The sequence below is a fragment of the Ideonella sp. genome (genome assembly GCF_041914305.1).
In the GTDB taxonomy this organism is placed as follows: domain Bacteria; phylum Pseudomonadota; class Gammaproteobacteria; order Burkholderiales; family Burkholderiaceae_C; genus Ideonella.
This window is the reverse complement of record NZ_JAYSDQ010000022.1, coordinates 1-114,169: the sequence shown is the minus strand read 5'-3', so window position 1 is coordinate 114,169 and position 114,169 is coordinate 1. Positions and strand designations below refer to the sequence as shown.

General features: G+C 70.2%; 95 protein-coding genes and 1 riboswitch (1 of these 96 cut by a window edge). Of the genes, 61 read left to right on the top strand and 34 right to left on the bottom strand.

From position 1 onward, the window contains the following. From nagZ to gtfA, 5 genes are all read left to right on the top strand, one after another. A protein-coding gene (gene nagZ, locus ACE3SG_RS24510) for a beta-N-acetylhexosaminidase (RefSeq protein WP_374568857.1) crosses the window boundary here: on the top strand, positions 1–30 show its end. Its footprint begins 1,044 nt before the window's first position; only the last 30 of its 1,074 coding nucleotides appear in the window; the start codon falls outside the window, past its left edge; its stop codon occupies positions 28–30. A gap of 7 nt (positions 31–37) precedes the next feature. Further along, complete coding sequence (locus tag ACE3SG_RS24505; protein WP_374568856.1) at positions 38–1,093, top strand: LacI family DNA-binding transcriptional regulator; 1,056 nt, start codon at positions 38–40, stop codon at positions 1,091–1,093. Positions 1,094–1,349: 256 nt separating this feature from the next. Beyond that, complete coding sequence (locus ACE3SG_RS24500; protein WP_374568855.1) at positions 1,350–3,716, top strand: TonB-dependent receptor domain-containing protein; 2,367 nt, start codon at positions 1,350–1,352, stop codon at positions 3,714–3,716. Between the two features lie 25 nt (positions 3,717–3,741). After that, a complete protein-coding gene (locus ACE3SG_RS24495) occupies positions 3,742–5,052 on the top strand; it encodes an MFS transporter (protein WP_374568854.1) in 1,311 nt (436 codons plus the stop codon). Next, positions 5,049–6,557 carry a sucrose phosphorylase gene (gtfA, locus tag ACE3SG_RS24490; protein ID WP_374568853.1) on the top strand — a complete coding sequence of 503 codons (1,509 nt, stop codon included), beginning with the start codon at positions 5,049–5,051 and terminating at the stop codon, positions 6,555–6,557. The genes ACE3SG_RS24495 and gtfA overlap by 4 nt, the downstream gene beginning before the upstream one ends. On the opposite strand, the gene ACE3SG_RS24485 is transcribed toward gtfA, so the two are convergent. Beyond that, a complete protein-coding gene (locus ACE3SG_RS24485; RefSeq protein WP_374568852.1) occupies positions 6,554–7,432 on the bottom strand; it encodes a PhzF family phenazine biosynthesis protein in 879 nt (292 codons plus the stop codon). The genes gtfA and ACE3SG_RS24485 overlap by 4 nt on opposite strands. 8 nt (positions 7,433–7,440) lie before the next feature. Beyond that, positions 7,441–8,562 (bottom strand): ABC transporter substrate-binding protein, encoded by a 1,122-nt coding sequence (locus tag ACE3SG_RS24480; RefSeq protein ID WP_374568851.1) that lies wholly within the window; start codon positions 8,560–8,562, stop codon positions 7,441–7,443. Positions 8,563–8,746: 184 nt separating this feature from the next. Between ACE3SG_RS24480 and uvrA the strand changes: the two genes are divergently transcribed. Together uvrA and ACE3SG_RS24470 are read left to right on the top strand one after the other, a co-directional pair. Continuing rightward, positions 8,747–14,389 carry an excinuclease ABC subunit UvrA gene (gene uvrA, locus ACE3SG_RS24475; protein WP_374568850.1) on the top strand — a complete coding sequence of 1,881 codons (5,643 nt, stop codon included), beginning with the start codon at positions 8,747–8,749 and terminating at the stop codon, positions 14,387–14,389. An 85-nt stretch (positions 14,390–14,474) separates the two neighbouring features. Then, complete coding sequence (locus ACE3SG_RS24470; RefSeq protein ID WP_374568849.1) at positions 14,475–15,203, top strand: hypothetical protein; 729 nt, start codon at positions 14,475–14,477, stop codon at positions 15,201–15,203. A gap of 171 nt (positions 15,204–15,374) precedes the next feature. On the opposite strand, the gene ACE3SG_RS24465 is transcribed toward ACE3SG_RS24470, so the two are convergent. After that, a complete protein-coding gene (locus tag ACE3SG_RS24465) occupies positions 15,375–16,508 on the bottom strand; it encodes a lactonase family protein (protein ID WP_374568848.1) in 1,134 nt (377 codons plus the stop codon). A 279-nt stretch (positions 16,509–16,787) separates the two neighbouring features. On the opposite strand from ACE3SG_RS24465, the gene ACE3SG_RS24460 reads away from it, so the two are divergent. Continuing rightward, positions 16,788–18,314: a hypothetical protein gene (locus tag ACE3SG_RS24460; protein WP_374568847.1), complete on the top strand. Its 1,527-nt coding sequence runs from the start codon at positions 16,788–16,790 to the stop codon at positions 18,312–18,314. A 10-nt stretch (positions 18,315–18,324) separates the two neighbouring features. Here the strand turns inward: ACE3SG_RS24460 and ACE3SG_RS24455 are convergent, their stop codons facing one another. Further along, positions 18,325–19,011 (bottom strand): winged helix-turn-helix transcriptional regulator, encoded by a 687-nt coding sequence (locus ACE3SG_RS24455; protein WP_374568846.1) that lies wholly within the window; start codon positions 19,009–19,011, stop codon positions 18,325–18,327. 130 nt (positions 19,012–19,141) lie between these two features. Here ACE3SG_RS24455 and ACE3SG_RS24450 point away from each other — a divergent pair, with 130 nt between their 5' ends. Further along, positions 19,142–20,563, top strand: coding sequence for an FAD-binding oxidoreductase (locus tag ACE3SG_RS24450; RefSeq protein WP_374568845.1), 1,422 nt, complete (start codon positions 19,142–19,144; stop codon positions 20,561–20,563). A 66-nt stretch (positions 20,564–20,629) separates the two neighbouring features. Here the strand turns inward: ACE3SG_RS24450 and ACE3SG_RS24445 are convergent, their stop codons facing one another. The 4 genes from ACE3SG_RS24445 to ACE3SG_RS24430 all read right to left on the bottom strand — a co-directional run bounded on the left by ACE3SG_RS24445 (position 20,630) and on the right by ACE3SG_RS24430 (position 27,779). Continuing rightward, positions 20,630–22,774, bottom strand: coding sequence for a DUF6600 domain-containing protein (locus ACE3SG_RS24445; protein ID WP_374568844.1), 2,145 nt, complete (start codon positions 22,772–22,774; stop codon positions 20,630–20,632). Positions 22,775–22,926: 152 nt separating this feature from the next. Beyond that, positions 22,927–25,629 (bottom strand): aconitate hydratase AcnA, encoded by a 2,703-nt coding sequence (gene acnA, locus ACE3SG_RS24440; protein ID WP_374568843.1) that lies wholly within the window; start codon positions 25,627–25,629, stop codon positions 22,927–22,929. A gap of 66 nt (positions 25,630–25,695) precedes the next feature. Next, positions 25,696–26,556 carry a class I SAM-dependent methyltransferase gene (locus ACE3SG_RS24435; RefSeq protein ID WP_374568842.1) on the bottom strand — a complete coding sequence of 287 codons (861 nt, stop codon included), beginning with the start codon at positions 26,554–26,556 and terminating at the stop codon, positions 25,696–25,698. A 263-nt stretch (positions 26,557–26,819) separates the two neighbouring features. Further along, positions 26,820–27,779 carry a hypothetical protein gene (locus ACE3SG_RS24430; protein WP_374568841.1) on the bottom strand — a complete coding sequence of 320 codons (960 nt, stop codon included), beginning with the start codon at positions 27,777–27,779 and terminating at the stop codon, positions 26,820–26,822. Between the two features lie 241 nt (positions 27,780–28,020). Here ACE3SG_RS24430 and ACE3SG_RS24425 point away from each other — a divergent pair, with 241 nt between their 5' ends. The 6 genes from ACE3SG_RS24425 to ACE3SG_RS24400 all read left to right on the top strand — a co-directional run bounded on the left by ACE3SG_RS24425 (position 28,021) and on the right by ACE3SG_RS24400 (position 36,561). After that, positions 28,021–30,360, top strand: a complete 2,340-nt coding sequence (locus tag ACE3SG_RS24425; RefSeq protein ID WP_374568840.1) for a bifunctional salicylyl-CoA 5-hydroxylase/oxidoreductase — start codon at positions 28,021–28,023, stop codon at positions 30,358–30,360. Beyond that, complete coding sequence (locus tag ACE3SG_RS24420; RefSeq protein ID WP_374568839.1) at positions 30,357–31,100, top strand: SDR family NAD(P)-dependent oxidoreductase; 744 nt, start codon at positions 30,357–30,359, stop codon at positions 31,098–31,100. Before ACE3SG_RS24425 ends, ACE3SG_RS24420 begins: the two co-directional genes overlap by 4 nt. Next, the gene (locus ACE3SG_RS24415; RefSeq protein ID WP_374568838.1) at positions 31,094–31,690 is read left to right on the top strand and encodes a MarR family winged helix-turn-helix transcriptional regulator; all 597 of its coding nucleotides are present in this window, start codon (positions 31,094–31,096) and stop codon (positions 31,688–31,690) included. The genes ACE3SG_RS24420 and ACE3SG_RS24415 overlap by 7 nt, the downstream gene beginning before the upstream one ends. A gap of 8 nt (positions 31,691–31,698) precedes the next feature. Further along, positions 31,699–32,559 carry an enoyl-CoA hydratase family protein gene (locus tag ACE3SG_RS24410; RefSeq protein ID WP_374568837.1) on the top strand — a complete coding sequence of 287 codons (861 nt, stop codon included), beginning with the start codon at positions 31,699–31,701 and terminating at the stop codon, positions 32,557–32,559. A gap of 2 nt (positions 32,560–32,561) precedes the next feature. Next, on the top strand, positions 32,562–33,716 hold the full coding sequence (locus ACE3SG_RS24405; protein ID WP_374568836.1) for an acyl-CoA dehydrogenase family protein: 1,155 nt from the start codon (positions 32,562–32,564) through the stop codon (positions 33,714–33,716). Positions 33,717–34,095: 379 nt separating this feature from the next. Beyond that, entirely contained in the window at positions 34,096–36,561 is a 2,466-nt protein-coding gene (locus ACE3SG_RS24400) for a collagenase (protein WP_374568835.1), read from the top strand. Positions 36,562–36,633: 72 nt separating this feature from the next. Here the strand turns inward: ACE3SG_RS24400 and ACE3SG_RS24395 are convergent, their stop codons facing one another. After that, the gene (locus ACE3SG_RS24395; RefSeq protein ID WP_374568834.1) at positions 36,634–37,401 is read right to left on the bottom strand and encodes an intradiol ring-cleavage dioxygenase; all 768 of its coding nucleotides are present in this window, start codon (positions 37,399–37,401) and stop codon (positions 36,634–36,636) included. Between the two features lie 258 nt (positions 37,402–37,659). Between ACE3SG_RS24395 and ACE3SG_RS24390 the strand changes: the two genes are divergently transcribed. Further along, on the top strand, positions 37,660–38,451 hold the full coding sequence (locus ACE3SG_RS24390) for an oxaloacetate decarboxylase (RefSeq protein WP_374568833.1): 792 nt from the start codon (positions 37,660–37,662) through the stop codon (positions 38,449–38,451). A gap of 20 nt (positions 38,452–38,471) precedes the next feature. Here ACE3SG_RS24390 and ACE3SG_RS24385 read toward each other — a convergent pair whose 3' ends face one another. From ACE3SG_RS24385 to ACE3SG_RS24360, 6 genes are all read right to left on the bottom strand, one after another. Next, positions 38,472–39,170: a sulfite oxidase heme-binding subunit YedZ gene (locus ACE3SG_RS24385; RefSeq protein ID WP_374568832.1), complete on the bottom strand. Its 699-nt coding sequence runs from the start codon at positions 39,168–39,170 to the stop codon at positions 38,472–38,474. Between the two features lie 2 nt (positions 39,171–39,172). After that, the gene (gene msrP, locus ACE3SG_RS24380) at positions 39,173–40,159 is read right to left on the bottom strand and encodes a protein-methionine-sulfoxide reductase catalytic subunit MsrP (RefSeq protein WP_374568831.1); all 987 of its coding nucleotides are present in this window, start codon (positions 40,157–40,159) and stop codon (positions 39,173–39,175) included. 115 nt (positions 40,160–40,274) lie between these two features. Next, the gene (locus ACE3SG_RS24375; RefSeq protein WP_374568830.1) at positions 40,275–40,652 is read right to left on the bottom strand and encodes a hypothetical protein; all 378 of its coding nucleotides are present in this window, start codon (positions 40,650–40,652) and stop codon (positions 40,275–40,277) included. Between the two features lie 25 nt (positions 40,653–40,677). Continuing rightward, the gene (ccsB, locus tag ACE3SG_RS24370) at positions 40,678–42,045 is read right to left on the bottom strand and encodes a c-type cytochrome biogenesis protein CcsB (RefSeq protein ID WP_374568829.1); all 1,368 of its coding nucleotides are present in this window, start codon (positions 42,043–42,045) and stop codon (positions 40,678–40,680) included. Next, on the bottom strand, positions 42,042–44,207 hold the full coding sequence (locus ACE3SG_RS24365; protein ID WP_374568828.1) for a cytochrome c biogenesis protein ResB: 2,166 nt from the start codon (positions 44,205–44,207) through the stop codon (positions 42,042–42,044). Before ACE3SG_RS24365 ends, ccsB begins: the two co-directional genes overlap by 4 nt. Before the next feature lie 102 nt (positions 44,208–44,309). After that, positions 44,310–44,939 carry a cytochrome c gene (locus ACE3SG_RS24360; RefSeq protein WP_374568827.1) on the bottom strand — a complete coding sequence of 210 codons (630 nt, stop codon included), beginning with the start codon at positions 44,937–44,939 and terminating at the stop codon, positions 44,310–44,312. 51 nt (positions 44,940–44,990) lie between these two features. Here ACE3SG_RS24360 and yihA point away from each other — a divergent pair, with 51 nt between their 5' ends. After that, entirely contained in the window at positions 44,991–45,719 is a 729-nt protein-coding gene (yihA, locus tag ACE3SG_RS24355; RefSeq protein ID WP_374568826.1) for a ribosome biogenesis GTP-binding protein YihA/YsxC, read from the top strand. 60 nt (positions 45,720–45,779) lie between these two features. Here yihA and ACE3SG_RS24350 read toward each other — a convergent pair whose 3' ends face one another. Both ACE3SG_RS24350 and ACE3SG_RS24345 read right to left on the bottom strand, forming a co-directional pair. After that, the gene (locus ACE3SG_RS24350; protein ID WP_374568825.1) at positions 45,780–46,292 is read right to left on the bottom strand and encodes a single-stranded DNA-binding protein; all 513 of its coding nucleotides are present in this window, start codon (positions 46,290–46,292) and stop codon (positions 45,780–45,782) included. A 157-nt stretch (positions 46,293–46,449) separates the two neighbouring features. Further along, the gene (locus ACE3SG_RS24345; protein ID WP_374568824.1) at positions 46,450–49,587 is read right to left on the bottom strand and encodes a S8 family serine peptidase; all 3,138 of its coding nucleotides are present in this window, start codon (positions 49,585–49,587) and stop codon (positions 46,450–46,452) included. A 238-nt stretch (positions 49,588–49,825) separates the two neighbouring features. On the opposite strand from ACE3SG_RS24345, the gene ACE3SG_RS24340 reads away from it, so the two are divergent. Next, complete coding sequence (locus ACE3SG_RS24340) at positions 49,826–50,248, top strand: hypothetical protein (RefSeq protein WP_374568823.1); 423 nt, start codon at positions 49,826–49,828, stop codon at positions 50,246–50,248. A 64-nt stretch (positions 50,249–50,312) separates the two neighbouring features. On the opposite strand, the gene ACE3SG_RS24335 is transcribed toward ACE3SG_RS24340, so the two are convergent. After that, positions 50,313–53,447, bottom strand: a complete 3,135-nt coding sequence (locus ACE3SG_RS24335) for a ribonuclease E/G (RefSeq protein WP_374568822.1) — start codon at positions 53,445–53,447, stop codon at positions 50,313–50,315. A gap of 823 nt (positions 53,448–54,270) precedes the next feature. Here ACE3SG_RS24335 and ACE3SG_RS24330 point away from each other — a divergent pair. The 15 genes from ACE3SG_RS24330 (at position 54,271) to ACE3SG_RS24260 (ending at position 68,234) form a co-directional block, all read left to right on the top strand. Further along, positions 54,271–55,233 carry an RluA family pseudouridine synthase gene (locus ACE3SG_RS24330; RefSeq protein WP_374568868.1) on the top strand — a complete coding sequence of 321 codons (963 nt, stop codon included), beginning with the start codon at positions 54,271–54,273 and terminating at the stop codon, positions 55,231–55,233. Next, on the top strand, positions 55,230–55,892 hold the full coding sequence (locus ACE3SG_RS24325) for an HAD family hydrolase (RefSeq protein WP_374568821.1): 663 nt from the start codon (positions 55,230–55,232) through the stop codon (positions 55,890–55,892). Before ACE3SG_RS24330 ends, ACE3SG_RS24325 begins: the two co-directional genes overlap by 4 nt. Positions 55,893–55,928: 36 nt before the next feature. Next, positions 55,929–56,315, top strand: a complete 387-nt coding sequence (locus tag ACE3SG_RS24320) for a Rieske (2Fe-2S) protein (RefSeq protein WP_374568820.1) — start codon at positions 55,929–55,931, stop codon at positions 56,313–56,315. Positions 56,316–56,392: 77 nt separating this feature from the next. Beyond that, a complete protein-coding gene (locus ACE3SG_RS24315; protein ID WP_374568819.1) occupies positions 56,393–57,445 on the top strand; it encodes a S49 family peptidase in 1,053 nt (350 codons plus the stop codon). A 43-nt stretch (positions 57,446–57,488) separates the two neighbouring features. Beyond that, the gene (locus tag ACE3SG_RS24310) at positions 57,489–58,730 is read left to right on the top strand and encodes a hypothetical protein (protein WP_374568818.1); all 1,242 of its coding nucleotides are present in this window, start codon (positions 57,489–57,491) and stop codon (positions 58,728–58,730) included. 166 nt (positions 58,731–58,896) lie between these two features. Then, a complete protein-coding gene (locus ACE3SG_RS24305) occupies positions 58,897–60,057 on the top strand; it encodes a hypothetical protein (RefSeq protein ID WP_374568817.1) in 1,161 nt (386 codons plus the stop codon). Positions 60,058–60,179: 122 nt separating this feature from the next. Continuing rightward, complete coding sequence (panB, locus tag ACE3SG_RS24300; protein ID WP_374568816.1) at positions 60,180–61,055, top strand: 3-methyl-2-oxobutanoate hydroxymethyltransferase; 876 nt, start codon at positions 60,180–60,182, stop codon at positions 61,053–61,055. A gap of 7 nt (positions 61,056–61,062) precedes the next feature. Then, positions 61,063–61,902, top strand: a complete 840-nt coding sequence (gene panC, locus ACE3SG_RS24295; protein WP_374568815.1) for a pantoate--beta-alanine ligase — start codon at positions 61,063–61,065, stop codon at positions 61,900–61,902. A 132-nt stretch (positions 61,903–62,034) separates the two neighbouring features. Further along, a complete protein-coding gene (bioB, locus tag ACE3SG_RS24290) occupies positions 62,035–63,054 on the top strand; it encodes a biotin synthase BioB (RefSeq protein ID WP_374568814.1) in 1,020 nt (339 codons plus the stop codon). Between the two features lie 27 nt (positions 63,055–63,081). After that, positions 63,082–64,008 carry a pyridoxal-phosphate dependent enzyme gene (locus tag ACE3SG_RS24285; protein ID WP_374568813.1) on the top strand — a complete coding sequence of 309 codons (927 nt, stop codon included), beginning with the start codon at positions 63,082–63,084 and terminating at the stop codon, positions 64,006–64,008. 31 nt (positions 64,009–64,039) lie between these two features. Further along, positions 64,040–64,441, top strand: coding sequence for an aspartate 1-decarboxylase (panD, locus tag ACE3SG_RS24280; protein ID WP_374568812.1), 402 nt, complete (start codon positions 64,040–64,042; stop codon positions 64,439–64,441). Between the two features lie 14 nt (positions 64,442–64,455). Continuing rightward, positions 64,456–64,968: a DUF1993 family protein gene (locus ACE3SG_RS24275; RefSeq protein ID WP_374568811.1), complete on the top strand. Its 513-nt coding sequence runs from the start codon at positions 64,456–64,458 to the stop codon at positions 64,966–64,968. A 15-nt stretch (positions 64,969–64,983) separates the two neighbouring features. Next, positions 64,984–66,357 (top strand): adenosylmethionine--8-amino-7-oxononanoate transaminase, encoded by a 1,374-nt coding sequence (gene bioA, locus ACE3SG_RS24270; protein WP_374568810.1) that lies wholly within the window; start codon positions 64,984–64,986, stop codon positions 66,355–66,357. 3 nt (positions 66,358–66,360) lie between these two features. Beyond that, positions 66,361–67,032 carry a dethiobiotin synthase gene (bioD, locus tag ACE3SG_RS24265; protein ID WP_374568809.1) on the top strand — a complete coding sequence of 224 codons (672 nt, stop codon included), beginning with the start codon at positions 66,361–66,363 and terminating at the stop codon, positions 67,030–67,032. After that, entirely contained in the window at positions 67,029–68,234 is a 1,206-nt protein-coding gene (locus ACE3SG_RS24260; protein ID WP_374568808.1) for an aminotransferase class I/II-fold pyridoxal phosphate-dependent enzyme, read from the top strand. Before bioD ends, ACE3SG_RS24260 begins: the two co-directional genes overlap by 4 nt. Here ACE3SG_RS24260 and ACE3SG_RS24255 read toward each other — a convergent pair. Next, positions 68,231–69,781: a carbohydrate porin gene (locus ACE3SG_RS24255; protein WP_374568867.1), complete on the bottom strand. Its 1,551-nt coding sequence runs from the start codon at positions 69,779–69,781 to the stop codon at positions 68,231–68,233. The two genes, ACE3SG_RS24260 and ACE3SG_RS24255, sit on opposite strands and share 4 nt — an antisense overlap. Positions 69,782–69,918: 137 nt before the next feature. Here ACE3SG_RS24255 and ACE3SG_RS24250 point away from each other — a divergent pair, with 137 nt between their 5' ends. From ACE3SG_RS24250 to ACE3SG_RS24165, 18 genes are all read left to right on the top strand, one after another. Beyond that, the gene (locus ACE3SG_RS24250; protein WP_374568807.1) at positions 69,919–71,097 is read left to right on the top strand and encodes an imelysin family protein; all 1,179 of its coding nucleotides are present in this window, start codon (positions 69,919–69,921) and stop codon (positions 71,095–71,097) included. A 7-nt stretch (positions 71,098–71,104) separates the two neighbouring features. Then, a complete protein-coding gene (locus ACE3SG_RS24245; protein WP_374568806.1) occupies positions 71,105–72,583 on the top strand; it encodes a di-heme oxidoredictase family protein in 1,479 nt (492 codons plus the stop codon). Next, positions 72,583–73,683, top strand: coding sequence for an imelysin family protein (locus ACE3SG_RS24240; RefSeq protein ID WP_374568805.1), 1,101 nt, complete (start codon positions 72,583–72,585; stop codon positions 73,681–73,683). Before ACE3SG_RS24245 ends, ACE3SG_RS24240 begins: the two co-directional genes overlap by 1 nt. Before the next feature lie 11 nt (positions 73,684–73,694). Then, positions 73,695–74,792 carry a DUF1513 domain-containing protein gene (locus tag ACE3SG_RS24235; protein ID WP_374568804.1) on the top strand — a complete coding sequence of 366 codons (1,098 nt, stop codon included), beginning with the start codon at positions 73,695–73,697 and terminating at the stop codon, positions 74,790–74,792. Between the two features lie 35 nt (positions 74,793–74,827). Next, positions 74,828–75,082: riboswitch (cobalamin riboswitch) on the top strand. A gap of 72 nt (positions 75,083–75,154) precedes the next feature. Then, positions 75,155–77,071: a TonB-dependent receptor domain-containing protein gene (locus ACE3SG_RS24230; protein ID WP_374568803.1), complete on the top strand. Its 1,917-nt coding sequence runs from the start codon at positions 75,155–75,157 to the stop codon at positions 77,069–77,071. Positions 77,072–77,221: 150 nt separating this feature from the next. After that, positions 77,222–77,776, top strand: coding sequence for a bifunctional adenosylcobinamide kinase/adenosylcobinamide-phosphate guanylyltransferase (locus tag ACE3SG_RS24225; RefSeq protein ID WP_374568802.1), 555 nt, complete (start codon positions 77,222–77,224; stop codon positions 77,774–77,776). Continuing rightward, entirely contained in the window at positions 77,773–78,654 is an 882-nt protein-coding gene (locus ACE3SG_RS24220) for an ABC transporter substrate-binding protein (RefSeq protein WP_374568801.1), read from the top strand. Before ACE3SG_RS24225 ends, ACE3SG_RS24220 begins: the two co-directional genes overlap by 4 nt. A 29-nt stretch (positions 78,655–78,683) precedes the next feature. Then, positions 78,684–79,712, top strand: coding sequence for a FecCD family ABC transporter permease (locus ACE3SG_RS24215; protein ID WP_374568866.1), 1,029 nt, complete (start codon positions 78,684–78,686; stop codon positions 79,710–79,712). Next, complete coding sequence (locus ACE3SG_RS24210; protein ID WP_374568800.1) at positions 79,709–80,485, top strand: ABC transporter ATP-binding protein; 777 nt, start codon at positions 79,709–79,711, stop codon at positions 80,483–80,485. Before ACE3SG_RS24215 ends, ACE3SG_RS24210 begins: the two co-directional genes overlap by 4 nt. An 11-nt stretch (positions 80,486–80,496) precedes the next feature. Next, on the top strand, positions 80,497–81,066 hold the full coding sequence (cobO, locus tag ACE3SG_RS24205; protein ID WP_374568799.1) for a cob(I)yrinic acid a,c-diamide adenosyltransferase: 570 nt from the start codon (positions 80,497–80,499) through the stop codon (positions 81,064–81,066). 231 nt (positions 81,067–81,297) lie between these two features. Further along, entirely contained in the window at positions 81,298–81,993 is a 696-nt protein-coding gene (locus tag ACE3SG_RS24200; RefSeq protein WP_374568798.1) for an adenosine nucleotide hydrolase, read from the top strand. Next, positions 81,990–82,910: an adenosylcobinamide-phosphate synthase CbiB gene (gene cbiB / locus ACE3SG_RS24195; RefSeq protein ID WP_374568797.1), complete on the top strand. Its 921-nt coding sequence runs from the start codon at positions 81,990–81,992 to the stop codon at positions 82,908–82,910. Before ACE3SG_RS24200 ends, cbiB begins: the two co-directional genes overlap by 4 nt. Beyond that, complete coding sequence (locus ACE3SG_RS24190) at positions 82,907–83,998, top strand: aminotransferase class I/II-fold pyridoxal phosphate-dependent enzyme (RefSeq protein ID WP_374568796.1); 1,092 nt, start codon at positions 82,907–82,909, stop codon at positions 83,996–83,998. Before cbiB ends, ACE3SG_RS24190 begins: the two co-directional genes overlap by 4 nt. Continuing rightward, positions 83,995–85,485, top strand: coding sequence for a cobyric acid synthase (locus ACE3SG_RS24185; protein ID WP_374568795.1), 1,491 nt, complete (start codon positions 83,995–83,997; stop codon positions 85,483–85,485). Before ACE3SG_RS24190 ends, ACE3SG_RS24185 begins: the two co-directional genes overlap by 4 nt. Positions 85,486–85,516: 31 nt before the next feature. After that, positions 85,517–86,332: a cobalamin-binding protein gene (locus ACE3SG_RS24180; protein ID WP_374568794.1), complete on the top strand. Its 816-nt coding sequence runs from the start codon at positions 85,517–85,519 to the stop codon at positions 86,330–86,332. 7 nt (positions 86,333–86,339) lie between these two features. Next, positions 86,340–87,383, top strand: coding sequence for a nicotinate-nucleotide--dimethylbenzimidazole phosphoribosyltransferase (cobT, locus tag ACE3SG_RS24175; protein ID WP_374568793.1), 1,044 nt, complete (start codon positions 86,340–86,342; stop codon positions 87,381–87,383). Continuing rightward, positions 87,380–88,195, top strand: a complete 816-nt coding sequence (locus ACE3SG_RS24170) for an adenosylcobinamide-GDP ribazoletransferase (RefSeq protein WP_374568792.1) — start codon at positions 87,380–87,382, stop codon at positions 88,193–88,195. The genes cobT and ACE3SG_RS24170 overlap by 4 nt, the downstream gene beginning before the upstream one ends. Continuing rightward, on the top strand, positions 88,192–88,776 hold the full coding sequence (locus ACE3SG_RS24165; RefSeq protein ID WP_374568791.1) for a histidine phosphatase family protein: 585 nt from the start codon (positions 88,192–88,194) through the stop codon (positions 88,774–88,776). Before ACE3SG_RS24170 ends, ACE3SG_RS24165 begins: the two co-directional genes overlap by 4 nt. On the opposite strand, the gene ACE3SG_RS24160 is transcribed toward ACE3SG_RS24165, so the two are convergent. The 10 genes from ACE3SG_RS24160 to hemP form a co-directional block, all read right to left on the bottom strand. Next, positions 88,748–89,614 (bottom strand): DJ-1/PfpI family protein, encoded by an 867-nt coding sequence (locus tag ACE3SG_RS24160; RefSeq protein WP_374568790.1) that lies wholly within the window; start codon positions 89,612–89,614, stop codon positions 88,748–88,750. The genes ACE3SG_RS24165 and ACE3SG_RS24160 overlap by 29 nt on opposite strands. Before the next feature lie 61 nt (positions 89,615–89,675). After that, positions 89,676–90,446 (bottom strand): alpha/beta fold hydrolase, encoded by a 771-nt coding sequence (locus ACE3SG_RS24155; RefSeq protein ID WP_374568789.1) that lies wholly within the window; start codon positions 90,444–90,446, stop codon positions 89,676–89,678. Continuing rightward, the gene (locus ACE3SG_RS24150) at positions 90,443–91,123 is read right to left on the bottom strand and encodes a phytanoyl-CoA dioxygenase family protein (RefSeq protein WP_374568788.1); all 681 of its coding nucleotides are present in this window, start codon (positions 91,121–91,123) and stop codon (positions 90,443–90,445) included. Before ACE3SG_RS24150 ends, ACE3SG_RS24155 begins: the two co-directional genes overlap by 4 nt. 10 nt (positions 91,124–91,133) lie before the next feature. After that, on the bottom strand, positions 91,134–91,583 hold the full coding sequence (locus tag ACE3SG_RS24145; protein ID WP_374568787.1) for a DUF6691 family protein: 450 nt from the start codon (positions 91,581–91,583) through the stop codon (positions 91,134–91,136). Between the two features lie 10 nt (positions 91,584–91,593). Next, a complete protein-coding gene (locus tag ACE3SG_RS24140) occupies positions 91,594–92,028 on the bottom strand; it encodes a YeeE/YedE family protein (protein ID WP_374568786.1) in 435 nt (144 codons plus the stop codon). 2 nt (positions 92,029–92,030) lie between these two features. Beyond that, on the bottom strand, positions 92,031–93,098 hold the full coding sequence (locus ACE3SG_RS24135) for a DUF2157 domain-containing protein (protein WP_374568785.1): 1,068 nt from the start codon (positions 93,096–93,098) through the stop codon (positions 92,031–92,033). A gap of 18 nt (positions 93,099–93,116) precedes the next feature. Then, complete coding sequence (locus tag ACE3SG_RS24130) at positions 93,117–93,647, bottom strand: N-acetyltransferase family protein (RefSeq protein WP_374568784.1); 531 nt, start codon at positions 93,645–93,647, stop codon at positions 93,117–93,119. A gap of 44 nt (positions 93,648–93,691) precedes the next feature. After that, complete coding sequence (locus ACE3SG_RS24125; RefSeq protein ID WP_374568783.1) at positions 93,692–94,162, bottom strand: GNAT family N-acetyltransferase; 471 nt, start codon at positions 94,160–94,162, stop codon at positions 93,692–93,694. A 170-nt stretch (positions 94,163–94,332) separates the two neighbouring features. Then, positions 94,333–95,655, bottom strand: a complete 1,323-nt coding sequence (locus ACE3SG_RS24120; RefSeq protein ID WP_374568782.1) for a DUF2325 domain-containing protein — start codon at positions 95,653–95,655, stop codon at positions 94,333–94,335. 111 nt (positions 95,656–95,766) lie between these two features. Continuing rightward, entirely contained in the window at positions 95,767–95,967 is a 201-nt protein-coding gene (gene hemP, locus ACE3SG_RS24115) for a hemin uptake protein HemP (RefSeq protein WP_374568781.1), read from the bottom strand. Positions 95,968–96,347: 380 nt separating this feature from the next. Between hemP and ACE3SG_RS24110 the strand changes: the two genes are divergently transcribed. The 4 genes from ACE3SG_RS24110 (at position 96,348) to fabB (ending at position 101,667) form a co-directional block, all read left to right on the top strand. Next, the gene (locus ACE3SG_RS24110; RefSeq protein ID WP_374568780.1) at positions 96,348–98,519 is read left to right on the top strand and encodes a TonB-dependent siderophore receptor; all 2,172 of its coding nucleotides are present in this window, start codon (positions 96,348–96,350) and stop codon (positions 98,517–98,519) included. Positions 98,520–98,538: 19 nt separating this feature from the next. Further along, on the top strand, positions 98,539–99,762 hold the full coding sequence (locus ACE3SG_RS24105; RefSeq protein WP_374568779.1) for a PepSY-associated TM helix domain-containing protein: 1,224 nt from the start codon (positions 98,539–98,541) through the stop codon (positions 99,760–99,762). Between the two features lie 103 nt (positions 99,763–99,865). Beyond that, positions 99,866–100,453, top strand: a complete 588-nt coding sequence (fabA, locus tag ACE3SG_RS24100; RefSeq protein ID WP_374568778.1) for a 3-hydroxyacyl-[acyl-carrier-protein] dehydratase FabA — start codon at positions 99,866–99,868, stop codon at positions 100,451–100,453. Then, on the top strand, positions 100,453–101,667 hold the full coding sequence (gene fabB / locus ACE3SG_RS24095) for a beta-ketoacyl-ACP synthase I (RefSeq protein WP_374568777.1): 1,215 nt from the start codon (positions 100,453–100,455) through the stop codon (positions 101,665–101,667). Before fabA ends, fabB begins: the two co-directional genes overlap by 1 nt. Positions 101,668–101,705: 38 nt before the next feature. On the opposite strand, the gene ACE3SG_RS24090 is transcribed toward fabB, so the two are convergent. Next, positions 101,706–103,985: a helicase-related protein gene (locus tag ACE3SG_RS24090; protein ID WP_374568776.1), complete on the bottom strand. Its 2,280-nt coding sequence runs from the start codon at positions 103,983–103,985 to the stop codon at positions 101,706–101,708. Positions 103,986–104,007: 22 nt separating this feature from the next. After that, positions 104,008–104,904: a transcriptional activator NhaR gene (gene nhaR / locus ACE3SG_RS24085; protein WP_374568775.1), complete on the bottom strand. Its 897-nt coding sequence runs from the start codon at positions 104,902–104,904 to the stop codon at positions 104,008–104,010. Between the two features lie 107 nt (positions 104,905–105,011). Here nhaR and ACE3SG_RS24080 point away from each other — a divergent pair, with 107 nt between their 5' ends. The 3 genes from ACE3SG_RS24080 (at position 105,012) to ACE3SG_RS24070 (ending at position 106,934) form a co-directional block, all read left to right on the top strand. Next, a complete protein-coding gene (locus ACE3SG_RS24080; RefSeq protein ID WP_374568774.1) occupies positions 105,012–105,773 on the top strand; it encodes a TerC family protein in 762 nt (253 codons plus the stop codon). A gap of 98 nt (positions 105,774–105,871) precedes the next feature. Beyond that, positions 105,872–106,570, top strand: a complete 699-nt coding sequence (locus tag ACE3SG_RS24075; protein ID WP_374568773.1) for a Bax inhibitor-1/YccA family protein — start codon at positions 105,872–105,874, stop codon at positions 106,568–106,570. 55 nt (positions 106,571–106,625) lie between these two features. Beyond that, positions 106,626–106,934 (top strand): hypothetical protein, encoded by a 309-nt coding sequence (locus ACE3SG_RS24070; RefSeq protein ID WP_374568772.1) that lies wholly within the window; start codon positions 106,626–106,628, stop codon positions 106,932–106,934. Positions 106,935–106,955: 21 nt separating this feature from the next. Here the strand turns inward: ACE3SG_RS24070 and ACE3SG_RS24065 are convergent, their stop codons facing one another. After that, positions 106,956–108,407, bottom strand: a complete 1,452-nt coding sequence (locus tag ACE3SG_RS24065; RefSeq protein WP_374568771.1) for a DUF4139 domain-containing protein — start codon at positions 108,405–108,407, stop codon at positions 106,956–106,958. A 22-nt stretch (positions 108,408–108,429) separates the two neighbouring features. Further along, entirely contained in the window at positions 108,430–109,905 is a 1,476-nt protein-coding gene (locus tag ACE3SG_RS24060) for a DUF4139 domain-containing protein (RefSeq protein ID WP_374568770.1), read from the bottom strand. A gap of 159 nt (positions 109,906–110,064) precedes the next feature. Here ACE3SG_RS24060 and dbpA point away from each other — a divergent pair, with 159 nt between their 5' ends. Then, a complete protein-coding gene (dbpA, locus tag ACE3SG_RS24055) occupies positions 110,065–111,462 on the top strand; it encodes an ATP-dependent RNA helicase DbpA (RefSeq protein ID WP_374568769.1) in 1,398 nt (465 codons plus the stop codon). A 19-nt stretch (positions 111,463–111,481) separates the two neighbouring features. Here the strand turns inward: dbpA and ACE3SG_RS24050 are convergent, their stop codons facing one another. Further along, the gene (locus tag ACE3SG_RS24050) at positions 111,482–112,039 is read right to left on the bottom strand and encodes an ECF-type sigma factor (protein WP_374568768.1); all 558 of its coding nucleotides are present in this window, start codon (positions 112,037–112,039) and stop codon (positions 111,482–111,484) included. Between the two features lie 165 nt (positions 112,040–112,204). On the opposite strand from ACE3SG_RS24050, the gene ACE3SG_RS24045 reads away from it, so the two are divergent. Both ACE3SG_RS24045 and ACE3SG_RS24040 read left to right on the top strand, forming a co-directional pair. Further along, a complete protein-coding gene (locus ACE3SG_RS24045) occupies positions 112,205–112,903 on the top strand; it encodes a hypothetical protein (RefSeq protein ID WP_374568767.1) in 699 nt (232 codons plus the stop codon). 179 nt (positions 112,904–113,082) lie between these two features. Then, positions 113,083–114,169: serine/threonine-protein kinase (locus ACE3SG_RS24040; protein WP_374568766.1), on the top strand; the 1,087-nt coding region annotated here is incomplete at its 3' end.

The following is a 114,169-nucleotide window of genomic DNA, read 5'->3' as shown; positions in this document are numbered from 1 at the left end:
CAGCGCGCGCTGGAACTGCTGGCCTTCTGACCCGGCGATGGCGCCCAAGCCCGACTCGTCGGCCGAACGCCGGCGCCTGCAGATGGCCGACATCGCGCGCCTGGCCGGCGTGTCGATGTCCACCGTGTCGCGGGCGCTGAACGGCAGCACGCTGGTCAACGAAGGGACGCGGCGCCGCATCGGCGAGCTGGCGCGATCGCTCAACTACACGATCAACGAGAGCGCCAAGAACCTGCGCCTGCAGCGCAACCAGACGATCGCGGTGGTGGTGCCTTACGACGCGCAGTCGCGCCAGCACATCTCCGACCCGTTCTTCCTGTCGATGGTCGGCAGCCTGGCCGATGCGTTGACCGACCGTGGCTACGACATGCTGCTGTCGCGGGTCGATGCCGAGGCGCTGGACTCGGTCTCGTCGCTGTACGACGTCGGCCGCGCGATCGGCATCGTGCTGATCGGCCAATGGCGGCACCACGACCAGCTCAATGCGCTGGCCGCGCGCGGCGTGCCGGTGGTCGTCTGGGGTGGCCAGCTGCCGCAGCAGCTGTACTGCACGGTCGGCGGCGACAACCTGCTCGGCGGGCGCCTGGCCACCCAGCACCTGCTCGCGCAGGGGCGGCGCCGCATCGCCTTTCTGGGCGATGCGCAGTTGCCCGAAGTGGCCTTGCGGCTGGCCGGCCATCGGCAAGCCCTGGCCGATGCGGGCGTGTCGTTCGACGACGCGCTCGTGCACAAGGTGCCGTTCGAAGAGCAGGGCGCCGAGCGGGCGATCGATGCGCTGCTGCAGGCCGGCGCAGCCCGCTTCGATGCAGTCTTTGCCTGCAGCGACCTGATCGCGATCCTCGCGATGCGTGCGCTGCGGCGCGCCGGCCGGCGCGTGCCCGACGACGTGGCCGTGATCGGCTACGACAACATCGCGCTGGCGGCCTATGCCGACCCGCCGTTGAGCACCATCCACCAACCCGTTTCGCAGGCCGGCGTCGAGCTGGTCGATGCGCTGACGCGGTTGATCGGCGGCGAGGCGCAGCCGCCGCGGCTGCTGCCAGTCGAGTTGGTGGTGCGGCACAGCAGCGTCGTCGAACCACCGCAGCGCTGAGTCGGGTGGCGGCATTGGCCGCCTGCAATTGACAATCGATTGCAAATACCGCGTTGTGATCGACATCTCCTGTTTGATTTAAATTCATCCGTATTGGTGTTTCCACCAAATTGCAATCGATTGCAATGATCGCGACACTGCACGCCATCCCACCCGCACGGCGTGCTTGGCGCGCGTGATCGGGCGGGACCGGAGACAACGGCGCGGGCCCACTGGCCCACGCCGCGCCGTACACCAACTCGACTGGAGCGATCCGATGCCCACCCCCTTGCGCCGCCTGCCGCACCGCCACCCCTTGGCGCTCGCCGTTTCATGGGCCTTGCTGCCCACCACCGTCGCCTGGGCGCAGGCGGCGCCGTCCACGGTGCCGGCCGCGGTCGCCGCGTCTGCCGCGCCTGCCGATGCGGCACCGGCGCCCGCCGAGACCACGCCGGACGCCGGCCTCGACCTTGGCCGCATCGTCGTCACCGGTGCCACCACCGCCCGCAGCAAGATGAAGCAAAGCGTCTCCGTCAGCACGGTCGACAGCGAGCAGGTGCAGAACTCCACCGCCGCCAGCGCGGTCGAGGTGTTGCGCGCTGTGCCGGGCTTGCGTGCCGAGTCGTCCGGCGGTGAGGGCAACGCCAACCTGGGCGTGCGCGGCTTGCCGATGTCCGATGGCGGCGGGCGCTATGTGCAGTTGCAGGAAGACGGCCTGCCCGTGCTGCTGGTCGGCGACGTGTCGTTCGCCACCGCCGACCAGTTCGTGCGCGCCGACTACACGCTCGACTCGATCGACGTGGTGCGCGGTGGCTCCGCATCGACCCTGTCGACCAACTCGCCCGGCGCGATCGTCAACTTCATCGGCAAGACCGGCAAGGTGCCCGGCGGCGCCGTCGGCATGAGCCTGGGCCTGGACCACCGCCAGCAGCGCATCGACTTCCAGCACGGCGGCAAGCTCGGCGACAAGCTGTACTACCAGTTCGGTGGCTTCTACCGCCTGGGTGAAGGCACGCGCCACACCGATGTCACGACCGAAAACGGCGGCCAGTTCCGCGCCAGCCTGACCAAGGAGCTCGACGATCGCGGCAGCTACGTGCGCGTCTCGCTCAAGCAGCTGAAAGACAACACGCCCACCTACCTGCCGGTGCCGGTGCAACTGGACGGCAACACGATCAAGCAGCTGCCCGGCATCGACCCGCGCAATGCCTTCTTCATCAACAGCCACTTCCCGACCGACGTGGTCGTCGGTGCCGACGGCCACAGCGTCACCACCCACCCCGGTGACGGCCTCGGCGTGAACGTGTCGGCCTTCGGCGTCGAAACCCAGCTCAAGCCCGGCGATGGCTGGACCGTGACCGACCGCTTCCGCAAGAGCGTGATCAACGGCCGCTTCATCGGCCTGTTCCCGGCCGGCAGCCAGCCGGCCGACTACACCGGCAGCACGCCGGTCTTCTCGGCCCACATCTTCAACACCTCGCTCGACGACATGGGCAACGTCTTCAACGACCTGCGGGTGCAAAAAGAGCTGAAGCTCGGCGACGAGCACCGGCTCACGCTGACCGGCGGCCTGTTCAGCGGCATCCAGAACGTGGCCCAGACCTGGTACTGGAACCGCTACAACGTCGGCCTGACCGGCGACGGCGCCGCGCTGTACGACAACGCCGGCAACCCCAGCACCGAGCCGGTGGGCGACGCCACCACCACCTGGGGCGGCTGCTGCTTCCGCTCGATCGACGTGCGCCTGACGGCCGTGGCGCCGTACGCCGCGTTGACGTGGGAGCGGGGGCCGCTGAGCCTCGACGCCAGCGTGCGCCAGGACCGCCAGCGCGGCACCGGCTCGCAACGCTTCGGCGACGCAGCATCCGGTGGCAGTTGGAACCCCGACCGCACGACGGCCGTGCACTACACGGCCGATGCCACCTCGTACTCGGTGGGCGGCAACTACGAGTTCGGCAAGAGCCTGGCCGCCTTCACGCGCTTCAGCCACGGCGCGTCGTGGAAGTCGCCGGACCGGGTGATCTGGGACGAGCGTGTCGCCACCGGCGTCGACCCCTATCCCGTCAACGAGGTCGACCAGTTCGAAGGCGGCATCAAGTTCCGCCAGAGCGGCCTGAACGCCTTCGTCACCCTGTTCAATGCCCGCACCAAGGAAGGCGCGGGCTTCGAGGTCACGACCCAGACCGTCAAGAAGGACTCGTACACCTCGCAGGGCCTGGAGGCCGAGCTGGCCTGGCGCCTGGGCGATTTCAAGGTCGCGGGCGGTGCCACCTGGACCCATGCCGAAATCGACTCGGGCCCGAACAAGGGCCACACGCCGCGTCGGCAGGCCGACTGGGTCTACCAGATCAGCCCGTCGTACAGCTTCGGTTCGCTGGAAGTGGGGGGCGCGATCATCGGCACGACCAAGAGCTACGCGCAGAACGACAACCAGGTCGTGTTGCCCGGCTTCTCGGTGGTGAACCTGTTCGCGAACTACGAGTTGACGCCCGAGCTGCTGCTCTCCGCCGGTGTCAACAACGTGTTCGACCAGCTCGGCTACACCGAGGCCGAGGGCCAGAACAACCTGGGCAACAACCCGCTGTACATCGCCCGCGCCGTCAACGGGCGCAGCGCGAAGTTGTCGCTGCGGTACACGTTCTGAACCCCTTGAGCGCTACCGTCGCACCATGAGCAGCCCGCCGCCAAGACTGGGTTTTGCGCAGATCGTGAACATGAATGTCGGCTTCTTCGGCATCCAGTTCAGCTTCGGTCTGCAGCAAGCCAACATGAGCCCGATCTACCGCACGCTGGGGGCGGACGAGGCCAGCCTGCCGCTGCTGTGGCTGGCGGGGCCGATGACCGGCCTGCTGGTGCAACCCATCATCGGTGCGATGAGCGACCGCACGGTGTCGCGCTGGGGGCGGCGCACGCCGTACTTTCTGATCGGCGCGATCCTGTGCAGCCTGGGCCTGCTGGCGATGCCGTTCAGCCCGGGGTTGTGGTTCGCGGCGGGGCTGCTGTGGATTCTCGACGCCGCCAACAACGTGACGATGGAGCCCTACCGGGCCTATGTCAGCGACCGCCTGCCGCGTGAGCAGCATGCGCTGGGCTTCCTGACGCAAAGTGCCTTCACCGGCCTGGCGCAAACGCTCGCCTACCTGAGCCCGTCGCTGCTGGTCTGGTGGGGGCTGGACCGTGACGCGACGATGGGCAGCCAGATCCCGCTGTCCACTGTTGCCGCGTTCCTGATCGGCGCGTTACTGTCGATCACCACGGTTTACTGGTCTGTGCGCCGCGTGCCCGAGCTGCCGCTGGGCGAGGCCGAGCTGCGCGCGATGCAAGCCAAGCCGCGCGGCGTGATGGCCACGCTGCGCGAGATCGTCGATGCACTGCGCGCCATGCCGCCGACGATGCGGCGGCTGTGGTGGATGAAGCTGTTCCAGTGGTACGGGATGATGTGCTACTGGATCTACATCGTGCCGTCGCTGGCCAAGACGATGTTCGCCACCGCCGATGCGGCATCGCCTGGCTTTCGCGAGGCGAGCCTGCTGAACGGTCAGATCGGCGGCTTCTACAACGCGGTGGCCTTTGTGGCGGCGTTCGCGCTGGTGCCGTTCACGCGCCGCTTCGGCGCCCATGTGATGCACGCGGTCTGCCTCGTGGCCGCCGGCATTGGCATGTGGGCCCTGCCGTCGATCCACGACAAGGCCTGGCTCTTCCTGCCGATGGTCGGCATCGGCTTGGCCTGGGCCAGCATCATGGGCAACCCCTACGTGCTGCTTGCCGGCAGCATCCCGCCCGAGCGGGCCGGGGTCTACATGGGCATTTTCAACATGTTCATCGTGATCCCGATGCTGCTGCAGATGCTGACGCTACCGCTGTACTACCAAGCGTGGCTCGGCGGCCAACCCGACAACGTCGTTCGCCTGGCCGGCGTGCTGCTGCTGGCGGCGGCCGTCGCCGTGCTGCGTGTCCCGACCTCCCGACACCCTTCATGAAAAACCAGGTTCAACTCATCACCTACGTCGACCGCCTGGGCGGCGGTAGCTTGCGCGACCTGCGCGCACTGCTCGCAGGGGCCGATGCACCGCTGGCTGGGCTCTTCGGCGGCGTGCACCTGCTGCCGTTCTTCCACCGCATCGACGGTGCCGACGCCGGCTTCGACCCGATCGACCACACGCGGGTCGACGAGCGGCTGGGCGACTGGGCTGACGTGCGTGCGCTGGCCGAGGACATCGACGTGATGGCCGACGTCATCGTCAACCACATGTCGACCGAGTCACCGCAGTTTCGCGACTGGCTCGAGCGCGGTGACGCATCGCCGCATGCCGGCCTGTTCCTGACCCTCGGCACGGTGTTCCCGCAGGGCGCCACCGAACAAGACCTGCTGGCCATCTACCGGCCGCGCCCGGGCCTGCCGTTCACGACCACCACGTTGCAGGGCGGTGAACGCAAGGTGCTGTGGACGACCTTCACGCCGCAGCAGGTCGACATCGATGTGCGACACCCGCTGGGCCAGGCCTACCTCGACGGCATCCTGCGCACGCTGGCCGACGCGAAGGTCAGCATGGTGCGGCTGGATGCGGTCGGCTACGCGATCAAGCGCGCCGGCCAGAGCTGCTTCATGACGCCCGAGACCTTCGGCTTCATCGCCGAGTTCGCGGCGATGGCCAAGGCGCAGGGCATCGAGGTGCTGGTCGAGATCCACGCCTACCACCAGCGGCAGATCGAGATCGCCCGCGCGGTCGACTGGGTCTACGACTTTGCGCTGCCGCCGCTGGTGCTGCACGCGTTCGCGTTCCACACCGCCGAGCCGCTCAAGCGTTGGATCGGCATGCGCCCGCACAACGCGCTGACCGTGCTGGACACGCACGACGGCATCGGCATCATCGACATCGGTGCCGACGCAGCCGACCGCACCGGCCACCCCGGCCTGGTGCCCGATGCCGAGCTGGACCAGCTGGTCGAGCGCATCCACCACAACAGCCGTGGCCACAGCCGGCGCGCCACCGGGGCGGCCGCCTCGAACCTCGACCTGTACCAGGTCAACTGCAGCTTCTACGACGCGATGGCGCGCGACGACCGGGCCTACCTGCTGGCGCGCGCGATCCAGTTCTTTCTGCCCGGTGTGCCGCAGGTCTACTACGTGGGTTTGCTGGCGGGCGAGAACGACATGGCGCTGCTCAGCCGCACGGGCGTCGGCCGCGACATCAACCGCAGCCACTACAGCCGCCAAGACATCGATCGCGCGCTGGCCCGGCCGGTGGTGCAACGCCTCGTCGAGCTGATCCGGCTGCGCAACCGGCACCCGGCGTTCAACGGCGAATTCGAGCTGATCACCAGCGACGCCGACACGCTGGCGATGCGCTGGCACGCCGGCGAAGACGAGGTCAGCCTGGAGGTGAACTTTCGCACCCTCGCGCATCGCCTGGCGGGCCGCACCGGCGGCGTCGGCTTCGAGTGGCACTTCGACGAAGCGCCGGCCATGGCCGCTGAAGGCTAACTTCTCAGTTCAGAGAATGCCAGGTCCAGCGTGCCCTGGCAGACCGGCCAGACGGCGCCGCGCACCAGCAGCGCACCATCGTGGCGGCACTGCACGTCGATGCGGCTGGGCCGGCCGGTGAAGCGGCCCTGCGCCAGTTCGATCGGCGTGTCGAGCTCGGCCAGGCCCTCGGCGAACAGGTAGGCCGCGGCGGGGCCGGCGGCGCTGCCGGTGGCCACGTCTTCGACCCGGCCGAGGTTGTCCCAGGTTCGCAGCTCGCGGTTCGCCGCATCGAGCACGAAGACGAACTTGGCGCCCAGCGTGGCGAGCTTGGCCTCGAGGTCGGGGCCCTGGATTGCCGTGCGGGCCAGGGCGTCGGGCCGCACCGGGACGACCAGGTAGGGCAGGCCGGTGGAGACCACCCGTGCCGGCAGGCCCGGCGCCAGGTCGGCCGGGGCGAGGCTCAGCTGCGCCAGGATGGGGGCCAGCGCGTTCTCGGGCACCGCCGGCCCCAGGCTCGCCTGGCCCTGGTTCATCTCGGCCAGCCAGTGGCCGGCGCGCCGCTCGGTGCGCACGGCGACCGGCCCGTGGGCCAGCTGCAGTGTGCACGCGTACGAAGGCGCATCAGGCGCGAGGGCCCGGTGCAGCACGGCCGCGGCGCCCAGCACCGGGTGGCCGGCGAAAGGCAGTTCCTCTTCTACCGTGAAGACGCGGGCGATGGCGCCGTCGGGCCCGATGCGGGACAGGAAGATCGACTCGAACTGCCGCATCTCCTGCGTGATTCGCTGCATCGCGGCAGCGGACCAGCCGTCGGTGTCGAGGAAGACCGCGAGCCCATTGCCACTCAGCGGCCCGGCGGCGAAGACATCGACGTGAAAGTACGACGGGCCCGCCATGTGGTGGCTCAGCGCTTGAAGCGCCCGTCTTCACCCACGATCGACAGGTCGGCGTAGTCCAGGCCGCTGTGGTCGGTCGGGCTGTAGCTCAGCTCCAGGCCACCCAGGTCGACGCGCTTGAAGCCTTCGAGCGCGGCGCGCAACCGCTCGCGGGTGATGTTCGGCGCCGCGCGGCGCAGCCCTTCGACCAGCACCTTGGCCGCGGCGTAGCCTTCGAGCATGGCCGGCGTCACCTCGCCGATGCCGGCCGCCTTGCCGTACTCGAGCGCTTCCTTGACGATCGGCGCCGACAGCGAACGCTCGTACGGGAAGACCTGGCTCACCACGGTGCCGCGGGCGTTGTCGCCGAGCGACTTGACGAAGCCGGCCGACGCGTTGTTCGACAAGGTGACCACCTGGGCGCGCGAGCCGGCGCTGCGCAGCAGCTTCACGCCGTCGGCCACCATGTTGCCCGAGCCGATGAACAGCACCGCCTGGGCGTCCGACTTGACCAGCTTCGGGATGATCGGCGCCATGTCCGGCTTGGTGCGGTCGAACTTCTCGTGCACCACCGGCTGCTTGCCGACACCGGCAAAGCCGGCCAGCGCGCCCGTCGCCGCATCGGCGCCGAACGAGTCGTCGACCTGCACCAGCGCGATGCGGTCCATGCCGATCAGGCTCAGGTGGCGCACGGCGCGTTCGGCTTCGCGCTGGTAGGTGGCGCGCACATTGAACAGCCACGGGTTGACCGGGTTGTGCAGCGCCATCGCGCCGGTCGACGGGCCGATCAGCGGCACATGGTGCTGCAGCAGCAGCGGCATCACCGCCTGGGTGTGCGGCGTGCCGCGGGTCAGAAACAGCGCGACCACGCCCTGGTCGATCAGCTTCTTGGCGTTCTCGGCCGCCAGTGCCGGGTCGAACTTGTCGTCGAGCGCGATCAGCTCGATGTGCTGGCCGGCCACGCCGCCGGCCTTGTTGACGGCGTCCAGGTAGAGCTTGGCACCGTCGCTCACCTCCTTCACGCCGGCGGCCACCGGGCCGCTGAAGCCGGCCGTCTGGCCGATCTTGATCTGGGCCAGGGCCGGGACCGCGGCCCCCACAAAAGCCACAACGCAAGCCGCACGGCCCGCCCAACGAATCCACGAACTCATCGATGACTCCCGCAAAGGAAGGGAAATTGATTCTGTGAATAGCCAGTGATGGCCATCTTGTGGCTGCTACGCACTAACGCCCTCTGATTGAGACGTTTTGCACGTTTCCCCCCGCGGCAGCGGGGGCCTATTCTGCATGCCAACATAGCGGGTTCGACCCTTGCCCACGATCACCCGTAGCCCCATGTCCTCCGGAACCATCCACATCCGCGGTGCGCGCCAGCACAACCTGAAGAATCTGGACCTGGACATCCGCACCGGCGAGATGACCGTGGTCACCGGGCCGTCCGGCTCGGGCAAGTCCAGCCTCGTGTTCGACACGCTCTACGCCGAGGGCCAGCGCCGCTACGTGGAAACGTTCTCGGCCTACGCCCGCCAGTTTCTCGACCGGATGGACCGCCCGGCGGTCGACAAGGTCGACGGCGTGCCGCCGGCGATCGCGATCGACCAGACCAACCCGGTGCGCACCAGCCGCTCGACCGTCGGCACGATGACCGAGCTGAACGACCACCTGAAGCTGTTGTTCGCGCGTGCCTCCGAGTTGTTCGACAAGCAGACGGCGCTGCGGGTGCGACACGACACGCCCGAGACCATCCATGCCGACCTGCAGGCGCGTGCCGCCGCGGCCGGCGACCCGCGACTGGTGGTGACCTTTCCGGTCGAGCTGCCGGCGAACACGAGCGCCGAAGAGGTCGAGCAGTGGCTGGCAGCCAGCGGCTTCACCCGCGTGCAGGCCGAGCGCGTGGTGGGCGAAAGAAAGCTGCTCGACGTCGTCGCCGACCGCTTCCGCTTCAGCAGCGCCGAGCGTGTGCGCGTGATGGAGGCGATCGAGCTGGGCCTGAAGCGCGGCGCGGGGCGCCTGTCGGTCTATGCCTTGAAAGAGGAGGGTGAGCCCGATCACTGGCGCTACTCCACCGGCCTGCACTGCCCCGAGAGCGACCTGCGCTACGGCGATCCGCAGCCGGCGCTGTTCTCGTTCAACTCGGCCTATGGCGCCTGCGACACCTGCCGCGGTTTCGGTCGCGTGATCGGCGTGGACTTCGGCCTGGTGATCCCCGACGAGCGCAAGACGCTGCGCTCGGGCGCGATCAAGCCGCTGCAGACACCGGCCTGGAAAGAGTGCCAGGACGACCTGATGAAGTACGCCGGCGAGGCCGGCATCCCGCGCGACACCGCCTGGGCCCAGCTCAGCGCCGCGCAACGCGACTGGGTCATCGAAGGCTCGCCGCACTGGAACGGCAACTGGAACAAGCAGTGGTACGGCGTGCGCCGTTTCTTCGAGTACCTCGAGAGCAAGGCCTACAAGATGCACATCCGCGTGCTCTTGTCGAAGTACCGCAGCTACACGCCGTGCACCGTGTGCGGCGGCGCGCGCCTGAAGCTCGAATCGCTGCTGTGGCGTCTCGGCGGCAAGAAAGAGGCCGATGGTGTGCTCGCGCCGTCAAAGCGCTTCATGCCGGTCGGCACCGGCTGGTCGCGTGCGCAGCTCGAAGCGCTGCCCGGCCTGTGCCTGCACGACATGATGCTGCTGCCGATCACGCGGCTGCGCACCTTCTTCGACCAGCTGACCTTGCCCGATGCACTGCGCGACGAGGCCTTGAAGCTGCTGCTGGACGAGGTGCGCACCCGCATCAAGTACCTCTGCGATGTCGGCTTGGGTTACCTGACGCTCGATCGCCAAAGCCGCACGCTCAGCGGCGGCGAGGTGCAGCGCATCAACCTCACCACCGCGCTCGGCACCTCGCTCGTCAACACGATGTTCGTGCTCGACGAGCCCAGCATCGGCCTGCATCCGCGCGACATGAACCGCATCGTCGAGGCGATGCACCGGCTGCGCGACGCCGGCAACACGCTGGTCGTCGTCGAGCACGACCCCGCGGTGATGCTGGCTGCCGACCGGCTGATCGACATGGGCCCCGGCCCGGGTGAGCGTGGCGGCCAGATCGTCTTCGACGGCACGCCCGACCAGGCCCGCCATGCCGACACGCTGACCGGCGCCTACCTCGGCGCGAAGAAGACGGTGGGCATGGGCTTCAAGCGTTTCGTCGACGAGAGCACGCCGCGTCTGCTGCTCGAAGGCGTGCGCGAGCACAACCTGAAGAACGTCCACGTCGAGTTCCCGCTGCAGCGGCTGGTGGTCGTCACCGGCGTCTCGGGCTCGGGCAAGTCGACGCTGGTGCAGGACGTGCTGGTGCCGGCACTGTCGCGCCATTTCGGCCAGGCCACCGAGGCACCCGGTGAGTTCGATCGCCTGCTCGGCATGGACCACCTGGCCGGCGCGGTGTTCGTCGACCAGAGCCCGATCGGCAAGACCGCGCGCTCCAACCCGGCCAGCTACGTGGGCGCGTTCGACGAGATCCGCAAGCTCTTTGCCGTCGCCCCGCTGGCGCAGGAGCGCAGCTACACCGCCGGCATGTTCAGCTTCAACGCCGGCGATGGCCGCTGCGCGACCTGCGGTGGCTCGGGCTTCGAGCACGTCGAGATGCAGTTCCTGAGCGATGTGTACCTGCGCTGCCCGGACTGTGACGGCCGCCGCTACCGCGCCGAGATCCTCGATGTGAAGATCATCCGCGGCGACCGGCAGCTGAGCATCGCCGACACGCTGGAGCTGACCGTCAGCGAGGCCGTGCACCTGTTCGCCAACGACCGCGAGGTCGTGCGCACGCTGCAGCCCATCGTCGACGTGGGCCTGGACTATGTGCGCCTGGGCCAACCGGTGCCCACGCTGTCGGGCGGCGAAGCGCAGCGGCTCAAGCTCGCGGGCCACCTGGCCGAAGCGGCGGCCGGTTCGCGCCAGGCGGTGGCCAAGAAAGGCCAGCTCTTCATCTTCGACGAGCCCACCACCGGCCTGCACTTCGACGACATCGCCAAGCTGATGCGCGCCCTGCGCAAGCTGCTCGACGCTGGCCACTCGCTGCTGGTGATCGAGCACAACCTCGACGTGATCCGCGCGGCCGACTGGTTGATCGACCTCGGCCCCGAAGGCGGCGACGCCGGTGGCGAGGTGGTGGCCACCGGCACGCCGGAAGACCTGCGCGCCCATGCCAGCTCGCACACCGGCAGGGCGCTGCGCGACTACGACGGCGCGCTCGGCGTGAGCGAGAAGATGCACCCCGAGGGCGCCTACCTCGGCCGCAAGATCCGCGAGCGGCGCGAGGAAGACGACGCGATCCGCATCGTCAATGCGCGCGAGCACAACCTGAAGTCGATGTCGGTCGACATCCCGCGCGGCAAGTTCAGCGTGGTCACCGGCGTGTCGGGCTCGGGCAAGTCGACGCTGGCCTTCGACATCCTGTTCAACGAAGGCCAACGGCGTTACCTCGAATCACTCAACGCCTATGCCCGCAGCATCGTGCAGCCGGCCGGCCGGCCCGAGGTCGACGCGGTGTGGGGCATTCCGCCGACGGTGGCGATCGAGCAGCGACTGTCGCGCGGTGGCCGCAAGAGCACCGTCGCGACCACCACCGAGGTCTGGCATTTCCTGCGCCTGCTGTGGGTCAAGCTCGGCCTGCAGCACTGCGTGAAAGACGGCGCGCCGGTGATGCCGCAAAGCGCCGAGAGCATCGCCGCGCAGCTGCTGCGAGACCATGCCGGCCAGCATGTGGGCCTGCTCGCGCCGCTGGTCGTCAACCGCAAGGGCGTCTACACCGATCTCGCCAAATGGGCCAAGGCGCGTGGCCACACGCACCTGCGCGTCGATGGTGAGTTCCTGCCGGTCGACCCGTGGCCCCGGCTCGACCGCTTCAAGGAACACACGCTCGAGCTGCCGGTCGGCGACCTGATCGTGCGCAAGGACAACGAGGCCGAGCTGCGCAGCCTGCTGTCGCAGGCGCTGGAGATCGGCAAGGGCGTGCTGCACCTGCTGCACCCGCTCGACGGCCTGGCCGGCACGATGGCCGCCGGCGGCAGCACCGCACGCATCGGCCAGGTCACGGTCTTCTCGACCAAGCGCGCCTGCCCCGTCTGCGGCACCAGCTACCCCGAGCTGGACCCGCGCATGTTCAGCTACAACAGCAAGCATGGCTGGTGCACCAGTTGCGTGGGCACCGGGCTGACGTTGACGCGTGAACAGCGCAAGGCCTTCGACGACACTCAGCGCGACGACGACAACAAAGGCCGCGAGCAGAGCTTTCCGAGCGAGGAGCCCGAGGTCGAAGGCGTGGCCGGCGAACCCTGCCCGGACTGCGACGGCGCGCGGCTGAACCCCAGCTCACGCGCGGTGACCTTCTCGTCGCTCGGCATCCACGAGGTGGCGCAATGGTCGGTGCGCGACACGCGCGCCTGGGTCGACGCGCTGCAGCTGGCCGGCCGCGAAGCCGGCATTGCGCGCGACGTGATCACCGAGATCCGCAACCGGCTCGAGTTTCTCGAAGAGGTGGGCCTGGGCTACCTGACGCTGGACCGCGCCGCGCCCACCCTGTCGGGCGGCGAGGCGCAGCGCATCCGCCTGGCCGCGCAGCTGGGCAGCAACCTGCAGGGCGTCTGCTATGTGCTCGACGAGCCGACCATCGGCCTGCACCCGCGCGACAACGGCATCTTGCTGAACGCGCTGCACAAGCTGGGCGACAAGGGCAACACGCTGGTCGTCGTCGAGCATGACGAAGACACGATCCGACGCGCCGACCACATCATCGACATCGGCCCCGGTGCCGGCAAACGTGGCGGCCGGTTGATCGCCGAGGGCACCGCGACCGATCTGGCTGCGAACCCCGATTCACTGACCGGCCGTTTCCTGGCCACACCGCTGAAGCACCCGCTGCTCGAGCGGCGCACGGTCACCGCCACCACGCCGATGCTGGAGCTGCGCGGCGCCAATCTGCACAACCTGCAGCAGGTCGACGTCGACATCCCGTTGCAGCGCCTGGTGGCGGTGACCGGCGTGTCGGGCTCGGGCAAGAGCACGCTGGCGCGCGATGTGCTGCTGGCCAACGTGGCCACCGCGGTGGCGGCCAAAGGCCGCGGGGCGCCGCGTGAGTTCACCCTCACGGGTTGTGCGTCGCTCGGCGGTTGGGGCGCGATCGACCGCGTGCTCGAAGTCGACCAGACGCCGATCGGCAAGACCCCGCGCTCGTGCCCGGCCACCTACATCGGCTTCTGGGACCAGATCCGCAAACTCTTCACCGAAACGCTGGAGGCCAAGGCCCGCGGGTATGCCGCTGCGCGCTTCTCGTTCAACACCGGCCAGGGCCGGTGCCCGGGCTGCGAAGGGCAGGGCATGCGCACGATCGAGATGAGCTTCCTGCCGGACGTGAAAGTGCCGTGCGACGTCTGCCACGGCCAGCGCTTCAACCCCGAGACGCTGGCGGTGAGCTGGCGCGGCAAGAGCATCGGCGACGTGCTGGCGATGGAGGTCGACGAAGCGGTCGACTTCTTCGCCAGCATGCCCGGCATCGCGCACCCGCTGCAGCTGCTGAAAGACGTGGGCCTGGGCTACCTGACGCTGGGCCAGCCGTCACCGACGCTGTCCGGCGGCGAAGCGCAGCGCATCAAGCTGGTGACCGAGCTGAGCAAGGTCCGCGACGACGTCACACGCCGGGGCCAGAAGCCGCCGCACACGCTGTATGTGCTCGACGAGCCGACGGTCGGCCTGCACATGGCCGACGTCGAGAAGCTGATCCACGTGCTGCACCGCCTGGTGCTCGGCGGCCACTCGGTCGTCGTGATCGAGCACGACCTCGACGTGATCGCCGAAGCCGACTGGGTGGTCGACCTCGGCCCCGAAGGCGGTGCCGCCGGTGGCCGCGTGGTCTGCGCCGGCACGCCGGAGCAGGTGGTCCAGGCCGGCACGCACACGGGCGTGGCATTGAAGCCGGTTCTGGCCCGCTGAGTTCGCCCTCGCCGCAGGCGTAAGCCTTGGTGACGGGCGTGCACGCGGTGTCGCGGCCGGGCGTTGAAGCGAAGAGGAGGCCACGATGAAATCTGTGACTGAGCGGCGCATGCCGCGTTGCGCCCTGCCGATGCTGCTGGCGACCATCGGTTGGGTGGGCCAGCCGGCGGCAGCCGCCGAACCCCCAGGTCCGTCGCCCAAAGCGCGGGCCGTACTCTGCGCTGCCGCCAAGGCACAGCAAGCCAGCTACTTCGACCTCTGGCAACGCGAGTTCCAGCGCCGCAACAAGATCAGCGCCGCCGAGATGGCCGAGCGGGTGCAGCCGGACACGCAGGAGATCTTCTGCGGCTGGGTCGATGGGCTGGCCTGGCGTGTCGACTACACGGTGAGCTTCGGCTGGGCGCGTGTGCGCACCCACGACGAGCTGGTGTTGACGCTGTACAGCTCGACCGACGCCTATCGCCAGCACTCGCTGCCGCGCGATCGGCTGTGGCAGCCGGCCGACATCGTGCGGGCGCTCGATGCCGAGGTGTCCCTGGCGCATATCCAGGCGCTCGATCTGGCGGCCCCGCCGGTGTTTGCCGATGAGGCCCAGGCACGGGCGCAACTGACCCAGCAACTGGGCGGCCTGACACCACAGCGCAGCGAGTTTCGGCTGTTGCCGAAGAACTGCACCAAGCCGTGCACGCCCGGCCACCCCACGCTGCTGGGGCACGCGGTGGTCGACGAGGCTCGCAACCAATGCCGCAGTGCCGAGATCGACCTGCTGACCGGTCAGGGGAGCGTGCGCGACGACCCATGCCGGATCAGCTGACGCGTTAGGGCCTGTTCACGCTACGGATGCCCGTTCCCAAAGGGTTGCCACCAGAACAGCCGACGGCGGCGTTGCAAAGCCTCGCCGGGGCCGCACCCCGGCTTCGTTTTGCGCCTTGCGCTCGACTTGTTCTGGTGGCAACGCATCGGGCTTCCGCAGTGAGATCAGGCCCTAGTTCGCGGCCAAGCCCACGGCTGTGGTCGGCAGGCCTTCGAGCATCGGGCGCGGGCCCAGGCTGCCGTCGTGCCGCACATGGAAGGCCGACAGCGTGTAGGTGCGGCCGTTGCGCACATACAGGTGCTTGCCGTCGGGCGAGACGGCCACGTCGGCCGGTGACGAGCCGGTGCCGGTCATGCCGGCGGTGGCGTTGGCCAGCGTGATCGTGCCGTCCGCGGCCACGCGGTAGCTGCTGACCGTGCTGCTGCCGGCGTTGGTGATGTAGGCGTAGCGGCCGTTCGGCGTCACCGCCACCCAGCAGGCGGCACTCTGCGTGTCAGGCACCGCGGCGCTGACGACCACCGGCATCGCCGGCGCGCGGTTGTCGAAGCGGTACGACGAGACCGTGCTCGCGCCCGGCGCGCCACCCACCGCTTCGCTGACGATCAGGCGGTTGTGCTGGTTGAAGGCGAAGCCGAAGGGGGTCAGGCCGGGCGAGTTGGTGACGATCGGCGCGCGCAGGCTGCCGTCCGGCTTCACGCGGTAACTCGTCAGCTTGGCGGTGGTCTTCTCGGTCACGACCAGCGCGTCGCCGTCTTCGCTGAAGCCGACCTGGGCCGGGCCGGCACCACCGGCCTGCGACAGGCCGCGCATGCTGCCGGCGACGGGCTGCAGGGTGCCGTCGACATTGCGAAAGCCGGCCACGTTGCCGTCGCCGCCATCGTTCAGCACATAGACCAGGCCGTTGTGCTCGGCCACGCTGATCGGGTGCACGCCGCCGGAGTCGACGGTCGACACCAGCTGCAGCTCGGTGCCTTCGAGCGCGAAGGTCGAGACGGTGTTGCTCATCGCGTTGACGACGAAGACGTGGCGGCCGTCGCGGCTCAGCGTCACGGCGCCTTGCGAGCCGAGACCGGCGCCGCTGCCCATGCCGCCGGTGGCCATGTGGGTGTAGGGCATCAGGCCGCCCTCGGGCGTGCGGGCAAAGACCAGCAGCTCGTTGCCGGCTGCGTCGTTGCTGCTGACGAAGACCATGCCCGAGCGCAGGCCCAGGGCGTCGTGGGCGCCGGCGTGGGCGGCCATCGGCAGGGCGACCGCAGACAGGGCGAGGGCGATGGCGCCAAGGGTGTGGCGGCGGGTGATGAACATGCAGGAGTCTCCTTGGGGGTTGCGAAGGCGGACGCTTGGTCCGTGCCAGTGGTCGCTGGCCACCCCCTCGGGCTTACTGCCCGCACCCCCCACGAACGGCCGGCCCGCCGCTGTAAGGTTTGGTGCGCTGGCGCGACGCGCAACCTTTCACGCAAGGAGCAAGGCCCCTAGCTGAAAGCTCTACACCCTGGGGCATCATCCGGCCTCGACTGCGGAGGGAGAAGCAAGATGAGACTGGATGGACGGGGTGTGTGGGGCCGCTTGCTATGGGTCCTGACGATGACGGCGGGCCTGGCCTCCTGGGCGAATGCGGTGGCCGAGGGCGCGCATGCGGGGCAAGGCTTTCTTCGCGTCAGCCTGCCGTGGGCGAGCGACAACAACTTCATTCTGGTGCGCCGTCTGAGCGACCGGAAGGAATTCAAGCTGACCCGGCAACCTGCGCTCGGACCTGGCAACTTCGGGCAGTGGGTTCCGCCGGGCGAATACGAGGTTCCGGTGGTATCCGATGGTCAGCCATTTCCGCCCGTCGTGGCGCAGGCAGGTCGAATGACTGACCTTGGCGGCATGATCGATATCGACATCGGCGGATACGAGGTCATGACCGTGCCTTTCGGCCACACTGAATTCGCCGAAGAGGCCCGCATAGCGGCAGAGCGCCTGGCACCAGAACTGAGTGATTCCGAAGCACTGGCGTGGCGTCCTGGCGTGCCGCCCAAGCCGCGTAAGGTGGAGCGTGCCGACCTGAACTTGGGGCTGATCGTCGACATGATCGTGGAACACGATCGGCGCGTGAACAAGCCGCCCGTGAGCGAGCAGATCAAGAAGGCGTCATCGCCAGACGAAGTGATTCGCCTAGCGATGTCTTTTCAGTGGCCAGAGTTCGATGAACCGGCGATCGACAGGCGGTTGAATGCCTACTATGGCGCGGGCCTGGGGCAGATCCGTGCCCGCGACAGCGACGGTCGGTGGAGCAACCTGGATACCGGCGTCCTGCAACGTATCACCTCCGTCGAGGCGGATGGCGACCGCCTGGTCGCGGGCACCGCGAACGGGTCGATCCTCGTCAGCCCGGACGGTGGACAGCATTGGTCCAAGGCCATGGCCTTCAGCTCGGGAGAGATGGTGATCGACATCGACCGGGTGGGGTCGCACTGGATCATCATGACGGCCCCTGTCGTCCGGCTGTCGGGTCCGATCGTCGACGCGACCGACCAATTCACGGTGTACGCGACGAGCGAGGATGATCTTTCCAAGCTGGAGCCGGTGAAGAAGGTTTCTCTCCCGGACAAGCTGATGTTCATTGAGGGCGTCGCCGGCGTGCATGGCGATGCGATGGGCGATTCCTACTTTGTCAACGGAGTGAAGGCGCTCCATCGGCTCGACCTGAAGTTGATGCAATGGACCCAGATCGCGATGCCATTCGAGGCCACGAACTTCCACGTGGTTGGCGACGTCATCACGATCTATCGCCAGCGCGGCATGTTCTCCAAGCTGAGTGTGTCGACCGACGGCGGCGCGACCTGGCTTTCGCGAGACACCCCGCCGTCGGTGTTTGGCGATGTGGTCTTCCACGCACCCGACAAGGGCACTTCTACTCGGCTCGAACGAGGTGCGTTCTCGGTGGTGACCGAGTTTATGACCTATGACGCGAAGAGCAACAAGTGGACGTTGACCCACGCTTCTCCCAATGCCTGTCTCCGCTTGATACGCGATGCCGAAGGCGCTCAGCGCTATTGCGTGATCCGCGGAGGCAGCATCCTTAATTTCGTCGACGGCAAGTGGGTGGTCGAGTTTGCCGTGAACTGATCGCTGAGCCTCAGCCCTGCGCCGCGGCCCGCGTCGGCGCGAACAGGCTCGTGCCGAGCCAGTGCCACAGCCGTTCGGATGCGCGCGGCGGGCCGTCCACGCGCAGCTCGCGGGTGGCCAGGGCCTCGGCCGGCGTGCGCTCGCCGATCCAGACCTCGGTCAAGGCGCGCACCGTGCTGTGGACCACCAGCGTCAGCTCGCGGCCGGGGTCTTGCAGGCAGAGGTCGGCACGGCCACCTTCGAGCACCAGCCACCACAGCTGCTCGCCGGCGCGGGCATCGCGAAAGTGAAAGTGCACGACGACGGGCTCGCGCGGCAACTCGTCCAGCCGCACGAAGCGGCGCATGTCCCACATCAACAGGCCCGGGTCGAGCTCTTCGTCGCGCAGACCGCCGGCCAGCCAGCGTGCGCCCCAATGGCCCAGGCCCATGACGACCGGCCGCAGCGCTTCGCCGGCCTCGGTGAGCTGGTATTCCCAGACCTTGCCGACCGCGTGGCGCCGCACGATGCCGGCCTCTTCGAGGTGGCGCAGGCGTTGCGTGAGCAGGCTGGTGGAAATGCGCGGCACGCCGCGGTGCAGGTCGTTGAAGCGCTTGCTGCCGCACAGCAGCTCGCGCACGACCAGCGGGGTCCAGCGCTCGCACAGCACCTCGGCGCTGCGCGCCACGGCGCAGTACTGGCCGTAGCTTTCGTCCATGGCCTGGCCTCCAGGGCTTGGGGGGATCGCCCCCCTTGTTTGACGGGCAACGCTTCAGATTCTGGACTGGTCCGCAGCCTGCGTCACGCGCATGCTGCGCACCCATGACGACCAATGGAGCGGAACCATCATGGGACTTGAACTGAAGCGTGTCGACGGCGGCGCCGAGACGATCTCGCCCGAGGCCTGGCAGGCCTTCAAGGCCGGCTTCAAGGGCGCGCTGCTGACGCCCGAGGACGCGGCCTACGACGAGACCCGCCAGATCTGGAACGCGATGATCGATCGGCGCCCGGGCCTGATCGCCCGCTGTAGCGGCACGGTCGACGTGGTGCAGGCACTGCGCTTTGCGCGTACGCACCGGCTGCTGCTGTCGGTGCGCAGCGGCGGCCACAACATCGCCGGCCTGGCGGTCTGCGAAGGCGGGTTGATGATCGACATGTCGCTGCTGCGCGGCGTGTGGGTCGACCCGAGCACACGCACCGCGCACGCCCAGGCCGGCTGCACGCTGGCCGACCTGGACCGCGAGACCCAGGCCCACGGCCTGGCGGCGGTGATGGGCTTCGTCTCGGCCACCGGCATCGCCGGCCTCACGGTGGGCGGCGGCTTCGGCTACCTGACGCGCCAGCACGGCTGGACCTGCGACACCGTGGTGTCGATGGAGGTCGTGACCGCCGACGGGCAGATCCGCCGCGTGTCGGCCGACCGGGACGCCGAGCTGTTCTGGGCCCTGCGCGGCGGCAGCGGCAACTTCGGCATCGTCACCTCGTTCGAGTACCGGCTGTTCCCGGTCGGGCCCGAGATTCTCGGCGGCGCGATCGCTTGGCGCGGCGACGACGCGCGCCAGGTGCTCGACGCCTACCGCGAGTTCAGCGCCGCCGCGCCGCGCGAGCTGACCAGCGTGGCGGTGTTGCGCAAGGCACCGCCGGCACCTTGGCTGCCGAAAGAGGTGCACGGCCAATCGATCATCGCGATCTTCGTCTGTCACACCGGCCGCATCGACCACGGCGAGGCGCTGCTGGCGCCGCTGCGCCAGGTCGGCCAACCGGTCGCCGACATCGTGCAGCGCCGGCCGTACTGCCAGATGCAAAGCCTGCTCGACGCGACGCAGCCCAAGGGCCGCCGCTACTACTGGAAATCGCACTACCTGTCGCGCGTGTCGCCCGAGTTGGCCGACCTGGCGGTGCAGCACGCGGGCCGCATCGTGTCGCCGCACTCGGCGATCCTGATGTTCCAGATCGGTGGTGCGCTCAACGAGTTGCCACCCGAGCATTCGCCGGCCGGCAACCGCGACGCGGCCTATGTGCTGAACATCGCCGGCTCATGGGAAAAGCCGGAGGACGACGCGGCGAACACCGCCTGGGCACGCGCGGCCTTCGAGGCCACGCGCCACTGCTCGACCGGCGGCACCTACATCAACTTTCTGACCGAGGAAGAGGGCGCCGACCGCATCCAGGCGGCCTACGGCCAACCGACGCTGAACCGGCTCGCCGCGCTGAAGCAGCGCTACGACCCGGACGGCCTGTTCAGCCACACCAAGCCAGTCTCGGGCTGACGAGAAGGCCCGGGCGGGTGCCCGGGCGAACCAAGGTGGGCGCCACGGCGTCGAGCCTGCGCTGGGTCAGGGCTTGCGGCGCTTCGGGTGGCTGGCCGCGGGCTCGGGCTCGCTGGCGCTGGTGGCGGGCGGGGCCGCCGTGGGGCTGGCCGGCGCGGCCTCGTTGGCGCGTGCCTTGGCGGCGGCGCGTTCGCGCTGCGCGGCGCGGGCCGCCTGGCGCTCTTCGACCGTGCGCGTGGGCGCGCTGGCGGCGCGCGGGGCCGGCGGTGGGCTGCGGCCTTCGTCGGTCAATGGCGACGGGCGGCTGGCGGGGGCCGACGCCGCGCGCCGTGCCGCCGCCGCCGATGCAGCGGCCGGTGGCTTGTTGGCGCGGGCGGCGGCCCGGTCCGCGGCCGACGCGGCGCGCCCAGGCCGGGCGGCTGACGCCGGCGCGTCACGCTCGGCCGCAGAGGCCGCACTCGCTGGCATGGCCTGGCGCTCGGCCTTGCGCTGCGCCGCGGTGCGCGGGGCGGATGCGCTCGTGGTGGGCGCCACGGGTGGCGCCGCCGGCGCCGAAGCGGCCGCGCGGTCGTCGCCCGCGGCGCGCGCTTCGCTCGCCCTGGCCGCTGGCGCCGGCAAGATCTTCGCTGCGCCCGGCTTGGCGGCCACCACCTTCACCGGCGCCGTGTGCGGCGTGGCCGCGGAGGCGGCATGGGCCACCGGCCTGGCCTTGACGACCTCTTCGCGTTGCGCGTCGTCCAGCGGCCTGCCCGGCTGCGCGGCCAGCTTGGCCTGTTGCGCCGCAAAGCTCGGCCGCGCCGGCGGCGGGGCGGTGCGCGCCACCACCTGCCGGGCGAAGACGCGCGGCGGCGGCTTGCCGGCCTGGGCGGTGGGGCCACTGGGGCCGCGCAGGCTCTTTTCGGTCGGCGCGATCGGGGCTGCGTTGTGCACCTCGCGGCTGTCGAGGGTCTCCTTCGACACGCGGATGGTGGCCTTGGCGACCGGCTGCGCGTTCTTGAAGGTGTCTTGCTGCACGGCCACCACCGCGCCCGGCACGCGCCGGTTCACATAGGTGACGTGGGTGACGTTCTTCGTCACGTAGACGTTCTTGATCACCGTCTTGTTGACGACGGTGTTGCTGATGTTGACCTGCTCGAAGTAGCGCGGGCTGACCCGGTAGGCCGGGTGGTAGACCTCGCGCGGGCCGAGCGGGAACCAGGCCACGCCGCCTCCGCCGCCGCTCGAGATGCGCAGGCTGAAGCTCGGCCCGCCGACGAACACCACCAGCGCCGGCGCGTAGTAGGCGCGTGTGCGCACCGGGCCGGGCACCCAGCCCCAGCGCCCGCGGATGTGGGCCCAGCGGCCATAGTGCGAGACCGCGAAGCCCCACGGCGCATCGTCGACCCAGGTCCAGCCCCAGGGGTCGATCCAGGCCCAGTGGCCGTCGCGATAGGGCGCCCAGTCGCGGGTCACGTGGCGCGGGTACCAGACATGGCCGTGGCCCGGGTCGTCCGCCCAGTCGCCGTTGGCGTCCAGGTCTTCATAACCGACGACATCCGGTGACACATAACGCGCCGAGACAGAGGCCGTGACGACACGGTCGCGGTCGCCGGCCCAGCGGTCGAAGTCGTCGGGCGGCGGGGCGCTGGCATCACCTTCGTCGCGCATCGCGTCGCCGCTGAAGCGCTGCACCTGCGGTGCCTCGATCAGGTACGAGCCGCTCTCGCCGGTGATTTCGCCTTCACCCTCGCGCATGCGCACGGTGGTGGTATTGCCGTCGGGGTCCACGTCGATCCGGTAGGCGCCCGGCTGGCGCAGCGTGAAGGCCAGGTTCGGTGTGTCCACCTCGACCGACTGGCCTTGTTCGAGCCGGCGCACGCGCACGTTCAGGCTGCCTTCGGTCAGCTGCAATTGGGCGATGTCGTCGTCGAGGTTCAGCACCGAGACAGCGGTGGCGCTGTTCAACCGCAGCATCGCGCCACCGACCTGGATCTCGGCGCGGCCGTTGGCATCGGCCCACAGCCGGTCGCCCGGGCCCAGCGGGCGGTTGAGCGTGGCGCTGCCCCAGTCGTCTTCACCGGCCGGCGAGAAGCTGACCTCGCCGCTGAGGTAGCCCAGGCGCGCCACGCGGCCGGGCGGGTCGGCGCGGCTCAGGCCGCTGAACGCCACGAGCGCCAGGCCGGCCACGAGGGCGAGGGTCTGACGAAAAAGGGTGGTGGGAGGGCGGGTCATGGTGTTTTCCTGCGTGACGGCGGGGCACACGCGGGGCCCGCCCTGGCGTGTGCAGGGGCGGGCCGATCGCGGCCTGGGCAGGCCGGCAAGGCGTGTGCCTGCCACGCCAGGCGATCGCGCCGCCGCCGGTGCGCAGCAGCGCAGAGCGGCTGTCAGCCCACCAGCTCGCGCAGCACGCAGGGCAGGATGCCGCCGTGGCGCAGGTATTCGGCTTCCATCGGCGTGTCCACGCGCAACCGCAGCGCCACGGCCTGGCGCCGGCCATCGGGCCGGTGGATCACCAGCGTCACCATCTGGCCCGGGGTCAGGCCCTCTTCGACGCCGGGCAGGTCGAAGCTCTCGTCGCCGTGCAGCTGCAGGGTCTCGATGCTGTCCAGCCCGGTGAACTGCAGCGGCAGCACGCCCATGCCGACGAGGTTGGCGCGGTGGATGCGCTCGAAGCTGCGCGCGATGACCGCGCGCACGCCCAGCAGCCGGGTGCCCTTGGCGGCCCAGTCGCGGCTCGAGCCGGTGCCGTATTCGGTGCCGGCGAAGATCACCGTCGGCGTGCCGGCGCGCTGGTAGGCCATCGCGACCTCGTACAGCGAGGCGACGACACCTTCGGGCTGATGGCACGCGAAGCCGCCTTCGACCGCGCGCCCTTGCGCATCGGGCGGCACCGCCAGGTTGCGCAGGCGCACGTTGGCAAAGGTGCCGCGCAGCATCACCTCGTGCTGGCCGCGGCGCGAGCCGTAGCTGTTGAACGCCGCGGGCACCACGCCCTGCGTCTGCAGCCAGGTGCCGGCGGGTGAATCGGGCGCGATCGAGCCGGCCGGGCTGATGTGGTCGGTGGTGATCGAGTCGCCGAACAGCGCCAGCGCGCGTGCGCCGCGCAGCTCGGTCATCGGGGCCGGGGTGAGCGGCATGTCGTCCAGGAACGGGGGCCGGGCGATGTAGGTCGATGGCTCCCAGCCGTAGCGCTCGCCGGTGGGCGCGGCGATGCCGGCCCACAGCGGGGGCACGGTGGCCCCGGGGGCATACAGGCGCCGGTAGGCCGCAGGGTCGGCCACGGCGCGCAGCGCGGCGGCCAGCTCGTCGGGGCTGGGCCAGACCTCGCTCAGCCAGACCGGCTGGCCGGCGCTGTCGGTGCCCAGCGGCTCGCGCGTCAGGTCGGTGGTGACGCGCCCGGCCAGCGCGAAGGCCACCACCAGCGGCGGGCTCATCAGGAAGTTCGCACGCAGCGCCGGGTGGATGCGCGCCTCGAAATTGCGGTTGCCCGACAGCACGCTCGCGCAGACCAGGTCGTGCGCCTTGATCGTCGCCTCGATCTCGGCATCGAGCGGGCCGGCGTTGCCGATGCAGGTGGTGCAGCCGTAGGCCACGACGCGAAAGCCCAGGGCTTCGAGCGGCGCCAGCAGGCCGGCGCGTTCGAGGTAGTCGGTCACCACGCGCGAGCCGGGGGCGAGCGAGGTCTTGATGTGCGGCGCCACCTTCAAGCCACGCGCCACCGCGTGGCGCGCCAGCAGGCCAGCGGCCAGCATCACGCTCGGGTTCGAGGTGTTGGTGCACGAGGTGATGGCGGCGATCAGCACGTCGCCATCGGCGAGGGGCGGCACCGTGGCGGCGGCCGAGGGTGGCGTGGGCGCCACCGCCTCGGCCCGCCCGTAGCCGCCCGCGCCGACCGGTGCCGCCAGCAGCGCCGTGAAGGCCGGCGCCAGGTCGGCCAGCGCGATGCGGTCTTGCGGCCGCTTCGGGCCGGCGACGCTGGGCACCACCTCGTCGAGGTCGATCTCGAGCTCGCGCGTGTAGTCGATCTGCCCGGCCTGCGGCATGCCGAACAGCTGCTGGGCCTGGAAGTAGCGGCGAAATGCGTCGACCTCGTCGTCGGTGCGGCCGGTGGCGGCCAGGTACTCGGCGGTCACCTCGTCGGGCGGGAAGAAGCCCATCGTCGCGCCGTATTCGGGCGCCATGTTGGCCAGCGTCGCGCGGTCGGGCAGCGTGAGCGACGCGGCGCCTTCGCCGAAGAATTCGACGAACTGGCCGACCACGCCGAAGCGCCGCAGCCGCTCGGTGATGACCAGCACCAGGTCGGTTGCCGTGGCGCCCGGCTTCAAGCGGCCACGCAGGTGCACGCCCACCACGTCGGGCGTCAGGAACGACACCGGCTGGCCCAGCATGCCGGCCTCGGCCTCGATGCCGCCGACACCCCAGGCGACGACGCCCAGCGCGTTGATCATCGTCGTGTGCGAGTCGGTGCCGACCAGCGAATCGGGCAGCAGCACATCGCCATGGCGCACCACGCCGCGGGCCAACGATTCGAGGTTGACCTGGTGCACGATGCCCACACCCGGCGGCACCACGCGCACGTTGGCAAACGCCTGCATGCCCCACTTGATGAAGCGGTAGCGCTCAGCATTGCGCTGGAATTCGAGCCGCATGTTCAGGTCGAGCGCGTCGGCCTCGCGAAAGTGGTCGACCTGCACCGAGTGGTCGACCACCAGGTCGACCGGCACCAGCGGCTCGACCACCCGCGCCGGCTGGCCGAAGCGCACCGCGGCGTCGCGCATGGCCGCCAGGTCGCACAGCAGCGGCACGCCGGTGAAGTCTTGCAGCACGATGCGGGCGACGACGAACGGGATCTCGTCGCTGCGCGTGGCGCGGGGCTGCCAGGCTGCCAGCTGGCGCACGTGGTCTTCGGTGACGCGCCGGTCGTCGACATGGCGCAGCAACGACTCCAGCACGATGCGCAGCGACACCGGCAGCCGCGACACATCGCCCAGGCCGAGGGCGGGCAGGGCGGTCAATGCGTGCAGCTGGACGGTGTCGCCGTTGGCCAGCGTCAGCGGGCGCAGCGTGTCTTCGGGGCGCAGGGGCATGGGGGTGCTCTCGTGGGCTCGGGTGGCTGGGCTGTGACGGGTGGCCGCCGCTGCAGGGGGCCGCGATCAGGCGCTGAAGGGTTGGCCGCCGGCCCGGCCGTGGTCGGGCTTGCGGGCCAGCACATTGAACCCGAACACCGGGCGCAGGTCGTCGCCCATACCCACGCGGCGGCCATGGGCGTCTTCGACCACCACCGGGTCGGCCGCGAAGCCGGCGTCGGCCAGCTCGCGCAGCAGCTCGGGCAGCGTGGTGTAGTGCGTGACCAGGCGCCAGCCGCCGGCGAAGAACGGCGCCACGGCCCAGCCGGTGCCGGCTTCGAGCAGCGCCCGGCTGCGCCAGTAGCGCGTGGTGTGGGTGGGCACGCGGGCCAGCGCCCGCGCCCAGTCGAGCGTGTGGTGCAGCCAGGCGCCGGGTTGTTTGTCGGCCGGCGCCACCAGGGGCAGCCACGGGCGGTAGCGCGCGGCGGGGCCGACCGCGTTCAGGGTCGAGAACCAGAAGATGCCGCCGGGCACCAGCACGCGCCACGCCTCGGCCAGCACCAGCAGCCGGTCTTCGTGGCTGACCGAATCGATGCCGTGGTTGCTGAAGACGACCAGGGCCTTGCTGCCGCTGGCAAAGGCGCCAAGGTCGCGGGCATCGCCCAGGCGGATGTCGGCCTGCGGGTGCTGCGCGCGCGCGGCCTCGACCATCGCCGGCAGGTAGTCGATGCCGACGTAGTCGGCACTGAGTGCCTGCAGCAGGCCCACCGTGCGGCCCGGGCCGACGCCCAGGTCGAGGATCGGGCGCTGCTGCATGTCTTGCGCAAGCAGGCCGTAGGCCGCGCGCTCACCTTCGTCGGTGAAGCCGTGCTGCGCAGCCATGCCCGCGACCGAGCCGGGCTTGGCATACCAGGCCTGGTTGACCCGGTCGAGCAGGTCGGTGTTCATCGGGCCCGGCCTTCAACCCCATACGGGCGGTTGGGAAATTCCATGGCGAGGGGCTCCGTAGGCGGCAACGATCAACAGATTCTGGCCCGCTCGGCACGGCGCGTCACGCGAAGTGTGGTGTTGCCACTGCAGCAAGCTGGCACGCGTTGTGATCAGTTGTGTCCGGGCCGGGCTGCGGGCGACCAGCCGCGACGGCGTGAGGATCGCTTATGTCGACCAGCTGCTGCACTGAGCCCGCGCAGACCGCACGGCGGGTCGGGCCCTCAGGGCGCGATGTTGCTGGTCGCGTGGCGCCAGTTCTTGGTCTGCGAGAAGATCTCGCCGCTGCCGTCGACGAACACCGCGTGCGCGTCGGCGTCGCCCTGGAGCTGGTCCATCATCCACGCGGTCGGGTAGCCCAGGAAGCCGTAGACGCCGTTGGTGCACAGCAGGCCCACCGGCGCGCAATCGGGCTGGCCCAGCATGTCGTTGTGGCTGGTGCCGCGCAGCGTGGCCCAGAACTTCGGCAGCCGGTCGGGCATGGCGCGGTAGTAGGCCGCGTTCGACTGCAGGCCTTTCGTGCCCTGGGGCTGGTACGACGGCGAGATGACCGCGTCCAGGCTGCCGTTCAGGAAGAACACCGAACCCGAGGTCAGCGCCGCCGTGTCGGTGCAGTTTTCGGCGCTGCTGCAGAACCGCTGCGCCGGCAGCGCCATCGCGATCGCGGTGCGGATGCTGCCGCCCGCATCACGCATCGCATTGATCACGCCGGTGGCCCCTTGAGAGTGGCCCATCGCGCCGATGTGCGTGGTGTCGAGGTGGCCGAAGAAGGGGCTGCCGGGGCGGGTGTTCTCTTTCACCATGAAAGACGCCGCGTCGCGGATCTCGGTGCCGAGCCCGGTGTTCGGCTGCCGCGTGGCGACGATCGCAAAGCCCCAGCTCGCCAGGTGGCGCAGCAGATAGTCGTAGTACTGCGGTGCGGCGCCGGTGCCGTTGCCGAAGGTGATGATCGGCAACTGTTTGACCTGGCTGAGGTCGCGCGGGGCATAGACGTCGAAGGCGTAGCCGGCCGAGTCGCAGCAGCCGAACTCGGGGTAGTGGCTGACCTCGTACGGGCCGTTGTCGTAGTAGTGCTTCTCGATCGCGCCGGTCGGCGCGTTGGGAACCTTGGCTGCGCTGGCCAGCGGCCAGGCGCAGGCGACAAGCAACGCGAGAAGGGGGCGAATCGACGGCGCAGTGCTCATGGTGACGAGGTGAAGTCGAAAGGGGCGCCGATCGTGTCATGGCGGTCGCGCCGGCGGGCGCAAAGCCACCACGCCATGGTTGTCTTGGGCGGCGAAAACGCGACGCCGCGACGGATCTTCGTAGCGCGCGGGGGGCTCGGTCGACGCCGGTGGTGACCATCTCGGGGGCCTCGGTTATTGGTTGACACTTAAATGGTTCACAATTAAAGTAATTTCGAATCCCTTGGTCCAGGTGGCCCGCATGAACATCGTCTGCATCGGCGGCGGCCCCGCCGGCTTGTACTTTGCGCTGCTGATGAAGCAGCAGAACCCCGCGCACGACATCACCGTCGTCGAGCGCAACCGGCCTTATGACACCTTCGGCTGGGGCGTGGTGTTCTCCGACCAGACGATGGAGCACATGCGCCAGTGGGACCCGGTGACCGCCGGCCAGATCGAGCAGTCGTTCAACCACTGGGACGACATCGAGCTGCACATCAAGGGCCGGGTCATCCGCTCGGGCGGCCACGGCTTTGTCGGCATCGGCCGCAAGAAGCTGCTGAACATCCTGCAGGCGCGCTGCGAGCAGCTCGGCGTCAAGCTGGTGTTCGAAACCGATGCGGAGTCGGACGCCGACTATCCGGACGCCGACCTCGTCATCGCCAGCGACGGCATCAACTCGAAGGTGCGCACCCGGCACGCGGCGGTCTTCAAGCCCGACATCGTCACGCGGCCCAACCGCTACATCTGGCTGGGCACGAAGCGGCTGTACGACGCCTTCACCTTCCTGTTCGAAAAGACCGAGCACGGCTGGTTCCAGGCCCACATCTACAAGTTCGACGAGACGACCTCGACCTTCATCGTCGAGTGCCCCGAACACGTCTGGAAAGCCCACGGGCTGGACCAGGCGAACGCCGACGAGTCGGTCGCGTTCTGCGAAAGGCTGTTCGCCGACAACCTGCGCGGCGAGAAGCTGTTGACCAACGCGCGCCACCTGCGCGGCTCGGCGTGGCTGAACTTCCAGCGCATCACCTGCCAGCAGTGGTCGCTGTTCAACGGCCGCAGCCACGTGGTGCTGATGGGCGACGCGGTGCACACCGCGCACTTCGCGATCGGCTCAGGCACCAAGCTCGCGCTCGAAGACGCGATCGAGCTGACCAAGCAGTTCCGCGACCATGGCAACCACACCGAGGTGGGCGCCGAAGAAATCGCCGACGTGCTGCGCAACTACCAGGCCGAGCGCCGCATCGACGTGCTGAAGCTGCAGAACGCGGCCTGGAACGCGATGGAGTGGTTCGAGAACTGCGGCGAGCGCTACTGCGACCAGCTCGAACCCGAGCAGTTCATGTACTCGATGCTGACGCGCAGCCAGCGCATCAGCCACGAGAACCTGCGCCTGCGCGACAAGGCCTGGCTCGAAGGCTACGAACGCTGGATCGCGGCGCGCGCGGGGCTGGCCGATCAACATGCCGTGCCCCCGATGTTCACGCCCTACACGGTGCGTGGTCTCACGCTGAAGAACCGCGTCGTCGTCTCGCCGATGGCGCAGTACTCGGCCGTCGACGGCACCCCCGGCGATTACCACCTGGTGCACCTGGGCGCGCGGGCGCTCGGCGGCGCCGGCCTGGTGTTCGCCGAGATGACCTGCCCCAGCCCCGATGCGCGCATCACGCCGGCCTGCCCGGGGCTGTGGAACGACACCCAGCGCGACGCGTGGAAGCGCATCGTCGATTTCGTGCACCAGCATTCGGACGCGAAGATCGCGATCCAGCTCGGCCATGCGGGGCCGAAGGGCTCGACCAACGAACCGTGGGTGGGCGCTGGCGCCGACAAGCCGCTGGCGCAAGGCAACTGGCCGCTGGTCGCTGCGTCGGCCGTCCCCTACGAGCGCGGCGTGACCGAGCTGCCGCGCGCGATGAGCCGTGCCGACATGGAGCGCATCCGCGACGAATTCGTCGCCGCCACGCGCCGCGCGGCCGAGGCCGGTTTCGACTGGCTCGAGCTGCACTGCGCGCACGGCTACCTGCTGTCGGCCTTCATCTCGCCGCTGACGAACCAGCGTGACGACGACTACGGTGGCACGCTGGCGAACCGGCTGCGCTGGCCGCTGGAGGTGTTCAGCGCGATGCGCGCAGCCTGGCCGCAAGACAAGCCGATGTCGGTGCGCATCTCGGCCCACGACTGGGTCGAAGGTGGCATCACGCCGGACGATGCGGTCGAGATCGCCAAGGCCTTCAAGGCCGCGGGTGCCGACCTGATCGACTGCTCGTCGGGCCAGGTCAGCCCCAACCAGAAGCCGGTCTATGGCCGCATGTACCAGACGCCGTTCGCCGACCGGGTGCGCAACGAAGCAGGCATCGCGACGATCGCGGTCGGCGCGATCAGCGAAGCCGACCACGTCAACTCGATCATCGCCGCGGGCCGGGCCGACCTGTGCGCCGTCGCGCGCCCGCACCTGGCCAACCCGGCCTGGACGCTGCAGGAGGCCGCCAAGATCGGCTACACCGCGCTCGACTGGCCGGTGCAGTACCGCTCTGGCAAGTCGCAGATGGAAACGCTGATCCAGCGCGAGAGAGCCGCCGCGAAGGCCGGATCGACATGAAGCACGCCTTCATCACCGGCGCCAGCCGCGGTATCGGTGCCGCGATCGCCCGTGCGCTGGCGCAAGACGGCTGGACGCTCACGCTGACCGGGCGAGAGGCGCCGGCGGCGCTGGCGGCCGAGCTGGGGGCGTTCGCCGTCGCGATGGACCAGACCGATGCCGGCTCGGTGGCGGCGGCGTTCGAAGCCGCCCGCGCCGCGCAGGGGCCGCTGGTGGCGCTGGTCAACAACGCCGGCGCGGTCGAGACGGCACCGTTCGCCAAGACCTCGCCGGCGCAGTGGCAGCGCATGCTCGATGTCAACCTGACCGGCCCGTTCCTGTGCTGCCAGGCCGCGTTGCCCGACCTGAAGGCCGCAGGCGCCGAGGGCCGCATCGTCAACATCGCCAGCACCGCTGCACTCAAAGGTTATGCCTACGTGTCGGCCTATGTCGCCGCCAAGCATGGCCTGCTGGGGCTGACGCGCACGCTGGCGCTGGAACTGGCCAAGGACGGTGTCACCGTCAACGCCGTCTGCCCCGGCTACACCGAGACCGACATCGTGCGCGACGGCATCGCCAAGGTCGTCGCCAAGACCGGCCGCAGCGAGGCCGAGGCGCGCGCCGGCTTCACCCAGGCCAACCCGCAGGGTCGGCTGGTGCAGCCCGACGAGGTGGCGGCCACGGTGCGCTGGTTGTGTTCGGCCGGTGCCGGCGCGGTCAACGGCCAGGCCATCGCGGTGTGTGGTGGTGAAACATGGTGAAGAAGAGCGCTGTTCCGATCGCCCGCCTGCTCGACGACGACCAGATCGGCATGGAGGCCCGCGCGGGTGATGCCGACCACCAGGCGCTGAAGGTCTGGCTGCGGCTGCTGGCCTGCACGACGCAGATCGAAACCGAGATCCGCCGCCGGCTGCGCAAGGAATTCGGCATGACGCTGGCGCGCTTCGACTACCTGGCGCAGCTGCACCGCCACCCCGAAGGCCTGCGCATGAGCGCCTTGTCGCGCTACCTGATGGTGACCGGCGGCAACGTGACCGCGCTGACCGACGACCTCGAAGGCGAAGGGCTGGTGCTGCGCGAGACCGACGCCGAGGACCGGCGCTCGTTCAAGGTTGCGTTGACACCGGCCGGGCGCAAGGCCTTCGAGAAGGTCGCCCAGGTGCACGAGGGCTGGGTCGTCGAGCTGCTCGCCGGCTTGGGCGTCGACCAGAAACACGAACTGCATGAACTGCTGGGCACGTTGCGCGTGCACCTGTCCCACGCCGAACAGGACGGCCCCCAGGCGGGCGCCCGGCGCCCACCGCCCCCCGAGGGGGGCAAGAAAGCTCGGGGCGGCCCTTCGCTTCCTTAGGAGACCCCATGACCGACTCCGTTGAACGTGTCGACCCGTCGCTCGCTGCCGGCAACCGGCTGACGCTGGCCGGCTATGCAGCGCAGCACTTCGGCTGGCAGGTGAACGAAGGCGTGGCCACCGTCACGCTGAACCGGCCCGAGCGCAAGAACCCGCTGACCTTCGACAGCTACGCCGAGCTGCGTGACCTGTTCGCCAAGCTGCGTTTGGCCACCGATGTGCATGTGGTGGTGCTGCAGGGCGCGGGCGAGAACTTCTGCTCCGGCGGCGATGTGCACGAGATCATCGGCCCGCTGATCCGCCTGAAGGCACCCGAGCTGCTGATGTTCACCCGCATGACCGGTGAGCTGGTCAAGACGATGCGCAGCTGCCCGCAGCCGATCATCGCGGCGATCGACGGCGTCTGCGCCGGTGCCGGCGCGATCATGGCGATGGCGTCTGACCTGCGCGTGGGCACGGCGCGCTCGAAGACGGCGTTCCTGTTCAACCGTGTCGGCCTCGCCGGTTGCGACATGGGCGCCTGCGCGATGCTGCCGCGCATCATCGGCCAGGGCCGCGCGAGCGACCTGCTCTACACCGGCCGTTCGCTGCCGGGCGACGAGGCGCTGGCCTGGGGCTTCTTCAATCGCCTGGCGGTGCCGGAATCCTTGAGCGATGAAGCCCACGCCTGGGCCGCACAAATCGCCGCCGGCCCGACCTTCGCCAACGGCATCACCAAGACCATGCTCCACCAGGAGTGGGCGATGACCATCGAGCAGGCGATCGAGGCCGAGGCCCAGGCGCAGGCGTTGTGCATGCTGACCGAGGACTTCGGCCGCGCCTACCGCGCCTTCGTCGCCAAGCAAAAGCCCGTGTTCGAAGGGAATTGACCGTGGACCGCACCGACTGGCCCTTCTTCGATGCGCCGCACCGCGCCTTCGCCACCGAGCTCGACGCCTGGGCCGCGGCGAACGTGCGTGACGTGCACGGCGACCACGACGTCGACGCCGCGTGCCGCCAGCTCGTGCGCCAACTGGGTGACGCCGGCTGGCTGAAGCATGCGGTCGCCGGCCGTGAATACGGTGGTGCGGGTGAGGCGATCGACACGCGGACGATCTGCCTGGCGCGCGAGACGCTCGCTCGTCACAACGGCCTGGCCGATTTCGCGTTCGCGATGCAGGGCCTGGGCTCGGGCGCGATCTCGCTGGCCGGCACGCCGCAGCAGAAGGCGCGCTGGTTGCCGAAGGTCGCTTCGGGCGAAGCGATCGCGGCGTTCGCGCTGTCAGAGCCGGATGCCGGCTCGGACGTGGCGGCGATGCAGTGCGCCGCGCGCGTCGAAGGCGACGTGGCCATCCTCGACGGCGAGAAGACCTGGATCTCGAACGGTGGCATCGCCGATGTCTACGTCGTTTTCATGCGCACCGGCGAGGCGCCGGGTGCGCGCGGCATCTCGGCCTTCGTCGTCGAGGCGGGCACGCCGGGCTTCGAGATCGCCGAGCGCATCGACGTGATCGCGCCGCACCCCTTGGCGCGGCTGCGCTTCACGAATTGCCGCGTGCCGCTGGGCCACCGCATCGGTGCCGCCGGCGAAGGCTTCAAGGTCGCGATGGGCACGCTCGATGTGTTTCGCACCAGCGTCGCCGCCGCCGCGCTGGGCTTTGGCCGCCGCGCGATGGACGAGGGCCTGGCGCGCGCCCGTTCGCGGGCCATGTTCGGCGGCGTGCTGGGCGATTTCCAGCTCACGCAGGCCAAGCTGGCCGAGATGGCGACCACGCTCGACGCGGCTGCGCTGCTGGTCTACCGCGCGGCCTGGCAGCGCGACCAGGGCCACAACGTGACCCGCGAGGCCGCGATGGCCAAGATGTTCGCGACCGAAGGCGCGCAGCAGGTGATCGACGCCGCGGTGCAGCTGTGGGGCGGGCAGGGCGTGCGCAGCGGCGAGACGGTCGAGCGCCTGTACCGCGAGATCCGCGCACTGCGCATCTACGAAGGCGCGACCGAAGTGCAGCAGCTGATCATCGGCCGCGACGTCTTGAAGAACGGCTGAGCGCCGCGGCTCAGGCCACGCGATCTTCGGGCTTACCCGCACGCTCGCGGGGCCCGGCGCGCCTGCTGCCGGGAGGCATCAGATTACTGCCGTTTCGGCGTGAATGTGCGGGGTTCTCGAGGCCAGATTCGAAGCAATCTGCAGCCCGGGTGCTCGCATGATCGCGCCGCGGAACACCAGCGACCGGCAGTGCACCCCACTGACCGGCCCGCCCTGGTGAGCCGGCGGCTGTATCCACAAGATTCCTCGGCTGTCGGCGTGACTGAACCGCCGGCCTGCCATCCACCCGGCGGGGCCGTCTGACCGCGTGCATGTGCCTGCTGGCCTCCTTCGGGTGGCGGTTGTCGCCTGCGCGCCCACCACCCCAAGAGGAGACATCATGACTTCACCCCAACGATGGGTCTGGTCGGCCGTGGCCGCTGCGGCCATGACCGGTGCATCAACCCTCGCGCTGGCCACCGCCGGCGTGTCCCCGGCCTCGGCCGTCGAGGCGGCGCGCTGGCAGCAGCAACGTCAAAGCCTGCTGCCCGCCGACCCCGGCATGCCGCGCGCCGGCCAGCACCTGGGCAGGGTCGGCGTCAAGCCGGCGTTGCTGCCGCTGCGCCGTGCCGACGACTTCGTGCCGCACCGCCTGGCGATCGGCGAGCAGGCGAACGCAACGTCGATGCCGCTGACGGCCCGCGCGAAAGCGGCCCGCCAGGTGCAAAGCCCGGCCCAGCTCGCCGGCGCCACCTGCAGCGGCACCGACTTCGTCGGCAAGACCGGCTCGGGCCTGATCAGCTTCATCGACGCCGCCGACCTGACCAGCTGCATGTACAGCCTGTACTACGGCACGGTCGACCAGTACCGCACGGTGTTCACCGACGCGAACATCATCACCGTTTCGAACGAGCTGAAGGCGCGGGCGGTGAGCTACCAGGGCAACGACAGCAACCACTCGATGAACCTGCTGTCGTTCTTGCGCACCGCCGGCTACTGGAGCTTCATGAGCAAGGACGGCGACCCGTGGAACAACATCCCCCCGGGCAGCCCGGCGATGATGAACGCGGCGCTGTCGTCGCTGATGCAGATCATTGCGTCGCCGCACTTCTACGACAAGACCGAAGACAACGGCATGTTCGTCAGCGAGGTCTACAAGACCACGCCGTCGGGCTGGGCGCTGCCTTTTGCGCCGTCGGCCAAGAAGTGGATCGACCAGGTCACGCCCAGCACGCCGGCGATCGGCTACTGGACCAACGAGTCCATCATGGGTGCGATGGGGGTCTTCTACTACGGCCCGTACCAGTCGGACTATGTCAGCGCGGTGCAGAACGACGTCAGCTACGCCAAGAGCTTCGACGCCTTCCTGACGCGCAACATGGCGATGATCGGCACGGCCGACAGCTACCACCAGGCCAACGCGATGGGCGAGCTGATCCGCTTCGTGCAGTTCACGCCGCAGAGCACGCAGGTGCGCAGCATGGCGACGGCGCAGATGCCGCACTTCCCGGTCACGCAGGACACGACGATCGACGTGTGGATGCGCGCCTCGAGCATGGTCGACGAGTACGACAGTGCCAACTGCTCGGCCTACGGCACCTGCAACGGGCAGGACACGATCGCCGCGTTGAAGCTGCCGATCCGCTACCCCTGCGGCACGCAGTATGTGATCCGCGCCGAAGCGATGACCTCGTCGCAGCTGTCGTCGACCTGTGACTCGGTGACCAAGGAGTCGAAGTACTTCCACGGCCTGGTCGGCACCAGCAAGGGCAAGCCGGTGGCGGGTGACAAGAACAAGACGCTCGAGCTGGTGGTGTTCGACAACTACAGCGAGTACGCGCGTTTCTCGGGTTTCCTGTTCGGCAACTCGACCAACAACGGCGGCATCTACCTCGAAGGTGATCCGTCGGCACCGGGCAACCAGGCGCGTTTCCTGGCCTACCGCGCCGACTGGCTGGCGAACTTCGAGATCTGGAACCTGAACCACGAGTTCGCGCACTACCTGGACGGCCGTTACGACATGTGGGGCGGCTTCGGCGACTACCCGCTGACGGTGGGCGGTGGCAACCAGTCGTCCGTCTGGTGGATCGAAGGTTTCGCCGAGTACATGTCGTACAGCTTCCGCCGCCAGTACTACGCCGATGCCACCTCGCGGGCCCAGACCGCACCGCTGGCCCTGAGCGAAGTGATGCGCAACACCTACGACAGCGGCTCGGCGCGTGTCTACAACTGGGGCTACCTGGCCGCGCGCTACATCATGGAGCGCCAGCCTCAGGAGCAGAAGACCTACCTGCCGATGATGCGGGCCGGCAACTATGCGGGCTACAGCAGCTACATCACCAACCTGGGCACCGCACTCGACGCCAACTTCGCCAGCTGGCTGGACAAGTGCGTCAGCGGCGGCGACACCACCTCGGCCGCCTGCGTCAGCCTTGGCGAGGGCACCAAGCCGCTGCTCGACCCCTCGGCGATCGGCGCCTGCAACCTGGGCAGCGACACCGCGCTGGCCAACGGCTGCTCACGCGCGCTGGCCAACGGTGGCACGCTGTCGTTCTACCTGCGCATGACCGACTGGCCGAACGCCTTCTTCAAGCTTAGCCAGGTCAGTGGCGGCGTAGACCTCTACGCCAAGGCCGGCGGCTGGCCGACCACGTCGAACTACGACGTGAAGGCCAAGAGCACCGGGCAGGACGTGATGCTGAAGCTGCCGTCCGACGGCTCCGGCTGGTCCTACGTGATGGCCGTGCCCCGCACCGGCTTCAACAAGGCGACGCTGCGTGGCATGTACAGCAAGTTGCCGTTCCCGGATGGCGCTCAGGCAATGCATTGCATCGACTCGATGGCGAGCGTGAGCTGCCAACGCTGAGCGGCTGAAACGAAGAAGCCCGGCCGGCGTTTGGCACGCCGGCCGGGCTTCTGCTTTGGATGGGTTGCTACCTCAAGCAGCCACCCCGACCATCAGCTTCGCCGAGTAGCCGAGCTCGACCGAGCCCTTCATCTTGGCCATCTGCAGCGACACACCGTCGCTGAACACACCGTCGTGCGCGAAGTCGGGCACCGAGGTGTTCTGGCCGCGTGCCGAGTACAGCGGCGAGGCGTAGACCGCCTTGGTCACCGACTGCGGGAAGGCCAGCTGCGAGGTCGCCGTGGCGGTGCCGCCGGTGTCCGCATTGAGGAAGACCTGGAAGTGCACGTGCGTGATGCGGCCCGAGTACCAGCCCGGGTAGATCATGTCGAAATGCACGGCGCCCTTCGAGTTGCTGATCTGGATGCCGCGCATGAAGGTCTGGCCGCGCGTGTCGTGGCCGGGCTGCTGGTAGCCGGAGTAGACACCGTCCTTGTCGGTGCACCAGATGTAGACCGCGGCGTTGTTGATCGGCGCACAGGCCTTGTTGACGTTGACCAGCTTCAGCGTCAGCGTCAGCGGCACCCCGGGGCGGCCTTCGGTCACGTCGCGGCGCATCATCGCGTCGTCGTCCAGCACGCTGGCCAGCGGGTACGGGCCGGCCGTTTCTTTCGGGATCAGCGCGCAGCTGCGGGCGGCCGAATAGTCGAAGGCATCGTACTGCTCGGCCCAGATGTCTTCGGCCCGGGCCGGGCCGGCCAGCCCCATCAAGGGCACGGCGGACAAGGCGCTCAGCGTGCCCAGGGCCTCGCGGCGGCCGGGCAGTTGGGGGGCATCGGAACGCAGGGAATCGTCGGACATGGTCTCCTCCTAGGCTGTCGGGAGTGCGCAGTCTTGACGCGCCCCGTTTCTGGACCGTGAACGCTAACGCGCAAACCTGACATCACGGGTGACCGGCCGCATCAGGTTGTGACGCGGCGTGAGTGCGCTGCGCCGAGTCGATTCCATGGGGCCACTGGCGGCGTGGGCATGTCCGGCCATGGCGAGCGGCGGGTGGCCGGTTCGGGCAGCATCGACCGCCTTTCCGCCCCTTCACCCTACCCGCGCCAGGAGATCCGCATGACGTCGACCGTGACCGACAAGGCCGCCATTTTTCGCCAGCTGCACGAGCGCCCCGGCGTGTTCGTGATGCCCAACCCGTGGGACGCCGGCTCGGCCAAGCTGCTGGCCGGGATGGGTTTCGAGGCGCTGGCCACCTCCAGCGCCGCCTCGGCGATGGCGCTGGGCCGCAGCGACTACCAGATGACGCGTGAAGACGCACTGGCGCATGCACGGCTGATCGTGCAGGCGACCGAGCTGCCGGTGTCGGCCGACCTCGAAAACGGCTTCGGCCACGCGCCCGAGGTGGTGGCGCAGACGATCCGCCTGGCCGCTGAAACCGGCCTGGCCGGCGGCTCGATCGAAGACGCGAGCCAGCAGCCCGGCCACCCGATCTACGACCTGGGCCAGGCGGTCGAGCGCGTGGCGGCGGCGGCCGAAGCAGCACGCTCGCTCGGCCGGCCGTTCACGCTGACCGCACGGGCCGAGAACTTTCTCAACGGCCGCGACGACCTCGACAACACGATCCGCCGCCTGCAGGCCTACGAGGCCGCCGGTGCCGACGTGCTGTTCGCGCCCGGCCTGCCGAGCCTGGACGCGGTGAAGGCGGTGTGCAGCGCGCTGAAGAAGCCGGTCAGCTTCATGGTCGGCATCCCCGGCAAGTCGTTCAGCGTGGCCGAGCTGGAGGTCGCCGGCGTCAAGCGCATCAGCCTGGCGACCTCGCTGTACCGCACCGCGATGAATGCGCTGAAGTCGGCGGCGGAAGAGATCCGCCGCGACGGGACTTTCAGCTACCTCAACCCGAAGCGCTGATGGCCGGCGACGGGCCGCCCCTAGCCGGTCGCTCCCCCCCGGGGGGACCGGGCCGCTGGCCCGTAGGGGGCCGACGGAGCCCCGCGGCGCGCGGGCTGGCTGCTGCGCTGGCGCCAGAAGTTGCGCAGGCGCCAGCCCAGCAGCACGCCGACGATGGACGCGTAGACCGCGACCTCGCCGTACAGGTGCTTGCCCGATCGCATCCAGAAGAAGTGCAAGATCGCCAGCAGCGCGATCGCATAGACCGCCTTGTGCAGTGCCTGCCAGCGCTTGGCGCCCAGGGCCTTGATCGCGCGGTTGAACGAGGTGGCGGCCAGCGGCAGCAGCAGCAACCAGGCCAGCGTGCCGACCAGGATGAACGGGCGCTTGGCCACGTCTTTCAGCAGCGCGTCGAGTTCCAGCCCCTGGTCCAGCCAGGCGTACGACAGCCAGTGCAGCGTGCCGTAGAGAAAGGTCGCGACGCCGATCGCCCGGCGGTGGCGCAGCAGCTGGTGCCAGCCGGTCCATTGCCGCAGCGGGCTGATCGCCAGTGTCAGCACCAGCCCACGCAGCGTCCAGTCGCCCAGGCCGCGGATCATCGCCTCGGCCGGGTTGGCCCCCAGCGTGTCGCTGATCGCGCCCCACAGCAGCCACGCGAAGGGCAGCGCCAGCAGCGTCCACAGCACCGGCTTGGCGGCCTTGTGGGCCAGCCACCGGTTCATTTCAGCGGCGGTCGTCATGTTCAGTAGAACTTCTTCAAGTCCATGCCGGCGTAGAGCTGCCCGACCTGGGCCTCGTAGCCGTTGAACATCAGCGTGGGCCGGCGCTTGGCGAACAGGCCGTCTTCGCCGATGCGGCGCTCGCTGGCCTGGCTCCAGCGCGGGTGGTCGACCTGCGGGTTCACGTTGGAATAGAAGCCGTATTCGCTCGGGTTGGCGCGCTCCCAGCTGCTGACCGGCTGCTTGTCGACGAAGCGGATCTTGACGATCGACTTCGCGCTCTTGAAGCCGTACTTCCACGGCAGGATCACGCGCACCGGCGCACCGTTCTGGTTCGGCAGCACCTCGCCGTACAGGCCGAAGGTCAGCAGCGCGAGCGGGTTCATCGCCTCGTCCAGCCGCAGGCCCTCGGTGTAGGGCCAGTCCAGCACGCCCGAGCGCAGGCCGGGCATCTGGGCCTTGTCGGCCAGCGTCGTGAACTGCACGAACTTGGCGTTGCCGGTGGGCTCGACCCGCTTGATCAGCTCGGCCAGCGAGTAGCCGACCCAGGGCACCACCATCGACCAGCCCTCGACGCAGCGCAGGCGGTAGATGCGCTCTTCCATCGGTGCGAGCTTCAGCAACTCGTCCAGGTCGTAGACCTTGGGCTTCTTGACCTCGCCTTCGATGCTGACCGTCCATGGCCGTGGCTTCAGCGTGCCGGCGGTCTGCGCCGGCGAGTGCTTGTCGGTGCCGAACTCGTAGTAGTTGTTGTACGAGGTCACATCGGCATACGGCGTGGGCTTGTCCATCACCATCGCGCCGGGCACGGCGCTGCGGCTGCCGGGCAGCGCGGCCAGCTTGCCCGGCGCCTGGGCCAGGGCCTGGCCGGCGGCCCACGGCCCCAGGCCGGCACCGGCCAGGCCCCAGGCGGCACGCTGCAGCCAGTCGCGGCGGGCGTGGTAGACGGCTTCGGGGGTGATGTCCGACGGGGTGCGGTGGTTGAAACCGCGGTCCTTCAGCAGGTACATGGGGTGTCTCGCGCTGGCTGCGCCCGGCGGGCGCCTGAGGGTCTGTCGGGCAAACCGGTGAGACCTTACGCGCAGGCCCAGGTTCCCGCCAGCGATGGGCGTGACATCCTGACGCTCAGGCGTCGCTGTCGTCTGCAGGGGCCACGCCGGGGATCAGCGCGCCGAGCTCGGCGTCGCCGTACAGCTTCAGCGCATGGCTGCTGCGCCGCTCGCGAAAGCTCTTGCGCGAGAACAGCTTGGCCTGGGCCTCGGCCGGCAGGTCGGTGATGTTGATCAGGTTGCGGTTGATCAGCGTGTCGATCACATCTTCGAGCACGCGCACGAAGTCGGCGTCGAGGCGGGCAAAGCGCTCCTGCGCGTCGGCCGCCCCCTGATCGCCCAGAAAGGCGCGCACGTCCGGGTGGTCGTCGGCCAGGTATTCACTGGCCTCGGCGCTGGCCTCGCGGTGCAGGCTGAGCACGAGGCCCTGGGCATTGCGGTGGGCGTAGGGCATGGTCGCGATCCTAGGCCCAGCGGGATCAAAGGGTGCCGTAGGAATGCAGGCCCGACAAGAACATGTTCACGCCGAGGAAGGCGAAGGTCGTGACGATCAGGCCACCGAGCGCCCACCAGGCCGAGGCGGTGCCGCGCAGGCCCTTCATCAGCCGCATGTGCAGCCAAGCCGCGTAGTTCAGCCAGACGATCAGGGCCCAGGTTTCCTTCGGGTCCCAGCTCCAGTAGCCGCCCCAGGCCTCGGCGGCCCAGAAGGCGCCCAGCACGGTGGCGATCGTGAAGAAGGCGAAGCCGACCGCGATGGCCTTGTACATCAGGTCGTCCATCAGCTCCAGCGTCGGCGTGCGGGCGTTGATCGGGCCGCGCAGCCAGATCATCAGCGCAAAGAAGGCGGTGGTGCCGCCCAGCATGCGGGCGCCCTTGACGAGTGCGCCCTGCATCGCCGCGTCGGGCGCGCCGAGCAGCGCGTACAGCCCCATCAGCGCCAGCACCACGCCGGGCGCGCCGACCAGGCCGACCCACAGGTTGCGGGTGGTCGAGGTCTTCAGCAGGCAGGCCAGGGCGACCATGGCCGAGAGCGCGAAGGTGCCGTAGCCGATGAAGTTGGCCGGCACGTGCAGCTTCATCCACCAGCTTTGCAGCGCCGGCAGCAGCGGCTGGATCTCTTGCGCCTCGCGGGCGACCGTGTACCAAAGCAGGAAGCCGACCGCGGCGCTGATGATCAGCATCACGAACGGGCCCAGCGCGCGCGTCTTGTAGTGCGACTCGTAGTACAGGTAGAACAGCGTCGTCAGCCAGCAGAACAGCACGAACACTTCGTACAGATTGCTGACCGGGATGTGGCCGACCATCGGCGCGATCTGGTGGCTTTCGTACCAGCGCACCATCGTGCCGGTCAAGGCCATGAAGACGGCCGCCCAGGCCAGGCGCGAGCCGATGCGCAGGCCGGCCGCGTCGCCCCGCACGTCGCCGCCCTGGCGCGAGAAGAAGCCGAACCAGTAGAACAGCGTGCTCATGAAGAACAGCGTGCCCATCCACAAGATCGCGCTCTGGCTCGACAACAGGTACTTCAGCCAGAACACCTGGCCGCCGGCGACCAGGTCGGCGCCGAAGCTGTCGGTCGTGCGGGCGTACAGGTTGATCGCCAGCAGGGTCGCGCCACCAACGGCCACCGCCAGGATGCGCAAGGCGCCCCAGAACCAGCCCAGCGCGATCAGCGCCGGCACGGCGCCGAACAGGATGCCTTTTTCGTAGCCGTCCATCGCCGCGCCGTAGCGGCGGAAGGCGTAGGCCGCGCCGCCGATCACCAGCGCCGCGAACAGCCAGTCGAGCGGGTCGCGCCGGCTGACCAGGCTTTGGCGGCCGAGGTCGAGCGTGGTGGTGGTCGTGTTCATTGTTTGCCTCCGGCCGAAGCCAGCAATTCATCGCGCAAGCGGTCGAACTCGGCGTCGATGTCCAGCGTGCGCCGCGGGGTGGACATCGCGATCTGCGCGCGCGTGGTGCCCGGCGCCTGGCCATCAGCCAGCCAGACCCACAGCCGCCGCTCGCGCACGTAGAGCATCGCAAAGACGCCCAGGATCAGCAACACCGCGCCGAGGTAGACCAGGGTCTTGCCCGGTGCACGGGCGACCTGGAACACGCTGGCCTGCACGACGTTGAAGTCGGACAGCTCCAGCAGCACCGGCGCGGGGTAGAAGAAGCTGTCGGACAAGGAAAGCACGGCCTGCGTCATGAAGGCCTCGGTGGCCGGACCCAGTTCGAGCGGTTTCAGGCCGGCTTGTTCCCGCGCGACCTGGTTCAAATCGAACAAGGCGCCGTTGAGGATGCGCAGCATCACCTCGGCGATGCGCGGGCGCTCGGCCTCGGGCACGCTGGTTTCGATGAACTGGCTCAGCGCATTCAGGCCACCCATGCGCTCGGCCCCGGCGGCCTTGCTGGGGGCCTCGATGCCGGCGAACAGCGTCAGCGCGCGCGACGCGGTCAGGCGCAGCTGCTCGTTCATCTCGGGCTTGCCTTCGGGCGTGGCCTGGTCGGCGTAGCGCTTGGCGGCGCGGTCACGCAGGGCCGGGTCGTTCAGCGCGGCGCGCAGGCGCAACCAGCCCTGCAGGCTCATGTTCTCGTCGGCCGGCATGCGCAGGTAGCGAAAGTTCTCGGCCGTGCCTTCGCGCACGCCGGCGACGAAGACGCGCTGGCCGTCCAGCTCGATCGGCAGCATGTAGTTGTGGAACTCGCGCGCCTGGCCGGCGCTGTCGCGCAGCCGGTAGGTCACGGCGGGGCCGACGTTGCGCAGCGTCTTGGCCTTGTCGGGGTTGATGCCGGCGCCCAGGTGCTTGTCGAGCGTGCCGACCAGGTCGACCTTGCGCAGGTCGGTGCCGCCGTTGGCATTGGCCTCGGCCATGTTCTCGACGTTGATCACCTTCAGCCCGGTCACCTCGAGCTGCAGCTTGTGCTCGCCGCTGTCGCTGGCCAGGCCGGTGCTTTCGCCGACGCGCAGCTTCAGGTCGAACGGCTGGCCGCCGACGGTCAGCGGGTAGGCCTTCAATTGCACCTGCGAGCCGCCGTCTTCGACGCTGCTCTGGTAGATCGCCACGCCGCGGTGGAAGGCCGGCTCGTTGACCTTGACGACGGCCGGGATCGCCTCGCCGGTCTCGTGGTCGTGGATCACGATGTCGCTGGCGAACAGGCGCGGCATGCCCGTCTCGTAGTACTCGACGGTGAACTTCTTCAGCTCGACGTCGAACGGCAGCTCTTGCAGCACCGTGCCCTGCGGCATCGACAACAAGGCCACGCCAGCGCGCGCGCCCTCGGGCACCAGCAGGTTGCCGCGGAAGGTGGGGTTGCCGGCCGACAGGCGGTGCTCGGCCGGCACGTCCTTGACGAACTGGTAGCCGCCGTCGAACACGCTCTTGCCGGCCAGCGCCATCTGCGCCCGCACGATCAGGTCGCCGTCGGCCAGGCCACCGAGGCAGATCAGCACGATGGCCGAGTGCGCCGACAGGTAGCCCAGCTTGCTGGCGCGGCCGGTGCGCGCGGCCACCATCGTGCCGTGCTCGCGCACCTGCGCGCGGGCGCGCCAGCCGTGCTTTCCCAGCACCGAGGCCACCTGCGCCAGCGCGGCGTCGCGGCCCAGCGGCAGCGTGGCGTCGGCCTTGTGGTGAAAGAAGGCCAGCGACTGTTCGCGCACATGCTCTTTGAAGCTGCGCAGGTCGGCAACGATCTTCGGCGCGTTGCGTGCGATGCACAGGCTGGTCGAGACGACCAGAAAGCCCAGCATCAGCAAAAACCAGTTCGCCGAGTAGACGGTGAAGAGCTGGAAGTGGCCGAACAGCTCGGCCCAGAACGGGCCGAACTTGTTGATGTAGTTGTTGAACGGCTCGTTCTGCTGCACCACGGTGCCGATCACCGAGGCGATGCAGATGACCGCCAGCAGCGTGATCGCAAAGCGCATCGACGACAGCAGCTCCAGCGCCTGGCGCGCGCGGCCCGGGCCGGCAGGGCGGGGCGGTGGGCTGTCGAGCGCGTCCAGCGGGTCGACAAGGTCGGTCGGGGCGGTCATGGGCGGATTATCGGAAGCGGGGTCCGACCCCTGGGGGCGGCGGGTTGCGTCCAAATGAAAAAGCCGGTCAGAGACCGGCCTTCACGGGGCGCTTGCAGGGGATCAACGCAGGCCGGCGATGTAATCGGCGACCGCGGCGATTTCTTCGTTGTTCATGCGGGCGGCGATCGCCTGCATCGGGACGCTGTTGGTGCGCTTGTGGTCGCGGAAGGCCTTCATCTGCGCGTCGAGGTAGTCGGCATGTTGGCCGCCGATGCGCGGGTACTGGGCCGGGATGCCGGCACCGGTCGGGCTGTGGCAGCCGGCGCAGGCGGGCACTTGCTTGTCGGCGATGCCACCGCGGTAGATCTTCTCGCCCAGCGCGACGGTGTCCTTGTGCTTGGCGAAGCCGGGCTTGGCCTGCTTGGTGCCGTAGAACGCAGCGACGTTCTTGATGTCGGCTTCGCTCAGCGGGGCGGCCATGCCTTGCATGATCGGGTTGACGCGCTTGCCGGCCTTGAACTCGGTCAGCTGCTTGGCGATGTACTCGGGGTGCTGGCCCTGCAGGATCGGGTTGGCGGGCGAGCCGCGCGAACCGTCGGCGGTGTGGCAGGCGGCACAGACGTTGGTCGACAGCTCTTGGCCCTTGGCGAGATCGACCTTGGCGGGCGCCGCCGGCTCGTTGGCGAACACGGGCAGTGCCAGCGTGGCAGCCAGGAGGGCGAAGGTGGCGAAGGCGACAGGGGTCTTCATCTCGGCAGGCCTTGATTGTTCGAACAAAACCCGCGGATTTTACAATGCTCCATGACCGCATCGAACCGCCCGCCAGTCGGCGCACCGGATGAGGCCACGCGCACCGCGCTGGCCTGGGCCCACGGGGCCCGTTTCCTCACCACCGCCAGCCAGCTGGATCAATTGCCTTCGGGCGACATGCCCGAGTTCGCTTTCGTCGGCCGCAGCAATGCCGGCAAGTCGACCGCGATCAACGCGCTGGCGCAGCGGCGGCAACTGGCGTTTGCCTCGAAGACGCCGGGCCGCACCCAGCACATCAACCTGTTCGAGTTGGGCCCGAAAGACGCCCCCGACTCGTACCTGGCCGACCTGCCGGGCTACGGCTACGCCACGGTGGCGCGCACCGCCAAGCTGCGCTGGCAGCAGGTGATGGCCGACTACCTGGCGATCCGCCGCAATTTGGCGGGCGTGGTGCTGATGGTCGACAGCCGCCTGGGCTTCACGCCGCTGGACCGGCAACTGCTGGAGTTCGTGGCCCCGCGCGTGACCACCGGTGAGGTGAAGCTGCTGGTGCTGCTGACCAAGGCCGACAAGCTCAGCAAGAAGGAACAAGCCGCCGCGCTGGAAACCGGCCAGGAAGGGCTGGCCGACCTGGCCACCGAAGCCTCTGACGTGGGCTTGCTGCTGTTCTCGGCCCCCAAGCACATCGGCCTGAACGACCTGGCCGACACCGTTTACGGCTGGGCGCACCCGCAGGCCAAGGGCGCCGCCGTCGCGGCCGTGGCCACAGACGGGCCGTAAAAAAGACGAAAGGCCTGGCGCGAGAAGCGGCAGGCCTTCAGGGGCGATGGTGCCAGGGTGTCAGAACGGGATGTCGTCGTCCATCTCGTCGATGCCGGCGCTCGAGCGCGGGGCCGGGCGGGGTGCCGGGGCGCGCGGTGCAGGGGCCGGCGCGCGACGCGGGGCGCCACCACCGCCACCTTCATCGGCGTCGCGGCTGTAGCCGCCGCCGTCGTCTCCACCACCACCGCCGCCGCCTTCACGGCCACCCAGCAACTGCATCGAATCGGCGACGATTTCGGTGGTGTAGCGGTCGTTGCCGTCCTTGTCTTGCCACTTGCGGGTCTTCAGGCGGCCTTCGATGTAGACCGGGCGGCCCTTCTTCAGGTACTCGCCGGCGACTTCGGCCTGGCGGTCGTACAGCACCACCGAGTGCCATTCGGTTTCTTCCTGGCGCTCGCCGGTGTCGCGGTTCTTCCAGTTGCGGGTCGTGGCCAGGCGCAGGTTGCACACCGCCGCGCCGCTGGGGGTGTAGCGCACCTCGGGGTCGCGCCCCAGGTTGCCGATGAGAATGACTTTGTTGATCGAGGCCATGCGGGCGGCTCCAGCAAGAAATCTGTGGGAATGTCCAGTGCCCGATTGTGCCGCAGTGCCCCGGCGCCCGGACAAGACAAAGGCCCCCGCAGGGGCCCGGGAAGATCGGCTAGGGGGCGGGAAAAGTTGAGAATTCCCGCCCCGTCGACCTTCTTGCTCAGCGCCGGCCGATCAGCGCCGACTTCTTGGCGCTGCTCAGGCCCGGCACGCTTTGCGGCACGCCCGGCTCGACCGACACCAGCGTCACGCCGAGCGTGGTGCCGGTGTTGGCATCGGCCCCTTGCACCAGCCGCAGCGCGCCCAGGTAGCGCACGCCTGCGGCGGCACCGTGCCAGCCGAACTTGGCCTTGACCGTGTCGCCCACGGCCACGCTCGCGGGCAGCCCGCGCACGTGCAGCGGCACCGAGCCGCCGTCCGGCCAGACCAGCCATGACGACAGCGTGAAGGCCGTGCTGACCCCGTCGGCCGGCGCAAAGCCATGCACGCAGGCGCTGTAGCTGCCGCCGGCCGGCATGCGCAGCGTGGCCATCTCTTCGGCCGATGCGCCGGCGCTGGACGCCACCAGGTTGCCGCCCTGGTCGTAGATGAACAGGTCGAGGTCGTCGCTGCCGTGGCCCGAGGTGTCGGCGTCGTACAGCGCGAAGCGGGCGGCCAGCGTGCCGGCCGCGACGTTGAAGCTGAACGTCTTGGTGCCGGCTTCGTTGGCGCGGCAGGCCGCGTCGCCGTTCGAATTGGCCGACTTGGTGACCACGCCGTCGGTGCGCGTGGCCGGCATCAGCCCGCCGCTTTGCGAGCTCAAGTCGCCGGTGTAGCCGAACTGGTAGCTGGCCTTCAGCGTGTCATCGGCCTGGGTGCTGACCAGGCTGCCGGGGCCGTCGAAGTTGGTCAGCCGCGCCATGATCGGGCTGCGCACGTTGTGCGTGCCGTCGCTCCAGACCAGGGTGCCCTGGTTCCACGCGCTTTGCGCCGCGCCGTTGCCGGTCAGCGTGACGGTGAAGCGGCCCTTCTGGCCTTTGTCGAGCACCAGGCTGGGCGGGTTGACGCTGGCGCTGAAGCCGGCCACGTTGATGCTGGCGTTGAAGGTGGCCGCGCCGCCGGTCAGGTTGCGCACCGTGCGGTGGAAGGTCACCGAGCCGGGCACGTCGGCGCTGAACGAGGGCAGGTTCAGGTCGGTGGCGGCGATCGAGCCCACCGACTGGCAGGTGGCCGAATCGGCGGCGATCAGGCCCTGGCCGCAGAGGTAGCGCCAGTAGTCCGTCGGGTCGATCTGGTAGAGCAGGCCGGGATCGATCGAGCCGTTGGGGTTGGCGTGGCCGGCCCCGTAGCCGACGAAGGCCGTGTCGGGCGTGCCGTCGGCCAGCTTGACCGGGCCGGCGCTGGTCATCAGCGCCGACTTGATCGACGCCGGGCCCCAGTAGTTCGGGTGCTTCTGCTTCAGCAGCGCGGCCAGGCCGGCGATGTGCGGGCTGGACATCGAGGTGCCTTGCAGGTACTCGGCCACCGGGTCGGGCACGACGCTGCCGTTGACGATGCCGTCGTGGTACGCCTGGTCGGGCTGGGTGACCGCGTAGGCGGCCAGCACCGCCACGCCAGGCGCGGTGATGTCGGGCTTCATCACGGTCGGCGTGGCCAGGTTGGGCCCGCGCGACGAGAAGCTGGCCATCACCGGCGCGACGATGCCGGGGGCCTGGGCCGCCACGCCCATCGCCGCCGTGGCACCAGCGCCGCCGGCATAGGCACGCACCGCGTCGCGGTTGGCGATCGGCAGGTGCACGGTCGGCACCCAATGGGCATCGTCGTTCAGCGTGTCCGAGCCACCGCCGGGCAGGCCGGCCGGCGTGTTCGTCAGCACCATGCCAACACCACCCGCCTGCAGCACGGCCAGGCTCTTGTCGGTGCGGGCCGAGGTGCCGCGGTCACAGGCGACCACCTTGCCGGCGACCTTGGCCGGATCGAGCCCACCGACGAAGCACAGCCGCGCGTCTTCGCTGGTCTTGCCCGGCGCAACCGCGTCGGTCGACAGGATCATTGGCGTCGCCGGCAAGCCCTTGGACTGCGAGGCGCCGTTGTAGACGCTGCCGTCACCGAAGGTGGTGTCGGCCTTGAAGAAGCGGTCGTGCGTCGACGCGGCCACCGTGGTCAGCCACGGGCTGTTGTGGGCCACGGCGTTGCCCGGGCCCGAGTTACCGGCCGAGGCCGCGACGAACACACCGGCGGTGGCCGCATTCAGGAACGCGACCTCGACCGGGTCGAGCAGGCTGGTCTGCGAGCCGCTGATCGAGAAGTTGATGACGTCGACCCCGTCGGCCACGGCCTGGTCGATCGCTGCCACCGAGTCGCCGGTCCAGCAGTTGTTCTGGAACGCGCCGGTGCCGCTGTTGAACCAGCTCCAGCAGACCTTGTAGGCCGCCAGCCTCGCGCGCGGCGCCATGCCCGTGATCGGGCCGACGTTCTGCGTGTGCGAGATCGCATCGGCGTTGGCGTTGCCGCCGGCTGTCGACGAGGTGTGGCTGCCGTGGCCGGTCACGTCGCGCGGCGCGCCGGGGAATTCATACCAGGCCACCGGCAGCCCGGTGGACTTGAACACCGCATCGAAAGCCTTGGCCCCGATGACCTTGTTGTTGCAGTGCTTGGACGGGTCGAAGCCGGGCGCCGCCACGCAGCTGCCGCCCCAGCCAGCGGGCGGCGGGCCATAGGCCAGCGTGCCGCCGCTCTTGACCGGCTTGCCGTTGGCATCGACCTGGTCGTAGAACGACGCGTTCTCGGGCTGGAAGCCGCCATCGACGATGCCGATGACCACGTCTTCGCCCTTGACCAGCGTGCCCTTGCGGTCTTGCGACCACACGCCGCCGGGCAGGTCGAGCCCGAGGAAGTGCGCGGTGTAGTTGGTGTTCAGCTCACGCGGCGTGTCCAGCGTGACGGCCATCACCCCGGGCGTCAGCGCCAGTTGGCGGGCCTGGGCATCGCTCAGCAGGGCCGAGAAGCCGTTGAAGCTGTAGTGGTAGCGGTGCAGCAGCTTGACCGGGCCATTGACCTTGGCCAGCGCGGCGCGTTGCTGCTTGTCCAGGTGCGCCACATAGGCCTGCACCTGCGGGGCGCGTGCGTTCAGCCGCAGGCCTTCGGCGACCTGCGTCGCGGCCAGCCCGGGCACGCCGCCGCGGTAGGACGCGGCCGGCGCGTCGGCCAGCTGGACGATGTACGGGCGGGCCGCGGCGCCGGCGGCGTGCGCCACGCCGGCTGCCATCGCCAGGCCACAGGCCAGGGCGATCGGACCTCTTGTGAAGGGTGAAGCCATCTCGAATTCCTCGTCGGTTGGAGAGAAAAGCAAAGGCCCGCGGGCAGGGCGCCGCCGGTTCGGCAGCGCCTTGCGGGTCACGGCAAGAGCGCGGACCTGGCGCGGCACCTGTGCAGGCGCCACGCCAGTGCGGGGCAGTCTAGGCAGCGGGTTTTTCGGCCCCTACCGTGGGAACCCGTGGAAACCGGCCCGGTCTGAGCCGGTGTCACACTCCTCCCCCTAATTCAAAGGAGAGCGCATGAAGAAGAACCTGTGGCGTAGGCCTGGCCTGCTGGCGGCTTGCGCGCTGGGCGTGTTGCAGGTGGCCTGCGCGGCGCCGCCGGCCCCACCGGCCCCGAAAAGCGCACCGGCCGACACCACCGCGCTGTCGCGCCAGATCCGCGAGCAGATCGGCGATGCCGCCTGCACCGCGAACGAGCAGTGCCACACGATCGCGATCGGCCACAAGGCCTGCGGTGGGCCGGAAACCTACGCCGTGTGGTCCAGCGCGGTGAGCGACGGCAAGAAGCTGCGTGAACTGGCCGACGCCTACACGCAGGCGCGCAAGCAAGAGGCCGAGCAGTCGGGCCGGGTGTCGGACTGCTCGCTCGTCACCGACCCGGGGGCCCGCTGCGAGGCCGGGCGCTGCGTGCCGGCGGGGCGCTCACCGGCGGTGATGTAGCCACCCGCCGATCGGCCAAGAAAAACGCCACCCGAGGGTGGCGTTTTCAATGGGGCGGGCCCGGTCAGTGGGCCTGGCCGCCGCGTGGGTCGAACGGCAGCGTCAGCTGGCTCAGGTCCTTGCGGGTCTCGACCAGCACCAGCGGGCCTTCGTCGACCACGACGACCGGCGGCCGTTCGCGCGGCACGCGCACCGGCTGCGGCTCGGCCGCCATCGCGTCCTGCGCGGCGCGGATCTTGTCGGCGTCGGAGTTGACCCAAGTCAGGCCGGCGGTGTCGGCGATGCGCTGCAACTCGTCCATCGCCAGCACGTAGGGCTCGACCCGTGCCGGTGCCGGCTTCGGTGCGGCGGCCTGGGCGGGGGCGGGCGAGGGCGCCGGCGGCGGGGGCGCCACGGCGGCCACGCTGGCGGGTTGCTCGATGGCCTCGGTCGCGGCGCGTGCCGCGGCGATCGGGTCGGCGCTCAGCTCGGTGCCTTGGTCAGCCACCGGCTGGGCACGCTCGCCGCGGTCCCCACGCTCACCGCGGTCGCGCCGTTCACGGCGTTCGCGGGGCTCTCGCGGTTCACGCGGCTCGCGGCGTTCGCCGTCGGCAACGTCGGCCGCCACCGGGGCGGCCGTGGGCTGCTCGTCGCCCACGTCGGCGGCGGTTTCGCCTTCGGCACCTTGGCCTTCGGCGTCACCTTCACCACGCTGGCCGTCACGGGCCTCGTCGCGGCCACCACGGCCACGGCGGCGGCGGCGGCGGCGGCCTTCGCCCTCGCCGCGGTCGCCTTCCGGCGCGGCGCCCACATCGGCGACAACGCCCTCGGCGGTGCGCTCGATCACCTCGGCCTCGGTCGGCTGCTCACGCTCGAGCTCATGCTCACGCTCGGGGCGTGGCGGGCGCTGCTTGGGCGCCTCGTCGTGGCCACGCGCGGCCGGCAACGGCTGGGTGGCCTCGAAACGGTCGGTTTCGGCCCCGGCAGCCACCGGGGCGGCGGCGCCGCGGCGGTTGCGGTCACCGCGGTTGTCGCGACCTTCGCCACGGCCGCCTTCGCCTCGGCCTTCATGGCGGCCCCCTTCGCCGCGGCCCCCTTCACGTCGACCTTCCTGGCGGCCCTCCTGGCGACCTTCCTGGCGACCTTCCTGGCGACCTTCCGCACGGCCTTCCTGCCGGTCCGGACGACCCTGGCCTTCCGGGCGACCTTCGCGGCCACCCTGGCGGTTGCCATCGGCCGGCTTGGCGCCGCGTTCACCACGCTCGCCACGTTCACCGCCGCGCTCGTTGCGCTCACCGCGGCGGCCATCGCGGCCACCGCCCTTGCGGTCGCCACGGCCGCCTTCGCGGTTGCCGTCGCGGCCTTGTTCACGGCCTTCGCGGCCCGCTTCACGGCTGCCGGTGCGCTGGCCCGGCTGGGCTGCGGGGGCAGCGGCCGGGGTCGGCGTGGCCGGCGTTTCGGCGACACCGAACAGCTTCTTCAGCCAGCCGAAGAACCCACCGCTGGCCGGTGCGGCGGCCGGCGCGCGGGCCCACTGCGGCTTGTCGGCGGGCGGCTGGGCGGCGGGCGCGGCAGCGGCCACCGGGGCCGGTGCGGGCGGCGGCGGTGCCACCGGCGCCGGCTGGTCGGGCAGCACGCCCTTGATCACCGGCTCTTGCTTGGGCTTGGCCTTTTCGCGGCGCGAGATCGAGACCTCGTCGTCCGGCTCTTCGATCATCGTGTAGCTGGCCTGCAGGTTCTCCAGGCGCGGGTCGTCGTGGCGCAGGCGCTCGAGCTTGTAGTTCGGCGTGTCCAGGTGCTTGTTCGGCACCAGCAGCACGGTGGTGCGCTGCCGCAGCTCGATCTTGGTGATTTCGGTGCGCTTCTCGTTCAGCAGGAACGAGGTCACCTCCACCGGCACCTGCACGTGCACGGCGGCGGTGTTCTCCTTCATCGACTCTTCCTGGATGATGCGCAGGATCTGCAGCGCGGAAGATTCGGTGTCGCGGATGTGGCCGGTGCCGTTGCAGCGCGGGCAGGTGATGTGGCTGCCTTCGCTCAGGGCCGGGCGCAGGCGCTGGCGGCTCAGTTCGAGCAGGCCGAACTTGGAGATCGACGAGAACTGCACGCGGGCCCGGTCCTGGCGCAGCGCGTCGCGCAGGCGCTGTTCGACCTCGCGGCGGTTCTTCGACTCTTCCATGTCGATGAAGTCGACGACGATCAGGCCACCCAGGTCGCGCAGGCGGCACTGGCGGGCGATTTCGTCGGCGGCTTCGAGGTTGGTGCGGGTGGCGGTCTCTTCGATGTCGCCGCCACGGGTGGCGCGCGCCGAGTTGACGTCCACCGCGACCAGCGCCTCGGTGTGGTCGATCACGATCGCGCCGCCAGAGGGCAGGTTCACCGTGCGGCTGAACGCGGTCTCGATCTGGTGCTCGATCTGGAACCGGCTGAACAGCGGCGCATCGTCGCGATAGCGCTTCACGCGATTGGCCGTTTCCGGCATCACGTGGTTCATGAACTGGTGGGCCTGCTCGAAGATGTCGTCGGTGTCGATCAGGATCTCGCCGACATCGGCGGTGAAGTAGTCGCGGATCGCACGGATCACCAGCGACGACTCTTGATAGATCAGGAACGCGCCCTTGCCGCCCTTGGACGCGCCGTCGATCGCGTCCCACAGCTTGAGCATGTAGTTCAGGTCCCACTGCAGCTCGGCGGCCGAGCGGCCGATGCCGGCGGTGCGAGCGATCAGGCTCATGCCCTTGGGGTACTCGAGCTGGTCGAGGTTTTCCTTCAGCTCTTCGCGGTCTTCACCCTCGATGCGGCGGCTGACGCCACCGCCACGCGGGTTGTTGGGCATCAGCACCAGGTAGCGCCCGGCCAGCGAGATGAAGGTGGTCAGCGCGGCACCCTTGTTGCCGCGCTCTTCTTTTTCGACCTGGACCAGCAGTTCCTGGCCGTTGGAAATGACGTCCTGGATCTTGGCGTCACGGACGCCGACGCCTTCCTTGAAATAGGTGCGGGAGATTTCCTTGAACGGCAGGAAACCGTGGCGGTCTTCGCCGTAGTCGACGAAACAGGCTTCGAGCGAGGGCTCGACACGCGTCACGACCGCTTTGTAGATATTGCCCTTGCGCTGCTCGCGGCCTTCGATTTCGGTTTCGAAATCGAGCAGCTTCTGGCCGTCGACGATCGCGAGGCGCCGCTCTTCCGGCTGCGTCGCGTTGATCAACATACGTTTCATGTGCACTCCTCGTCACGCACCCGTCCCGGTGTGGGACAGGCGCGAGCCTGTGAGGCGTCAAGCCGGCTGCTTCGGGCAGGCCGGCCCACGCCTCGACCGATGCACGAGAAACAACAACGACGGCCGGAAGAAGGAATCGCCCTGGACTGCTTCGAACCGCTGTTGGCGGTTTCAGCGAGGCAGCGTTGGCGCGTGCGGCGACACAGCAGCGGCATCGGCGCGAGCCCAGCCCGACCCCCACCCGGCACGAAATGCCGGGCGCAGGCCCGCCAGCACCCAGGGCCGCGCCGGCGGAAATGCGCCGGGGCCAAGGGTCAGCAGACCAAGGGGGTGGGGGAAGCTCATGCGCGAACGGCGCTTTTTGTTGTCGTCGCTGGCGTCGAGGCAGTCGAGCGGGTCACGCCGATCGCCTCGTGCCAAAAACCTTGGTGGATCCCCGCAAGATCGCGGGGCGGCACATCCGATGTCTCTCTGCCACGCCCGGCGCCCCGACCGGCGGCCACTTTGGAGCCCGCCATTTCACGGCACGGTGAGCGTGTTGCATCACCTTGAAAATCACGGGCGCATTCGCCGCCCGCCACCACCTTGGACCCGCAATGCCCGGGTAAACTCTTGAAAATCAAGCACTTACGGCTCTAACGTGGCGCAGACCATTATAAAGGCGAAAAGCCGCGCGCCGGCGGGCCCTGTCACGCGGCGGTCATCGAAGCCGGCCGCGCCGAAACCCGGTTCTGCCAAACCCGCCCGGCCAAAGGCCGCGACCGCACCGGCCGCCCGGCCGGCCGTCGCCTCGCCGCCACCCGCCGCGCCCGAGGTCCGGCGCCTGGCGGTCGACGAAGGCTCGGCCGGCCAGCGGCTGGACAACTTTTTGCTGCGCGAGCTCAAGGGCGTGCCCAAGACCCACGTCTACCGCATCATCCGCTCGGGCGAGGTGCGGGTGAACAAGGGCCGGGCCGCCGCCGACACCCGGCTCGAAACCGGCGACGAGGTGCGCGTGCCTCCGGTGCGCGTGGCAGCCCCCCACGCCGAGATGGCCGCCGAATCGGTGCCGCCGCGCGAGTTTCCGGTCCTGTTCGAAGACGAGCACCTGCTGGTGATCGACAAGCCGGCCGGCGTGGCAGTGCACGGCGGCAGCGGCGTCAGCTTCGGCGTGATCGAGCAACTGCGCCGCGCCCGCCCCGACGCCAAGTTCCTCGAACTGGTGCACCGGCTCGACAAGGAAACCTCCGGCCTGCTGCTGCTGGCCAAGAAGCGCAGCGCACTGACGAACCTGCAAGACCAGTTCCGCCAGCGCGAGACCGGCAAGACCTACGCCGCGCTCGTCAGCGGCCGCTGGCCGGCGAACAAGAAGGTCATCGACGTTGCGCTGCACAAGTACCTCAACGCCGACGGCGAGCGCCGCGTGCGCGCGGTGGCGGCCGACCATGGCGAGGGCCAGCGCTCGATCTCGCTGGTGCGGGTGGTGGCCAGCTACCCCGGCACGGCCCCGGGCTTCACGCTGCTGGACGTGACCATCAAGACTGGCCGCACGCACCAGATCCGCGTCCACCTGGCCCACGAAGGCCACCCGATCGTCGGCGACGACAAGTACGGCGAATTCGCGCTGAACAAGGCGTTGGCCGCCGGCCGGCTGGCCAACGGCTGCCGCTTCGACCGCATGTTCCTGCATGCCCGGCGCCTGGCCTTCGACCATCCCGCCAGCGGGGAGCGCATCGAGCTGCACGCCCCCCTGCCACCCGAATGCGAGACACTGCTCGCGAGCCTCGCCGACCCTTCAACTGCATGACCCGCACCCGCCGTTTCGACCTGATCGCCTTCGACTGGGATGGCACCCTGTTCGACTCCACCGCACTGATCGTGCGCAGCATCCAGAACGCCTGCCGCGACATCGGCGTGCTGGTGCCCGACGACCAGCGCGCCGCCTACGTGATCGGCCTGGGCCTGCGCGACGCGCTCGAATATGCGGTGCCCGGCCTGCCGCCCGAGCGTTACCCCGAGCTCGGCGCGCGCTACCGCCACCACTACCTGGCCAGCCAGCACGAGCTGAGCCTGTTCGCCGGCACGCTGCAGATGCTGCATGCGCTGAAAGAGCGCCAGCATTTCCTCGCCGTGGCCACGGGCAAGAACCGCCGCGGGCTCGACGATGTGCTGGGGCTGACCGAGCTGCGCGGCCTGTTCGACGGCAGCCGCACGGCCGACGAGACCTTCTCGAAGCCGCACCCGCGCATGCTGCAGGAGCTGATGGCCGAGTTCGGCGTCGAGCCGTCGCGCACGCTGATGATCGGTGACACCACGCACGACCTGCAGATGGCGGTCAACGCCGGCACGCCGTCGGTCGGCGTCAGTTTCGGCGCCCATGACCACGAGTCGTTCGTGCCCTTGTCGCCGCTGTTCGTCGCCCATTCGACGCGCGAGCTGCACGATTGGCTGCTGCGCCATGGCTGATGTTGCCCCCACGCTCCCTTCCGGTCGCTGCTTGCTATGACGGCACCGGTCCCTGCCGTTGAACAGCACGTTTGCGCCAGCGCCGACCTCGAAGAGCGCGGCAAGGCCGTGGTCTTCGATGTGCTGCTGTGGCGCCAGCCGGCGCGGGCGTTTGCACTGCGCTTCGACGGCCGCGTGGTCGCCTACCTGAACCGCTGCGCGCACGTGCCGACCGAGCTGGACTGGCAGCCCGGCGAGTTCCTCGACCTGGACAAGCGCTGGATCATCTGCTCGATCCACGGCGCCACCTACGAGCCGTCCGATGGCTATTGCATTGCCGGCCCGTGCCGCGGCGAGCACCTGATGGCGCTCGACGTGGTGGAGCGCGACGGTCAGGTGTATTGGTATCCTAGCCCCGACATCCAGCCGGTCGTGTTCGACTGACACCTCCGTGCTGCGGCCCGCCTTCGCCTCGTGCACACCCTCCACCCCTTCTTCAGCGGCCCCGCGCCGAGCTTTCGATGAGCCTTCCTGACGACCCCGCGCAGACCCCTGCGCCGACCCCCGCGTCCGAGCCGGCCGCGCCCGCGCCGGCCATGGTGGCGCCGCCGCCCCCGGCGCCCGCCCCCGAGGCACCGGCCCCTGCGCTGGCAGGCATGGAAGTCTTGCTGCGCCAGGTGTCGACCGAGCTGCTGCGCGACCGCCGCAGCGCCCGCCGCTGGAACCTCGCCCTGCGCCTGGGCTGGTTCGGCCTGGTGCTGGCCGTCGTCTGGGGCCTGGCGACGCAGCGCGGCGGTCACCCGAACACGCCGACCGGCCCGCACACCGCGCTGGTCGAGGTGCGCGGCGAGATCGCGGTCGACGCCGAGGCCAACGCCGAGCAACTGGTGGCGTCGATCCGCAGTGCGTTCGAAGACGAAGGCGCCAAGGCGGTCGTGCTGCGCATCAATTCACCCGGCGGCAGCCCGGTGCAGGCCGGCATCATCAACGACGAAATCCGCCGGATGAAGGCCAAATACAAGAAGAAGGTCTACGCGGTGGTCGAAGAGACCTGCGCCTCGGGGGCCTACTACATCGCGGTGGCAGCCGACGAGATCTACGTCGACAAGGCCAGCGTGGTCGGCTCGATCGGCGTGCTGATGGACGGCTTCGGCTTCACCGGCCTGATGGACAAGCTGGGCGTCGAGCGCCGCCTGCTGACCGCCGGCTCGAACAAGGGCATGCTGGACCCGTTCTCGCCGGTCGACCCGAGGCAAACCGCCTATGCCAAGGCGATGCTCGACCAGATCCACCAGCAGTTCATCAAGGTCGTGCGTGACGGCCGTGGCGACCGGCTGAAGGAAACACCGGACACCTTCTCGGGCCTGTTCTGGAACGGTGAAGAGGCGGTCAAGCTGGGCCTGGCCGACCATTTCGGCAACCTCGACTACGTGGCCCGCGAGATCGTCAAGGCCGAAGAGGTGATCGACTACACCCCGCAAGAGAACGTGGCCGAACGCCTGGCCAAGCGTTTTGGCGCGTCGATCGGCGAAGGGGCGGTGCGCACGCTGCGCAACGTCGCGCCGTTGCGCTGAACCCGCGGGACCGGACACCCCCACGCGCCGGCCCGCCGCCCCGATGGTCGACCTGACGCTGCCCGACGCTGCACCGGCCCACGGCCACGGCGACGTCACCGGGCGTCTGGTGGCCCGCGTGCAGGCCTGGCAGCATCGCCACCCGCTGGCGCGTCGCCTGCCGGCCGCCGACGTGACCGGTTTCGGTGTCATCGCGCTGCCGTATGCCGCGGCAAAAGGCGGCGGCCGGCCGCAGCCGCTGTTCCACCAGCCCAGCCTGGTGCCGGGCCTGTCGCACCGGGCGCTGGTCGAGTTTGCCCAGCGCCACGCGGTCAGCCAGCGGCCGGGCCCGGCCGATTGGCCGCAGCGTGACGTCGAGCGCGCCGACGCTTCGGCCGAGCCGGCACCACTGACCCGTTACCTGCTGACCGCCGCGGTGACCGAGCCGGTCGCGCCGGGGGCCCTGCCGCGCCGCTTGTTGATCGCGCCCGAGGGCACGGCCATCTGGGGCCCGCGCCCGTTGAGCCGGCCGCGGGTGGTGGCGGCGCTGTTGATCGTTGCCGCGGCGCTGCTGGGGCTGGCCGTCGCAGGCTGGGGCCTGCGCGGCAAGTGGGCCCGGCCGGCGGTGGTGGCGGCGTCGGCGGCATCGGCACCGGCCGCCTCGGCCCCGGTGACCGCATCGCCGGTGGTGGCCGCCAGCCCGGCGTCGGCTGCCGTTGCCAAGGCGGCGTCCGCCCCCCTTCCGGCCTCGGCGGCCGTGCTGCCGCTGGCCGTGTCGTCGCCGAGCCGGGTTGTGGCGCCCACGCCTGTGGCGGCGGTCGCGCCGGCCGTCGCGTCTGCAGTGGTCTCCGGTCGCGCCGCGTCGGCGCCGAAGACAGCGGCGTCTGCCCCGCTGGCCGCGGCCCCTGCCGCCGTGCCCGCGTCGGCCGCGCTGACCCCGCCCCGGGCGGCCTCGGCGCCACCGATCGTGCCGCCCCCGTTGCTGCCGATGCCCAGCGCGCGGCGCAGCGCGGCGGTGGCCGAGGCTGCGTCCGAACCTGCGCCGGCGGCCAGTGTGGCGTTGCCGGCCGGGCCGCACTTTGCGCTGGTGTCGGTGCCGTCCAAGAAGCGGGCGGGGGCCGAGGCCACGCTGGCCCAGGTGCGCAAGGTCCTGGGCCCGGCGATCGGCAATCTGCAGGCACAGATCATGCCCTCGCCAGAAGGCTTCGTCGTCACGATCTGGCCGTTGCCGACCCAGGCCGATGCCGAGCGGCTGGCCGAGGTGCTGGGGCGGCGCGGGGTGCCGATGAAGTGGCTCGAATTCTGAGGACACGACGGAACTCGGGCGTGGCCCAGGGGGTCGTGTCGAACATGCGGTGCCCCTGGGGCGCTTGCGTGTCAAGGCGCATGATCGGCAACAGGGTCACGGTTGCCGTGCACCGCGCGGGCCGGAAGAATGCAAAGGCCCGCGTGACGGGCGCCGTCGCCAGACCATGAGCCAAACGCTGGACGCACCTGCTCGCAAACGCAGCCGACACACCCGGTCGGCGGCGGCGCGCGCGCATGTGCCGGCCCGTGCGCCGCAGGCGGGCCGCAGCCACGGCCTGCCGTCGCCGCGGCGGGTGCTCGCGGCCCAGGTGGTGGCATGGCACAACCGCCATCCGCTGGCGCGCCGCATCAACCGCCGGCAACTGGGCGGCTACGGGGTCGTCAGCCTGCCGTTCTCGCCGGCACTGCCCGAGGGGCAGGACGGGCCGCCGCGCTTTCCGATGTTCGACGACCTGTCGCTGATCCCCGGCCTGTCGCGCAGCAAGGTGGTGGCGCTGGCACTCGCCCAGGGCTGGCAGGAGCGGCCCGGTGCGCCCGAATGGCCGCTGCGCCAGGTGCCGGTGGCCAAGGGCTGGGACGCGTCGAAATCCGAGCCGATCCACCTGCTGACGGTGGCGCTCAAGCGCGGCAAGAAGAAGCCGCCGCTGCGCCTGCTGGTCGGCCGCTCGGCGTCGGTCGAGCTGGGCGGGGTGATCGGCCACCGGCTGTCGAGCCGGCCGCGGCTGGCGCTGGCCGGCCTGGTGTTGCTGTTGCCGTTGCTGCTGGCCGGCTGGGGCTTGAAGCAGCTGTGGCCGTCCGGCCGCGGCACCAAGCTGGCGTTGCCGCCGGTGGCCGAGGCGCCGCGCCAGGCCGATCCGGCGCGGGGCGATTCGGGCGGCCCACCCCGCGGCGGCGTGTCGGCACGGCCGACTGCGCCGCCACCGTTGCCGGGCACCGCCGGCATCCCGGTGGCCACCGCGCCGGGGTCGGACGACATCCTGCCGGTGCCGAAGGCCGTCGACGCCGTGCCCGGCAAGGGCCCGCGCGTCGGCAGCGGCTTGTCGGCCGAAGCAGGCGACCCACGCGCTGCGGCCGGCCCTGACCAGTTTCGCCTCGTCGGCCCGCCGCTGCGCGACCCGACGGCACTGCAGAGCCAGGCGAACAGGCTGCAGTCGGTGCTCGACACGATGGGCCAGACCGGTGGCCGCCTGCGCATGGACGTGGTCGGCACGCCCGAAGGCGACGCGCTGTCGATCGGCCCGGTGGGCGACCAGGCCGAGGCCGAGCGCATTGCCAAACGCCTGGCCGCGCGGGGCATCACGCTGAAGGTCACCGAGCAGCCCTGACTGCGTCCGTGAGCGGCGCCGTCATAGATTGTTGATTCGCGGGTTTTCCCCAGGCGCTGACAGTTACAGGCAGAATCCGCCCCGTGCTGCAGCGCAGCACCCGTTCAACTCCCGGTTCCCCCATGAGCGTCCATCCCCAGCCCGCCCCCGAAGCCAGCGCCACGCGCCCCGCGTGGACCCTGCCTCGTCTGCGCGAAGCCAGCGCACGCGGCGAGAAGCTGGTGATGCTGACCTGCTACGACGCGACCTTTTCCCGCGTGCTGGACGAAGCCGGCGTCGACATCCTCTTGGTCGGCGACTCGCTGGGCAACGTGATCCAGGGCGAGGCCAGCACCTTGCCGGTCACGCTGGAACAGATGGCGTACCACACGCGCGCCGTGGCCCAGGGCAAGCGCAGCGCGTTCCTTGTCACCGATCTGCCGTTCGGCACCTATGAAGCCAGCCCCGAGCAGGCCTTTGCCTCGGCGGCCACGCTGATGCGTGCCGGTGCGCAGATGGTCAAGCTCGAAGGCGGGGGCTACACGGCCGAGACGGTGCGTTTTCTCACCGAGCGCGGCATCCCCGTCTGTGCCCACCTGGGCCTGACGCCGCAGCGCGTGCACGCGATCGGCGGCTACCGGGTGCAGGGCCGCGACGATGCGGCGGCCAAGCTGCTGCTCGACGACGCCACCGCGCTGGCCCAGGCCGGCGCTGCGTTCCTGGTGCTGGAGCTGGTGCCCTCGGCTGTCGCACGACACATCAGCGCCGAGCTGCCCCAGCTGATGACGATCGGCATCGGTGCCGGTGCCGGCACCACCGGCCAGGTGCTGGTGCTGCACGACCTGCTGGGCCTGACCGGCGGCACCGGCGGCAAGCGCCCACGCTTTGTGCGCGACTTCACCCGCGTGCCCGGTAGCGCGGCCGACGCGCCCGGTCTCTCGATTGCCCAATCCGTGGCCGCTTACGTGGCCGCCGTGAAAGACGGCAGCTTCCCCGACGAAGCCATCCACGGCTACTGACCTCCTCATGCAAGTTATTCATTCGATTGCCGAACTGCGGCGCACGCTGGCTCGCCAGAACCAGACGGTGTTCGTGCCGACGATGGGCAACCTGCACGAAGGCCATTTGTCGCTGGTGCGCGAAGCCAAGCGCTGGGGCGGCCCGGTGGTCGCGAGCATCTTCGTCAACCGGCTGCAGTTTCTGCCGCACGAAGATTTCGACCGCTACCCGCGCACCTTGGCGCGCGACGTCGAGCTGCTGACCGGTGCCGGCTGCAACTTCGTCTTCGCGCCCGACGAGGCCGAGCTGTACCCCGAGCCGCAGGTCTACAAGGTGGCACCACCAGCGGCGCTGGCCGACATCCTCGAAGGTGAGTTCCGGCCCGGCTTCTTCACCGGTGTCTGCACCGTGGTGCTGAAGCTGTTCCAGTGCGTGCAGCCCAGCGTGGCGGTGTTCGGGCAGAAGGACTACCAGCAGCTGAAGGTCATCACTGAAATGGCGCGCCAGTTCGCGTTGCCGGTCGAGGTGGTGGGCGCCGCGACGGTGCGGGCCGACGACGGCCTGGCGCTGTCGTCGCGCAATGGTTACCTGGCCGAGGCCGAGCGCACCGAGGCGATTGCGCTGCCGCAAGCTTTGCGCAATCTCGCCGACCGTGCCCGCGCAAGCGAGGTCACACTCGCGGCACTGGAGCTCGAAGCGATGGACGCCTTGCGCGCCCGCGGCTGGGCACCAGACTACCTGACGCTGCGCCGCCGCACCGACCTGCTGCCGCCGACCGAAGCCGAGCGCCTGGGCCACGAGCCGCTGGTGGCTCTGGGCGCGGCCCGACTGGGCGCCACGCGCCTGATCGACAACATCGAATGCTGAAATGGGGCCCCCACGCCCCCTCCCGGGGGCTGCCCCCCGAGGGGGGCCTTGCAGCGGACCGGCAAAGCCGGCTCCGCGCAAGAACCTTGGTTGGGGCGAGTAGCGCGAAGCCTTGAGAGAAGAGACAAGCCAATGAACGTCGCCGAACAAACCATTCAACTTCATCGCCCCGCCAAGAAGGCCGTCGCGGCCGCGACGGCCGAGCGCTGGCCGGTGGCCGAGATCGAGGCGCTGTTCGCGCTGCCATTGCCCGAGCTGATCTACCGCGCGCAGACCGTGCACCGCGAGCATTTCGACCCGAGCGAGGTCGAGCTGGCCACGCTGCTGTCGATCAAGACCGGCGGCTGCCCCGAAGACTGCGGCTACTGCCCGCAGTCGGTGCACTACGACACCGGCGTCGAGGCCGGCAAGCTGATGGAAACCGCTGCGGTGCGCGAAGCGGCCGAGGCCGCCAAGGCCGCCGGCGCGACACGCTTTTGCATGGGCGCCGCCTGGCGCGCGCCGAAAGACCGCGATGTCGAGAAAGTGGCCGAGCTGGTGCGCGAGGTCAAGGCTATCGGCCTCGAAGCCTGCTGCACGCTGGGCATGCTGAGCGAAGACCAGGCCCAGACGCTGAAGACCGCCGGCCTGGACTACTACAACCACAACCTCGACACGGCGCCCGAGGCCTACGGCCGCATCATCACGACGCGCGACTACCAGGAGCGGCTGGACACGCTGGAGCATGTGCGCAACGCCGGCATGTCGGTCTGCTGCGGCGGCATCGTCGGCATGGGCGAAAGCCGCGCCGAGCGCGCCGGCCTGGTCGCGCAACTGGCCAACCTTGAGCCGTACCCCGAGTCGGTGCCGATCAACGAGCTGGTGCAGGTCGAGGGCACGCCGCTGGCCGGCACCGACAAGATCGACCCGTTCGAGTTCGTGCGCACGATCGCGGTGGCCCGCATCACCATGCCCAAGGCGCGTGTGCGCCTGTCGGCCGGCCGCCAGCAGATGGACGAAGCGTTGCAGGCGCTGTGCTTCGTCGCCGGCGCCAACTCGATCTTCTACGGCGACAAGCTGCTGACCACCGGCAACCCCGATGTCGAGCGCGACCGTGCCCTGCTGTCGCGCCTGGGCCTGCATGCGCGCGACGCGCAGCACGGCCACGGCTGAGCCTGGCGCTTGCGCGGCACGGCGCCGATGACGCCCCTGCACCTGCCCACCCCGCTGGTCGAATCGGCCGCGTTGTCGCGCGCCGCTGGCCGGCGCGTGTGGCTCAAGCTCGAAGCCCTGCAGGCCCCGGGCTCGTTCAAGATCCGCGGCATCGGCCTGGCCTGCCAGACCTACCGCGAGCGTGGCGCGCAGCGTTTCGTCTCGTCGTCGGGCGGCAATGCCGGCCTGGCGGTGGCCTATGCCGGGCGCCGGCTCGGCGTGCCGGTGCAGGTGGTCGTGCCGACCAGCAGCACGGCCCGTGCGCGCGAGCTGCTGGCCGCTGAAGGCGCCGAGGTCACGGTGCATGGCGATTCGTGGCAAGAGGCGAATGCGCTGGCGCAATCGCTGCTCGGGCCCGACGATGCGTTCATCCACCCGTTCGACGACCCGCTGCTGTGGTCGGGCCACGCGACGATGATCGACGAGGTCGCCGCGGCCGGGCTGCGCCCGAGCGGCGTGCTGGTGTCGGTGGGCGGTGGCGGGTTGTTGAGCGGCGTGATCGAGGGCCTGCGCCGCAACGCGATGGCCGAGGTTCCGGTGTTCGCGGTCGAGACCGAAGGGGCCGCTTCGTTGCACGCGGCGCTGAAGGCCGGCCAGCGCGTCACGCTCGATGCGATCACCTCGATCGCCACCTCGCTCGGGGCCAAGCAGGTCTGTGAACAGGCCTTCACGCTGGCGCAGTCACACCCGCTGAAGAGCCTGGTCGTCAGCGACGCCGACGCGGTGCGCGCCTGCGTGCGCCTGATGAACGACCACCGCCTGGTCGTCGAACCCGCTTGCGGCGCCGCCCTGGCGCCCGCGTACAGCGGCTCTGCCGAGCTGAGCACGGTCGGCGACGACCTGCTGGTCATCGTCTGCGGCGGCGCCACCGCCACGGCCGCCCAGCTGCTCGCCTGGGCCGACAAGCTTCGTTAACTCCCGTCGGCCCTGTCGGGGCCGCATCGCCATGTTCAAGACCTTCTTGCACGCCAAGATCCACCGCGCCACCGTGACCCATTGCGAGCTGCACTACGAAGGCTCCTGCGGCATCGACCAGGACCTGCTGGACGCGAGCGGCATTCGCCCGAACGAACAGGTGCACATCTGGAACGTCAGCAACGGCGAACGGTTCATCACCTACGCGATCTCGTCGCCGCGCGGCAGCGGCGTGATCTCGCTCAATGGCTCGGCGGCCCGGCGGGCGAGCGTTGGCGACCTGGTCATCATCGCGGCCTTCGCGTCGGTGCATGACGACAAGGTCGACCAGCATGTGCCGAAGCTGGTGTTCGTCGACGCCGCCAACCGCATCAAAGAGCTGCGCCACGAGCCCGCCGGCCCGCAAGCCGGCGTGGTTGTCGACGAGGCCTGAGGCAGGCTGACGCGATGTCGGACAGCAGCCCGTTGTTCACGGCCTCGGTGCCGGTGTTCCAGCGTTACCTCGGTCGGCTCGGCGGTTGGCTGGACCGGGCGGAGGCGCATGTGGCGCCGGCGGTGCTGGGCGCCCGGCTGGCGCCCGACATGCTGCCGTTCGAAACCCAGGCCGTGGTCGCGGCGAACTTTGCGCTGCGGGCCGCGTTCCCGCTCGCGGGCCTGGCCGTGCCGCCCTACGGCGATTGGCCGGCCGGCTACACCGGGCTGCGCGCGCGGCTGGCCCATGTGCTGGCGCTGCTGGCGTCGCTCACGCCGGCGCAGTTCGCGCAGGCGGGCTCGCGCCAGGTGGCCAGTGACGCCGGCGAGGCCATGCTGGAGCTGGACGGTGCCACCTTCTTGCACCAGTTCGCCTTGCCTAACTTCTTTTTCCACCTGACCGCGGTCTACGCGATCTTGCGTCAGCAGGGTGTGCCGCTGGGCAAGGCCGATTTCGATGGGTTTCACCGCTACACCGCGGCCGCCTGAACGGAGCACGCCGGCATGGCATTGAACGACGATTGGCGCGCCCGCAGCCTGAAGGCCGTCTGGCACCCCTGCACGCAGATGAAGCTGCATGCGCGGGCCGAACACCCGCAGCCGCTGATTCCGGTTTCACGCGCCGATGGCGTCTGGCTGCACGACCACGAAGGCCGGCGCTACCTCGACGGCATCAGCTCGTGGTGGGTCAACCTGTTCGGCCACAACCACCCCGCCATCCGCGCCGCCCTGGTCGACCAGCTGCACACGCTCGACCATGTGATGCTCGCCGGCTTCACGCATGCGCCGGTGGTCGAGTTGTCCGAGCGCCTGTCGGCCCTGACCGGGCTGGGCCATGCGTTCTACGGCAGCGACGGCGCCAGCGCGACCGAGATCGCGCTGAAGATGAGCGCGCACTACTGGCGCAATGCCGGCCAGCCGCAGAAGTGCCGCTTCGTCGGCATCGCCGGCGGCTACCACGGCGAGACGGTGGGGGCGCTGGCAGTGACCGACATCGCGCTGTTCCGCGAGGCCTACGCGCCGTTGGTGCGCCTGGCCGCCACGGTGGCCAGCCCCGATGCGCGCCAGGCCGCAGCGGGTGAGAGCGCCGTCGACGTGGCCGAGCGTGCCGCGGCCGCGCTGGACGCCTGGCTCATGGAGCATGCGCATGAAACCGCCGCGGTCATCGCCGAGCCGCTGGTGCAGTGCGCCGCCGGCATGGCGATGCACGACCCGGTCTACCTGAAGCGGCTGCGGGCGCTGTGCGACAAGCACCGGGTGCACCTGGTGCTCGACGAGATCGCGGTCGGCTTCGGCCGCACCGGCACGTTGTTCGCGCATGAACAGGCCAATATCCGGCCCGACTTCCTGTGCCTGTCCAAGGGACTGACCGGCGGCACGCTGCCGCTGTCGGCGGTGCTGACGACCGACACGGTCTACGAAGCCTTCTACGACGACGAAGTCGCGCGGGGCTTCTTGCACTCGCACAGCTACACCGGCAACCCGCTGGCCTGCCGCGCCGCGCTGGCCACGCTGGACCTGATCGAGCAGACGAACGTGATCGCCGCCAACCGCGTCACCGCCGAACGCCTGGCCCGGCAGTTCGAGCCGCTGACGCAGCACCCGCGTGTGCGCCACGCGCGCCGGCAAGGGATGATCTTCGCGTGGGACGTCGTGTCCAGCCTGCCCGACTTCGCACGCCGCTATGCGCGCCACGCGCTGGCGCAAGGGCTGCTGCTGCGGCCGATCGGCCACACGCTGTATGCGATGCCGCCGTATGTGATCAGTGAAGACGAAGGCGCGCAGCTGGCGCGCGGTGCGCTGGCGGCGCTCGACGCCACCTTGGCAGAAGAGGGCGCCGGCGCGGCCCGCATCGATGGAGTCGTCGATGGGGTGTGAACCTTGACCACCATCTTCGTCACCGGCACCGACACCGGCGTCGGCAAGACCTTGGTCAGCGCCGCGCTGCTGCACAACCTGGCGCGCCACCACGCCCGTGTCGTCGGCATGAAGCCGGTCGCGGCGGGCCTGGTCGAACACCAAGGGCAGATGGTCAGCGAAGACGTGCTGGCGTTGCGCGCCGCGTCGACGCTGCAGGTGCCACCCGAGCTGGACAACCCGGTCGCCTTGCCCGACCCGCTGTCGCCGCACCTGGCCGCGCGCCGCGCCGGCCGTGTCGTCCGGGTGGGCGACCTGCTGGCACCGGCGCGGGCGCTGCAACAGCAGGCCGATGCATTGGTGGTCGAAGGCGCCGGCGGCTGGCGCGTGCCGCTCAACGACGACGAAACGCTGGCCGACCTGGCGCGCGCGCTGAGGGCCCCCGTGTTGCTGGTGGTCGGCCTGCGCCTGGGCTGCCTGAACCATGCGCTGCTGACGGCCGAGGCGATCCGCGCCGATGGCCTTCTGCTGGCCGGCTGGGTCGCCAACCATGTCGACCCGCAGATGGCCTGCGTCGACGACAACCTGGCGACGCTGCGCGAGCGGCTCGGCGCGCCGCTGTGGGGCGTGGTGCCCTGGTCCGCCGCGCCGGATGCCGCATGCATCACGCTCGACCTACCCGAAGGATTCAGATGACCTGGCTGACCGAATTCGACACCCGCCTGGCGGACCTGGACGCGGCGCACCTGACACGCCGGCGCCGCGTTGTCGTGCCCGAAGCCGGCGCCCGGATGACGGTCAACGGCCGCTCGATGCTGGCGTTCTGCAGCAACGACTACCTGGGCCTGGCCGGCCACCCGGCGCTCAAGGCCGCGGTGCACGAAGCGGTCGACCGCTACGGCGTGGGCTCGGGCGCGTCGCCGATGGTCAGCGGCTACAGCGCCGCCAACGCCGCACTCGAAGCCGAGCTGGCCGAGTTCGTGCAACTGCCGCGTGCGCTGTACTTCTACGCCGGCTACGCCACCAACGCCAGCATCGTGCCGGCGCTGGTCGGTGCCGGCGATGCGATTTTTTCCGACGCGCTGAACCACGCCTGCCTGATCGACGGGGCGCGCCTGTCGAAGGCCAGCATCCACCGCTTCGACCACGCCGATCTGGCCGCGCTCGACGCCCAGCTCGCCGCCGAGCCGGCGCGCCGCAAGCTGATCATCAGCGACGCGGTGTTCAGCATGGACGGCGACGTGGCCGACATCGCGGCGCTGCGGGCGCTGGCCGATCGCCACGATGCCTTGCTGCTGCTCGACGACGCCCACGGTTTTGGTGTGCTCGGCCCGCAGGGGCGCGGTGCGCTGGCGGCGGCCGGTTTGACCGGGGTGAACGCTTCGCCCCGGGTGCTCTACATGGCGACGTTAGGCAAAGCCCTCGGCGTGGCCGGCGCCTTCGTGGCCGGCCCTGACACGCTGGTCGAATGGCTGCTGCAAAAGACCCGCAGCTACACCTACGCCACGGCCGCGCCGGCCCTGCTGGCCGAGGCGCTGCGTGCTGCATTGCGCATCGTCGGCAGCAGCGAGGGCGACCAGCGCCGTGCGCACCTGCAGGCGCTGATCGCTCGCCTGCGCGACGGCCTGGCGCCCGGCGCCGATGCCGCGATCGACGCCGCCGGCTGGGCGCTGATGCCGTCCGACACGGCGGTCCAGCCGCTGGTGATCGGCGACAACGCCGCCTCGCTGCGCGTGATGGCCAGCCTGCAGGACGACGGCCTGTGGGTGCCGGCGATCCGCCCGCCGACCGTGCCGGTGGGCACCGCGCGACTGCGCATCGCGCTGAGCGCCGCGCACCAGGCCGACGAGGTCGACCTGCTGGTGCGCGCGCTGCGCTCGTTGGCGCGGGGGGTTTAGAACCCCACCGCCGCCCGCAGCCCCACCGCCATGAAGCCGGGCGCGTCGGCGTTGCCACCGGCACGGCGGATCCATTGCAGGTCCGGCGTCAGCTCGAGGTGGTCGCTCAGCTTCCAGCGGTAGTAGGCCTCGACGATCTGCTCGTTGCCATGGGCCGCAAAGCCGACCAGCGAGGTGTCGAGCGCGGTCGCCTGGGCCCATTCGCTGCTGGTGTGCACGAAGCCGGCGGCCAGGCCGACCGCGTCGCTGCCGCGGCCCCACGCGCGGCCGCCGTGCTCGAAGCCGACGGTCAGCGCCTTGTCGAAGGCACCGTCGCCCGAGGTGCGCTGGCCCCAGCGGCCGAACAGGTTCCACTCGCGGCCCAGCTTCTGGTCGACCGAGAGGCCATAGCCGCTGTGGCGCTGCGCTGTTTCACCGCCGAGGTCGGTGGTCTGGCCGTTGGTCCACGCATACAGGCGGTAGCTGCCGTGCGGCTCGCCGTTGATCAGCTTGGGCGAGAACTCGAGCTGGCCGATCACCAGCGGGCGGCGCGGGCCGGCGCTGAAGTGGGCGGCGGCGCCCGAGCCGAAGACGCCGAGCGACGCGCCCCAGCCCCAGCCGCGGTCTTCGCCTTCGTCGATGTAGGCCACGCGCAGGCCCGGTGCGAAGCCGTAGGCGTCGGCCGCGATGTCGCCGCCCGAGTCGAGCATCGGGTTGTGCACGAACACGTTGTTCAGGAACTGCGCGCCCTCGTCACCGGCAACCGCGTTCTGGTCGAAGAAGCCGAAGAGGTCGATCTTGCCGAGGTTCATCTCGACGCGGTTGCCCGGCAGGTCGTTGAAGCGGCCGCCGCCCAAGTCCCACTCGAGCTGGCCCCAGGCCTGGGCGACGATCGCATAGGCCTCGTCCGGGCCGGCGCCGGCCTCGAACGGCACCGAGTTCACCGTGGCGGTGTGGCTGGGCCGCAGCGCAACACCGCTGCCCTGGCCGAAGCGCAGGTGGCCAAAGCCACTGAAGCGTGCATCGCCCAGCGCGGCCACCGTGCCCAGCGGCACCCCCACCTCGATGTCGCCGCGGTAGTTCAGGCGGCCTTGTGAGTGGCCGGTGTCCGAGCCGCGGCTGCCCAGTTGCTGGCCGACCGCGACCAGGCTGGTCTCGACCGTCAGGCTGTCGTCGGGGTCGACCTCGGCCGGGCGCGCCAGCGCCTTCACCTGTTGCTCCAGCGCGCCCAGGCGGCCCCAGTCGCTGCCGGCCGCGGGTGGGGTGGGGGCGGTCGTCGCGGCGACCGCGGCGGGTGCTGCTGGTGCGTTAGGCCGGGCGGCCAGCGCCTTCACCTGCTGCTCGAGCTCGGCGTTGCGTTGCTCCAGCTGCTGCATGCGCACCATCAGCTGTTGCAGCTGCTCAGCCATGGCGGGGTCGGCCTTCTTCTCGGCGGCCTTGCCAGCTGCCAATGCGCCACCGCACAGGCCTGCGGCGGCCAGCGCGAGGGCCAGCGTGCGCGCCGGCCGCGCCCATGCAACAGGGGGCGAGGGGCGCGTGCACAGGGCTGTCACCAACGGTTGGTCCACTTTCAAGTTCCTCTCCTCAGCGACTCTTTAATGCAAATGCGAGTTGTTCGCGTTTATGATACGGGCAAAATCTTGTACTGGCGACGGCTGGTGGTGCGAAGGGCGCACTGTGCAGCCGTTGCCTTTGAGGAGTCGCAATGAATCGACCGAATTGGCGGCGCCGCGCCGGGCACTGGGTGGTGGCGCTGCCGCTGTGGGCGGGGGCGCTGTGGCCGTTGGGCGCGCAAGCCCAGGCGGTGACGGCCGATGCTGTGGTGAAGCACTACGCCGCTGGCGTGTCGGCCGGGTATGAAGATGTGCTGGCCGCGACGCTGGAGCTGCAGCAGGCCGTCAACGCCTTCGTCGCGCAGCCCAGCGCCGAGCGCCTGAAGACCGCCCGCGACGCCTGGCGCGCCGCGCGCGAGTGGTATGGCCCGACCGAGGCCTTTCGTTTCTACGCCGGCCCGATCGACGACGACCAGGGCCCCGAGCCGCGGCTGAATTCATGGCCGCTGGACGAGTCGTACATCGACTATGTGAAGGGCAAGCCGAACAGCGGCATCATCGCCAACCGCAAGCTGCCGATCACCAAGGCCGCGCTGGCCAAGCTGAACACCAAGGGCGGCGAAGAGAACATCGCCGTCGGCTGGCACGCGATCGAGTTCCTGCTCTGGGGCCAGGACTTCAACGACAACGGCCCGGGCGACCGCTCGTTCGAGGACTTCATCGACGGCAAGGCGCCCAACGCCGACCGCCGCCGCCAGTACCTGCTGGCCGCCACCGAGTTGCTGATCGACGACCTGCGCTACCTCGTCGGCGCCTGGGTGCCCGGCGCCGCCAACTACCGCTCGCGTTTCGAGACCGAGGGGCTGGAGGCGATCCGCAAGATGGTCGTCGGCATGGGCTCGCTGACGCGCGGCGAGCTGGCCGGCGAGCGGCTCGAGGTGGCGATGAACACGCAGGACCAGGAAGACGAGCACTCCTGCTTCTCCGACAACACGCACCGCGACGTCGTCGTCGACGCGCTCGGCATCCAGAACGTCTGGCTCGGCCGCTTCGCCCGCCGCGACGGCAGCACGCTGCAAGGCCCGTCGCTGCAGGCTTTGGTGGCGGCGGCCGATGCGGCCTTGGCCGACAAGACCACGCGCGACATCGCCGCCTCGGTGGCGGCCGCGAACGCGATCCAGCCGCCGTTCGACCGCGAGATCGTCGGCGGCAAGGACGCCCCCGGCCGCAAGCGCGTGCAGGCGGTGATCGATGCGCTGATCCAGCAATCGAAAGACCTGCCCCAAGCCGCCGCCGCGATCGGCGTGACCCGACTGACCCGCACCAAGTGAGGTAGTGATGTTGTATCGACATGCCCGCCATGCCGCCGCGGTGGGCCTGACGCTGGCGCTGGGCGCCGGCTTGGGCTGGGCCATTGCAGACGAGCCGGCCACGCCGGCCGACCCGCTGGGTGAACAGACGGCTGGCGCCGCCACCGCGCCGGTGGACGAACCGGCCGGCCCGCTCAGCGTGCCGGTGGTGGGCAAGAACGCCTTCTCGTTCCCGTTCGCCAACCTCGACGACGAAGAGCGCCAGCGCTTCGCGGTCGGCAACTCGTTCTTCCGCCGCAACTGGGTCGAGGCCCCGTCGTCGACCGCCGCGCGGGATGGCCTCGGGCCGCACTTCATCGCCCGCTCGTGCGGCGGTTGCCACGACCAGGACGGCCGCGGCGCGCCCCCCGACTTCAAGAAGGGCTTGAACGAGCAACCGATCGGCCTGCTGGTGCGCATCTCGGTGCCGGTGAAGGGGGAGGATCCGCTCGTCACCAGACCGGAGCCGACCTACGGCGACCAGTTCAACAACCGCGCGGTCGGTGGCGTCAAGCCCGAGGGCGAGGTGCGCATCCGCCTGAAGCCGATCAACGGCCGCTTCGCCGACGGCACGCGCTACACGCTGCAGGCCCCGTCGTACAGCTTCGAGCACCTGGCCTACGGCCCGATGCAAAAGGGCACGCTGCCGAGCCCGCGCCTGGCGCCGCAACTGCCCGGTGTCGGCCTGCTCGATGCGATCGCCGAAGGCGACATCCTGGCCAACGAGAAGCTGCAGGCCGAGATGGCCGGCCCGATCAAGGGCAAGGCCAACCACGTGAGCGACATCTGGTCGGGCCAGGTCCGTGTCGGCCGCTTCGGCTGGAAGGCCAATGTGCCGACGCTGGTGCACCAGACGGCCGGCGCGTTCCTCGGCGACATGGGCATCACCTCGCGCGTGTTCCCGAAAGAGGCCTGCACGGCGGCCCAGGCCGACTGCCTCGCGTCACCGCACGGGGCGCATGGCGAAGGCCCCGAGATCGACGACACGACCTTGTCGCACGTGGTGTTCTACGAATCGACGCTCGCCCCGGCCGCGCGCCGCAACGCGCGCGAGCCCGCGGTGCTGCAGGGCCAGAAGCTGTTCCAGCAGGCGCAGTGCGCGGTCTGCCACCGGCCGAGTTATGTCACCGCCGGGGCCCCGTTCCCGGCACTGTCCAGCCCCAAGGTCAGCGGCGTGACGATCCACCCCTACACCGACCTGTTGCTGCACGACATGGGCCCCGGCCTGGCCGACGGCCGGCCCGACGGCCAGGCCAACGGTCGCCAGTGGAAGACGCCGGCCCTCTGGGGCACCGGCCTGATCCACGACGTCAACGGTCACCAGCGCCTGTTGCACGACGGGCGCGCCAACGGCGTGCTCGAAGCGGTGCTGTGGCACGGCGGCGAGGCTGAAGCCTCGAAGCAGCAGGTGCTGAAGATGAGTGCGGCCGAGCGCGCCGCGCTGGTCAAGTTCGTGGAGTCGCTGTGATGAAGACCACTACCGTTGCGCGTGTCGCCGCGCTGTGCTCTGGGGTGATGGCGGTTGGTGCGTGGGCGCAGGCGGCGCCCGCCTCGGCACCGGCGGCACCGGCGGCCTCCGCGCCGGCGGCCGCGCTGCCGTTGGCCCACCCGCAGACCAGCGCGCTGGTCGACGGGCTGCTGAAGGCCTGGTACGCGCCCGCCGCGCGCCGCTTCGGCAGCGATGGCGACGCGCTGGTCGACCGCACGCAGGCCTGGTGCGCCAGCAGCGTGAAGAACCCGACGCCCGCCACCCGCGACCCGGCGCTCGACGCGGCGCGCCAGGCCTGGGTCCAGGCGATGTCGTCGTGGACGCGGCTGTCAGCGGTGCAGATCGGCCCACTGCTCGAGCGCCACAGCGACACCCGGCTCGATTTCCAGCCGATGCGCCCGGCGGCGCTCGACAAGGTGATTGCCAACCCGACCGCGCCCGGCGAATGGGCGATGGACCGCGTCGGTGCCCAGGCCCGTGGCCTGCCGGCGATGGAATACCTGCTGTGGAAGAAGCCGGCCGCGCCGCACACGCCGGCCTGCGCCTACCTGGTCGTGCTGGCTCGCGACCTGCGCGACGAGGCGCGTGAGCTGGCGCTGGCCTATGCCGGCGAAGCCGCCGCGACACGCAGCGCCGACGAGGCCGCGACCTGGTTCAACACCTATGTCAACCAATGGCTGGCCGGCATGGGCCGCATGCGCTGGCGCGACCTCGAGATGCCGGTGCGCAGCTGGGGCATGGACCAGGCGCCGCGCGCGGCCAGCGGGCAAACCGCATTGGCCTGGCGTGAGCGCTGGCAGGCCCTGCGCCAGCCGTCCGCCGGCGGTACCGGCACGCCTAACGGCGTCGTGCCACTGACCGACTACCTGCGCAGCCGCGGTCTGGCCGCCGCCGCCGATGCGATGGCGCGTGATGTCGGCCTGGCCGACAGCGCCTTGCAGGGCGCCACCCCGGCCACGCCGGGCCCGCAGCTGCTGGAGGCCGCCAAACGCGTCGACTTCGTGACCCACACGATCGCGCGCGACGTGTCGGCGCAGATGCAGATCCAGCTCGAGTTCTCGGCCGACGACGGCGATTGAGCGCAGGCACCGTGGCACCCCTCGATACCCGGCGGCGACGCTGGCTGCAGGCCCTGGCCGCGGCCGGCGCCTTTCCCTTCCTGGCGGCGCGGGCGGCCACCACGCCGGCGGCCGCGCCGTGGCGGCTGGCGCTGGCCTGGAGCGAAGAGGCGCCGGGCGCCGAGCGGGTGCAGTGCACAGGGGTCTGGCAACAGGCCGGCGATCGCTTCGAGGTCGCGGCCCGGCGCGTCGTGCCGACACGCGCCCACGGCCTGGCCCAGCTGCCGTCGGGCGAGCTGCTGACGGTGGCGCGCCGGCCGGGGCTGTGGCTGCAGCGCTGGTCGCCCGATGGCCAGCTGCGCCGCGAAGCCTGGGCCGAGCCGGGCCGCCAGTTCAACGGCCACGTGTTGCCGTCGGCCGCTGGCGGTGTGCTCTACAGCACCGAGCAGACGCACGACGACAACGCCGGCTGCGTCGCGCTGCGTGACCCGTTGACCCTGGCGCTGCGCGACGAATGGCCGACCGGTGGCACCGACTGCCACGAGATGCTGCGCGTCGGCGACCAGCTTTTCGTCGCCAACGGCGGCGTGCCGACCCGGCCCGAGACCGGCCGCGCCAAGTTGGCCTTGCCGACGATGGATTCGTCGCTGGTCGTGTTCGACCTGCGCACCGGCCAGCGCCGCGGCCCCTGGCGGTTGGCCGATCCACGGCTGTCGCTGCGCCACCTGGCCTGGCATGCGCCGAGCCGCACGCTCGGCATCGCGCTGCAGGCCGAGCACGACGACCCCGCGCAGCGCGCCCGCACGCCGCTGCTGGCGCTGTTCGATGGTCAGGTGTTGAGCACGGTGGCGCCGCCGGGTGACGCGCCGGCGGTTGGCGCGGGCTACGCCGGCGACATCGCCGCCACGCCCGAGGGCTTCGTGCTCAGCGCCTCACGCGCTGGGGCACTGCTGGGCTGGTCGCGCAACAGCGGCTGGGCCGCGCCGGTGCCGCTGGCCGAGGCCTGCGCACTCGCCACGGGGGCAGAGGTGAGCACCACTTGTGCGTTAGGTGCCGAGCGTGCCTGGGCCGGTCGCCTGCTCGAACTGCCGCCCGGCTGCAAGCCCGACAACCACGCGCTGGTGCTCTGACGGCAAGCGCCGCGGCCCTGGTGCAGGGCCCCTCCGGTATCATCTCGCCCGTTGGTGCTCGCTCCGGCCTTCTGGTCGGCGCAGTTCAACGGGAAGCAGGGCGGGTCGCGTCTACTGGCAACAGAACGGCAACACCCCAACCTGCGCTGCCCCCGCAACGGTAAGCGGTAAGAAGGCTCAACCGCCTTCTGCTCGTGACACACACCCACTGGACGCACGGTCTGCGTCTGGGAAGGGATCACGGGACCACACCGCCAGCCCGGATACCGGCCAACAAGGTGGCGTGCCGCTCGCAGCGGTGCGCTGTGAAGTGCGAGCCGGCGGGGAAGCCGGCATGCACGCCCGCAGTACGTTGGTTCCCCATGTCTTCCTTGCGACCCCGGCATTGCGCCGCCTTGGCGCTGGCTTGCGCCGTGCCCGCGCTGTCTTGCGCCCAGACCACCTCGACCCTGATCGTGGCCGATGCCGCCGCCGGCGAGCGCATCGTCGTCACCGGCTCGCGCGAGCCGATCGCGGCCAACCGCCTGGCCGGTGACGTCGTCGTCATCGACACCGAGCAGATCCAGGCCTCGACCGCCGATTCGCTGGAAGACCTGCTGCGCCGCGAAGCGGGCCTGCAGTTGTCGCGCAACGGCGGCCCGGGCGCCTCGGCGGGGCTGTTCATCCGCGGCATGGGTGTTGGCGGCACGCTGGTGCTGGTCGACGGTGTGCGCGTCGGCTCGGCCACGCTGGGCCAGGTCGAATTCGAAGGCCTGAGCCTGGGCGCGATCGAGCGCATCGAGGTGCTGCGCGGCCCCGGCTCCAGCCTCTACGGCGCCGACGGTGCGGGCGGCGTGGTGCAGATCTTCACCCGCCGCGGCGACGGCAGGCCGCACGCCAGCGCCTGGCTGGCGGCCGGCCAGTACGGTGCCGGCGAGGCGGCGCTGAGCGGCAGTGGCCGCTTCGGTGACCTGGACGTCGCTGCGTCGCTGTCGCATGAGCGGCTCGACGGTGTCTCGACGCTGCGCCCCGGTGACCAGTTCGGCAACTACAACCCCGACAAGGACGGCTCGCGCCGCACCACCGCGCAGGCCCAGCTCGGCTGGCGCCCGGCCGAGGGTCACCGGGTCGGCTTGAGCCTGCTTGGCAGCAAGCTCGATGCGCGCTTCGATGCGAGCGAGTTCCTGCCGCCCGACTACGCGCAAGACGCGACGCCCGACTTCCACAACAAGCTCGACAACCAGGTCGCTGCGCTCGACTACCGGGCCGAGTGGAGCCCGGCCTGGGTCACCACGCTGCGCGCCTCGTCGCAAGAAAGCGACCTGCACAGCGGCGGCACGCAGATCGACCAGTTCCGCACCCGCCGCGACCAGCTCGACCTGCAAGCCACCTGGCGCCCGCTGGCCGGGCAGAGCCTGACGCTGGCCTACGAAGGCCTGACCGAGAAGGCCCACACCAGCGCCTATCTCGACGACGTCAAGCGTGACAACAATGCGGTCGTGCTGGCCTATGCCGGCAGCCTCGGCCCGGTGCTGGCGCAGATCGATTGGCGGCACGACGACAACTCGGCCTACGGCAGCGTCGACACCGGCCGCCTCGGCGGCTCGTTCGAGCTGGCCAAGGGCTGGCGCTTGCGCGCGCTGGCCGGCACGTCGTTCCGCGCACCGAGCTTCAACGACCTGTACTACCCCGGCTACGGCGTTCCGCCCGACACCTACCCCAAAGACGTCAGCGTGGGCCCCGAGCGCGGCCGCAGCGTCGAGCTGGGCGTCGAAGGCCGCTGGCCTGGCTACGACCTGACGGCCACCGTCTGGCGCAACCAGATGCGCGACCTGATCGGCTACCAGCCCGACGCCGCCCAATGCCCCGACGACCCGGCCTACATGTTCGGCTGCGCGGCCAACGTGGCCCGTGCCCGCCTGCAAGGCTTCAGCTTCAACGGCGGCGCCCAGTGGGGCGACTGGCAGTTCCGTGCGCAGCTTGACTTCGTCGATGCGAAAGACAGCGACACCGGCGCGCGCCTGAACCGCCGCGCTGCCCACCAGGCCAGCCTGAGCGCCGACTATGTGATGGGCGATTGGCGCTTCGGCGCCGCGCTGCTGCAGGTCGGCCAGCGGCCCGACGGCGGCGCAAAGCTGCCCGAAGAGACCACGCTCGACCTGAAGGCCCGCTGGCAGTTCGCGCCGCAGTGGTCGCTGGAGGCCAAGCTGATCAACGCGACGGATGTCGACCTGCAACCCGCGCGCGACTACCAGGGGCTGGGCCGCCAGGCCTGGCTGGGCATTCGCTACGAACTATGACCCCCCCGAAGCGCCTTCGGCGCCTCCCCCCAGGGGGCGCCACCAGCGGACCGGCCAAGCCGGATCCGCGGTGGATGCTTGGTTCGGTGGAGTGCCTGCAGGGCGAAGAGCGCTCTGCCGTGCGTGCGCTGTGACGAGAAGCTCCTGTCCATGCATGAACTGATCCTCGGCGGGCAAAAAAGCGGCAAGTCGCGCTGTGCCGAGCAGCGCGCGGCCGACTGGTTGGATCAGAGTGCGGTGCGTGAAGCCTGCCTGATCGCCACCGCGCTGCCGGGCGACGCCGAGATGCACCAGCGCATCGCGCGTCACCAGGCAGAGCGCGCGCGCCGCGTGCCCAAGCTCACGACGCTGGAGGTGCCCTACGCACTGCCGCAGGCGCTGCGCGAATACAGCGCGCCGCGCCGGCTGCTGGTGGTCGATTGCCTGACGCTGTGGCTGACCCAGCTGCGCATGCCGTTGACCGGTGCGGCGCTGGGCGACGCGGCGTGGCTGGCGCGCCAGGCCGCGCTGTGCGACGCGCTGCGCGCCGCGCCGGGCCCGATCGTGCTGGTCTCGAATGAAATCTCGCTCGGCCTGTCGCCGCTCAGCCCCGAAGCGCGCCGGTTCGTCGATTCGCTGGGCGTGTTGCACCAGCGGGTGGCGCTGGCCTGCGACGCCGTCACCTTGATGGTCGCCGGCATCGAGATGCCGGTGAAGCGGCCATGACGCTGCGCCGCACGTTCATCGCACTGCTCGCTGGCGTGGGCTTGGCCGCCGCGTCCGCCGCGGCGCCGATCGTGCTGCGTGACGACGGCGGCGCCGAGCACCGGCTGGCCGCGCCGCCGCAGCGCATCGTCAGCCTGCTGCCGTCGTTGACCGAAAGTGTCTGTGCGCTCGGCGGTTGCGCCCGGCTGGTCGGTGTCGACCGTTATTCGAACTGGCCCGACAGCATCAAGCACCTGCCGCGCCTGGGGGGGCTCGAAGACGCGCAGGTCGAGCGCATCGTCGCGCTGAAGCCCGATGTGGTGCTGGCCGCCAAATCGGCCCGCGTGACCGAGCGGCTGCAGAGTCTGGGCCTGCGCGTGGTGTTGGTCGAGTCGCAGACCCATGCCGACGTGCGGCGCTCGCTCGGCCTGATCGCGCAGCTGCTGGGCACCCCGGCCGAAGGTGAACGCGCCTGGGACGCGATCGAGGCCGAGTTCCAGCGTGCCGCCGCCCGCGTGCCGCCGGCGCGGCGGGGGCAGAAGGTGTACTTCGAGGTCGCGTCCGACCCCTACGCCGCCGGCGCCGCCTCGTTCATCGGCGAGACGCTGGTCAAGCTCGGCCTGGGCAACATCGTGCCGCGCGAGTTGGGGCCGTTTCCGCGCCTGAACCCCGAGTACGTGGTGCGGGCCCAGCCCGACCTCATCATCGCGTCGCAACAGGCGCTGCAGTCGATGGCCGGTCGGCCCGGGTGGCCTGCGCTGAAGGCGTTGCCGCGCCAGGCCTGCGGCTTTGCCGAGGCGCGCTACGAGCTGCTGATCCGTCCCGGCCCGCGCATGGGCGAGGCGGCCGCGGCGTTGGCCGATTGCGTGGCCGGCCAGCCGGCGGGAGACAGCCGGTGAGCGCGACGCTGGTGCCGCCGGCCGCCGAGATGGAGACGCCGGGCCGCACCGACGCCGCCCGCCGGCGCCGCCTGCTGCTGGCGCTGGCGGGCCTGGCCATCGGCCTGGCGCTGCTGGGCCTGGCGGCCGGTCCGTCGGGCCTGTCGTGGCCGGCGCTGGTGGCCGATGCCGGCAGCGACCAGGCGATGCTGATCCTGGGCCAGATCCGCGCGCCGCGCACACTGGGCGCATGGGGTGTCGGTGCCTTGCTGGGGCTGGCCGGCGCGATCGCGCAAGGCCTGTTTCGCAACCCGTTGGCCGACCCCTACCTGCTCGGCACTGCGGCCGGGGCCAGCCTGGCGGTGGTGCTGCTGCTGGCCGGCGCGTCGCTCGGTGGCCTCAGCATCGGGCTGGCCACCGCGCAATGGCTGGCGCGGCTGGGCATGGTGCTGGCGGCGTTTGTCGGCGCACTCGGCGGCCTGATGCTGACGCTGATGCTGGCGCGCGGCGCACAGGCGCCGATGCGGCTGCTGCTGGCCGGCGTGGTGGTCGCGGTGGTGCTGGGCGCCGCCAGCGACCTGGTCACGACGGTGTCGCCCGAGGCGCTGCGCGGCAAGCAGAGCTTCATGCTCGGCAGCACCGGCTTCCTCGGCTGGGGCAGTGTCTGGGTGCTGGCTGTGGGCCTGGCGGTGGCGCTGCCGCTGGCGCGCCGCTATGCCCGCGCGCTGGACGCCTTGACCCTGGGCGAAGACAGCGCCGCCAGCCTCGGGCTCGACCTGCCGCGCATCCGGCTGGTGCTGGTCGGGCTGCTCGCGTTGGCCACCGGTCTCGCGGTGTCGCAGGCCGGCCTCGTCGCGTTCGTCGGCCTGGCGGCGCCGCACCTGGTGCGCCGCCACGCGCCGGCGCCGCAGGCCTTCACGCTGCTGGCCAGCGCGGCGATGGGTGGCGTGCTGCTGCTCGCAGCCGACGTGCTGGCACGCAGCGTGATCGCGCCGCAAGAGTTGCCGGTCGGCGTGTTGACCGCGGTGATCGGTGGGGCCTATCTGATGCGGCTGCTGAAGCGGCAGAGCAGCGAATGAACCCGCCCGACCATTTGAGCGCGCTGGCCTTGAGCGTGCAGCTCGGCGGCCGGCCGGTGCTGCGCGATGTGTCGTGCCGCCTGCAGCGCGGCTGGACGGCGATCGTCGGCCCCAACGGCGCCGGCAAGTCGACGCTGTTGCGCACGCTGGCCGGCCTGCTGCCGCCGCAGGGCGGGCGGGTCGAGTGGAACCAGCAGCCGCTGCTCGGCCTGCCGCCGCGCGAGCGCGCGCGCCGCATCGCCTGGCTGGCGCAGAGCAGCGCAGTGACCGGCGAGCTGACCGCGCGCGAGACGGTGCAACTCGGCCGCCTGGCCCATCTGGGCCTGTTCGCCGCCCCCACCGCTGCCGACGACGCGGCCGTAGACGCAGCGATGCGCGCCACCGAATGCGAGGCCTGGGGCGCGCGGCGCCTGCAGGCCTTGTCGGGCGGCGAGCGCCAGCGTGTGCTGCTGGCGCGGGCACTGGCCACCGGCGCGCCGACGCTGCTGCTGGATGAGCCGACCACCCACCTCGACCCGCCGCACCAAGTGGCGCTGGCCTTGCTGATGCGCCGGCTGGCCGCCACGCACACGCTGGTCAGCGTGCTGCACGACCTGACGCTGGCGTTGCGCGCCGACCGCGTGCTGGTGCTGCGCAACGGCACGCTGCAGGCCGACGGCGTACCGGGTGACCCGGCGCTGCACGCGGCGCTCGAAGCCAGCTTCGACCACGCCATCCACATCGAGACCACCCGCAACGGCCGCCCGGTCGCGCTGCCGCGGCTGGACGACTGAGCCACTCCCCCATGCAGATTGAAGCCCCCCCGACCGAACGCAGCAGCGACAAGCCCGACGGCGAACGCCGCGGTCTGGTCATCGTCCACACCGGCAACGGCAAAGGCAAGAGCACGGCCGCCTTCGGCTTGGCGCTGCGCGCCCATGGCCGCGGCAAGCCGGTCAAGATCTACCAGTTCATGAAGGTGCCGAGCGCCCGCTTCGGCGAACACCGCCTGTTCGACCAGCTCGGCGTGCCGATCGAAGGCCTGGGCGACGGCTTCAGTTGGAAAAGCAAAGACCTCGACCATTCGGCCCAGCTGGCGCGCGACGGCTGGGCGCGGGCCGAGGCGACGATCCGCGCCGGCGACCACTTTCTCGTCGTGCTCGACGAGATCATGTACCCGCTGCGCTACGGCTGGCTGCCGCTGGAGCCGGTGCTGGCCGCGTTGCGTGAACGGCCGGCTAACGTGCACGTGGTGCTGACCGGCCGCAATGCGCCGCAAGAGCTGGTCGACGCGGCCGACACGGTGACCGAGATGGCGCTGGTCAAGCACCATTTCGCGGCCGGCGTGCCTGCCCAGCGCGGCATTGAAGATTGAGCCCCCACGCCCCCTTCCGGGGGCTACCTTGCAGGCCGCGCCGAGCCAGAGGCTCGGCCCTGAGGCAGGCACGAACAGTCCTCAAGACTGTTCATGTCCGGCCTCAGCCCCCCGAGGGGGCTCGCGCAGCGGACCGGCAGAGCCGGATCCGCGCACGCCACTTGATGAAGAGCGGCGCTGCGCGCGCTCTCCAGGCGTCTGTTGATGCGATATCGCCCCAGAGGCAACAAGATGGACTCAAGCTCCCGGTCTTATTCTTCCGCCATCAGCTGGAGCGCCGGCAAAGACGCTTGCCTGGCGCTGCTGCGCGCCCGCGAAGCGGGGCTGGACGTGCGCACGTTCCTGACCATGCTCGACACCGACGGGCTCAGCAAGAGCCACGCGTTGCCGCGCGAGCTGATCGCCGCGCAGGTGGCGTTGCTCGGCGGTGTCTGGCAGCCGGCGGTCGTCGGCCCGGGTGACTACGGCAGCGGGTTCACGGCCCAGCTGGCGCTGCTGCGCGCGGCGGGCCACACGCACATGGTGTTCGGCGACATCGACCTGCAGGCCCACCGCGACTGGCTGGAGCCCGCCTGCGAACGCGCCGGCTTGCAAGCGGTGTTTCCACTGTGGGGCCTGTCGCGCGACGCGGTGGCGCGCGAGATCATCGAGCGTGGTTTACGCGCTCGCATCGTCTGTGTCGATACCCGCTGGTTGGACGAAAGTCACTGCGGGGTCGAGTACGACGAGGCTTTCCTCGCGCGCCTGCCCGAGGGTGTTTGCCCGTGCGGCGAAGGCGGCGAGTTCCACAGCTTCGTCTGGGGTGGGCCGGGCTTTTCGCGTGACCTCGTGCTGGCGCCCGGCACGCCACGGCGTGTTGCGTCACAACCACCGTTGTCACCAACTGAATTGGTGTTTCAGGCGCCGGTGTTGATGATGCGCGCATGAACTGGGCATTGCCCCTCGCGTTACCGCTGGCCTGGGGCCTCGATGCGGTGTTCGGCGAGCCGCGTAATCGGTTTCACCCAGTTGCGTGGTTAGGTCTGTTGCTCGGTCCGCTCGGTCGGCACTTCAGCACCTGGGCCCCGGGGGCGGCGTTCGTCGCTGGTGCAGCGGCCTGGTGGGTGATCGCCGCGGCGCTTGGCGCCGGCGCGTGGTGGGTGCAGTTGTCGCTGCTCAACCACAGCCCCGGATGGGTGGCCCTGCTGTTGCTGGGCCTGTTGCTCAAACCCTGCTTTGCCTGGCGCATGCTGCGCGACGAAGTGGCCGCCGTCGAAACCGCCTTGCTGCGCGGCGGCCTCGAGGCCGCGCGCCAACGCCTGTCACGCCTGGTCAGCCGAGACGTGCACAACTTCGGCGACATCCAGATTCGAGAAACTGCGATCGAGACCTTGGCTGAAAACCTGAACGACTCGGTCGTGGCGCCGCTGGCGTGGTTTGCCATCGCCGGCTTGCCCGGTGCGGTGGTCTACCGCTTTGCCAACACCGCCGATGCGATGTGGGGCTACCGTGGCCGCTACGAGTGGGCCGGCAAATGGGCCGCCCGCGCCGACGATGTGCTGTCGTGGCTGCCGGCCCGCCTGACCGCGGCGCTGGTGCGGCCCGCCTGGGCACCGGCCGCCTGGCGCGCGCTGCGGGCCGAGGCGGCGCGCACGCCGTCGCCCAACGGCGGCTGGGCGATGGGGGCGATGGCGCTGCGGTTGAACGTGCGCCTGGGCAAACCGGGCCTGTACCTGCTGCACCCGGCCGGCGCGGCGCCGGGCGAGTCGCATGTGGTGCAGGCCCTGCACGTGGCCGGCCGGGCCGCGGCCACCGCGGTGCTGGGGGCGACGCTGCTGTGGTGCGCGCGGGGGCTGTGGCCATGAGCAGCGTGCGCAGCGCCGCCGCTGGCCCACCCACCCGCGGTGCCACCCGTGTGCACGGCGGGCCCGATGCGCGGGGCCGCGCGCGCTGGGATTTTTCGACCAACGCCAACGCGGCCGGGCCGTGCCCCGCCGCCGCCGCCTTGGTGCGCGAGGCCGACGCCACGCGTTACCCCGACCCCAGCTACCGGCGCCTGCGCGAGCGGCTGGCCGCCTGGCACGGCGTGGCGCCGGCGCGCATCCTGGTGGCGGCGAGCGCGAGCGAATTCATCCAGCGCATCACCGCGGTCGGCGCCCGGCTGGCGCCCGGGCCGGTGGCGGTGCCCGAGCACGCCTACGGCGACTACGCGGCGGCGGCGCAGGCGCACGGCCGCGCGCTGTGCGTGAGCGGCCACGAGGGCCCGGTGGCCGGCCAACGGCCGACGCTGCGCTGGTGCTGCGACCCCTCGAGCCCGTTGGGCCAGGACGCGCCGCCGCCGGCCGACCTGGGCTCGTGCGCCACCGTGCTCGATGCCGCCTACGCGCCGCTGCGGCTGCAGGGCCGCAGCACCTGGGCCGGCGCCGCGCGCGACGCGGTGTTCGAGCTGATCAGTCCGAACAAGGCGTTAGGCCTGCCGGGTGTGCGCGGCGCCTATGCCATCGCACCGCGCGATGGCTGCGGCCTCGGCGCCGACTGGGCCGACGCGCTGGCGGCGGCCGAGCCGTCGTGGCCGCTCGGCGCCCATGCGGTGGCGATGCTCGAAGCCTGGGTCAGCGACGGCGCGCAGCAGTGGCTGGCCCGCCAGCGCGACACCCTGCGCGGCTGGAAGGCCGAGCTGCTGGCCCTGCTGATCGAGGCCGGCGCGGTGGCCCAGCCCAGCGTCACGCCGTTCGTCTGCGCCCAGCTGCCGCCAGGCGTCACGGCCGCCAGCCTGCGCGAGCACGACATTGCGGTGCGTGATACCGCCTCGTTCGGCCTGGCCGGCAGGGTGCGGTTGAATGCCTTGCCGCCCGATGCACTGCAGGCGCTGGCCCAGGCCATCGGCGCGCTGCGCCAACCCATGTCAACCTCCTCTACCACTCCCCCTCCCTCGACGGAAGGCAATGCATGAAGCCACGCGCGATCATGGTCTGGGGCTGCTCCAGCGGTGCCGGCAAGAGCCTGCTCGCGACCGCGTTGTGCCGTTGGGCCGCGCGCCGGGGCATCGATGTCGCGCCGTTCAAGGCGCAGAACATGAGCAACAACGCGCGCGTCGTGGCGGGCGCGCAGTCCGGCTTCGGCGAGATCGGCGCGGCCCAGTACTTTCAGGCGCTGGCCGCGCGCATCGCGCCCACAGTCGACATGAACCCGGTGCTGCTGAAGCCCGAGCGCGACACCGCCAGCCAGGTGGTGCTGCGCGGCAGCGTGGCGCCGTGCCTGTCGCGCATGCCCTGGCGCGAGCGCAGCACGCAGCTGGCCGAGGCCGCGCACGAAAGCTTCCAGCGCCTGCGCAGCCAGCATGAGCTGCTGGTGATCGAAGGTGCCGGTTCGCCGGCCGAGATCAACCTCGCGGCCAACGACTACGTCAACCTCGGCACCGCGCGCTGGGCCCGCGACGCGGGCAGCCTGCGCAGCCTGCTGGTGGCCGACATCGACCGCGGCGGCGCCTTCGCCCACCTGCACGGCACCTGGGCCTTGTTGCCCGAAGACCTGAAGCCCACGCTCAGCGGCTTCGTGCTCAACAAGTTCCGCGGCGACGCCTCGCTGCTGGCGCCCGGGCCGGCCGACCTGCAGCGCCTGACCGGCGTGCCGACGATCGGCACCTTGCCGATGCGGCGCGACCACGGCCTGCCCGACGAGGACGGCGTGTTCGACCACGCCCCCACCGCCGCCCCGGCCGGCGGGGCCGAGCCGCGCGTGGTCGCGATCGTGGCCTACCCGCACGTCAGCAACCTCGACGAGTTCCAGCCGCTGCGCCAGGTGCCGGGGCTGCGGGTGGTATGGGCCCGCAGCGTGGCCGACCTGCATGGCGCGCACTGGATCGTGCTGCCGGGCTCGAAGCAGGTCAGCGGCGACCTGACCTGGCTGCGCCGCCAGGGGCTCGATCGCATGGTGCGGCTGCACGCGGCCTCGGGCCGCCCGCTGCTGGGCGTGTGCGGGGGCCTGCAGATGCTGGGCCAGTCACTGGCCGACCCGGCCGGTGTCGACGGCGAGCCCGGCAACTGGCCCGGCCTGGGCCTGTTGCCGCTGGCCACGCAGTACGAGGCGCCCAAGCAGGTCGAGCGCACGCGGGCCCGCTTTGAGGCGCCTGGTGGCCACTGGGCACCGCTGGCCGGCGTGACGCTGTGCGGCTACCAGATCCGCCACGGCGTCACGCGGCCGGCTGGCGACATCTTCGGCCAGGCCGTGCTGCACGATGCCGAAGGCCGTGCGCTGGCCTGGCAATCGGGCCCGGTGCTCGGCACCGCGCTGCACGGGTTGTTCGAATCGGCCAGCGTGCTGCGCGCGTTGTTCGGCGCCCAGGTGCGCAGCCTGGACGACAGCTTCGACGCCCTGGCCGACATGATCGATACCCACTTCGCGCCGGCTGCGCTGCAGCAGCTGCTGACCTCTGTGTGAACCCCTGCCGAACGCTGGATTGCCGTACCCGATGACTTCGCCCACCGGCCCGAACACGGGCCCCCAACGCATCGTCTGCCTGACCGAAGAGACCACCGAATGGTTGTACCTGCTGGGCGAGGAGCAACGCATCGTCGGCATCTCGGGCTACACCGTGCGGCCACGCCGCGCGCGTGACGAGAAGCCGCGCGTCTCGGCCTTTCTCGACGGCAAGATCGACAAGATCGTCGCCCTTGAGCCCGACCTGGTGATCGGCTTCTCGGACATGCAGGCCGCGCTGGCCGACAAGCTGATCCGCGCCGGCCTGAACGTGTTCATCACCAACCAGCGCAGCGTGGCCGAGATCCTGGGCACGATGCGGTTGGTGGCCGGCCTGGTCGGCGCGCACGCCAGGGCCGAGGCCTGGATCGCCGACTGGCAGCAGCGCACCGATGCGCTGGCCGCGGTGGCGCAGGGCTGGCCGCGCCGGCCGCGCGTGTACTTCGAGGAATGGGACGAGCCGAAGATCAGCGCGATCCAGTGGGTCTCCGAGCTGATCGGCCTGGCGGGCGGCGACGATGTGTTCCCCGAGCTGGCGCGCCAGCGCATGGGCCGCGACCGCGTGATCGCCGATGCGCTGGAGCCCGCGCGCCGCGCGCCCGACGTGATCGTCGGCTCGTGGTGCGGCAAGAAGTTTCGCCCCGAGCAGGTGGCCCAGCGCGAGGGCTGGCAAGACGTGCCGGCGGTGCGCGACGGCCGGCTGCACGAGATCAAGTCCTGCGACATCCTGCAACCCGGCCCCGCCGCGCTGACCGATGGCCTGCAGCAACTGCACCGTCTGTTTGCCGCCTGGGCAAGCCCTGCCTGAGACCACCATGAGCCTGACCTTCGACATCCAAGACCTCCACGACGACACACTGGCGCGCCGCGTGCAGCACCGCATCGACCGCAAGACCAAGCCGCTGGGCGCACTGGGCCGGCTCGAGACGCTGGCGCTGCAGCTGGCGCTGGTGCAGGGCCGCGACGAGCCCCGGCTGAATGCCCCGCAGCTGGTGGTGTTCGCCGCCGACCACGGCATCGCCGCGCGCGGCGTCTCGGCCTACCCGAGCGACGTGACCTGGCAGATGGTCGAGAACTTTCTCGCCGGTGGGGCCGCGGTGTCGGTGCTGGCGCGCCAGCATGGCCTGGCGCTGACGGTGGTCGACTGCGGCGTGCGGCACGACTTTGCACCCCGCGCCGGCCTGGTGGTGGCCAAGGTGGCCCCCGGCTCGGCCGACTCGAGCATCGGCCCGGCGATGAGCGCGGCGCAGTGCGAAGTGGCCATGGCCCACGGCGCGGCGCTGGTGCGCGATTTGCCCGGCAACGTGCTGCTGCTGGGTGAGATGGGCATCGGCAACACCTCGGCGGCCAGCCTGCTGATGGCGCGCCTGACCGGCCAGCCGCTGGCCGATTGCGTGGGCCGCGGCACCGGGCTGGACGACGCCGGCCTGGCGCACAAGCTGGCGGTGCTGGGCCAGGCCCTCGAAGCCAACGCTGGCGCCCAGGCGCCGCTGCAGGCGCTGGCCGCGCTCGGTGGGCTCGAGATCGCGACGATGACCGGCGCGGTGCTGCAGGCCGCGCAGCAGCGCCGGCTGATCGTCGTCGACGGCTTCATCACGACGGCCGCGGTGGCGGTGGCGGTGGCGCTGGTGCCCGCGGTGCTGCAGCGCTGCGTCTTCGCCCATGCCTCGGCCGAGAGCGGGCATGCGCGCTGGCTGGTGCAGATGGGCGCGTGGCCGCTGCTCGATCTGGGCATGCGCCTGGGCGAAGGCTCGGGCGCGGCATTGGCGTGGCCGATCGTCGAGTCGGCCTGCCGGCTGCTGGCAGAGATGGCCAGCTTCGAAACCGCCGGCGTCAGCGACCGCGACGGCGCAGCATGACGCTGGCGCCGGGCGCCGTGGTGATCGGCGCGGTTCATCAGCTGCGCCTGTTCTTCGTCGCGCTGCAGTTCCTCACCCGCCTGCCGGTGCCGCGCTGGGTCGGTTATCAGCCCGACTGGCTCAACCAGTCGGCCCGCCACCTTCCGCTGGTGGGCGGGCTGGTCGGTGCGCTCGGCGCGCTGGTGCTGTGCGGCGCGGCGATGTGGTGGTCGCCACTGGTGGCGGCGCTGATCGCGCTGGCGGCGTCGCTGCTGTTGACCGGCGCCTTCCACGAAGACGGCCTGGCCGACAGCGTCGATGCGCTTGGCGGCGCGGTCTCGCGCGAGCGGGCCCTGCAGATCATGAAGGACTCGCGCATCGGCAGCTACGGTGCCGCGGCGCTGGTGCTGGCGCTGGCCGGGCGCGCGGTGCTGTGGGCCACGCTCGTCGCGCGTGATCCGGCGCTGGCCGCGGCGGCGCTGCTGCTGTCGGCCGCCTGGGGCCGCAGCGCGGCGGTGGCGTTGATGGCCCGGCTGGCCTACGCCGGCGACGCCGAACACGCCAAGGCCAAGCCGCTGGCGCAATCGGTGACCAGCGTCGAGCTGGGCTGGGCCGGGGCGTGGTCGCTCGCGGCGGCGGGCGTGGCGAGCCTGGCCTGGCCGGCGGCGCGCCTGGGCGCGGCCGCGGTGGCCGCCGCGCTGGTGGTGGTCTTCATGCAGCGCTGGCTGACACGCCGGCTGGGCGGCTACACCGGCGACACGCTGGGCGCTACCGAGCAACTGACCGAGCTGGCGGTCTTGCTGGCGCTGACCGCCAACGTTGGCGTGGCATGACCCCGGCACCGGTGCACGCCTGGCGCCACCCGCGCCCGCTCGGCGCCGAAGGCCGCTGCATCGGTGCCGGCACCGACCTGGCTGTCGACCCGCGCCGCGCCAAGCGGCTGGCGCACCGCATCCGCCGCTTCGCCCGGCAGCTGGGCTTGCCGCGCGTTGTTGCCACGTCGCCGCTGCTGCGCTGCGCGGCGGTCGGCCGCTGGCTCAAACGCTGGGGTTGGGTGCACCGCGTCGACGTGGCCCTGATCGAAGTCGACTTCGGCGCCTGGGACGGTCGGCATTGGTCAACCATCGCCGTTGCCGAGATCGATGCCTGGTGCGCAGATTTCTGTCGTTATGCGCCGGGCGGCGGCGAGCCACTGGAACAGCTGCTGCAACGCGCCGCCGCGTGGCAACCCGCCGGCGCGCAGCTCGTCGTTGGCCATGGTGGCTGGCTGCTGGCGCGCCGCTGGCAGCATGAGCATCCGGACGGCCGGGCGCCGCAGCCGGCCGACTGGCCCATGGCGCCTCGCTACGGCGAGCGGGTGGTGCTGGGCACCGCTTGCCCGCCGGCTACAGGTAGCGTGCTGGCCGGGCGATGAACTTGGCCTGGTGCTCGGGCATGCAGAAGTAGAAGGTGCGGCCGCGGTAGCGGGCGGTCGGGGCGTCGCGGTCGACGTCCATCTCGCAGACCTGGCAGAACGGATGCATCGCCGTGGCGACGCGGCGCTTGGCGTAGGCCGCGTTGGCGTCGGGGTGAAGCCAGCCGGTGCCCTGGTACTCGAGGTGGTTCGCGGTTTGCCTCGCCGCCTCGCGGCCGACGTAGCGCTCGACCACGTGCAGCGCCAAGTCGATGCCGGAAGACAGGCCGCCCGAGCTGGCCAGCCGGCCGAGGTCGACATAACGCGCGCCGCGGACCAGCGTGATGTTGTCGAAGGCGTCGACGAAGTCGGCGTAAGACTCGTGGTGAGTGGTCGCCGACCGACCGTCCAGCAGGCCGGTCTTGCCGAGCACGAAGACCCCGTTGCAGACCGACATGACCATGTCTGCGTCACCTGCCACCTGGCGTATCCAGCCCAGCATCGCGTCGCTCGGCGCGGCCTGCGCCGGGATCACGACGACCTGCGGCTTTGGCGCGCTTGCGAAGCTGTGGTTCGGAACGATGCGCAGCCCGCCCGATGCGGTCAACGGTTCGGTCGACTCGGCAACGGTGAACAGCCGAAACGGCTTGACGTTTTCGAAGACCTCCCACGGGCCGGCGAAGTCGATCGTGACCGCGCCCGGCCCGATGACAAACGCGACCTGGATCTCGCCGCTGGCGGGCATGGGCAACGGGGGCAGCGGCGCGGCCGAAGCGACGGGGGAACGGGTGGCCGCGAGGGCGGCCGTGCCGGTCAGCCCGAGGCTCGACGCAACCGCCAGTACGTCTCTTCTTTTCATTCGATGTCCGGTGTTCAAAAGCGGGACATCTTAGAGATCGGTGTCACGGCTGTTCGGTCGTTCATCCCCTGTTTTCTGCCAGGCTGTTGTGGCTTGAAAGCGACCGGACGAATGCGCGGATCGCCCGAGCCGCTTCGTCCGGCGCAACCTGCAGCAGGAAGTGTGGCCCTGTCAGCTCGACGACCTGCGTCGTCGGCCTCAGCGCCGTCACGAGGCGCGATGCCGCGGCCGGGACGACGCGGTCTTGCGCTGCCCGAAGGCACAGCGTGGGTACGGTCACCCGGGCCCACGCGGCCGAGACATCGACCGTCAGCACGGCCTGCAACCTGGCCCGCATCGTGGCCGGCGAGACCTGCGCCAAGGTTTGGGCCAGGGCCGACCGCCACCTTGCGCTCGACGCCCGGCCCAGCAGAAACCAGGCAAGGCTGCGCACCGGCATCGCCTTCAACGGCACCACCCTGGCCAATGGCCTGAGCCATGCCGCCCACGGGTGCGGGTTGCGCACAAAGCTGCAGCACAGCATCAACCCCCGCAGACCCGCGGGCGCTTGCGCCGCCAGCGTGACGGCGATCGGGCCCGAGAACGACTCGCCAAGCAGCAGGTAGGGTCGGTCTCGCGGCAGCAGGGCGCGCACGAGCGACGCCAGCTCGTCGTAGTTCGCCGGCCGGTCGACCGGGTAGCGCACCACCTGCAGCGTGAACGCGTCGCCCAGCGCTTCGATCAGCGGGGCAAACAGGTCGCCGGTGCCATCCATGCCGGGCAAGAGCACCAGGTGCAGGGCGCGCTGAGCAGCCGTCGCAGTGTCGTCGTCGGTGAGGGTGAGCGAGCTCACACCGCGTGCTGCCAACGCAAACCCTGCGGCAGCTCGGGCGGGCCGAAGAGGAAGTGCAGCACGCGGCGCAGGCTGTGGCCGCTGGCTTTGGACGAGGCGTGCAGCAGCAGCGGGCGCAGCAGCAGGGCGTCACCGGGGCGAGCTTCGCAGACGACCTCGGCGGCGCGGGCCCGAAGTTGCGATGCGGTGTCGTCGGTCAGCAGGCCGAGCCGGTGGCTGCCGGGCAGCACGCGCAGCGGCCCGTCGGCCGCGCCGCATTCATCGAGGTGCAGGCGCACGGCGACCAGCTGTTCCAGCACGGCCAGCGGTGCCTGCACGAACAGGCTGCCTTCCTTTTCAGACCAGCCGCGCCAGCCCGGTGCGTCGACGCGCGCCGCCACCGGGATGCTCAGGTCTTGGTGGATGGGGACCAGCCAGTTGCGTGTGCTGGATTTTTCGAAGTAGGTGCATTGCACGGCCACCGCCCCGGCAGGCAGGTGCGGCGCGATCGCGGCATGGCGGCGCAGCCGCTGCGCCAGTGCCGCACACCAGGCTTGCGGCAGCAGGCAACGGGTGCCGGCGCTGTCGCTGCCGTGCAGGCTCAGGCGTTGAGCCAGGGCCTGGCATTCGTGTACCGGCAGCGCGGCGGGCACCAGCACGAAGCCGTCGTGGCTGAAGGGGTCGGCGCTTGGGCGCATGCAGGCAGAGTCAGGCCGCGCCAGCGGCATGGGCCCGGCCCCGGCGCTCGAGCCATTCGAAGCCGCCCATGCCCGCCAGCATCGCGAGCACGAACACGACCGCCTTGGCCTGCCCGGTGCCCAGCGCGAGCAGCGCCGGGCCGGGGCACAGGCCAACCAGGCCCCAGCCGACGCCGAACAGCGCGCTGCCGCCGAGCAGGCGGCCGTCGAATCGGTTGAGCCGATCGGTGGGTGGCTGCTCGATCGCCAGGCCCAGCCAGGATGTGCGGCGCCGGCGAGCGAGGGCAAATGCCAGCGCCGCGACGCCCATCGCCCCGGCCATCACCAGCGCCAGCGAAGGGTCCCACGGGCCGGCGAGGTCGAGGAACGCGAGCACCTTGGCGGGTTGGGCCAGGCCCGAGACCAGCAGGCCGGTGCCGAAGACCAGACCGGCGAGCAAGGCGGTGAGCAAGGGGACCATGGCGGCTGCCTCAAGCGTTGAACAGGTGGCGGACCACGAAGACCGTCGCGAAGCCGACGGCCATGAAAGTGAGCGTGGCAACGAGCGAGCGCGGCGACAACCGTGCCAGGCCGCACACGCCGTGGCCGCTGGTGCAGCCCGAGCCGTAGCGGGTGCCGATGCCGACCAGAAAGCCGCCCACGGCGAGCGTGCCGAAGCCGGCGTCGATCGAGACCGTGAGCGGCCCGGTGAGCGCCTGATACAGCAGCGGTGCTGCGACCAGCCCGCCGATGAAGGCCAGCCGCCAGGCGATGTCGCCCCGGCTGGGCGAGAGCAGCCCGCCCAGCACGCCGCTGACGCCGGCAATGCGGCCATTGAGTAGGATGAACATCGCCACGGCGATGCCGATCAGCACGCCACCTGCCAAGGCCGGCCAGGGGGTGAAAGCGTTCCAGTCGATGGTCATGGTCATCCCCTTCGTTGTTCGACCAGCTCGCGCATCGGCGCCGGCAAGATGCGGCGCAGGCTGCGGCCGATCGCCGCCTCGTGGCGCTGCCAGTAGATGCCGATGGCCACCACCGCCAGGCCGATCGCCGTCAGTGCGAGCGGGAACATCAGGCTGTCCTTGAAGACCGTGTACGACAGGTGGCCCAGGTAGCCGGCGATCCCCAGGCCGCCGAAGACGGCGAAGACCCGGCGCGACAGCGCGGCGCCGATCGCGATCATCAGCAGGTTGATCGCGCAGTAGGCGAGCTTGCCCCACTCGCTGCCCGAGTCCATGCTGCTCAAGGCGCCCCAGAAGGTCAGCACGCCGAAGATGTAGAGCCAGAACGCGAAGTCTTTGGTGTGGCGCGAGCGCAGGTCGACCCAGAACGCCAGCAGCGTCATCGCCACGCCGAACCACAGCGAGATCAGCTTGCCGAGGTCGGAGAAGAAGCCGAGGTTGTCGCCGCCCAGCAGCAAGGGCGTCAGGTCCATGCTCATGTACCAGAGCGTCACCGCCACCGGCAGCACCAGGAACGGCAGGCGATAACGCCACAACGCCACGGCGCCGGCGGCCAGCGTGGCGAACTCCATCACCAGCCAGCGCCAGTCGATGTAGTAGTGGAAATCGCGGTAGGCCGTGTGCCGCGCATCGCCGTCGGACCACAGGCCGATCGCATGCTGCGCGCCGTACACGGCCAGCGGCACCATCACGACCGCCAGCACCGCGGTCAGCCCGGCCGGCAGTGCCAGGTGCTTGCGCTCGAACAGGTACTCGGTCAGCAGCAGCGCGGCGGTGCCGTAGACGAGCGAGATCAGCAACAGACCGGTGCCGCCGAACTGCTCCCACCCGATGGTCATGAACAGCGTCATCGCGCCGATCGCGATCAGGCCGCCGAGGTAGTACAGGATGTGTGCGGCCTTGAAGCTGGGCGTGTCGTGCTGCTGCTCGCGCTCTTGCTCGGCCAGGAAATCCCACAGGGCCTGGCCCTGCTCGGTGCTCAACAGGCCACGCCGGGTGGCCTCGGCGAGCAGGGTGGGCGTGAGTTGCATGCTGTTCCTTTGCTGAGCTTATGACGACCAGCCGGGCCGCTTGCCCAGGTCGCACCACATGTGGACCTTGGCAACGTAGCCCGCGCCCAGTTGCACCGCGTGAGGCTCGGTGCCGAAGGGCACGAAGCCGCAGCCGGCATACAGCGACTGCGCGGCGGCGTTGCCGGCGGTCACCGTCAGCTGCACCAGCAGCGTGTCGGGCCGCTGCCGCGCCTGGGCCAGCACCGCCTGCACCAGTTGCCGGCCGAGCCCGCGCTGGCGGTGCTGGGCCGGCACGTACATGCCGAACAGCGTGGCCTTGTGGCGCGAGCGTTCGCGGGGTTCGAACGACAGGCCCGCCACGCCGGCCAACTGGTTGCCGGCCCAGGCGCCCAGTACCATCTCGTGGGCCTCGGGGCCGGGCTGCAGGCGCTGGTGCCACCAGCTGAGGGGCAAGGGGCCGCGCTCGGCCACGCTGGCGGTGAAGGCTTCGGGGTGCAGCGCGTAGCCCTGCAGCATCAGCGTGCGGTAGGCCTCGGCGTCGCCGGGGGTCAGTCTCGTGATCGTCATCAGGCCGCCATCATGCCAACATGGCCGATGGCGGCGGCGCGCCGTCAGGCCGGCGCGGCTTCGGTGCGCCGCGCCAGCAGGCTGCGCCGGAAGGCCTGCTCGTGGTTCAGCGTGCCGCGCACGGTGTAGTCGCGCACCTGCGGCGTGTTGGCCAGCTTGCCGGCCGCCTCGGCCACCGGGCAGCCGGCGAAACCCAGGCGCTGCCAGTAGCCGCCGGCACCCGAGCCGAACAGGTACAGCTCGGTCACGCCCATGCACAGCGCGTCCGAAACGAGCCGCTGGTACAGCGCCTGCCCGAGCCCGCGCGAGCGGTGGCTGGGCCGCACGAACGCCAGCCGCAGCAGGCCGGTTGCGCCCTGCCATTCGAGTCCGATGGTGCCGACGATCTGGTCGCTGTCGAAAGCGGCCCAGTAGCGGCAGGGGGCTTGCGCAAAGTCGGCGGGCAGCCGGCCCTGCCGGCGCAGGAAGGCGCGGGCGTCGTCGAGGCGCTCGTCGCGCAATTCGGTGATGTGCATCGCAGGACTCCGGCGGCGGCGTCGGTCAAGCGTTGGTCAGCGGGGACTCGGCCGACAGCACGAGGCAGGGACCGGCTGGCGGCTTGGCGGGTTGGGGGCGGTTTGAACCGATCGGCGCGGATGCTAGACGCAGGTGCCCGCGCTGGCAACGCGCCGGAGCCCAGTGACTGCTAACTTAGGGGTTCAGCCGCCTTGTTTGAAGGCCGGGCTGGCGGGCCGCCCGGCGCGGCCGGCTGCGGCAGCGGCGTCAGGTCGGCCAGTGCGCGGCGCAGGCTGGCGCTGCTCGGGTTCTCGACGAACACACAGCGCTTGCCGGTGCGCTTGCAATGGTCTTTCACGCGCCAGTAGGCGTTGTGGCTGATGCAGCCGGTCTGGCAGATCACCAGGTCGGCCGCGGCCAGGGTCGTGTCCAGCCGCCCGGCGTTGTCTTCCTCGCCGCCGTCGTGGTGCAGAAAGCGCCCGCCGACACCTTCGACCAGCCGGCGGTAGACCGGCAGGCTGGCGGCGCGGCCGCCGACGCACAGCACCGACCGGTCGCCGAGCGCCGGCCCGGCCTCGGGGGCGCTGGGACCGGGCGCCAGGGCCGCGTTTGGCGGCGCCTCGGCCTGGGCCGCGTGCAGGTTGGCCATGGCCTCGCTGGCCCGGTGGCGCTCACGCTCGAGCTCGTGGCGGGCTTTCAGCAGGGCACGCTCCAGGTCCTGGATGCGCTCGATCTGCTGCGCGACCTGGCGTGTCAGCGCGTCGCGGCTGCGCAGCGCCGGCACGGCGGCTTCGAGCGCGCGCAGGTCGTCGTGCAGGTTGGCGATCACCGTGTCGCGGCCCAGCAGCTCGGCCCGGGCGCGCAGCAGCGCGGCGTTTTGCGCGCCGAGCTTGCGGGCATGCTCGGCGGCTTGCTGCACGCAGCGCTGCTGGGCCGCGCCCAGCTCACGCGCGAGCACTTCGTTTTCGGCCAGCAGCGCGTTCAGCTTGGCCAGATCGGCGCGGTCGGCGGCGCCGTTCTGGTGCTGGATCATGTGGATGTCGGCCAGTACCGATTCCTCCAGCGCCGCGTCGCAGCGCGGGTGGGTCAGCGTGGCCCAGAGCGCACCGGGCACGTCGCGGCCCATGGTCTGGCCGGCCCACCAGGCGGCCAGCGCCTCGGTCGTCTTCAGCGCGCGGGCCGCGCGCAGCGCGATGGCGTAGCGGTGGTCGAGCTCTTTCTGCAAGGCCTCGGCGATTGCGCCGCGCTGGCGGCATTCGCTGTTGACGCCGCAGTGCAGCTCGTAGTCGCTGGCCACCGCCTGGCCGCCCAGCACCTTGTCGACCAGGCGGCGCAACGCGCCCATCGGCAGGCACACGCCGACGACCGGGCAATGGGCATGGCGGCTCAGCTCCCACAAACGCCGGCGGCGCGAGCCGTGGGCACTGGGCGGCAGAGTCAGCGTGGGGGCGCGGCAGCCGCAGGCGGTGGCCAGGTCAACCGGTGCGGCATCCGCCGGGGGCGTGGTGGGCATGCGCTGGCCTTTCGGTCGCGGGGCATGCACGAGGCTGGCGAGTGCTGGCTGGTGCGTTGGGTTGGGGCTGTGGCTGGTGCGGGCAGAGCACGGCGCCGCTGGGCGCCTGGCTTACTTGGTGAGGATCAGTTTGCCGGTGCCGGTGCGGCGCAGGCGGTAGACCTGGTCGCCGTGGGTGATCAGGGCTTCGTCTCTGCCGGCCAGCAGCTCATCACTTCGCCATTGGGGGCCGGTGGGCACGGCCAGCTGCACGGCGGCGGGCGCCGGATGGGTGGGCGTGCCCGGGGGCATCGGCGGTGGTGATGTCATCATGGGTTCATCGTAATACGAGCGATTCGCATTTGCGAGAAAAAGACCGGCGCATTCGTGTGGGATTGCGCCGGCAGGTGGTGGGTTGCCGCTGCCGAGGCGCGGGCTCGCCAGCGGCGCATGGGGGCCATGGGTTGCGGCACCGCAGCAGCCGGAGATCGGGCCTGTAAACGGTTTCGGCACGTCTTGAAATGAGAATCATTCCTATTACAATGACACCCGACGCCCACAGCCAGCCAGCGCACGCCAGGGACTTCTGATCACCTGAACACGCGAAGGACGGCGCCATGGGCGACCCATCATGCGAGCAGGGCGCAGTGAGCGCCCGCTCATCAAGGCCTCGGACTGGGCGGCGCGACCTGCGCCAACGGTGCGGTGAGGACGTGCTGCCGGCGCCGAGCCACGGCGTCGCGGTGCGCCATGCCGTGGTCGGCGCGTGGCTCACGCTGCCGGTGCTTGCTTGCGCCCAGGCCGCGCCTGCGGCCGGTGCCCCCGGCCCGGTCGAAGCCAAACGTGCGGCGCTCGAGCGCATCGTCGTCACCGGCCAGGCCGAGCAGGGCGACGACGGCGACGCCTACCGCGCCCGTGGCAGCAGCTTCGCCACCGGGCTGGACTTGACGCTGCGCGAGACGCCGCAGTCGATCAGCGTGGTCACCCGCAGCCTGATGGACGACTTCAAGCTCAACAGCGTCAACGACGTGTTGTCGCTGAGCGCGGGTGTCGTCGTCGAGAAGGTCGAGACCGACCGCACCTACTACACCGCGCGCGGCTTCGACATCGTCAACTTCCAGGTCGACGGCATCGGCATCCCGATGAGCTATGGCCTGGTCGATGGTGACCTCGACACGGCGGTCTACGAGCGCGTCGAGGTCGTGCGCGGCGCCGGTGGCCTGCTGGCCAGCACCGGCAACCCGTCGGCCACGATCAACTTCGTGCGCAAACGGCCGACCGCCGCGTTCCAGGCTTCGGCCGGGTTGCTGCTCGGCTCGTGGGATCAGCAGCGCGTCGATGCCGATGTCTCCGGCGCGTTGAACGAGGTCGGCAGCGTGCGCGGCCGCGTCGTGCTGGCGGCCGAAGACAAGGGCTCGTACCTCGACCGCTACCACTTGAAGAAAGCGGTGTTCCACGGCGTTGTCGAGGCCGATCTGGGCGACAACACGCTGCTGACCGCCGGCCACGCGCAGCAGGCGAACCGGCCCAAGGGCAACCTCTGGGGCGCCTTGCCGTTGTGGACCACCGACGGCACGCCGACCGACTATGACACGTCGACCAGCACCGCGCCGGGCTGGACCTACTGGAACGCCGACATCGGCCAGACCTTTGTCGAGCTGCAGCACCAGCTGGCCAACGGCTGGCAGCTGCGCGGCGCGCTGACGCACAAGTCGATCAGCTCGCAAGGACGGCTGTTCTATGTCTACGGCGAGCCCGATGCCGTCACCGGCGCCGGCACGCAGGCCTGGCCGTCGCGGTACGACATGGACAACACGCAGAACATCGTCGACCTGCGCGCCAGCGGGCGGTTCGAGCTGTGGGGCCGCCCGCAAGCGCTGGTGCTCGGCGCCAGTGCGTCGCGCTCGGGCCTGCACGAGGTGTCGAACCACGGCCAGGGCATCGGCACTGCGCTGCCCGATCTCGCGACCTGGGACGGCGACTTTCCCGTGCCGGTGTTCGACGGCGGCGGGGGCGGCGCCTCGTTCGTCGACCGCCAGCAAAGCCTGTATGCCGCGGCGCGGCTGCGCCCGGCGGACGGGCTGCAGTTCATCGTCGGCGCCAACGCCACCTGGGTCGACAGCCAGGGCGAGAGCTACGGCGCGTCGCGCGGCAAGAAGGAGAACAAGGCCACGCCGTACCTGGGCATGGTCTACGACCTCACGCCAACGCTGTCGGCCTATGGCAGCTACACGGCGATCTTCCTGCCACAAAGCGAGATGGGGGCGGACTTCAAGCGCCTGGCCACCGCCGATGGCCGCAACCTCGAACTCGGGCTGAAGGCCGAGTGGCTGGACAAGAAGCTGCTGGGCACGCTGGCGCTGTTCACATCGCGCCAGAACAACCTCGCATCGTTCCTGCGGCAGGCGCCAGACCCGGACGGCCACGTCGTCTCGGTCTACGAGGGCGTCGACACGCTGAGCCAGGGCTTCGAGCTGGAGCTGGCCGGCGCGCTGACGCCGAATCTGAAGATCAGCGCCGGCTACACGCAGCTCGAGATCGAAGACACCGACGGCGAGAAGGCGCGCACCTTCACGCCGCGCCAGCTGCTGCGGCTGGCCGGCAGCTGGCAGGCGCTGGACGCGCTGACGCTGGGCGCCACCGTGGCGTGGCAGTCGGTCATCTACCGCGACGACGTGACGGCACTCGGCACGCCGGTGCGCACGCGCCAAGAGGCCTACGCGCTGCTCGACCTGATGGCGCGCTACCAGTTCAACCCGCGGTGGAGCGCGACGCTGAACCTCGAGAACCTGACCAACCAGAAGCACTTCACCAGCCTGTACTGGAGCCAGAGCTACTACGGCGCGCCGCGCAGCATGAGCCTGTCGCTGGACTGGGCGTTCTGAGACTGTCGAAGGAGTCGCGATGCGCCCCTGGCTCGTCCGCCTGCACCGCTGGTTCGGCCTGTCGGCCGCGCTGTTCTTGTTCATCGCCGGGGCCACCGGTGCCGTGATCTCGTGGGACCACGAGTTGGACGCCTGGTTGAACCCGGCGTTGTACGAAGCCCGCAGCAGCGGCCCGGCATTGCCCATCAGCGAACTGGTGGCGCGCATCGAGGCGGCCGACCCGCGGGCCCAGGTCACCTACCACCCGCTGGCGGTGGAGCCCGGCCACACCTTCATCGCCCTGGTGGCGCCGCGCTGGAATGCGGCGACCGGCCAGTTGCACACGCTGGGCTACAACCAGGTCGCACTCGACCCGGCCACCGGCGCCATCCAGGGCCGGCGTGAATGGGGTGCCGTGTCGCTGAGCCGCGAGAACCTGCTGCCGTTTCTGTACAAGCTGCACTACTCGATGCACCTGCCCGAAAGCCATGGCATCGAATGGGGCATCTGGCTGATGGGCCTGATCGCGATCGCGTGGGTGGCGGACACCTTGATCGCATTGTGGATTTCGTTTCCCAAGGCGGCGCAGTGGAAGCGCTCGTTCTCTTTCCGCTGGGCGGCCGGCGGCCACCGGTTGGTGTTCGACCTGCACCGCTCGGGTGGCGTGTGGCTGTTCCTGCTGGTGCTGATGATCGCCGTCACCTCGGTGGCGATGAACCTGAACCACCCGGTGATGCGGCCGGTGGTGTCTTGGTTCTCGACCCTGTCGCCATCACCTTTCGCCAGCCGCACGCCGGCGGCGCGGCCGATCGAGCCGCAGGTGGAGCGGGCAGCGATCGTCGCCAGCGCCGAAGCCGAGGCCCGGCGCCGCGGCTGGGCCGACCCAGCAGGGGCGGTCTTCCTGTCGCCCGAGCTGGGGCTGTGGGGTGTGGGCTTCTTCCGGCCCGGCCATGACCATGGCGACGGTGGCCTGGGCAACCCCTGGCTCTACTACGACGCCCGCAGCGGCCAGCCGGCCGGCGACAGCGTGCCCGGCACCGGCAGCGCCGGCGACATCTTCTTGCAAAGCATGTTCCCGCTGCACTCGGGCCGCATCATCGGCTGGCCCGGCCGGGTGCTGATGTCTTTGCTGGGTGGGGTGGTCGCCGCCTTCAGCGCCACCGGGGTTTACCTGTGGTGGCGCAAGCGGGCCGGGCGGGTGCGCGTCGGCGTTCAGCCAGCGGGTGTGAATGTCTCCCCAAAACCCCTGGCGCCAGCTTCATAACCGCCAGGCCGCGGGGCGGGCACAATCGCGGGTTCATGCCCGGGCGGCAGGTTTGCGCCTGTCGCCCAGCCCGGCCTTGTTGGCCGTGGCCGCGGCGCCCCCGATGAGCTCAGCGAACATGCAGTCCAACGACACGACTTCCGCCGCCAACAGCGCCCCACGACTCAGCCAGCGTGACCAGGGTCGCCACAGCTACAGCCGCGACGAGCTGCTGGCCTGCGGCCGCGGCGAACTGTTCGGCCCCGGCAACGCGCGCCTGCCGTTGCCCAACATGCTGATGATGGACCGCATCGTCCGCATCGACGACACCGGCGGCACCCATGGCAAGGGCCTGATCGAGGCCGAGCTGGACATCCACCCCGACCTCTGGTTCTTCGCCTGCCACTTCGAAAGCGACCCGGTGATGCCCGGCTGCCTGGGCTTGGATGCACTGTGGCAACTGGTCGGCTTCTGGCTCGGCTGGCGCGGCAACCCCGGGCGGGGCCGTGCGCTGGGATCGGGGGAGGTCAAGTTTTATGGCCAGGTCTTGCCGACGGTCAAGAAAGTGACCTACCGCCTGGACTTGAAGCGCGTGATCGAGCGCAAACTGGTGATGGGCATCGCTGATGGCCACATGTTTGCCGATGGGCGCGAGATCTATTCGGCCGCCGACCTGAAGGTTGGCTTGTTCACCTCGACGGAAGATTTCTGATGCGTCGCGTCGTCGTCACCGGTTCCGGCATTGTCTCGAGCCTGGGCAACAACCAAGAAGAAGTCACGCAAAGCCTGCGTGAGGGCCGCTCGGGCCTGAAGTTCAACCCGACCTACGCCGAGCGCGGCATGCGCTCGCAGGTCAGCGGCCGGCCGACGATCGACCTCGAAGCCGCGATCGACCGCCGCACGCTGCGCTTCATGGGCGATGCGGCAGCGTATTCGTACCTCGCCATGCAGCAGGCCATCGCGCAGTCCGGCCTGACGCCCGAGCAGGTGTCGAACCCGCGCGCCGGCCTGGTCGCCGGCTCGGGTGGGGCGTCCAGCTTCAACCAGGTCTGGGCGGCCGACACGCTGCGGGCCAAGGGCATCAAGCGCGTCGGGCCGTTCATGGTCACGCGCACGATGGGCAGCACGGTGTCGGCCTGTCTGGCCACGCCGTTCGGCATCAAGGGCGTCAACTATTCGATCACCTCGGCCTGCGCGACCAGCGCCCACTGCATCGGCCATGCCGCGCAGCTGATCGCCTGGGGCCAGCAGGACATCGTCTTCGCCGGCGGCGGCGAAGAGGAGAGCTGGGAACTCTCTCTGCTGTTCGACGCGATGGGCGCGATGAGCAGCAGCTACAACGACCAGGCCGATCGTGCGTCGCGCGCGTTCGACGTGTCTCGTGATGGCTTCGTCATCGCCGGCGGCGGCGGCATGCTGGTGCTCGAAGCGCTCGACCATGCGCAGGCTCGCGGCGCCAACATCATCGCCGAGCTGGTCGGCTTCGGCGCCACGTCCGACGGCCACGACATGGTGGCCCCGTCGGGCGAAGGCGCGGTGCGCTGCATGCAGCAGGCGATGGCGACGGTGAAGACGCCGATCGACTACATCAACGCCCATGGCACCTCGACGCCGGTGGGTGACCTGGCCGAACTCGGCGCGGTGCGCCAGGTGTTCGGCGACAAGGTGCCGTACATCAGCTCGACCAAGTCGCTGTCGGGCCACTCGCTCGGTGCCGCCGGCGCACAAGAGGCGATCTATTCGCTGCTGATGCTGCAGCACGGCTTCCTCGCCGCCTCGGCCCATATCGAAAACCTCGACCCGGCGGCCGAAGGCCTGCCGATCCTGCGCGAGCGGCTCGATGGCCCGGTCAACACCGTGATGTCCAACAGCTTCGGCTTCGGCGGCACCAACGCGACGCTGGTGTTCTCGAAGTTCGCGGGCTGAAAGCCGCGCTGAGCGGCGGCCTCGGCTGACGCCGCCGTTCAGCGTCGCCCGCGCCGCTGCGCCAGGGGCCGCTTGCCCTTGAGCTGGCGCTCAATGCCGTCGTTCAGGTCGGCGCGCAGTGCGTGCACCTCGTCGACGTGGCCGTAGATGCCCGGGAAGCGCAGGTCCAGCCAGAGCCACAGCGTGCAGGCACGCAGCGCCTGTTCCATCGCGTCGAGCCGGCTGTGGCCGTCCACGCCGTCGAGGAACCACGGCGCATTGACGCGGTTGTGGCGCGCGTGCTGGTGGCTCCAGTCGAGAAACTCCTGCACCTGGCCTTCGGTGCGGGTGTCAACCGGGGCCTGGGCGTAGATGAAGCGCTCGCGCAGGCTCAGGCGGCCGGCGCTGTCGTCCAGGCGCTCGGCCAGGTCCAGCATTGCGTCGAGCTCGGCCACGGCGAAGTGCGCGTCGTCGAGCTTGAGCTGGTCGACGAACACGCCAAGCACCTCGCGCAAGCGCGTTTTGTTCAGGCGCGTCGCGATCGTCTCGATGTGCCAACCGTTCGGCGCGACCGGCGCCTTGAAGTCGCGCGGTGCGCGCGGCTGCTTCGGCAGCAGCTCTTTCAGCACGCGCGCCGCCGTCGGCTCGGCTTCTTTCAGCACGCCGACAAAACCCTCTTCGTGGATGCCGTAGCGCCCGGCGCGGCCGGCGATCTGGTGCACCTCGGATTCGTTCAGCGCACGGTCGCCGACGCCGTCGAACTTGTTCATCGTGCTGAACAGCACCCGCTGGATCGGCAGGTTCAGGCCCATGCCGATCGCGTCGGTCGCGACCAGGATGTGCGACTCGCCCTGCGCAAAGCGCTCGGCCTCGCGCCGGCGCACCTCGGGCGGTAGCGCGCCGTAGATCACCGACACCGGGTGGCCGTCGGCCGCGATCTGGTCGCGCAGCATCAGCACGTCGCGCCGGCTGAAGGCCACCACCGCGTCGCCCTTCTTCAGCTGCGACAGCGCCACCGGGTGCGCCAGGCGCTCGACATGCTGCTTGCGCTCGAAGCGCCTGACGGTGCAACGCTCGCCGCACAGGCCCAGCAGCCGCTCGATGGCAGCCACCGCATACGACGAGCAGATGATGATCACCTCGTTGGCCGGCACCGCGACGATGGCCTGCGTCCAGGCCCAGCCGCGCGACGAGTCGAAGATCATCTGCGCCTCGTCGATCACCGCCACATCGATCGGCGCCGCGGTGTTGACCATCTCGATCGTGCTCGAGACGACACGCGACTGCGGCGCCGGCACGTTCTCTTCGCCGGTCAGCAGCGAGCAGGGCACACCGCGCGCCACCAGCCGGTCACGCCCTTCCAGCGCCAGCAGGCGCAGCGGCGCGAGGTAGGCCCCGTCCAGCGCCTGCGACAGGCGCTCGAACGCGGCGTGGGTCTTGCCGCTGTTCGGCGGGCCGACATACAGCGTGACGCTGCGCTGCAACCGCCGCGCCTTCTCGAAGGTGTCGGGGTAGCCCTGGAAGGCCAGTTCGCTGTTCAGCCGGGCCAGCGTGTCGGCCTCGGCGACCTGGTGCTCCCAGCGGTCTTGCGCGCGGCTGCAGGCGGCCTTCAGCTCGTCCAGCGCCTGCGGGTTGGTCACCAGCGCCTGCGGCCCGCTGCACTCGGCCTGCAGGCGCGGCAGCAGCGACTCGATCTCTTTGCCGTTCAGCGACCGGCTGCGCTCGACCAGCGCCTCGATGTGCGCGACCAGCTCGGCCGCGTGCGGGTAGTGCACCGGCGGGCCCAGCGCGGCGTGCAGGGCCGCTTCGTCGCCGGTGCGGTAGAAGTCCCAGACGATCGCGGCATCGACCGGCACGCGGAACAGCACGGGCACGCGCCAACCGTTGCTCGGCACGGTCAACGCATGGCGGATCAGCCGCGACCACTGGCCGGCGCGGCGTGTCACGGCCGCTGCTTCCAGCGCCGTGGCCCGCTCGATCATCGGCGGCCGCGCCTGCGGGCCGGTGCCGACGGCGTCCAGGTGCGCCAGCGCGGCGTCCATCCACCTCGGCTCGATCCAGCGGCTGGGCCGTTGGCCCGCGGCCGCCTTCTGCAGCAGGACCAGGCCCAGCTTGTCCAGGTGCTGTTCGAAATCGGGGCTGTTCTCGGCCAGGTAGTCGGCCGGTTTCACCACCTGGGGCAGCGCGTAGGCGGCCTGGCGGATGCGGTTGAACTCGAGCTTGCCGATGTGGGGCGGCAGGCGCGAGGCGTGGCGGGGGTTGGGCAGGCTCAGCGAGGGCTGGCCGTGCTTGGGGGCGGGCGCGCCATTCGGCGCCGCGGGATGAGAAGTCTTGGGCATGTCAGGTCGGCAGGGTAACCGGTCAGCGGCCGACCAGTTGATCTGGCGCGCGTTCGGTGATGGCGGCGATGCAGGGGTGAGAGATCTGGCGCTCGACGGTCACCGCATAGAACTCCTCCACCAGGTCGGACGTTCGCCCGACCACCCGCACGCCGTACTGGGCCGAGGTTTCCGATTCCAGCACCGTCGGCGTCATGAAGACGCCGCGGCCCTCGCCGCCGAAGGCCTTCATCAAGGCGGCGTCGTCGAACTCGCCGATCACGAGCGGGCGGATCTTGTGCATCGCGAGCCAGAAGTCAAAGCGTTGCCGCATCGCCGACGACGCGCTTTGCAGCAGCATCGGGGCGCCGTCCAGGCACTGCGGAAACTCACCCACCAGGCTGCGCTTGAGCGAAGGCGCGGCGAAGAAGCTCATCGCCGTCGAGCCCAGCAGGTGGTTGAAGGCCTTGACGCTGATCTGCCGCCCCATCGGTTCATCGGCGATCACCAGGTCCAGCCGGTGCACGGCCAATTGGCCCAGCAGGTCCTGGAACTTGCCCTCGTGGCACAGCAGCCGCACGTGGGCCGCCACGCCCAGCGCCGGCTCCAGCAGCCGGTAGGCCACGGCCTTGGGCACCGAGTCGGCAATGCCAACGTGGAAGTCGAGCGTGCGTTCGCCGCTGCGGGCTTCGCTCAGCTTGGCTTCCAGCTCGGTGCCCAGCGCAAAGATCTGGTCGGCATAACCCAGCACCAGGCGGCCCTCGTCGGTCAGCTCCAGCCCGCGGCCGGCCTTGCGAAACAGCGCGCAGCCCAGCCGCTCTTCGAGCAGCTTGATCTGGCCCGACAGGGTCTGCGGCGAGATGTGCAACTGCTCGCCCGCCCGCACGATGCCCCCGGCCTTGGCCGCGGCCCAGAAGTAGTGCAAGTGCTTGAAATTCATCGGCCGCGGCCAATTGTTCGATTATTGCGAAGTGTTGGCGTCAAAAAGTCGACTGTACGCTAAGTGTCTGGATGCCTACAGTGCGGCGTTTTGAATCGGACGCTGTCATGGAATTCCTGCTCGACCCCAACCTCTGGATCGCTTTCGCGATGCTCACGGCCCTCGAGATCGTGCTCGGCATCGACAACATCATCTTCATCTCGATCCTGGTGGGCCGCCTGCCGGCCGCGCAGCGCGACGCCGCACGCCGGCTGGGCCTGGGCTTCGCGATGGTCACCCGCGTGATGCTGCTGCTGTCGCTGAGCTGGGTGATGGGCCTGACCGCCGACCTGTTCTCGCTCTTCGGCCAGGGCTTCAGCGGGCGCGACATCGTGCTGCTGGCTGGCGGCCTGTTCCTGCTCTACAAGGCCTCGCACGAGATCTTCGTCGAGGTCGAGGCGCGCGACGAACACACGCCCGACGAGACCGCCACGCCGTCGGCGTCCGCGCGCAAGGGCATGTTCTGGGGCGTGATCGGCCAGATCGCGGTGATCGACATCGTCTTCTCGCTCGACTCGGTGATCACCGCGGTCGGCATGGTCGACCGCATCGGCGTGATGATCGCCGCGGTGATGGCCTCGGTCGGCGTGATGCTGGTGGCGGCCAAGCCGATCGGCGAGTTCGTCGACCGTCATCCGTCGGTCAAGGTGCTGGCCTTGTCGTTCCTGGTGATGGTGGGCATGGCGTTGACCGCCGAAGCCTTCGACATGCACGTGCCCAAGGGCTACATCTACGCGGCGATGGCCTTCTCGCTGGTGGTCGAGTCGCTGAACATCCGCTCGCGCAGCAAGCGCCTGGCGGCTGCCGGCCGGGCGCCCGCCGCTGATTGATGCGGTTTTACCGAAGTCGAGATTCGAAACATTCGACTGTTCACGAAGGGTTGCCAAGCCTACATTGACGCTGTCTTTCCACCTGCCAAGGAATCGCCATGAATCTCCAACCTGTTCGCTCCGGCGGCTTCCAAGCCGGCCTGGATCACACCGCGCAGCAGCGCAACCGCGTGCTGCGCAACACCTATGCGCTGCTCGCCTTGTCGATGCTGCCCACGGTGCTGGGGGCCTGGGTGGGCGTGGCCACCGGCCTGACCACCGCGATGAGCCCGGTGGTCGGGATGATCGTGTTCCTGGCCGGCGCCTTCGGCTTCATGTTCGCGATCGAGAAGACCAAGAACTCGGCTGCCGGCGTGCCGGTGCTGCTGGGCTTCACGTTCTTCATGGGGCTGATGCTGTCGCGCCTGGTGGGTGCCGTGCTCGGGCTGTCCAACGGCACCGGCCTGGTGATGACCGCCTTCGCCGGCACCGGCGCGATCTTCCTCGGCATGGCGACCCTGTCGTCGGTGATCAAGCGCGACCTGAGCGCGATGGGCAAGTTCCTGTTCATCGGCATGGTCATGCTGTTCGTGGCCGGCATCGCGAATGTCTTCCTGCAGTCCAGCGCGCTGATGATCACGCTGTCGGTCGTCGCGATCGGCATCTTCTCGGCCTTCATCCTGTACGACCTGAAGCAGGTGCAGGACGGTGTCGAAACCAACTACATCAGCGCCACCTTGAGCGTCTACCTGAGCCTGTTCAACGTCTTCCAGTCGCTGCTCAGCCTGCTGGGCATCTTCGGCGGCCGCGACGAATGAGCTTGCTGACCATCGAGCCTGACTGACCGCCCCACCTCGTCTACCATCTGTGACCATGCACCCATCGCATCACTTTCATCCGCGCCAGACATCGCCGTCGCTGCTGTCGAGCCTGGGCCGCGCCGTGCGGGTTCTGTTCGGCCTGGCCTTGCTGGCCGGCACCGCGCTGATCGGTCTGTTGTTGCTGGCCGGCCTGCTGCTGCGGGCCCTGTTCAAGGGCAAGCGCGGGGCGCAGGTCCAGTGGCGCGGCACGGGCATGTGGCCGCCGGCGGGTCACCGCACAACGGCTTCACCGATGCGTCGGGCCACGGGCGACGTGGTCGACATCGAAGCGCGCGAGATCGGATCGTCGACGCTCCAATAGCCGCCACTTGCCCGAGCGAGGTCAGAAGCGCGTCAGCACCCGGTACTTCAAGGTCGCGCTGCCCTCAGCCGGCACCTTCACGCGCCACTCCGCGGTGCCGGCGGCGACCTTGCGGTGTGGCTGCGACTCTTGCAGCATCGTCCAGTCGCCCGGCACCGGCTCGCGCACGGCCACCGTCACGGCCTCGGGCTTGGCGTTGTGCAGCACGATCTCGTAGGCGCTTTCGTGGATCTCGCGTGATCGCTTCTTCGAGTCGCGCTGCCGCCAATCGGTCTGCTTCTTGTCGGCGGTGACGTCGAAGGCGTCGCCGACATGCAGTCGCACGGTCTCGTTCTTCGGCGTGTGGTCGATCGAGTCTTCGCCGACGAACTGCGCGTTGCCGGCGCTGTCGCGCTTGTACAGGCGCACCACGCCCTTGGGCAGCGGCTCGCCGAGGTGAGTGTCTTCGCGGTTGGCGAACTCGATGTAGACCGCCGTCTTCAGCGTCTTGCCGATCTCGCCGACGCTGTCGGTGTAGTAGCCCTCCTGCCCCTGCAGCACCAGCTCCTTGGTGACCGGCACGCCGCTGGCGTTGAGCAAGGCCACCTGCTTGGTCTGCTGGTCGGCCAGCGTCGTCGGCCGGCCGACCGTGTACAGGTGGTACTCGAACAAGGCTTCTTGTGAGACCGTCACTTCGGGCGGCGGCGCGTAGACGCGTCCGTCGGCGGCCTCGTCGGCCTCCATCGGCTCTTCCTGCACCAGGTTCACGTCGCCGGCCACCAGCTGCAGCTTGGCGTTCGAGTAGCTGGTGCCGCTCTGGTTGGTCAGCGTGAACCAGCCGTTCAGGTCGATGACCCGGTCGTCGGCCGACAGCTCGGCCACGTAGTCGGCGCGCCACGCCAGGCCCTTGGTGAGGTACGACAGCTCCACCTCTTGCGGGCCGGCGCGCTGGCTGTCCAGCTCGGTCACCAGCGTCGGGCGGTCGCGCAGGTTGGCCGGCACGCCGTCGAACACGATGCGGCCAGGCAGGCCGGTCTCGATGCGGTCGCCGATCTTCAGCACCACGCCGTCGTGCGCGCTCAGCACCTGGGCCGATTCGGTGGTCTCGGCCCCGCTGGTCGGGTGGGTCTTGACGATGCGCACCGTCTTGCCGACAGACTTTTCCAGCAGTGCGGCCGGCGTCAGCAGGTCGAAGTCGAAGTTCTGTTCGAGCAGGCTGAACGAGCCGGGGTTCGACACGCTGCGCAACTGCGCCGTCTCGGGCCGCATGGTCGCGCTCACATCGCGCAGCGCGATGCGGTTGGCCCCGCGTTCCAGCGTCAGCCGGCGTGTGTCTTTCACCAGCGCGAGGTCGGCGTTGTAGATCGTGACGGCCACCGATTGCTGGTCGTCCAGCGTGCTGCGGCGCTCCACCGGTTGCGCGTGTGCGGTGCCGAGCAGCATGGCGAGTGCTGCCGCGGCCAGCGGGGTGCGTGTCGTCGTGGTTGTTGTCATGGGTTTGTCCACCGTGGCCCGATCAGATGCGCACCAGCACGCGGTACTTCAGCGTCGTGCTGCCGCCGGCCGGCACCTTGACCTGCCACTCGGCGGTGCCTGCGGCGACCTTGGTGTGCTTCTGCGATTCCTCCAGCATCGTCCAGTCGGCCGGCACCGGCTCGCGCACGGTCACCGTCACGGCTTCGGTCTTGGCGTTGCGCAACACGATCTCGTAGGCGCTTTCGAACACATAGCTGGCCTTGTTGGTCGTCTCGCGGCGCTTGAAGTCGGTCTGCTTCTTGTCGGCGGTCACGTCGAACGCGTCGCCCAGGTGCAGACGCACCGTTTCGTTCTTCGGCGTGTGGTCGATGCGGTCTTCGCCGACGAACTGGGCGTTGCCGGCGCTGTCGCGCTTGTAGACCCGCACGACGCCCTTGGGCAGCGGCAGGCCCAGGTGCGAGGCTTCCTTGTTGCTGAACTCGACGAACACGCCCGCCTTCAGCTTCTGCCCGATGTCGCCGACGCTGCTGCGGTAGTAGTACTCGCTGCCGCTGATCAGCAGTTGCTTGGTCACCGGCACGCTGCTGGCGTTCAGCAAGGCCACCTGCTTGGTCTGGTTCTCGGCCAGCGTGGTCGGGCGGTTCAGCGTGTACAGGTGGTACTCGAACAGGGCCTCCTGCGACATCGCCGGGGCGGCCATGGGCGCCGGGGCGATGCCGCGCTCGGCCTTGGCCATGCGCAGCTCCTCGCGCACGCGGTTCACATCGCCGGCCACCAGCTGCAGCTTGGCATTCGAATAGGTCGTGCCGCTCTGGTTGGTCAGCGTGACCCAGCCGTTCAGGTCGAGCGTCGAGTCGTCGGCGTTCAGTTCGGCCACGTAGTCGGCCTTCCACGATAGGCCACCGGTCAGGTACGACAGCTCCATGTCCTGCACACCGGCGCGCCGGCTGACCAGCTCGGTCACCAGCGTGGGCCGGTCGCGCAGGTTGGCCGGCACGCCGTCGAAGACGATGCGGCCGGGCACGCCGGTCTCGATGCGGTCGCCGATCTTCAGCACCACGCCGCCGTTCGCGCTCAGCACCTGCGCGGTTTCGGTCGACTCGACGCCCGTCGTCGGGTGGGTCTTGACGATCCGCACCGTGCGGCCGACGTACTTTTCCAGCAGCTTGGCGGGCGTCAGCAGGTCGAAGTCGAAGTTCTGCTCGAGCAGGCTGAACGAGCCGGGGTTGGACAGGCTGCGCAGCTGCGCCGTCTCGGGCCGCATGCGCGCGCTCACGTCGCGCAGCGCGATGCGGTTGCCGCCGTCGACCAGCGTGACCCTGCGCGCGTCCTTCACCAGCGCCAGGTCCTGGTTGTAGATCGTGATCGCGACCGATTGCTGGTCGTCCAGCGTGCTGCGGCGTTCGGGCGTGGGGGCGGCGGGCGCAGGCGCTTGGGCCTCGGCGCGGGCCGCGCCCAGCGTGAGGGCGAGGGTGAGCGCAGCCAGCGCGATCGGGGACGGGTTGGCGACGGGCATGGGTCTTCCTCCAAGGGGTGGTGCATCGCGACATGGACGCTACCTTGTTTGATACGGCGCACCCGGCTTGGCGGGGTTAAGTCGCGGATCAAATGGCGAAATAAAGCGTTGGGGTTGCCTGGCCCGGCGCTGGGGAGCAGGGGGCTGGGACAATCACGCATGCCCGACGCTCAACCGACCACCGCCTTCGCCAGCCTGCCGCTGCCCCCCGCCACGCTCGAAAACCTGCAACGCCTGGGCTACGACAGCATGACGCCGATCCAGGCCGCGAGCCTGCCGCTGGCGCTGGCCGGGCACGACCTGATCGCCCAGGCCAAGACCGGCAGCGGCAAGACCGCGGCCTTCGCGCTGGCCTTGCTGGCCAACCTGAACCCGCGGCGTTTTGCCGTGCAGTCGCTGGTGCTGTGCCCGACGCGCGAGCTGGCGGACCAGGTCACCCAAGAGGTGCGCCGCCTGGCCCGCGCCGAAGACCACATCAAGGTGCTGACGCTGTGCGGCGGCGCGACGATGCGGCCGCAGCTGGCCAGCCTGGAGCACGGCGCCCACATCGTGATCGGCACCCCGGGCCGCATCATGGACCACCTGGAGCGCGGCAGCCTGAACCTCGAAGCGCTCAACACGCTGGTGCTCGACGAGGCCGACCGCATGCTCGACATGGGCTTCTACGACGACATCGCGACGGTGGCCAAGCAGTGCCCGGCGCAGCGCCAGACGCTGCTGTTCTCAGCCACCTACCCCGAGGGCATCGCCAAGCTCAGCGCGGCCTTCATGCGCCAGCCCAAGGAGGTCAAGCTGACCGAGGCGCCGGCGCCCACGCAGATCCGCCAGGTGTTCTTCGAGGTCAGCGAAGAGCAACGCCTGCACGCGGTGTCGCTGCTGCTGAACCACCATCGCCCGGTCAGCACGCTGGCGTTCTGCAACACCAAGGCGCAATGCCGCGACCTGGTGCAGGTGCTGCGCGCGCAGGGCTTTGCCGCGCTCGAGCTGCATGGCGACCTGGACCAGCGTGACCGTGACCAGGTGCTGGTGCGTTTTGCCAACCGTTCCTTGAGCGTGCTGGTGGCGACCGACATCGCCGCGCGCGGGCTCGACATTGCGCAGCTCGAAGCGGTGATCAACGTCGACATCTCGCCCGACCCCGCCACCCACACCCACCGCATCGGCCGCACCGGCCGGGCCGACGCGGAAGGCTGGGCCTTCAGCCTCGCGTCGATGGACGAGATGGGCGCGGTCGGCCGAATCGAGCAGGCCGGCGGCTTCGAGTCGAAGTGGGCGTCGCTGGACAGCCTGACGCCGACCGGCAAGGGCCCGCTGCTCCCACCGATGCAGACGCTGCAGATCGTCGGCGGGCGCAAGGAGAAGATCCGCCCCGGCGACGTGCTGGGCGCCCTGACCAAGGACCTGGGCTTCGAGGGCGCGCAGATCGGCAAGATCAACGTCAACGAGTTCTCGACCTACGTCGCGGTGCAACGCGACATCGCGGCCAGCGCCCTGCGCAAGTTGTCGGCCGGCAAGGTCAAGGGCCGCAGCGTGAAGGTGCGGCTGCTCGACAGCTGAAAGGATTGGCCGGGGCGCTTCAGGACTTCAGCATTGCCAGCAGCAGCAGGCGGGCTTTTTCCCAGTCGCGGCCGATGGTGCGCTTGTTCAAGTCCAGCGCATCGGCGATCTCGGCGTCGGCATAACCGCCGAAGTAGCGCATCTCGACGACGCGGGCCAGCCGCGGCTCGACCTGCTCCAGCGCCAGCAGCGCGTCGTTGATCTGCAGGATCTCGTTCTCGCCGGCGGGCAGGTTGTCCTGCATCAGCGTGTTCAGCGTCAGCTCGGCCTGGCCGCCGCCGCGCCGCTCGGCCTGGCGCTCGCGCACCGTGTCGACGATCACCGAGCGCATCACCCGCGAGGCGTAGGCGAAGAAGGCCTTGCGGTCTTCGAGCCGCAGCTGGTCGGCGCCGAGAAAGCGCAGGTAGGACTCGTGCACCAGCGCAGTGGTGTCGAGCACGGTGTTGCGGCCGCCGCCACTGTGCAGCCGCGAGCGCGCGAGCTTGCGCAGCTCGGGGTAGGCGGCGGCGAACAGCTCGTCGTGCGCCGGCGGGTCGCTCGACGACATGTGCTGGATCAACTGCGTCAGGCTTTTCATCGGTGCCACCTCCCATGGCACGTGCGGTCCGGGTCTGCCCCGATTCTGCCTGCAGGCCTCTGGCGGCGTGCCCGGCCGGCTCGACCGCCTTGTTTGTCGGCCGGATGTCGCTTTTGCCCGCCCGAATCCGTCTGCTGGGGTATGAGTGACCGAAGGAGTCTGCGCATGAACACCTTGTTGGCGTCGGTATCGACCCTGCGGGCTTCGCCGTGGGCTGTCAACCCTGCCCCCGAGGGGCTGGCCGGTGTCGGCGGCCGATGGTGCGTCGACGGCCAGTGCTACCGCGGCATCGCCTGGGGCCGCGAGAGCTGGTTCGACCCCGCGGTCGGCAAGATGCTGCGGCAGGACCTGGACTTCTTTCCGGTCGACTGTGAGCAGCGCGCCAGCCCGCTGATCATCTACATCCACCCGTCGCTCGACACCAAGACGATCTACCCGACGCGCGGCCCGCTGTATGCCGGCCTGGTGCAGGCGGCGCGGGCCAGCGGCTTCTCGGTGGCGAGCATCGAGTACCGCCAGCCGGTGTGGGACGACCTGCTCGACCCGACGCCCGACAACGACATCGCCGCCGCCCGGCGCTGGGTGCATGCGCATGCCCGCCCACTGGGCATCGATGCCGGCAATGTCTTCTTCGTCGACCAGTCGCGCGGCACGCTCGGCCTGCGCACCGCGCTGCAGCACCGCCGAGACCCGGCGGTGCGCGTCAACGCCGCCTACAGCCACCACGAGCGGACGACCTTCCGCGGCGTCGAGGTGGCCCGGCGCTTCGTGGCCGAGGCCGATGGGCTGGGCTTCGTCGACCGGATCGCGCCCGAGCGCGCCTACGACGGGGTCATCCCCTTCTTCCTGCGCTACTTGAGATAACGTGCCCCGCTTCATCGACGCGCCGCGCCGGCTTGGGCATGGCGGCTGCCTTCGCAGCCGGGGATGCGCACGAGCCGTTCGCCCGCAGCAGAGGGGTTCATGGGCTTGAGGGGGTATCGGGCATCGCTGCCGACACGGTCGGTTAGCCGCGCAGCGGCGGGTTCAAAGGGGGGCGGGCCATGGCCATCGGCGCCTCACAGCTGAGCCGCCTCAGCGCGCTGCTCGACCAGGCGATGACGCTCAGCCCCGCCGAGCGCGAGGCCTGGCTCGCCGCGCTGCCGGCCGCCGACCGCTCGCTCGAGCCTGCGTTGCGCCGCATGTTCGGCGACGGGGCCGAGGCGCAGTCGTTCTTGTCGACGATGCCGCGGCTGCTGCCCGAGGTTGGCGAGGCCGGCGGTGCCGGCGAGCCGCAGCCGGGCGACACGGTGGGCACCTACCGGCTGGTGCGCCCGGTCGCGCGTGGCGGCATGGGCAGCGTCTGGCTGGCCGAGCGGGCCGATGGCGCGCTGCAGCGCCGCGTCGCGATCAAGCTGCCGCACCTGGCCTGGGGGCCCGGCCTGGCCGAGCGCATGCTGCGCGAGCGCGACATTGGCGCCCGCCTCGAACACCCCCACATCGCCCGCCTGTACGACGCCGGCGTCGACCACCGCGGCCACCCCTTCCTGGCCTTCGAGTTCATCGACGGCGTGGCCATCGACCTGTGGTGCGAAAGCCGCCAGCTCGGCCTGCGCGCGCGCTTGAAGCTGTTCTTGCAGGTGGCGCAGGCCGTGGCCTACGCGCACGCGCGGCTGGTGGTGCACCGCGACCTCAAACCCTCGAACGTGCTGGTCTCGGCCGACGGCCAGGTGCACCTGCTGGACTTCGGCATCGCCAAGCTGCTGCACGAGGCGCCCGACGACGCCGGCGCCACGCAGCGCCTGGGGGCGGTGATGACGCCGCACTACGCCTCGCCCGAGCAGCTGCGCGGCGAGCCGGTCACGGTGGCGTCGGATGTGTACTCGCTGGGTGTGATGCTGTACGAGCTGCTGACCGGCGAGCGGCCGCATGCACTGCCGCATGCCGGGCTGGCGCGGGCCGGGCTGGCGGCGCTGGAGCAGGCGGTGCAGCAGGCCGAGCCGGCGCTGGCCAGCCAGCGCGTGGGCGAGCGCACCAACAGGCGGGCTGACGGGCGGGCCGACGGGCGTTCGTTGGCGCGGGCCCTGCGCGGCGATGTCGATGCGATCCTGGCCAAGGCGCTGCAGCGCCAGCCCGACCAGCGCTACGCCA

Bases quoted from the DNA above. Each gene is read 5' to 3' on its own strand.
- ACE3SG_RS24505 (WP_374568856.1), top strand. From the start codon at position 38: ATGGCGCCCAAGCCCGACTCGTCGGCCGAACGCCGGCGCCTGCAGATG.
- ACE3SG_RS24500 (WP_374568855.1), top strand. From the start codon at position 1,350: ATGCCCACCCCCTTGCGCCGCCTGCCGCACCGCCACCCCTTGGCGCTC.
- ACE3SG_RS24495 (WP_374568854.1), top strand. From the start codon at position 3,742: ATGAGCAGCCCGCCGCCAAGACTGGGTTTTGCGCAGATCGTGAACATG.
- gtfA (WP_374568853.1), top strand. From the start codon at position 5,049: ATGAAAAACCAGGTTCAACTCATCACCTACGTCGACCGCCTGGGCGGC.
- ACE3SG_RS24485 (WP_374568852.1), bottom strand. From the start codon at position 7,432: ATGGCGGGCCCGTCGTACTTTCACGTCGATGTCTTCGCCGCCGGGCCG.
- ACE3SG_RS24480 (WP_374568851.1), bottom strand. From the start codon at position 8,562: ATGAGTTCGTGGATTCGTTGGGCGGGCCGTGCGGCTTGCGTTGTGGCT.
- uvrA (WP_374568850.1), top strand. From the start codon at position 8,747: ATGTCCTCCGGAACCATCCACATCCGCGGTGCGCGCCAGCACAACCTG.
- ACE3SG_RS24470 (WP_374568849.1), top strand. From the start codon at position 14,475: ATGAAATCTGTGACTGAGCGGCGCATGCCGCGTTGCGCCCTGCCGATG.
- ACE3SG_RS24465 (WP_374568848.1), bottom strand. From the start codon at position 16,508: ATGTTCATCACCCGCCGCCACACCCTTGGCGCCATCGCCCTCGCCCTG.
- ACE3SG_RS24460 (WP_374568847.1), top strand. From the start codon at position 16,788: ATGACGGCGGGCCTGGCCTCCTGGGCGAATGCGGTGGCCGAGGGCGCG.
- ACE3SG_RS24455 (WP_374568846.1), bottom strand. From the start codon at position 19,011: ATGGACGAAAGCTACGGCCAGTACTGCGCCGTGGCGCGCAGCGCCGAG.
- ACE3SG_RS24450 (WP_374568845.1), top strand. From the start codon at position 19,142: ATGGGACTTGAACTGAAGCGTGTCGACGGCGGCGCCGAGACGATCTCG.
- ACE3SG_RS24445 (WP_374568844.1), bottom strand. From the start codon at position 22,774: ATGACCCGCCCTCCCACCACCCTTTTTCGTCAGACCCTCGCCCTCGTG.
- acnA (WP_374568843.1), bottom strand. From the start codon at position 25,629: ATGCCCCTGCGCCCCGAAGACACGCTGCGCCCGCTGACGCTGGCCAAC.
- ACE3SG_RS24435 (WP_374568842.1), bottom strand. From the start codon at position 26,556: ATGAACACCGACCTGCTCGACCGGGTCAACCAGGCCTGGTATGCCAAG.
- ACE3SG_RS24430 (WP_374568841.1), bottom strand. From the start codon at position 27,779: ATGAGCACTGCGCCGTCGATTCGCCCCCTTCTCGCGTTGCTTGTCGCC.
- ACE3SG_RS24425 (WP_374568840.1), top strand. From the start codon at position 28,021: ATGAACATCGTCTGCATCGGCGGCGGCCCCGCCGGCTTGTACTTTGCG.
- ACE3SG_RS24420 (WP_374568839.1), top strand. From the start codon at position 30,357: ATGAAGCACGCCTTCATCACCGGCGCCAGCCGCGGTATCGGTGCCGCG.
- ACE3SG_RS24415 (WP_374568838.1), top strand. From the start codon at position 31,094: ATGGTGAAGAAGAGCGCTGTTCCGATCGCCCGCCTGCTCGACGACGAC.
- ACE3SG_RS24410 (WP_374568837.1), top strand. From the start codon at position 31,699: ATGACCGACTCCGTTGAACGTGTCGACCCGTCGCTCGCTGCCGGCAAC.
- ACE3SG_RS24400 (WP_374568835.1), top strand. From the start codon at position 34,096: ATGACTTCACCCCAACGATGGGTCTGGTCGGCCGTGGCCGCTGCGGCC.
- ACE3SG_RS24395 (WP_374568834.1), bottom strand. From the start codon at position 37,401: ATGTCCGACGATTCCCTGCGTTCCGATGCCCCCCAACTGCCCGGCCGC.
- ACE3SG_RS24390 (WP_374568833.1), top strand. From the start codon at position 37,660: ATGACGTCGACCGTGACCGACAAGGCCGCCATTTTTCGCCAGCTGCAC.
- ACE3SG_RS24385 (WP_374568832.1), bottom strand. From the start codon at position 39,170: ATGACGACCGCCGCTGAAATGAACCGGTGGCTGGCCCACAAGGCCGCC.
- msrP (WP_374568831.1), bottom strand. From the start codon at position 40,159: ATGTACCTGCTGAAGGACCGCGGTTTCAACCACCGCACCCCGTCGGAC.
- ACE3SG_RS24375 (WP_374568830.1), bottom strand. From the start codon at position 40,652: ATGCCCTACGCCCACCGCAATGCCCAGGGCCTCGTGCTCAGCCTGCAC.
- ccsB (WP_374568829.1), bottom strand. From the start codon at position 42,045: ATGAACACGACCACCACCACGCTCGACCTCGGCCGCCAAAGCCTGGTC.
- ACE3SG_RS24365 (WP_374568828.1), bottom strand. From the start codon at position 44,207: ATGACCGCCCCGACCGACCTTGTCGACCCGCTGGACGCGCTCGACAGC.
- ACE3SG_RS24360 (WP_374568827.1), bottom strand. From the start codon at position 44,939: ATGAAGACCCCTGTCGCCTTCGCCACCTTCGCCCTCCTGGCTGCCACG.
- yihA (WP_374568826.1), top strand. From the start codon at position 44,991: ATGACCGCATCGAACCGCCCGCCAGTCGGCGCACCGGATGAGGCCACG.
- ACE3SG_RS24350 (WP_374568825.1), bottom strand. From the start codon at position 46,292: ATGGCCTCGATCAACAAAGTCATTCTCATCGGCAACCTGGGGCGCGAC.
- ACE3SG_RS24345 (WP_374568824.1), bottom strand. From the start codon at position 49,587: ATGGCTTCACCCTTCACAAGAGGTCCGATCGCCCTGGCCTGTGGCCTG.
- ACE3SG_RS24340 (WP_374568823.1), top strand. From the start codon at position 49,826: ATGAAGAAGAACCTGTGGCGTAGGCCTGGCCTGCTGGCGGCTTGCGCG.
- ACE3SG_RS24335 (WP_374568822.1), bottom strand. From the start codon at position 53,447: ATGAAACGTATGTTGATCAACGCGACGCAGCCGGAAGAGCGGCGCCTC.
- ACE3SG_RS24325 (WP_374568821.1), top strand. From the start codon at position 55,230: ATGACCCGCACCCGCCGTTTCGACCTGATCGCCTTCGACTGGGATGGC.
- ACE3SG_RS24320 (WP_374568820.1), top strand. From the start codon at position 55,929: ATGACGGCACCGGTCCCTGCCGTTGAACAGCACGTTTGCGCCAGCGCC.
- ACE3SG_RS24315 (WP_374568819.1), top strand. From the start codon at position 56,393: ATGAGCCTTCCTGACGACCCCGCGCAGACCCCTGCGCCGACCCCCGCG.
- ACE3SG_RS24310 (WP_374568818.1), top strand. From the start codon at position 57,489: ATGGTCGACCTGACGCTGCCCGACGCTGCACCGGCCCACGGCCACGGC.
- ACE3SG_RS24305 (WP_374568817.1), top strand. From the start codon at position 58,897: ATGAGCCAAACGCTGGACGCACCTGCTCGCAAACGCAGCCGACACACC.
- panB (WP_374568816.1), top strand. From the start codon at position 60,180: ATGAGCGTCCATCCCCAGCCCGCCCCCGAAGCCAGCGCCACGCGCCCC.
- panC (WP_374568815.1), top strand. From the start codon at position 61,063: ATGCAAGTTATTCATTCGATTGCCGAACTGCGGCGCACGCTGGCTCGC.
- bioB (WP_374568814.1), top strand. From the start codon at position 62,035: ATGAACGTCGCCGAACAAACCATTCAACTTCATCGCCCCGCCAAGAAG.
- ACE3SG_RS24285 (WP_374568813.1), top strand. From the start codon at position 63,082: ATGACGCCCCTGCACCTGCCCACCCCGCTGGTCGAATCGGCCGCGTTG.
- panD (WP_374568812.1), top strand. From the start codon at position 64,040: ATGTTCAAGACCTTCTTGCACGCCAAGATCCACCGCGCCACCGTGACC.
- ACE3SG_RS24275 (WP_374568811.1), top strand. From the start codon at position 64,456: ATGTCGGACAGCAGCCCGTTGTTCACGGCCTCGGTGCCGGTGTTCCAG.
- bioA (WP_374568810.1), top strand. From the start codon at position 64,984: ATGGCATTGAACGACGATTGGCGCGCCCGCAGCCTGAAGGCCGTCTGG.
- ACE3SG_RS24260 (WP_374568808.1), top strand. From the start codon at position 67,029: ATGACCTGGCTGACCGAATTCGACACCCGCCTGGCGGACCTGGACGCG.
- ACE3SG_RS24250 (WP_374568807.1), top strand. From the start codon at position 69,919: ATGAATCGACCGAATTGGCGGCGCCGCGCCGGGCACTGGGTGGTGGCG.
- ACE3SG_RS24245 (WP_374568806.1), top strand. From the start codon at position 71,105: ATGTTGTATCGACATGCCCGCCATGCCGCCGCGGTGGGCCTGACGCTG.
- ACE3SG_RS24240 (WP_374568805.1), top strand. From the start codon at position 72,583: ATGAAGACCACTACCGTTGCGCGTGTCGCCGCGCTGTGCTCTGGGGTG.
- ACE3SG_RS24230 (WP_374568803.1), top strand. From the start codon at position 75,155: ATGTCTTCCTTGCGACCCCGGCATTGCGCCGCCTTGGCGCTGGCTTGC.
- ACE3SG_RS24225 (WP_374568802.1), top strand. From the start codon at position 77,222: ATGCATGAACTGATCCTCGGCGGGCAAAAAAGCGGCAAGTCGCGCTGT.
- ACE3SG_RS24220 (WP_374568801.1), top strand. From the start codon at position 77,773: ATGACGCTGCGCCGCACGTTCATCGCACTGCTCGCTGGCGTGGGCTTG.
- ACE3SG_RS24215 (WP_374568866.1), top strand. From the start codon at position 78,684: ATGGAGACGCCGGGCCGCACCGACGCCGCCCGCCGGCGCCGCCTGCTG.
- ACE3SG_RS24210 (WP_374568800.1), top strand. From the start codon at position 79,709: ATGAACCCGCCCGACCATTTGAGCGCGCTGGCCTTGAGCGTGCAGCTC.
- cobO (WP_374568799.1), top strand. From the start codon at position 80,497: ATGCAGATTGAAGCCCCCCCGACCGAACGCAGCAGCGACAAGCCCGAC.
- ACE3SG_RS24200 (WP_374568798.1), top strand. From the start codon at position 81,298: ATGGACTCAAGCTCCCGGTCTTATTCTTCCGCCATCAGCTGGAGCGCC.
- cbiB (WP_374568797.1), top strand. From the start codon at position 81,990: ATGAACTGGGCATTGCCCCTCGCGTTACCGCTGGCCTGGGGCCTCGAT.
- ACE3SG_RS24190 (WP_374568796.1), top strand. From the start codon at position 82,907: ATGAGCAGCGTGCGCAGCGCCGCCGCTGGCCCACCCACCCGCGGTGCC.
- ACE3SG_RS24185 (WP_374568795.1), top strand. From the start codon at position 83,995: ATGAAGCCACGCGCGATCATGGTCTGGGGCTGCTCCAGCGGTGCCGGC.
- ACE3SG_RS24180 (WP_374568794.1), top strand. From the start codon at position 85,517: ATGACTTCGCCCACCGGCCCGAACACGGGCCCCCAACGCATCGTCTGC.
- cobT (WP_374568793.1), top strand. From the start codon at position 86,340: ATGAGCCTGACCTTCGACATCCAAGACCTCCACGACGACACACTGGCG.
- ACE3SG_RS24170 (WP_374568792.1), top strand. From the start codon at position 87,380: ATGACGCTGGCGCCGGGCGCCGTGGTGATCGGCGCGGTTCATCAGCTG.
- ACE3SG_RS24165 (WP_374568791.1), top strand. From the start codon at position 88,192: ATGACCCCGGCACCGGTGCACGCCTGGCGCCACCCGCGCCCGCTCGGC.
- ACE3SG_RS24160 (WP_374568790.1), bottom strand. From the start codon at position 89,614: ATGAAAAGAAGAGACGTACTGGCGGTTGCGTCGAGCCTCGGGCTGACC.
- ACE3SG_RS24150 (WP_374568788.1), bottom strand. From the start codon at position 91,123: ATGCGCCCAAGCGCCGACCCCTTCAGCCACGACGGCTTCGTGCTGGTG.
- ACE3SG_RS24145 (WP_374568787.1), bottom strand. From the start codon at position 91,583: ATGGTCCCCTTGCTCACCGCCTTGCTCGCCGGTCTGGTCTTCGGCACC.
- ACE3SG_RS24140 (WP_374568786.1), bottom strand. From the start codon at position 92,028: ATGACCATCGACTGGAACGCTTTCACCCCCTGGCCGGCCTTGGCAGGT.
- ACE3SG_RS24135 (WP_374568785.1), bottom strand. From the start codon at position 93,098: ATGCAACTCACGCCCACCCTGCTCGCCGAGGCCACCCGGCGTGGCCTG.
- ACE3SG_RS24130 (WP_374568784.1), bottom strand. From the start codon at position 93,647: ATGACGATCACGAGACTGACCCCCGGCGACGCCGAGGCCTACCGCACG.
- ACE3SG_RS24125 (WP_374568783.1), bottom strand. From the start codon at position 94,162: ATGCACATCACCGAATTGCGCGACGAGCGCCTCGACGACGCCCGCGCC.
- ACE3SG_RS24120 (WP_374568782.1), bottom strand. From the start codon at position 95,655: ATGCCCACCACGCCCCCGGCGGATGCCGCACCGGTTGACCTGGCCACC.
- hemP (WP_374568781.1), bottom strand. From the start codon at position 95,967: ATGATGACATCACCACCGCCGATGCCCCCGGGCACGCCCACCCATCCG.
- ACE3SG_RS24105 (WP_374568779.1), top strand. From the start codon at position 98,539: ATGCGCCCCTGGCTCGTCCGCCTGCACCGCTGGTTCGGCCTGTCGGCC.
- fabA (WP_374568778.1), top strand. From the start codon at position 99,866: ATGAGCTCAGCGAACATGCAGTCCAACGACACGACTTCCGCCGCCAAC.
- fabB (WP_374568777.1), top strand. From the start codon at position 100,453: ATGCGTCGCGTCGTCGTCACCGGTTCCGGCATTGTCTCGAGCCTGGGC.
- ACE3SG_RS24090 (WP_374568776.1), bottom strand. From the start codon at position 103,985: ATGCCCAAGACTTCTCATCCCGCGGCGCCGAATGGCGCGCCCGCCCCC.
- nhaR (WP_374568775.1), bottom strand. From the start codon at position 104,904: ATGAATTTCAAGCACTTGCACTACTTCTGGGCCGCGGCCAAGGCCGGG.
- ACE3SG_RS24080 (WP_374568774.1), top strand. From the start codon at position 105,012: ATGGAATTCCTGCTCGACCCCAACCTCTGGATCGCTTTCGCGATGCTC.
- ACE3SG_RS24075 (WP_374568773.1), top strand. From the start codon at position 105,872: ATGAATCTCCAACCTGTTCGCTCCGGCGGCTTCCAAGCCGGCCTGGAT.
- ACE3SG_RS24070 (WP_374568772.1), top strand. From the start codon at position 106,626: ATGCACCCATCGCATCACTTTCATCCGCGCCAGACATCGCCGTCGCTG.
- ACE3SG_RS24065 (WP_374568771.1), bottom strand. From the start codon at position 108,407: ATGACAACAACCACGACGACACGCACCCCGCTGGCCGCGGCAGCACTC.
- ACE3SG_RS24060 (WP_374568770.1), bottom strand. From the start codon at position 109,905: ATGCCCGTCGCCAACCCGTCCCCGATCGCGCTGGCTGCGCTCACCCTC.
- dbpA (WP_374568769.1), top strand. From the start codon at position 110,065: ATGCCCGACGCTCAACCGACCACCGCCTTCGCCAGCCTGCCGCTGCCC.
- ACE3SG_RS24050 (WP_374568768.1), bottom strand. From the start codon at position 112,039: ATGAAAAGCCTGACGCAGTTGATCCAGCACATGTCGTCGAGCGACCCG.
- ACE3SG_RS24045 (WP_374568767.1), top strand. From the start codon at position 112,205: ATGAACACCTTGTTGGCGTCGGTATCGACCCTGCGGGCTTCGCCGTGG.